Annotated in this window: 92 protein-coding genes and 1 pseudogene (2 of these 93 cut by a window edge); 37 read left to right on the top strand and 56 right to left on the bottom strand. The window is 69.9% G+C overall.

Annotated elements, in window-relative coordinates:
- The 3 genes from D7Y04_RS02460 to D7Y04_RS02450 all read left to right on the top strand — a co-directional run.
- Nucleotides 1-152, top strand: the end of a protein-coding gene (locus tag D7Y04_RS02460) for a hypothetical protein (RefSeq protein WP_121758186.1). Its footprint begins 409 nt before the window's first position; the window shows 152 of its 561 coding nt (coding positions 410-561); the start codon falls outside the window, past its left edge; it ends in the stop codon at nucleotides 150-152.
- 149 nt (nucleotides 153-301) lie between these two features.
- Nucleotides 302-1,273, top strand: a complete 972-nt coding sequence (locus D7Y04_RS02455) for an endonuclease/exonuclease/phosphatase family protein (protein ID WP_120593737.1) — start codon at nucleotides 302-304, stop codon at nucleotides 1,271-1,273.
- An 80-nt stretch (nucleotides 1,274-1,353) separates the two neighbouring features.
- The gene (locus D7Y04_RS02450; RefSeq protein WP_121758185.1) at nucleotides 1,354-1,746 is read left to right on the top strand and encodes a DUF488 domain-containing protein; all 393 of its coding nucleotides are present in this window, start codon (nucleotides 1,354-1,356) and stop codon (nucleotides 1,744-1,746) included.
- On the opposite strand, the gene D7Y04_RS02445 is transcribed toward D7Y04_RS02450, so the two are convergent.
- The gene (locus D7Y04_RS02445) at nucleotides 1,743-2,606 is read right to left on the bottom strand and encodes a J domain-containing protein (protein WP_121758184.1); all 864 of its coding nucleotides are present in this window, start codon (nucleotides 2,604-2,606) and stop codon (nucleotides 1,743-1,745) included. The two genes, D7Y04_RS02450 and D7Y04_RS02445, sit on opposite strands and share 4 nt — an antisense overlap.
- Nucleotides 2,607-2,750: 144 nt before the next feature.
- Between D7Y04_RS02445 and D7Y04_RS02440 the strand changes: the two genes are divergently transcribed.
- Nucleotides 2,751-5,360 (top strand): M1 family aminopeptidase, encoded by a 2,610-nt coding sequence (locus tag D7Y04_RS02440; protein WP_121758183.1) that lies wholly within the window; start codon nucleotides 2,751-2,753, stop codon nucleotides 5,358-5,360.
- A gap of 170 nt (nucleotides 5,361-5,530) precedes the next feature.
- Here the strand turns inward: D7Y04_RS02440 and D7Y04_RS02435 are convergent, their stop codons facing one another.
- Nucleotides 5,531-6,259 carry an alpha/beta hydrolase gene (locus tag D7Y04_RS02435; protein WP_121758182.1) on the bottom strand — a complete coding sequence of 243 codons (729 nt, stop codon included), beginning with the start codon at nucleotides 6,257-6,259 and terminating at the stop codon, nucleotides 5,531-5,533.
- Nucleotides 6,260-6,483: 224 nt separating this feature from the next.
- Here D7Y04_RS02435 and D7Y04_RS02430 point away from each other — a divergent pair, with 224 nt between their 5' ends.
- Nucleotides 6,484-8,430 (top strand): PAS domain S-box protein, encoded by a 1,947-nt coding sequence (locus D7Y04_RS02430; protein WP_121758181.1) that lies wholly within the window; start codon nucleotides 6,484-6,486, stop codon nucleotides 8,428-8,430.
- Nucleotides 8,431-8,573: 143 nt separating this feature from the next.
- Complete coding sequence (locus tag D7Y04_RS02425) at nucleotides 8,574-8,756, top strand: hypothetical protein (RefSeq protein ID WP_120593743.1); 183 nt, start codon at nucleotides 8,574-8,576, stop codon at nucleotides 8,754-8,756.
- Between the two features lie 24 nt (nucleotides 8,757-8,780).
- Here D7Y04_RS02425 and D7Y04_RS02420 read toward each other — a convergent pair whose 3' ends face one another.
- A complete protein-coding gene (locus D7Y04_RS02420) occupies nucleotides 8,781-9,482 on the bottom strand; it encodes a TspO/MBR family protein (protein ID WP_233601244.1) in 702 nt (233 codons plus the stop codon).
- A 70-nt stretch (nucleotides 9,483-9,552) separates the two neighbouring features.
- Here D7Y04_RS02420 and D7Y04_RS02415 point away from each other — a divergent pair, with 70 nt between their 5' ends.
- The 3 genes from D7Y04_RS02415 to D7Y04_RS02405 are packed head-to-tail and all read left to right on the top strand — an operon-like array spanning nucleotide 9,553 to nucleotide 13,472.
- Nucleotides 9,553-11,895, top strand: a complete 2,343-nt coding sequence (locus D7Y04_RS02415) for a CHASE2 domain-containing protein (RefSeq protein WP_120593775.1) — start codon at nucleotides 9,553-9,555, stop codon at nucleotides 11,893-11,895.
- A 27-nt stretch (nucleotides 11,896-11,922) separates the two neighbouring features.
- Nucleotides 11,923-12,486, top strand: a complete 564-nt coding sequence (locus D7Y04_RS02410) for an SH3 domain-containing protein (RefSeq protein ID WP_121759250.1) — start codon at nucleotides 11,923-11,925, stop codon at nucleotides 12,484-12,486.
- Nucleotides 12,486-13,472 (top strand): M48 family metalloprotease, encoded by a 987-nt coding sequence (locus tag D7Y04_RS02405; protein WP_233601243.1) that lies wholly within the window; start codon nucleotides 12,486-12,488, stop codon nucleotides 13,470-13,472. Before D7Y04_RS02410 ends, D7Y04_RS02405 begins: the two co-directional genes overlap by 1 nt.
- 10 nt (nucleotides 13,473-13,482) lie before the next feature.
- Here the strand turns inward: D7Y04_RS02405 and D7Y04_RS45410 are convergent, their stop codons facing one another.
- Genes D7Y04_RS45410 through D7Y04_RS02385 form a run of 3 tightly spaced genes read right to left on the bottom strand, consistent with a single transcriptional unit; the run spans nucleotide 13,483 to nucleotide 18,313 of the window.
- Nucleotides 13,483-15,261: a hypothetical protein gene (locus D7Y04_RS45410; protein ID WP_233601242.1), complete on the bottom strand. Its 1,779-nt coding sequence runs from the start codon at nucleotides 15,259-15,261 to the stop codon at nucleotides 13,483-13,485.
- A 9-nt stretch (nucleotides 15,262-15,270) separates the two neighbouring features.
- The gene (locus D7Y04_RS02390) at nucleotides 15,271-16,233 is read right to left on the bottom strand and encodes a ParA family protein (RefSeq protein ID WP_120593744.1); all 963 of its coding nucleotides are present in this window, start codon (nucleotides 16,231-16,233) and stop codon (nucleotides 15,271-15,273) included.
- A 49-nt stretch (nucleotides 16,234-16,282) separates the two neighbouring features.
- Nucleotides 16,283-18,313: a HEAT repeat domain-containing protein gene (locus D7Y04_RS02385; protein WP_121758180.1), complete on the bottom strand. Its 2,031-nt coding sequence runs from the start codon at nucleotides 18,311-18,313 to the stop codon at nucleotides 16,283-16,285.
- A gap of 274 nt (nucleotides 18,314-18,587) precedes the next feature.
- On the opposite strand from D7Y04_RS02385, the gene D7Y04_RS02380 reads away from it, so the two are divergent.
- Together D7Y04_RS02380 and D7Y04_RS02375 are read left to right on the top strand one after the other, a co-directional pair.
- A complete protein-coding gene (locus D7Y04_RS02380) occupies nucleotides 18,588-19,433 on the top strand; it encodes a nitronate monooxygenase family protein (protein ID WP_233601241.1) in 846 nt (281 codons plus the stop codon).
- 423 nt (nucleotides 19,434-19,856) lie between these two features.
- On the top strand, nucleotides 19,857-20,231 hold the full coding sequence (locus tag D7Y04_RS02375) for a helix-turn-helix transcriptional regulator (protein ID WP_120574700.1): 375 nt from the start codon (nucleotides 19,857-19,859) through the stop codon (nucleotides 20,229-20,231).
- Between the two features lie 14 nt (nucleotides 20,232-20,245).
- On the opposite strand, the gene D7Y04_RS02370 is transcribed toward D7Y04_RS02375, so the two are convergent.
- Nucleotides 20,246-21,643: a sensor histidine kinase gene (locus D7Y04_RS02370; protein ID WP_233601240.1), complete on the bottom strand. Its 1,398-nt coding sequence runs from the start codon at nucleotides 21,641-21,643 to the stop codon at nucleotides 20,246-20,248.
- A gap of 55 nt (nucleotides 21,644-21,698) precedes the next feature.
- A complete protein-coding gene (locus D7Y04_RS02365; RefSeq protein ID WP_121759248.1) occupies nucleotides 21,699-22,325 on the bottom strand; it encodes a phospholipase D-like domain-containing protein in 627 nt (208 codons plus the stop codon).
- A 125-nt stretch (nucleotides 22,326-22,450) separates the two neighbouring features.
- Between D7Y04_RS02365 and D7Y04_RS02360 the strand changes: the two genes are divergently transcribed.
- The 7 genes from D7Y04_RS02360 (at nucleotide 22,451) to D7Y04_RS02335 (ending at nucleotide 34,163) form a co-directional block, all read left to right on the top strand.
- Complete coding sequence (locus D7Y04_RS02360; RefSeq protein WP_120593748.1) at nucleotides 22,451-23,122, top strand: TetR/AcrR family transcriptional regulator; 672 nt, start codon at nucleotides 22,451-22,453, stop codon at nucleotides 23,120-23,122.
- A 40-nt stretch (nucleotides 23,123-23,162) separates the two neighbouring features.
- Complete coding sequence (locus D7Y04_RS02355; protein ID WP_120593749.1) at nucleotides 23,163-24,614, top strand: aldehyde dehydrogenase family protein; 1,452 nt, start codon at nucleotides 23,163-23,165, stop codon at nucleotides 24,612-24,614.
- Nucleotides 24,615-24,641: 27 nt separating this feature from the next.
- Complete coding sequence (locus D7Y04_RS02350; protein WP_121758178.1) at nucleotides 24,642-26,081, top strand: aldehyde dehydrogenase family protein; 1,440 nt, start codon at nucleotides 24,642-24,644, stop codon at nucleotides 26,079-26,081.
- Nucleotides 26,082-26,555: 474 nt separating this feature from the next.
- The gene (locus D7Y04_RS02345; RefSeq protein ID WP_233601239.1) at nucleotides 26,556-32,444 is read left to right on the top strand and encodes an RHS repeat-associated core domain-containing protein; all 5,889 of its coding nucleotides are present in this window, start codon (nucleotides 26,556-26,558) and stop codon (nucleotides 32,442-32,444) included.
- Nucleotides 32,441-33,025 (top strand): hypothetical protein, encoded by a 585-nt coding sequence (locus tag D7Y04_RS02340; protein WP_120593752.1) that lies wholly within the window; start codon nucleotides 32,441-32,443, stop codon nucleotides 33,023-33,025. The genes D7Y04_RS02345 and D7Y04_RS02340 overlap by 4 nt, the downstream gene beginning before the upstream one ends.
- Before the next feature lie 160 nt (nucleotides 33,026-33,185).
- Nucleotides 33,186-33,575, top strand: coding sequence for a hypothetical protein (locus D7Y04_RS43930; RefSeq protein ID WP_147454424.1), 390 nt, complete (start codon nucleotides 33,186-33,188; stop codon nucleotides 33,573-33,575).
- A 213-nt stretch (nucleotides 33,576-33,788) separates the two neighbouring features.
- Entirely contained in the window at nucleotides 33,789-34,163 is a 375-nt protein-coding gene (locus tag D7Y04_RS02335) for a hypothetical protein (protein ID WP_147477021.1), read from the top strand.
- A 316-nt stretch (nucleotides 34,164-34,479) separates the two neighbouring features.
- Here D7Y04_RS02335 and D7Y04_RS02325 read toward each other — a convergent pair whose 3' ends face one another.
- From D7Y04_RS02325 to D7Y04_RS02315, 3 genes are all read right to left on the bottom strand, one after another.
- Complete coding sequence (locus D7Y04_RS02325) at nucleotides 34,480-34,926, bottom strand: DUF4265 domain-containing protein (RefSeq protein ID WP_121758174.1); 447 nt, start codon at nucleotides 34,924-34,926, stop codon at nucleotides 34,480-34,482.
- A gap of 1 nt (nucleotide 34,927) precedes the next feature.
- Nucleotides 34,928-36,550, bottom strand: a complete 1,623-nt coding sequence (locus D7Y04_RS02320; RefSeq protein WP_120593754.1) for an ABC-F family ATP-binding cassette domain-containing protein — start codon at nucleotides 36,548-36,550, stop codon at nucleotides 34,928-34,930.
- Nucleotides 36,551-36,730: 180 nt separating this feature from the next.
- Nucleotides 36,731-37,093, bottom strand: a complete 363-nt coding sequence (locus D7Y04_RS02315) for a cupin domain-containing protein (protein ID WP_121758173.1) — start codon at nucleotides 37,091-37,093, stop codon at nucleotides 36,731-36,733.
- Between the two features lie 74 nt (nucleotides 37,094-37,167).
- On the opposite strand from D7Y04_RS02315, the gene D7Y04_RS02310 reads away from it, so the two are divergent.
- Nucleotides 37,168-37,794 carry a phenylalanine--tRNA ligase beta subunit-related protein gene (locus D7Y04_RS02310; RefSeq protein ID WP_120593756.1) on the top strand — a complete coding sequence of 209 codons (627 nt, stop codon included), beginning with the start codon at nucleotides 37,168-37,170 and terminating at the stop codon, nucleotides 37,792-37,794.
- A gap of 7 nt (nucleotides 37,795-37,801) precedes the next feature.
- Here the strand turns inward: D7Y04_RS02310 and D7Y04_RS02305 are convergent, their stop codons facing one another.
- Nucleotides 37,802-38,299: a gluconokinase gene (locus D7Y04_RS02305; protein WP_121758172.1), complete on the bottom strand. Its 498-nt coding sequence runs from the start codon at nucleotides 38,297-38,299 to the stop codon at nucleotides 37,802-37,804.
- A 192-nt stretch (nucleotides 38,300-38,491) separates the two neighbouring features.
- Here D7Y04_RS02305 and D7Y04_RS02300 point away from each other — a divergent pair, with 192 nt between their 5' ends.
- A complete protein-coding gene (locus D7Y04_RS02300) occupies nucleotides 38,492-39,301 on the top strand; it encodes a hypothetical protein (protein WP_233601238.1) in 810 nt (269 codons plus the stop codon).
- A gap of 4 nt (nucleotides 39,302-39,305) precedes the next feature.
- Here D7Y04_RS02300 and D7Y04_RS02295 read toward each other — a convergent pair whose 3' ends face one another.
- The gene (locus tag D7Y04_RS02295; RefSeq protein WP_120593758.1) at nucleotides 39,306-40,211 is read right to left on the bottom strand and encodes a LysR family transcriptional regulator; all 906 of its coding nucleotides are present in this window, start codon (nucleotides 40,209-40,211) and stop codon (nucleotides 39,306-39,308) included.
- A 182-nt stretch (nucleotides 40,212-40,393) separates the two neighbouring features.
- Between D7Y04_RS02295 and D7Y04_RS02290 the strand changes: the two genes are divergently transcribed.
- A complete protein-coding gene (locus D7Y04_RS02290) occupies nucleotides 40,394-41,266 on the top strand; it encodes an SDR family NAD(P)-dependent oxidoreductase (RefSeq protein ID WP_121758170.1) in 873 nt (290 codons plus the stop codon).
- Nucleotides 41,267-41,433: 167 nt separating this feature from the next.
- A complete protein-coding gene (locus D7Y04_RS02285) occupies nucleotides 41,434-42,420 on the top strand; it encodes an aldo/keto reductase (protein ID WP_121758169.1) in 987 nt (328 codons plus the stop codon).
- Nucleotides 42,421-42,436: 16 nt separating this feature from the next.
- Here D7Y04_RS02285 and D7Y04_RS02280 read toward each other — a convergent pair whose 3' ends face one another.
- The 8 genes from D7Y04_RS02280 to D7Y04_RS02245 form a co-directional block, all read right to left on the bottom strand.
- Nucleotides 42,437-44,539: a neutral/alkaline ceramidase gene (locus tag D7Y04_RS02280; protein WP_121758168.1), complete on the bottom strand. Its 2,103-nt coding sequence runs from the start codon at nucleotides 44,537-44,539 to the stop codon at nucleotides 42,437-42,439.
- Between the two features lie 204 nt (nucleotides 44,540-44,743).
- Nucleotides 44,744-46,786 carry an ATP-binding protein gene (locus D7Y04_RS02275; protein WP_233601237.1) on the bottom strand — a complete coding sequence of 681 codons (2,043 nt, stop codon included), beginning with the start codon at nucleotides 46,784-46,786 and terminating at the stop codon, nucleotides 44,744-44,746.
- 206 nt (nucleotides 46,787-46,992) lie between these two features.
- Complete coding sequence (locus D7Y04_RS02270) at nucleotides 46,993-47,661, bottom strand: DapH/DapD/GlmU-related protein (RefSeq protein ID WP_120593762.1); 669 nt, start codon at nucleotides 47,659-47,661, stop codon at nucleotides 46,993-46,995.
- Between the two features lie 27 nt (nucleotides 47,662-47,688).
- Nucleotides 47,689-49,449 carry a histone deacetylase gene (locus D7Y04_RS02265; protein WP_120593763.1) on the bottom strand — a complete coding sequence of 587 codons (1,761 nt, stop codon included), beginning with the start codon at nucleotides 49,447-49,449 and terminating at the stop codon, nucleotides 47,689-47,691.
- 115 nt (nucleotides 49,450-49,564) lie between these two features.
- Nucleotides 49,565-50,293 carry a phosphatase PAP2 family protein gene (locus D7Y04_RS02260; RefSeq protein WP_121758166.1) on the bottom strand — a complete coding sequence of 243 codons (729 nt, stop codon included), beginning with the start codon at nucleotides 50,291-50,293 and terminating at the stop codon, nucleotides 49,565-49,567.
- Between the two features lie 74 nt (nucleotides 50,294-50,367).
- Nucleotides 50,368-50,805, bottom strand: a complete 438-nt coding sequence (locus tag D7Y04_RS02255; protein ID WP_120593764.1) for a biopolymer transporter ExbD — start codon at nucleotides 50,803-50,805, stop codon at nucleotides 50,368-50,370.
- Between the two features lie 11 nt (nucleotides 50,806-50,816).
- Nucleotides 50,817-51,200: a biopolymer transporter ExbD gene (locus D7Y04_RS02250; protein ID WP_233601236.1), complete on the bottom strand. Its 384-nt coding sequence runs from the start codon at nucleotides 51,198-51,200 to the stop codon at nucleotides 50,817-50,819.
- Nucleotides 51,201-51,351: 151 nt separating this feature from the next.
- Entirely contained in the window at nucleotides 51,352-51,861 is a 510-nt protein-coding gene (locus D7Y04_RS02245) for a hypothetical protein (RefSeq protein ID WP_120593766.1), read from the bottom strand.
- Nucleotides 51,862-52,120: 259 nt separating this feature from the next.
- Between D7Y04_RS02245 and D7Y04_RS02240 the strand changes: the two genes are divergently transcribed.
- Entirely contained in the window at nucleotides 52,121-53,527 is a 1,407-nt protein-coding gene (locus D7Y04_RS02240) for an NAD-dependent succinate-semialdehyde dehydrogenase (protein WP_120593768.1), read from the top strand.
- A 14-nt stretch (nucleotides 53,528-53,541) separates the two neighbouring features.
- Here D7Y04_RS02240 and D7Y04_RS02235 read toward each other — a convergent pair whose 3' ends face one another.
- Nucleotides 53,542-54,666, bottom strand: a complete 1,125-nt coding sequence (locus D7Y04_RS02235) for a hypothetical protein (protein ID WP_121758165.1) — start codon at nucleotides 54,664-54,666, stop codon at nucleotides 53,542-53,544.
- 147 nt (nucleotides 54,667-54,813) lie between these two features.
- Here D7Y04_RS02235 and D7Y04_RS02230 point away from each other — a divergent pair, with 147 nt between their 5' ends.
- Nucleotides 54,814-55,788 (top strand): COX15/CtaA family protein, encoded by a 975-nt coding sequence (locus D7Y04_RS02230; protein ID WP_121758164.1) that lies wholly within the window; start codon nucleotides 54,814-54,816, stop codon nucleotides 55,786-55,788.
- A gap of 3 nt (nucleotides 55,789-55,791) precedes the next feature.
- On the opposite strand, the gene D7Y04_RS02225 is transcribed toward D7Y04_RS02230, so the two are convergent.
- The 11 genes from D7Y04_RS02225 to D7Y04_RS02175 form a co-directional block, all read right to left on the bottom strand.
- Entirely contained in the window at nucleotides 55,792-57,282 is a 1,491-nt protein-coding gene (locus D7Y04_RS02225; RefSeq protein ID WP_370457079.1) for a glycine betaine ABC transporter substrate-binding protein, read from the bottom strand.
- On the bottom strand, nucleotides 57,279-58,028 hold the full coding sequence (locus D7Y04_RS02220) for an ATP-binding cassette domain-containing protein (RefSeq protein WP_121759246.1): 750 nt from the start codon (nucleotides 58,026-58,028) through the stop codon (nucleotides 57,279-57,281). Before D7Y04_RS02220 ends, D7Y04_RS02225 begins: the two co-directional genes overlap by 4 nt.
- A 15-nt stretch (nucleotides 58,029-58,043) precedes the next feature.
- Nucleotides 58,044-59,015 carry a hypothetical protein gene (locus D7Y04_RS02215; RefSeq protein WP_199749601.1) on the bottom strand — a complete coding sequence of 324 codons (972 nt, stop codon included), beginning with the start codon at nucleotides 59,013-59,015 and terminating at the stop codon, nucleotides 58,044-58,046.
- A 78-nt stretch (nucleotides 59,016-59,093) separates the two neighbouring features.
- A complete protein-coding gene (locus D7Y04_RS02210) occupies nucleotides 59,094-59,777 on the bottom strand; it encodes a DUF4142 domain-containing protein (protein WP_120593771.1) in 684 nt (227 codons plus the stop codon).
- A gap of 130 nt (nucleotides 59,778-59,907) precedes the next feature.
- The gene (locus D7Y04_RS02205; protein ID WP_121758163.1) at nucleotides 59,908-60,930 is read right to left on the bottom strand and encodes a hypothetical protein; all 1,023 of its coding nucleotides are present in this window, start codon (nucleotides 60,928-60,930) and stop codon (nucleotides 59,908-59,910) included.
- 140 nt (nucleotides 60,931-61,070) lie between these two features.
- Entirely contained in the window at nucleotides 61,071-63,329 is a 2,259-nt protein-coding gene (locus D7Y04_RS02200; RefSeq protein ID WP_121758162.1) for a hypothetical protein, read from the bottom strand.
- 3 nt (nucleotides 63,330-63,332) lie between these two features.
- Nucleotides 63,333-68,048 carry an MG2 domain-containing protein gene (locus D7Y04_RS02195; protein WP_121758161.1) on the bottom strand — a complete coding sequence of 1,572 codons (4,716 nt, stop codon included), beginning with the start codon at nucleotides 68,046-68,048 and terminating at the stop codon, nucleotides 63,333-63,335.
- Nucleotides 68,045-69,640 (bottom strand): hypothetical protein, encoded by a 1,596-nt coding sequence (locus D7Y04_RS02190; protein ID WP_171809728.1) that lies wholly within the window; start codon nucleotides 69,638-69,640, stop codon nucleotides 68,045-68,047. The genes D7Y04_RS02195 and D7Y04_RS02190 overlap by 4 nt, the downstream gene beginning before the upstream one ends.
- Complete coding sequence (locus tag D7Y04_RS02185) at nucleotides 69,637-70,269, bottom strand: DUF1175 family protein (RefSeq protein ID WP_121758159.1); 633 nt, start codon at nucleotides 70,267-70,269, stop codon at nucleotides 69,637-69,639. The genes D7Y04_RS02190 and D7Y04_RS02185 overlap by 4 nt, the downstream gene beginning before the upstream one ends.
- Nucleotides 70,270-70,299: 30 nt before the next feature.
- Nucleotides 70,300-71,205, bottom strand: a complete 906-nt coding sequence (locus tag D7Y04_RS02180; protein ID WP_121758158.1) for a DUF2135 domain-containing protein — start codon at nucleotides 71,203-71,205, stop codon at nucleotides 70,300-70,302.
- Between the two features lie 252 nt (nucleotides 71,206-71,457).
- Nucleotides 71,458-71,865 (bottom strand): low molecular weight phosphatase family protein, encoded by a 408-nt coding sequence (locus tag D7Y04_RS02175; RefSeq protein ID WP_120600396.1) that lies wholly within the window; start codon nucleotides 71,863-71,865, stop codon nucleotides 71,458-71,460.
- A 208-nt stretch (nucleotides 71,866-72,073) separates the two neighbouring features.
- On the opposite strand from D7Y04_RS02175, the gene D7Y04_RS02170 reads away from it, so the two are divergent.
- Nucleotides 72,074-72,997: a TerC/Alx family metal homeostasis membrane protein gene (locus tag D7Y04_RS02170; RefSeq protein WP_121758157.1), complete on the top strand. Its 924-nt coding sequence runs from the start codon at nucleotides 72,074-72,076 to the stop codon at nucleotides 72,995-72,997.
- Between the two features lie 3 nt (nucleotides 72,998-73,000).
- Here the strand turns inward: D7Y04_RS02170 and D7Y04_RS02165 are convergent, their stop codons facing one another.
- Nucleotides 73,001-73,816, bottom strand: coding sequence for a hypothetical protein (locus tag D7Y04_RS02165; RefSeq protein WP_121758156.1), 816 nt, complete (start codon nucleotides 73,814-73,816; stop codon nucleotides 73,001-73,003).
- A gap of 108 nt (nucleotides 73,817-73,924) precedes the next feature.
- A complete protein-coding gene (locus D7Y04_RS02160; RefSeq protein WP_120599859.1) occupies nucleotides 73,925-76,192 on the bottom strand; it encodes a PAS domain-containing sensor histidine kinase in 2,268 nt (755 codons plus the stop codon).
- A 396-nt stretch (nucleotides 76,193-76,588) separates the two neighbouring features.
- Between D7Y04_RS02160 and D7Y04_RS45045 the strand changes: the two genes are divergently transcribed.
- On the top strand, nucleotides 76,589-77,296 hold the full coding sequence (locus tag D7Y04_RS45045) for a hypothetical protein (RefSeq protein ID WP_199749653.1): 708 nt from the start codon (nucleotides 76,589-76,591) through the stop codon (nucleotides 77,294-77,296).
- Between the two features lie 63 nt (nucleotides 77,297-77,359).
- Here the strand turns inward: D7Y04_RS45045 and D7Y04_RS02155 are convergent.
- The 3 genes and pseudogenes from D7Y04_RS02155 to D7Y04_RS02145 all read right to left on the bottom strand — a co-directional run.
- Nucleotides 77,360-77,773, bottom strand: a pseudogene (locus D7Y04_RS02155) (thermonuclease family protein); the annotation flags it as partial.
- A 20-nt stretch (nucleotides 77,774-77,793) separates the two neighbouring features.
- On the bottom strand, nucleotides 77,794-79,560 hold the full coding sequence (locus D7Y04_RS02150) for a lamin tail domain-containing protein (protein ID WP_368666410.1): 1,767 nt from the start codon (nucleotides 79,558-79,560) through the stop codon (nucleotides 77,794-77,796).
- A 12-nt stretch (nucleotides 79,561-79,572) separates the two neighbouring features.
- Entirely contained in the window at nucleotides 79,573-81,597 is a 2,025-nt protein-coding gene (locus D7Y04_RS02145; protein WP_199749600.1) for a hypothetical protein, read from the bottom strand.
- A gap of 192 nt (nucleotides 81,598-81,789) precedes the next feature.
- Between D7Y04_RS02145 and D7Y04_RS02140 the strand changes: the two genes are divergently transcribed.
- Nucleotides 81,790-82,563, top strand: coding sequence for an alpha/beta hydrolase (locus D7Y04_RS02140; protein WP_120596998.1), 774 nt, complete (start codon nucleotides 81,790-81,792; stop codon nucleotides 82,561-82,563).
- Between the two features lie 10 nt (nucleotides 82,564-82,573).
- A complete protein-coding gene (locus D7Y04_RS02135) occupies nucleotides 82,574-83,152 on the top strand; it encodes a DUF2378 family protein (RefSeq protein WP_233601235.1) in 579 nt (192 codons plus the stop codon).
- Nucleotides 83,153-83,155: 3 nt separating this feature from the next.
- Here the strand turns inward: D7Y04_RS02135 and D7Y04_RS02130 are convergent, their stop codons facing one another.
- A complete protein-coding gene (locus tag D7Y04_RS02130; RefSeq protein ID WP_121758153.1) occupies nucleotides 83,156-84,316 on the bottom strand; it encodes an acetyl-CoA carboxylase biotin carboxylase subunit family protein in 1,161 nt (386 codons plus the stop codon).
- A 129-nt stretch (nucleotides 84,317-84,445) separates the two neighbouring features.
- Between D7Y04_RS02130 and D7Y04_RS44345 the strand changes: the two genes are divergently transcribed.
- Nucleotides 84,446-84,592, top strand: coding sequence for a hypothetical protein (locus tag D7Y04_RS44345; RefSeq protein ID WP_158624381.1), 147 nt, complete (start codon nucleotides 84,446-84,448; stop codon nucleotides 84,590-84,592).
- Between the two features lie 104 nt (nucleotides 84,593-84,696).
- On the opposite strand, the gene D7Y04_RS02125 is transcribed toward D7Y04_RS44345, so the two are convergent.
- The 7 genes from D7Y04_RS02125 to ettA all read right to left on the bottom strand — a co-directional run bounded on the left by D7Y04_RS02125 (nucleotide 84,697) and on the right by ettA (nucleotide 90,805).
- Nucleotides 84,697-85,482, bottom strand: coding sequence for a M43 family zinc metalloprotease (locus tag D7Y04_RS02125; protein ID WP_233601234.1), 786 nt, complete (start codon nucleotides 85,480-85,482; stop codon nucleotides 84,697-84,699).
- 188 nt (nucleotides 85,483-85,670) lie between these two features.
- Nucleotides 85,671-85,967 carry a hypothetical protein gene (locus D7Y04_RS02120; protein WP_120596991.1) on the bottom strand — a complete coding sequence of 99 codons (297 nt, stop codon included), beginning with the start codon at nucleotides 85,965-85,967 and terminating at the stop codon, nucleotides 85,671-85,673.
- Entirely contained in the window at nucleotides 85,958-86,278 is a 321-nt protein-coding gene (locus tag D7Y04_RS02115) for a hypothetical protein (protein ID WP_147454631.1), read from the bottom strand. Before D7Y04_RS02115 ends, D7Y04_RS02120 begins: the two co-directional genes overlap by 10 nt.
- 587 nt (nucleotides 86,279-86,865) lie before the next feature.
- A complete protein-coding gene (locus tag D7Y04_RS02105) occupies nucleotides 86,866-87,156 on the bottom strand; it encodes a DUF3349 domain-containing protein (protein ID WP_121758149.1) in 291 nt (96 codons plus the stop codon).
- Nucleotides 87,157-87,201: 45 nt separating this feature from the next.
- The gene (locus D7Y04_RS02100; protein WP_233601233.1) at nucleotides 87,202-87,957 is read right to left on the bottom strand and encodes a hypothetical protein; all 756 of its coding nucleotides are present in this window, start codon (nucleotides 87,955-87,957) and stop codon (nucleotides 87,202-87,204) included.
- On the bottom strand, nucleotides 87,950-89,053 hold the full coding sequence (locus tag D7Y04_RS02095; RefSeq protein WP_121758148.1) for an AAA family ATPase: 1,104 nt from the start codon (nucleotides 89,051-89,053) through the stop codon (nucleotides 87,950-87,952). The genes D7Y04_RS02100 and D7Y04_RS02095 overlap by 8 nt, the downstream gene beginning before the upstream one ends.
- A gap of 72 nt (nucleotides 89,054-89,125) precedes the next feature.
- On the bottom strand, nucleotides 89,126-90,805 hold the full coding sequence (ettA, locus tag D7Y04_RS02090) for an energy-dependent translational throttle protein EttA (protein WP_121758147.1): 1,680 nt from the start codon (nucleotides 90,803-90,805) through the stop codon (nucleotides 89,126-89,128).
- Between the two features lie 188 nt (nucleotides 90,806-90,993).
- Between ettA and D7Y04_RS02085 the strand changes: the two genes are divergently transcribed.
- The 3 genes from D7Y04_RS02085 to D7Y04_RS02075 all read left to right on the top strand — a co-directional run bounded on the left by D7Y04_RS02085 (nucleotide 90,994) and on the right by D7Y04_RS02075 (nucleotide 94,467).
- Nucleotides 90,994-91,935 (top strand): ABC transporter ATP-binding protein, encoded by a 942-nt coding sequence (locus D7Y04_RS02085; RefSeq protein ID WP_120596985.1) that lies wholly within the window; start codon nucleotides 90,994-90,996, stop codon nucleotides 91,933-91,935.
- Nucleotides 91,936-91,961: 26 nt separating this feature from the next.
- Nucleotides 91,962-92,723: an ABC transporter permease gene (locus D7Y04_RS02080; protein WP_121758146.1), complete on the top strand. Its 762-nt coding sequence runs from the start codon at nucleotides 91,962-91,964 to the stop codon at nucleotides 92,721-92,723.
- Between the two features lie 130 nt (nucleotides 92,724-92,853).
- Nucleotides 92,854-94,467: a serine/threonine-protein kinase gene (locus D7Y04_RS02075; RefSeq protein ID WP_121758145.1), complete on the top strand. Its 1,614-nt coding sequence runs from the start codon at nucleotides 92,854-92,856 to the stop codon at nucleotides 94,465-94,467.
- 54 nt (nucleotides 94,468-94,521) lie between these two features.
- Here D7Y04_RS02075 and D7Y04_RS02070 read toward each other — a convergent pair whose 3' ends face one another.
- The 4 genes from D7Y04_RS02070 to treZ form a co-directional block, all read right to left on the bottom strand.
- Entirely contained in the window at nucleotides 94,522-94,941 is a 420-nt protein-coding gene (locus tag D7Y04_RS02070) for a VOC family protein (protein WP_199749599.1), read from the bottom strand.
- 68 nt (nucleotides 94,942-95,009) lie between these two features.
- On the bottom strand, nucleotides 95,010-96,440 hold the full coding sequence (locus D7Y04_RS02065) for a M20 family metallopeptidase (protein WP_121758144.1): 1,431 nt from the start codon (nucleotides 96,438-96,440) through the stop codon (nucleotides 95,010-95,012).
- Nucleotides 96,441-96,593: 153 nt separating this feature from the next.
- On the bottom strand, nucleotides 96,594-97,856 hold the full coding sequence (locus D7Y04_RS02060) for a discoidin domain-containing protein (protein WP_120600098.1): 1,263 nt from the start codon (nucleotides 97,854-97,856) through the stop codon (nucleotides 96,594-96,596).
- Nucleotides 97,857-98,004: 148 nt separating this feature from the next.
- Nucleotides 98,005-99,849 carry a malto-oligosyltrehalose trehalohydrolase gene (treZ, locus tag D7Y04_RS02055; protein ID WP_121758143.1) on the bottom strand — a complete coding sequence of 615 codons (1,845 nt, stop codon included), beginning with the start codon at nucleotides 99,847-99,849 and terminating at the stop codon, nucleotides 98,005-98,007.
- Nucleotides 99,850-100,177: 328 nt separating this feature from the next.
- Here treZ and D7Y04_RS02050 point away from each other — a divergent pair, with 328 nt between their 5' ends.
- The 5 genes from D7Y04_RS02050 (at nucleotide 100,178) to D7Y04_RS02030 (ending at nucleotide 103,489) form a co-directional block, all read left to right on the top strand.
- Nucleotides 100,178-100,843: a hypothetical protein gene (locus tag D7Y04_RS02050; protein WP_121758142.1), complete on the top strand. Its 666-nt coding sequence runs from the start codon at nucleotides 100,178-100,180 to the stop codon at nucleotides 100,841-100,843.
- The gene (locus D7Y04_RS02045; RefSeq protein WP_121758141.1) at nucleotides 100,840-101,292 is read left to right on the top strand and encodes a hypothetical protein; all 453 of its coding nucleotides are present in this window, start codon (nucleotides 100,840-100,842) and stop codon (nucleotides 101,290-101,292) included. The genes D7Y04_RS02050 and D7Y04_RS02045 overlap by 4 nt, the downstream gene beginning before the upstream one ends.
- A gap of 37 nt (nucleotides 101,293-101,329) precedes the next feature.
- Nucleotides 101,330-101,752 carry a hypothetical protein gene (locus D7Y04_RS02040; RefSeq protein WP_121758140.1) on the top strand — a complete coding sequence of 141 codons (423 nt, stop codon included), beginning with the start codon at nucleotides 101,330-101,332 and terminating at the stop codon, nucleotides 101,750-101,752.
- A gap of 80 nt (nucleotides 101,753-101,832) precedes the next feature.
- Nucleotides 101,833-102,981 (top strand): AAA family ATPase, encoded by a 1,149-nt coding sequence (locus D7Y04_RS02035; RefSeq protein WP_120599502.1) that lies wholly within the window; start codon nucleotides 101,833-101,835, stop codon nucleotides 102,979-102,981.
- A 130-nt stretch (nucleotides 102,982-103,111) separates the two neighbouring features.
- Nucleotides 103,112-103,489, top strand: a complete 378-nt coding sequence (locus D7Y04_RS02030; protein ID WP_120599501.1) for a DUF5335 family protein — start codon at nucleotides 103,112-103,114, stop codon at nucleotides 103,487-103,489.
- A gap of 83 nt (nucleotides 103,490-103,572) precedes the next feature.
- Here D7Y04_RS02030 and D7Y04_RS02025 read toward each other — a convergent pair whose 3' ends face one another.
- The 6 genes from D7Y04_RS02025 to D7Y04_RS02000 form a co-directional block, all read right to left on the bottom strand.
- Nucleotides 103,573-104,388, bottom strand: coding sequence for a M57 family metalloprotease (locus tag D7Y04_RS02025; RefSeq protein WP_121758139.1), 816 nt, complete (start codon nucleotides 104,386-104,388; stop codon nucleotides 103,573-103,575).
- A gap of 315 nt (nucleotides 104,389-104,703) precedes the next feature.
- Nucleotides 104,704-106,098, bottom strand: a complete 1,395-nt coding sequence (locus D7Y04_RS02020; protein WP_121758138.1) for an MBL fold metallo-hydrolase — start codon at nucleotides 106,096-106,098, stop codon at nucleotides 104,704-104,706.
- Nucleotides 106,099-106,390: 292 nt separating this feature from the next.
- Entirely contained in the window at nucleotides 106,391-111,205 is a 4,815-nt protein-coding gene (locus D7Y04_RS02015; RefSeq protein ID WP_199749598.1) for a DNA topoisomerase 3, read from the bottom strand.
- A gap of 246 nt (nucleotides 111,206-111,451) precedes the next feature.
- Complete coding sequence (locus tag D7Y04_RS02010) at nucleotides 111,452-112,786, bottom strand: NAD(P)/FAD-dependent oxidoreductase (RefSeq protein WP_121758136.1); 1,335 nt, start codon at nucleotides 112,784-112,786, stop codon at nucleotides 111,452-111,454.
- 143 nt (nucleotides 112,787-112,929) lie between these two features.
- Nucleotides 112,930-114,087: an NAD-dependent epimerase/dehydratase family protein gene (locus D7Y04_RS02005; protein ID WP_120595614.1), complete on the bottom strand. Its 1,158-nt coding sequence runs from the start codon at nucleotides 114,085-114,087 to the stop codon at nucleotides 112,930-112,932.
- A protein-coding gene (locus tag D7Y04_RS02000) for an NTP/NDP exchange transporter (protein ID WP_120595613.1) crosses the window boundary here: on the bottom strand, nucleotides 114,084-115,343 show its 3' portion. 27 nt of this gene lie beyond the right edge of the window; the window shows 1,260 of its 1,287 coding nt (coding positions 28-1,287); the start codon falls outside the window, past its right edge; the stop codon is at nucleotides 114,084-114,086. Before D7Y04_RS02000 ends, D7Y04_RS02005 begins: the two co-directional genes overlap by 4 nt.

Below are 115,343 nucleotides of genomic sequence, written 5' to 3'. Positions count from 1 at the left end.
ATGGAGTGAAGTTCGGCATCGAGCATTCGTTCTTCTCCCACTCTCTCCGGCTGGAGTGGCGGTCGAACATCCCCAAGGAATGGAAGCCCCTGGCACGCTGGACGCAGCAGGTGCAGGACTTCTTCGACGAGAGCATCGCCCCGGCTCCCTGAGCAGGCAGGCGGACAGGCCCTGCGTCCGCTTGTTGGCACATCGCGGATGGCGCCGACGCATCCCATGGTGAAGAGAGCGGGGAGCCCTGGACGTTTGTCCCGGGGCTTCCCATTTTTCGCCGCGAGGCATGGGGAGGTGGCGTCCGTACATGGAGCCGTCAGCGCTACGCATCGTCACGTACAACGTCCGCTACTTCGGCCACATGCTGAGGGGGCTCGCGAGCACCCTGGGCCCCAAGCGCCGGGTGGCGGCCGCCCTGGCCACCCTGGACCCGTTGCCGGACATCGTCTGCCTCCAGGAGGTGGAGACCTCCTCGCTGCGCAGCAACATCGTTCACCGGCCCACCCGTCCGGGTGAGACGCAGCTGGAAGCCTTCATGGAGCGCGTGGAGGAGACGTTCGCCCTCCAGGGGAGGGAGATGCCCTACGAGGCGTTCTACTTCCGCGCCCACCACTACAAGGTAGGTGAGCTGTCGCTGTACACGACGGGGCTGGCGATGCTCGTCAACACGCGCACGCTCCAGGTGGACCGGCACAACGTGGAGGCGCCGGAGCACATCACGCACCACCACGTGCAGGGCCTCAAGGAGCGCAAGCAGAGCCGCATCTGCGCGCACATGCGCGTCTTGCGCCGCGCGGATCAGCGCGCGTTCCACATCTTCAACACGCACCTGAGCCTTCCCACGCCGTTCGCCCGCGAGTTCTGGGCCACGCGCGACAAGATGGGCTGCGGCGTCAACCAACTCCACGAGGCGAAGAAGCTCACGGGCTTCATCGGGCTGCACGCGAAGGAGGAGCCGTTCGTGGTGTGCGGGGACTTCAACTCGCCGCCGTCGTCGCCGGTGTTCCGCTATCTCACGGGGGATGCGCACCTGACGTGCGCGCAGGCGTCGGTGGGGCAGATCAACCCGACCCTGTCCCGCGCCTTCCCCACCGCAGGCTTCATGCACATGCGCATGCACCTGGACCACCTGTTCTCGGGTGGCGGCGTGAGCTGGCTGGACACGTCGGAGACGCGGCCCTTTGGAGACCTGACCAGCCGCTTCCACGGCCTGTCCGACCACGTGCCGCTCATCGCGCGATTCCGGCTGGAGGCTCCAGCGCCCGCGCTGGTGACCTGAGAAGCGGGCCGCCGCGTCCCCGCCGGACGCTCCCCGCGCGCGCGTCGCGTGGGCAGCATGCCTTTCGGGGGATGGCGACGATGATTCGACTCCAGCGCGTTTACGAAGAGCAGGGCCCGGACCCTCGGGCGGGGACCCGGTTCCTGGTGGACCGGCTGTGGCCGCGGGGGCTCAGGAAAGCGGACCTCCGACTGGACGGCTGGCTGCGTGAGGTGGCACCCAGCACGGAGCTGCGGCAGTGGTACGGCCACCACGTGGAGCGCTTTGACGAGTTCCGGTCCCGGTACATCCGCGAACTGGATGCGCACCCCGACGCATGGGAGCCGCTGCTCGATGCCGCGCGCCACGGCCGCATCACGCTGCTTCACGGTGCCCGCGACACCGAGCACAACAACGCCACGGTGTTGAAGGACTACCTGGAGGCCCGGCTGCAACGCCCCGCGCGAACGAAGCCGCACCGCACGATGCACTAACCCGCGTCTCGCTCCAGCGCCTCCCACGCGTCCAGGATTTCGCGCGTCTTGCGCTCGGCGAGCGCGTGGAACTCCGGCGCCAGGTGGGCCACCTTGTCCGGGTGGTATTGCGCGATGAGCGTGCGGAACGCCTTGCGCGCCTCGTCCCTGGGGGTGCCCCGCTCGATGCCCAGCACCGTCCAGGGGTCCTTCGTCTCGGGCTCGGGCGCGACGGCACGGCTGCCGCGCGGGGGCGTGGCTTCGTCGGCCTGCGACGAGCGAGCCCTGCCCGAACCCGGGCGGGCCCCCGCATTGCCTCGCGAGGACGCGTCACCTCGGGCGCTGGAGCGGCGCCAGGGATCGGCGGGTTCCTCCGGCGCTCCGCTGTCACTCGCGGGGCCGTAGCGCGGCGGGGCCCTGGGCGCGGGCTCCGGGCGGCGGTGGCCGGGGCGCTTCTCCGGGTCGGGCGCGGGGATGCCGTGAGACAGGCGGCTCAGGGCCTCCTGGAGGAACCACAGGTCTTCCGCGGGACTGGCGTGCTTGCGCACCACCGCGCGCGGCTTGCCGTCCTCCAGCAGCACGTAGCCCGTGGATGCCGCGTAGGCGCGCTTCTTGTCCTCCGGGTAGAGCCGGTCGCCCAGGTCCCCCAGCGGATCCCTCCACATGCCTTCCGTGGTGCCTTCGTCCGCCACGATGACCTGCGACAGCACATGCCCGAACAGGTCCTCCAGCGCCGCGAAGGGCTCGCGCGCCTGCGGCGGACGCGTCATCACCGCGCCGTGGCGCACCCCCGCCACCAGCAGCAGCCCCTGCGCCGCGTCCACGAACGAGAAGAGCTTCTCGCGGACCTGCTTGTCGGAGAAGTAGAGAACGGCCTGCACGGTCCTCCCATCTTAGGGCCTTCGCGCCCCGGCCCCCACCCGTTCCCCTTCCAACCTGACGGGTCCGGGCCCAGGAATTCCGACAAGACCCGGTTCGAAGCGGCTCGACCCGGGGGCGGGCTTGCGAAAGAGTCACCCTCCCCTATGCGCTGCTGCCACCGCCACGCCCCCGTCGCCGCCGCCGGGTCCTCCGACCCGCATCCGTTCAGCCTGCCCGGCGCCACCGAGCACTATGCCGCGCCCCGGCCCGTGCGCGCCGAGCACGTGCGCATCGAGCTGGACCTGGACTTCGCCCAGCGCGCCCTGGCCGGCACCTGCACCACCCGCGTGTCCGCCGTCCGCACCGTGTCCACCGTCACCTTCGACGCCGTGGACCTGGACGTCACCGAGGCTCGCGTCGACGGCCGCTCCGTCACCTTCTCCAACTCCGGCGCGCACGTGCGCGTGGAGCTGCCTCGCGCGCTCGACGCGGGCCAGGCGTGCGACATCGCGCTCACCTACCGCGCCCGCCCCCGCCGCGGCCTCTACTTCTGGGGCCCCGACGCGGGCTACCCCGACCGTCCGCTCCAGGCGTGGACGCAGGGCCAGGACATCGACGCGCGCTGCTGGTTCCCCTGCCTGGACACGCCCGCGCAGAAGGCCACGTCGGAGGTCATCGCCACCTTCCCGGCGCACATGACGTCGCTGTCCAACGGCGTGCTCGTCAGCGACGTCACCACCGGCGAGCGGCGCACCCAGCACCACCGCATGGCGCAGCCACACGCGCCCTACCTCGTCACGCTGGTGGTGGGCGAGTTCGACGAGGCCACCGACACCGCCGGCACCACGCCGCTGCGCTACCTGTTCCCCAAGGGGCGCCGCGAGGACGCGCTCCGGTGCGTGGCGCGCACGCCGAAGATGATTTCCGCGTACGAGGCCATCACCGGTGAGCCCTTCCCGTGGAGCGGCTACGCGCAGGTGTTCGTCACGGAGTTCATCCTGGGCGGCATGGAGCACACCACCGCCACCACGCTGGTGGACACCGTGCTGCACGACGCGCGGGCACACCTGGACTACAACGCCGAGCCGCTCATCTCCCACGAGCTGGCGCACCAGTGGTTCGGCAACCTGCTCACCTGCCGCGACTGGCCCCACGGCTGGCTCAACGAGGGCTTCGCCACCTATTTCGAGGTGCTCTGGAAGGAGCGCGGCGACAACCGGGACGAGGCCGACCATCACCGGGCGCTCGACCTGGAGGCCTACCTCTCCGAGACGCGCGAGCGCTACGCGCGCCCCATCGTCGCCCGGAAGTTCCAGGCGCCCATGGACCTGTTCGACCGCCACCTCTACGAGAAGGGCGGGCTGGTGCTCCACGAGCTGCGCCGCCGCGTGGGGGATGACCTCTTCATGCGCGCCCTGCGCCACTACGTCGCGTCCCACCGCCACGGCGTGGTGGAGACGGTGGACCTGGCGCGCGCCTTCGAGGCGGCCACCGGCCACAACCTGGACCCTGTCTTCGACCAGTACGTCTTCTCCCCCGGCCACCCGGAGCTGAAGGTGGAGGTCCGCTACGAGGCGGACGACGCGCGCCTGCGCATCAGCGTGCGCCAGACGCAGCGCACGGATTCGGGCACGCCCGTCTTCCGCCTCCCGCTGGAGGTGGCCGTCACGGTGAATGGCGAGGACACGCGCCACCGATTGGAGCTCACGGACGCGGAGCACCGCTTCCACCTGCCCTGCCCCGCCGCTCCCACGCAGGTGCGCGTGGATCCGCGCCGCGACGTGCTGGGCACGCTGGACGTGGACAAGGCCGTGGGGCTGTGGCGCGAGGAGCTGGCCAATGCCCCGGAGGCCCGCGCGCGCACGGAGGCCGCGCACGCGCTGGGGAAGGACGGAGGCCTGCGTTCAGTGGAGGCGCTGGGCCGCGCGCTGAAGGACGCGAAGCGGTTCTGGGCCACTCGCGCCGCATGCGCGAAGGCGCTGGGCCGCATCCGCACACCGGAGGCCCGCGCACTGCTGCTGGACGCGGTCGCCACCGAGCACCCGCGCGTGCGCCGCGCCGTCGTCGCCGCGCTGGGCGAGTTCCGCCACGACGTGGAGGCGGCCGGGAGCCTGCGCTCGGTGCTGGAGGCCGGTGACGCCAGCTACTTCGTGGAGGCGGAGGCCGCTCGGGCACTGGGACGCGTGCGCGCGCCGGATGCGCTGCCCCTGCTGGAGGCCGCCACCGCGAGGCCGTCATTCCAGGACGTCATTGGCGCGAGCGCGATGGACGGGCTCGCGGAGACGCAGGACCCGACCGCGTTCCCGGTGGCCGTGGCACGCACCGCGTACGGCCAGCCCGCGTTCCTGCGCCGCGCGGCCGTGAGCACCGTGGCGAAGCTGGCGGAGGTGGCGAACCGCAAGCGCGAAGCGGTGGACCTGTTCGCGCAGCTCTTGCGCGACCCGCAGTTCCGCGTGCAACTGGCGGTCTGCGACGCGGCCTCCACGCTGGGCGACCGTCGCCTGCTGCCCGCGCTGGAGGGCACGACCTTCAGCGACCCGCGCACCCGCCGCTACGCCCGCGAGGCCGTGCGCACCCTGCGCGAAGGCGCGCCCCAGGCCCGTGAAGTCGCATCGCTGCGCGAGGAACTGGACGCGCTCAAGCAGGAGACGCGCACCCTGCGCGAGAAGCTGGAGACGTTCACGCTGAACTCACAGCCGGCCGCCCCCGTGCGGAAGCCCGTGCGCAAGCAAGCGGCGAAGCGCGGCCGCACGCCACCCAAGCGTCGGCGCTGAGCCGCCGCCCCCGGCCACTACCGGCGAGGAAGCCGTGCGCACGCGCGCGGCCAGGCGATGCCGCACGCCGCCCAAGCGCCGATGCCAGGCCGCTGCATCCGGAGAGCTGGCGCGCGACGAAGCGCGGTCGCACACTGCCGCTCAAGCGTCGGCGCTGAGCCGCCCCGGCTTCAGTCCGTCTGCCCCTGCAACGACTGGCGCAGGAACGCGCGCCAGTCCTCGAGCAACGCGGGCGACACGTCGTGGCCCAGGTCCGGGTAGGTCCGCAGGTCGATGGGGGCGCCCCGGCCCTTCAGCTCCGCGACCCGCTCGCGCGTGTGCTGCACGGGGATGATGGCGTCCTGCTCTCCCTGGAGCACCCGCACCTTCCGCGACACAGGCTGCCGCTGGACCGGGTCACCCAGCAGCCGCGTCCCCATGGGCACCGCCGCGTCCACCAGCTCCGGATGGCGGATGGCCAGCATCCACGCCAGGTCGCCCCCGTAGGAGAACCCCGTTACCACGACGCGACGGAGCTCTGGGTGCGCCGCCCGGACCTCGCGGATCAACTCCGCGAGCCGCTCCGCCATGCGCTCCACATCCTCCGTCTTCCCCTCCCAACTCTTCTCCTCGTGGTCCGCCTGGAACCACGTGAAGCCGTCGCGGCGAGGCCTCGGGCCCTGGGGCAGCAGCGTGCGCACGGGGATGCCCAGTGACTGGATGGGCTCATCCCAGAACGCGGGCGTGGAACCGGAGAAGTGCAGGGCCACGAGCAACGCCTCGGGCTTCGGAGCGCCCACCGCCTCGCTCTTGTAGACGAACGGGCTTTGCGCCGCCGGCGGCGTACCCCGGGTGCCGGCACAGGCCATCCCCAGCAACGACACGGCGAGCAGCACGGCGGCGGTTCGGGATTCGCGCATGCTCCCTCCTGTACCCGCCCGCTCGCCCGGCCTCCAGGGGCGCTGTCAGCGTCCTGCCCTCCGGCTTCACCCGCGCCACTCCGGTCCACAGTGTGTACCTGTAGGCAAAGGGAACGCGCACGGGCGCCAAGACGCGCGCCCGCCAACGCCGGGGAGACCCCACCTCCCGGCAGGGCCGGCCACGCGGCGAAAGAGACGCGTGCCGGGTCCCACCAGGAGCGAGCATGGCAGGAGGAGCCGCACGGGAACTGGAAGCCATCTTGGACGCCGCGGTGGACCCCATCATCGCGTGCGGCCCGGAGGAGCGCATCCTGCACGTCAACGCGGGGACGGAGCGGCTGCTGGGCTGGGACCGCGAGCAGCTCGTGGGCAGGCCCATCACCGACCTCTTCCCGCCTCGCCTGCACCACTTCCATGGCCTCAGCCTGCCGCGCTACCTGCTGTCGCGCCGCAAGGCGCTCGGCGGGCGGCCCACGCGCGTCTTCGCCCGGCGGCGCGACGGTGTGGAGCTGCAGGTGGAGGTCACCGTGGGCGCCACCGGCCTGGACGGAGATGAGCGCATCGTCTTCACGATGCGCCGGATGCATGAGGTCATCGACTCGCTGGAGGAGCCGGTGGAGCACATCCCCGGCGGCCCCGACTCGGCCTCACACCAGGAGACGGTGGACCGGCTCTACCGGCTGCTCGTGGAGAACGCGCCCCTGGGCATCTTCCACTTCGACCGCACGCCCGTCATCACCGCGTGCAACGAGCGCTTCTCCGGCCTCATCGGCACGTCGAAGCGCAACCTGGTAGGCCTGCAGCTGCTCACGCTGCGCGACGAGCGCATCATGGCCTGCGTCCGCGAGTCGCTGGCCGGCCGTCCCTGCGACTACGAAGGCGACTACCGCTCGATCACCACCGGCAAGGTGACGCCCGTGCGCGTGCGCTTCGCCCCCTGCTACTCCGAGGACGGCACCGTGGTGGAGGGCGGCGTCGGCATCGTGGAGGACATCACCGAGCGCCGCCGCGTGGAGGCCGAGCGCGAGGAGAACCTGGCCCAGCTGGACCTGCTCGTGCGCAGCGCGCCGGTGGGCATCGGCTTCCTGGACACCAACCTGCGCTACGTGCGCGTCAACGAGACGCTCGCGCGCATCAACGGCATCCCCGCGGAGGACCACCCGGGCCGCACGCTGCCGGAGCTGCTCGGAGAGCCGGGCACCATCGCGGAGCAGGGGCCCCGGTACGTGCTGCGCACCGGCGAGCCCATGGTGGGCCAGGAGTCCGTCTCCGACGAGGACCTGGGCGTCTCCGGCCCCCGGCGCTGCTTCCGGGGCAGCTTCTATCCCGTGCGCACTCCCGACGGCCGCGTGCTGGGCGTGGGCGTCCTCATCGAGGACATCACCGAGCGCAGACGCGCGGAGGAGGAGCGCGCGCACCTGTACCGCGAGGCCCAGGAGGCCATCCGCGTGCGCGACGACTTCCTCTCCATCGCGAGCCACGAATTGAAGACGCCGCTGACGCCCCTGAGCCTGCGCCTGGCCACGCTGGAGCGCCGCCTGGAGCGCGGCGAGAACCTGGACCCCGGCGTGCTGCGCCACGCGCGTCACCAGCTCACGCGCCTCACCGGCCTCATCAACGACCTGCTGGACGCCTCGCGCATCGAGGCCGGCCGGCTGTCCCTGCATCCGGAGTCCACCCGCTTCGACCTGCTGGTGGAGCAGACGCTCGCCGGCATGGAAGGCCAGAAGGGCAACCACACCTTCGACTTCGAGCCCCCCCGGGAGCCCGTCTCCGTCCACGGCGACACGTTCCGGCTGGAGCAGGTCATCTCCAACCTGCTGGAGAACGCGCTCAAGTACAGCCCGGACGGCGGCACCATCCGCGTGCGGCTGTCATTGACGGACGACGTCGCGGTGCTGTCCGTGACGGACCCGGGCATCGGCATCCCGGAGGACCAGCAGCAGCAGTTGTTCGACCGCTACTTCCGCGCGCGCAACGCCTCCACCCGCTCCTATGGAGGGCTGGGCCTGGGCCTCTACATCAGCCGCGACATCGTGGAGCGCCACGGCGGCCGCATCTGGGTGGAGAGCGAACCGGGCCGGGGGTCGACCTTCTACGTCGCGCTGCCGACACTCGCCTCCGTGCGGCCTGCCCTCCCGCAAGTGTGGCCTGATCGCCACCTTCACTGAAGCCGCGGTCGCCCCCTGCCTGAAAGAACTTCAGCTCCGCCTCTCCGCCCCGGACGAAGGCTGCATGCAAAGGGCTGGAATCCCACGCTCCCCAGCCCTGGCACGCCCCCTGCTCATGTGAGCGCACGGGAGGGAGAAGACCCATGGAAAACATGACGATGAAGAGCGAGTCCCCTGTCAGCCAGGACAACGACGGGTGGCTTGTCCGGGTGAAGGTCGGCGGGCGCGTCCAGGAGGTGCGCTGCACCTCGGAGAACCAGGCGCGCTACTTCGCGGCCGTGCTGTCCTTCAACAACGCGGTCCCCCCCTCGCGCATGCGCCACTAGCGCGCGAGGAGGAGGCGCCCGGCGTCAGGCATTGCGCCGGGCGATGTCGGTCGACAGCACGTTGGCGAAGGACACCCAGCCCAGGTACGGGGCCATGAACCATGGTGCCTTGCGGTCCACGCGGCTGGCGGCGGCGGTATACGCCGCGATGCTGCCCAGCAAGGCCCAGTTCTCCACCGCCGCGGCCTTGAGCTGGCGCTTGCGGAAGAACAGATGGGACCACGCGGCGTTGAGCCCCAGCTGCACGAACCACAGGCCCAGCGCGCGCGAGCGCTCGGCGCCCGCCGGTGAGCCCCAGATGCGCCAACCGGACACAGCGATGAGTCCGTAGAGCGCCGTCCACACCGGCCCGAAGGCCTGTCGCGGCGGCTGGTACGGCGGCTTCTTCAAGTGCTTGTACCAGCGGCCCTCCACGGCCTCGCGAGTGCTGCGCGCGTTGAGGAAGACCGCGCCCGCGGTGAGCGCGCTGAAGGCACCCAGCGCCACCAGCGATTCACGGTTGAGCGTGGCGTTGTGTTCCAGGCCCTCGGAGCCTCCCAGCTCGCTGAGCTGCATGTCGTTCCTCCCGGACGTGACGAAGCCGTTGTGCGAGCCCACAAGCTGTGTCCTCGGGCCACCGGCCGCCACGCGCGCCTGCCTGCCCGGCCCGCGAGTGGCCGCGATGGCACGCAGGGAGTCCTGCTTCGCGGACCTCTCCGATTCCTCCGGGATGAGAGCGTCTCCCATGAAGGTGCGGGCGTGCTGGTGGGGCGAGTCCCGGAGTAGCGTCGCGCCGTCGACCTCGTGGGGAGGGTCCGTGGCGGGTGAGACGTGGAAGCTGTTCCAGGAGCGCTGGCGCCATCACGGACGCGCGATGCTGGGCATCGCGCTGGCAGCCACACTCGTCGCGTGGGCGTGCGAGTGGGCTGGGCTCCTCGAGAGCACGGAGCACATCGCGTACGACGAGGCCCTGGTCCGATTCACGGGTGGCCGGGAAAAGTCCGGGCAGGTTGTCGTAGTGGCCATCGACCAGGACTCCATCGATGAAATCAGCAAGGACTCGCAGCTCCAGATCAACTTCGGCAACTGGCCGTACACGCGCACGCTGTGGGCGCGCATCGCGCAGGAGCTGAAGTCCGCGGGAGCCCGGGCCGTGCTGTTCGACGCGGTGATGGACGAGCGGACGGCCGACGAGTCCGCCGACCTGGGCTTCGCGCAGGTGCTGCGTGAGACAGGCCTCCCCTTCTACGTGGGCATGTCGAGCAGCGCCTCGGCGAAGCAGTTGGCCCACGCGGACTTCCAGGCCCCCGTGCCGCTGACGGCTCCCGAGAGCGCTCCCACCGCAAGCCCTCCACAGGACGACTCCTTTCCCGAGGAGTTCGAGGACGCGCCGGCCCCGGCCACGCCCGTGCTGACGGACGAAGCCCTGGCGCGGGCGCTCGCATTCCCCGCGCGTTGGACGGATGGGAGAGCGTTGCCCAAGCTCGGGGACACGCCCTCGAAGCCGTCATCGAGTCACCGCAACCCGGTGCCTCCGACGCCCGCGCTGGTGGGCGCGGTGAACGGGGTCGGACTGGTGGACATGGAGGCGGACGGGGACGGCTCCATCCGCCGCACGTCCTTCGCGTACACGGACGGTACCAACACCTATGTGACGCTGCCGGTGCGCATGATGGCGGACCTGCTGGACGCGAAGGAGGTCACGTTCTCTGGCCGCACCCTCCGCCTGGGCGAGCGCACGTGGCGCGTGGACCCGGACGGCAGCGCGGCGCTGGACTACGGCGGTCCATTGGAAGAGCGCTTCAAGATGGTGCACATGGTGGACGTGCTGAACGACTGGATCCGTCGCAGTCAGCGCAAGCCCTTGAAGCTGGGCGCGGGCACCTTCCAGGACAAGGTCGTCGTCATCGGCGGCACGGCGGTGGGCCTCAACGACATCAAGGCCACGCCCTTCTCCGCCGCGGAGCCCGGGCTGGTGAAGCAGGCCACGGTGGTGGACACGCTGCTGTCGGGCACGTTCATCACCCGCGCGCCGCTGGCCGTGGACCTGGGCCTGACGTTCTTCGTGGCGCTGGTGTCCGTGGTGCTGCTGATGACGGCGCGCTGGACACCGCTGGAGGTGGCCTGGCCGGTGGCGCTGATTCTGGGGCTGCACATGCTCACGGGCCTGCTGCTCAAGACGGCGCACACGCACGTGCTGATGGCGATGCCCGCGATGGCGGGCGTGGGCGCGAGCGTGGCGGCGCTGGCGTTCAACCACCTGGTGGCCAACCGCGAGACGCAGTTCATCCGGCAGGCGTTCCACCGCTTCATGGAGCCGAAGCTGGTGGAGCAGATGATCCGCTCGCGACAACTGCCGCGCCTGGATGGGGAGAACAAGGAGATCACCGCGTTCTTCAGCGACATCCGAGGCTTCTCCACCTTCAGCGAGCGCTTCAAGGAGGACCCGCGCCAGTTGGTGCGCATCCTCAACACGTACCTCACGACGGTGAGCGGGGCGCTGCTGCGCGAAGGCGGGTGCCTGGACAAGTACATCGGCGACGCGGTGGTGTGCCTCTTCGGCGCGCCCATGGCCCAGGAGGACCACGCCGTGCGCGCGTGCCGGGGCGCCCTGGCGGCGAAGGCGGCCGTGGAGGCGCTGCGCGTGGACTTCCGCGAGAAGGGGTTCCCGGACGTGTACACACGCATCGGCGTGAACAGCGCGGTGAACTTCGTGGGCAACTTCGGCAGCGACCAGCTCTTCAGCTACACGGCCATTGGCGACGGCATGAACCTGGCCGCGCGCCTGGAGGGCGCGAACAAGGCCTACGGGTCGGTCATCATGATTGGCCCGCGCACGTACGAACTGGCGCACGAGCACATCGAGGTGCGCGAGCTGGACCGGGTGCGGGTAGCGGGCAAGACGGAGGCCGTCACGGTGTACGAGCTGCTCGCGCTCAAGGGCCAGCTGGACGCGTCCACGCGGAATACGGTGGCGCGCTACCACGAGGCCCTGGGGCTGTACCGTGAGGCCCGCTTCGCGGAGGCCGTGAAGGTGCTGGAGGCGGAGGCCGCGCGGTCGCCGGAGGACGGGCCCACGGCGAAGCTGCTGGAGCGCTGCCGCGAGTACCTGGAGACGCCCCCGGAGAAATTCGATGGCGTCGCGAATCTGGAGAAGTGACGGCGTATCAGGTTGGGGAGGATGACGATGAGACGATGGACCTGGGGCGTCGTGCTGCTGGCGCTGGGACTGCCGGCGACGGCCGCGTGGGCGGTGAAGAAGGACGAGAAGCTCTACGTGAAGGCGCGCAACACCCGCGTGCTCAAGAGCGCGGTGCCCACGGCGGACGTGGTGGCGGTGCTCCAGCCCGGGCAGCAGGTGGCGTGGAAGGGCGCGGACCCGAAGAACGCGCAGTGGCACCAGGTGACGGAGCCCGGAGGCAAGGCCGGCTACGTGTTCCAGACGAACCTGTCCACCAAGCCGCCCGACATGGAGCTGGTGTCCAAGGACGGCAAGACGCGCGGCATCGACACGGCCTCCTTCGTGTCCAGCGGCGCGGCGGTGAAGGCGCTGAGCCCCGGCGCGGAGAAGTACGGCAAGGAGAAGGGCGGCGACTACGCGGTCGCGGTGTCGCAAATCAAGGCGCTGGAGGCCCTGGCCCTCAAGGTCACGCCCGTGGAGATCGACGCGCATGTGAAGCAGGCCGGGCTGTTCCCGGTCGTGGCGCCCAACACGAAGCTGGGCCCCCAGGCGAAGAAGGCGGTGAAGTGATGCGCTCGCGCATGGGGATGCTGGCGGTGGCGGGCCTGGGGCTGAGCCTCACGTCCTGTGCCCAGATGGCGAAGGGCCTGAGGGCCGCGAACCTGGGCGAGGACGCGAACCGGCTGGCTGCCGCGGCGGAGAAGGTGGAGTCCTGCGACAAGCTGAAGGTGGAGCCGGCCATCCAGGAGGAGTACGCGCTGGGCAGCGCGCTGGCCATCCACTGGGCGCAGCAGAGCGGCGGGCTGATGCTGTCAGGCGCGGCGGAGGAGAAGCTGAATGCCTACGTCAACACGGTGGGCCGCAACCTGGCGATGCAGTCCCCCCGGCCGGAGCTGAGCTGGACGTTCGGCGTGCTCAAGGACGCGGAGAACTTCAACGCCCTGTCCGCGCCCGGTGGCTACGTGTTCGTCACGCGCCGGTTGCTCCAGGGCGTGGACAACGAGGCGCAGCTCGCGGGCGTGCTGGCGCATGAGGTTGCCCACATCGTGCTCAAGCACGCGCTGCACCAGTACGTCTCCGTGAAGGTGAGCACGTGCAAGGGCGCCGCGGTGACGGGCGCCGTGGTGTCCACGGTGGCCTCGAAGGTGGTGGGCGCGAGCCGGGCGGACGGACGGCTGGACCTGGACTCGGACACGGGCCTGATGGGGAAGATGGTCGAAGGCACCGTGGACGCCTTCGGCAAGGGCAACCGCCGGGACGAGGAGCTGGCGGCGGACGCGCTCGCGGTGGAGCTGCTGCTGTCCGCGGGCTACGACCCGGGGGAGTATTCGCTGTTGCTCGGCAAGACGACCGGGGGCGGCGGACTCCTGGCGAACCACCCCAGCGCGAAGGACCGCAGGGAGCAGATTTCCAGGCTCGTCGAAGCGCGGCGGAACAACGCGGATCCGCTCGCGCGGGTGGACGTCGCGTCGCTCCAGCGGCCGGCCCTGCCCGCGGCCTTCGCCGTCGTGGGGCCCGTGAAGAAGTCCACGGGCGTGGCGAAGGACGCGAAGTAGGCGAAGGCCTTCAGCGCACCGTGGCCTGGCTCAAGGCGCGGTGCACGGACTCCAGGGCCTTGCGCGCCTCCAGCAGCTCGGCGCGCTCGGCGGTGAGGGACGCGACCTGCTGGGCCAGCACGTCGCGCTCGCCCTGCAGCGTCTCCACGGCGCGGCGCAGGGAGGAGGACTCGTCCTTGGCGCCTTCCAGCTCCACGGCGAGGCGCTCCTCTTCCGCCAGGCTGTCGGCCAGGGCCAGCTTGCCCTTGGTGACGACCTGCTCCAGGGACTCGTGCTCCTTCGCGGCGGCCTGGAGGGCCTGACGGGACTCCTGGAGGGACAGGAGCGCTTCGTCGCGCTCGCCTTCCAGGGAGGCCAGTTCGCGCTCCAGGTCGGCGAGCAGCTTCACGCGGCCCTCCATCTCCGCGGACAGGCGGCGGGCCTCGTCCATGCGGAGGCGGGCCTCCTCGGTGGCCTTCTCCGCCTGACGGCGGGCGACCTCGAGGTCCTGGGTGAGCGTGAGGTTGGCCGCCTTGACCTTGGTGAGCTCCGCCTGGAGGTGGGTGATGCGCTCCACGGCGCGCTGCCCGGCTTCCGCGACGGTGGCGGGCAGCGGCTCCGGGCGCGGGTTCTCGCGCACGGCCTTGAGGCGGGCCTTGAGCTTCTCGCGGCGGGATTCGGAGTCGTCCTCGTGGGGAGGCGCGGGCGTCTGCACCTCGACGGGGGCGGGCGCGGCTTCCTGTCGGGCCACCGTCTCGGTGGTGGTGACGGTGGAGGCCTGGACGGCAACGTACGTCGTCATGGGCTCGGCCTCGGAAGGCATGCGGAGGGCCTGAACGCCCATCCGTCCATCAAACTGTACTCCGGGAGGCGGGCCCGCGAACGTGGCCGGCATGCCCCGGGGGGCTTCCGCCTGCGCCATCGCCGGGGGCGGCGAGGCGAAGGTGACTGGCGCGCCCCGAGTGTCGGCGCGAGGGGCTTCAGCCTGGGGAGGCATCGGCGCGGGGACGGCTTCCGCACGCGGAACGGCCGGAGCCGGATGCTCCACGCGGGCCACGTCGGCGCGCAGCGCTTCCGTGTGCGTCACGGAGTGGGCCAGGGGCGCCACGCGCATCGGGTCCACGTGCGTGGCGGCTTCCGGACGCGCCGTCAGCGCATCCCAGCGCGCTGCGGCGGGCGGGGGCGGCTCCACGTGCGTGGGCGTCGGCTCGGCGCCCAGGGGCTCCTGACCGAAGGCCTCGACCACGGACTCCCGCTGCTGCGCGACGGACACGTTCCACGCGGACGCGGCGACGGCTTCCGCCACTTCGCGGTGCGACACCGGAGGCACGGCTTCCGCGTCCCAGACGGACTCCTCGGGCGCGGTCTCCTGCGCCACGTTCCAGCCGGGCGCGGTCTCCTGCGAGTCCGAATCCAGCCACGGCGCGGGCGCAGCCTCTTCCTCCTCGCGGTGAGCCTCCGGGGACACCAGCGCGGACAGCGCGTGGGACACCGGCGAGAACGAGGGCGCCGTCACCGCCGGCAGCCCCTGCGCGGCGGGGGGCGGCGCGGTGTGCCTGGGCGGGGCGTTCAGCGCGGCCTCCATCGCCTCGGCGGCGGTGGGACGCGGGCCGGCGCGGCGTTCGATGCGCGAGCGCACCTCGGAGGACAGGTCCGGCGACTCCGCGACGGGCGCGGGCGCTTCCGGCGTGGTGGGCTCCGCGGCGGCGGCGGTCCCCGTGGGGTCGGCCGGATCGAGGGCACCCGTCAGCGCCCCCAGGCGGAGGCGCGGCTTCGCGCGGGACACGTTCTGTTCGAAGGCTTTCTTCATGGGGAAATCTCAGCCGGCTTTCGTCGCGGTGCCGGCCTTCACCGCCGCGGCGTGCGCGGCCACCAGGCGAGGCAGCACGTTGTCCAGCATGGCCTGGATGTCGTTGGCGCCCTTGGACGTGGGGTCCGCCACGAACACCGGGCGGCCCTCGCTGGAGGCCTGCGCGAACTTGGTGCACTGCCGGATGATGGTGGGCAGCAGGTACTCGGGGTAGTGCGTCTGGAGCGCCTCCAGCGCCTCCTTCGCCAGCTTGAAGGTGGCGTTGAAGGAGTTCACCACGATGAACACGTGGTCCAGCACGTGGTTGAGGTCCTCCTCCAGGCTCTGCACCGTTTCGAACAGCAGCTTGAGGCCGTGGAAGGACAGGAAGTCCGCGAGCACCGGCACGAACAGGTCGTTCGCGGCCATCAGCGCGTTCAGGTTGAGCAGGCCGAAGGACGGAGGCGCGTCGAAGACGATGAAGTCGTACTGCGACTCCACGTCCTTGAGCGCGTTGCGCAGCTTGAACTCACGGCCGGCCATGGGCATCAGCGCCAGGTCCACCGTGGACATGCTCAGGTTGGACGGGATGAAGTCCAGGTTGGGCAGGGTGGACTTCTGCACCACCTGCGCGAGCGGCGTCTTGCGGACGAGCACGTCCAGCAGCGTCTTCTCGAAGTCCTCGCCCTCGTAGCCCAGGCACTTGGTGGCGTGGCCCTGGCTGTCCAGGTCGATGAGGAGGACGGCGTAGCCCAGCTCCGCCAGGCGCCACGCGTAGGACGTGGACAGGGACGTCTTGCCGGTGCCGCCCTTGAAGTTGAGGAAGAGCTGCCTGCGCAGGCCCGCGGTGGGCGGGAACTTGTTGAGCGTCGTGCGCAGCTCCCACACGTCTTCCGGGCCGTAGGCGTCCTTGCGCAGCTCCGCGGGGATGGACTTCGGAGTCACGCCGAGCATCTCGGCTACCTGCTTCGAGCTGTACGTCGGCGCTTCCATGAACGACCCTTCGGATGACGTGTGAGGCCTGGGCGGGTTGCACCTTGCCTCAAGCGGCGAAGTATTTGTGCCCCCTTCGCACGATGGCCCCTCGGGCCACCAGCAGGGCAACAGCCTCCTGGGCCAGCTCCGCCGGAGCGGACAGCCCGGACGTCAGCTCGGCGAGCGAGCGGCCACGAACGGCGACCCGCACCTCCTGCAACATCGCCCCACACAGCGCTTCCACGGGAGACGGACCGCGCTTGGGAGGAACCGGCGGCTGGGCGGCAGGCGCCGGAGCCCGGGCCGGAGGAGGCGCGCCCATGGCGACCAGCGCGGCCTGCACGGGCGTCCGCCGCACGGCGGGCTGCGCGGGCGCGGCGGGAGGAATGGGAGCCACCGGGCGAGACGGCGGCGCGGCGGGGCCCGAAGCGAAGGAGACAGGCCCACCGTTCGCGACCCGGGCGGGCGCCGGAGCCGCGGCGTGCATCGCGACCGGGGCGGAGCGAGCCGCGCCCACGGTCGCGAGCGCGGGGGCGGCCATCGGAGTGGCGGTCCACTGCGAGGTATTCGCGGCGACATCCGCGAGCGACACCGGCACGGCGGCGTGCGCGGGAATCGAAGGGAGGGGCTGCGGCACCGCGGCCGGAGCGCTCACCTGCGGCGCGCCCATCACGGCCACCTGCTGCACCTGCGCCACCGTCACAGGCTGCGCGGCACTCACCGCCACGGGCTGCGCCAACTCCGCGACCACGGGGGCCGGGCGCACGGGCTTCACTTCCAGCGTCGCGCGCACAGGCTTCACGGGCAGCGTCGCCAGCCGGCGGATCTCCCGGCGCCGGTGCGCATCATCCAGCGCGACCACCGCGGACACGTCATGTCCCAGGATGCGCGACAGGCTCTGCGCCGCGGCCTTGCGCACGCGCGCCTCGCCGTCGTCCAGCGCGCCCAGCAGCAACGTCCGAGCGTTCTCGCCCCGGCCCGCGCCCAGTGCCAACGCAGCCAGCGCGCGGACCTCGGGATCCGTATCGTGGATCGCGTCTTCGCCCAGCCGCCGCGCCGTCTCCCCCTCCAACCCCAGGGCCAACAGCGACGCGCGCCGGCGCACGGACCGGTCCGAATCCTTCATCGCCTGCGCCAGGTGCGGCGCCGCGTCCTTCGGGGCCAGCACCAGCAGCGCCTTCAACGCCGCGATACGCACCTCCGGCACCGGCGACGACAGGAGCGGCGACACCACCGACGCGCCCTCCTCCCGGCACAGCCCCGCGAACGCCTGCACCAGCGCCACCTGCGCCGTCGCGTCCGTCTCCGCGTGCAGCGCCGCCGCCAACGCGGGCGCCGCCGCCGGATGCGCCAGCGCCTTCAGCCTCTCCGCCGCCCGCACCCGCGCCGCCGCGTCCGCCGCCGACAGCTCCCGCACGGAGAACCCGAACAGCGTCTCGTCCGTGGTGCTGCCCGTATGCCCGGACAACTCCGCCATCTGCTCCGGGCTCACCCGCAGGCGGCCCTCGCTCTGCAGCCGCTGCGCCTCGCGCGCCACCGGCGACAGCCCCGACTCCGCCGCGGCCGACGACACCGTCGAAGCCCGGGAGGGAATGGCCGGCGCGGGGCGCTCCGCCCACGGCACGCTCGGATCGGAGGACTTCAGCGGCACCGCCGGCCCGTTGAAGGGCGCGCGCATCGCCGGCACGTCCCCGCGGAGGATCACCTCGCTGCGCAGCTGGGAGATGAACGACGCCAGGTCGAACCCCAGCTCGTCGTCATCGTCCGAAGCCATGGCGCGCGACTGCCCGGAAGAGTGGATCCGGCTCGCGTCCAGCAGCTTCGCCATCAACTGGTCGCGCTCCAGCCGCAGCGCATGGTTGAGCCGGGACAGCTCCTCGCGCTCGGCCTGCGCGCGGGCGCTCTTCACCTCCATCGAGGCCACCTCCCGGCGCAGGTCCAGCTCACGCTGGTGCCTCTCCGACAGGTCCTCCTTGAGGTGCGAAACCTCGTCGCGCGTGGACGCCAGCTCGCCATGCAACTGCTGCGCACGGGCCTCGAAGTAGACGATCTTTTCGAGTGCGCTCTTGAGCAGCGCGTCCGGACGCTCGTCACTCACGACTGGCTCTCGCCTCCCCGCGAAGGCGCTCGGCGGCGCTCCCCGGTTCGCTTCACCGAAGGGACTCCCCGGTTTCCCGGCTCGCCGCCGGGGCGGGCACCTTATGTCAGCCCTACGTGCTACGTAAACCACGGAAACACCAGGGGTTTTCCCCTGCTGAGGCACGCTGAGATTGACAACGCCGCCCAGGCCGATTTTTCGGCCTCGCGCTCGCGCGCACGCATGCTCCAATGCGCGCATGGCCCCTTCGCGCATCGATACTGCGGTCACCCGGATGTTGGGCATTCGCTATCCCATCATCGCCGCTCCCATGTTCCTGGTGTCCAACGCGGCGCTGCTGGAGGCCGCCGGACGCGCGGGCGCCATCGGTGCGGTGCCGTCACTCAACTACCGCACCGCGCAGGCGTACCGGGACTTCCTGAACACGTTCCCCAAGGACGTGCCCTTCGGCGTGAACCTCATCCTCAAGTGGGCCGAGCGCCTGGAGGAGGACGTGGCCGCGACGGTGGAGCGCAAGGTGCCGCTGGTCATCACCAGCCTGGGCGACCCCACGCCCATCGTGGAGCGCGTGCACGCGTACGGCGGCAAGGTGTGGAGCGACGTGATTTCGCTGCGCCACGCGGAGAAGGCCGTGAAGGCCGGCGTGGACGCGCTCGTCGCGGTGGGCAGCGGCGCGGGCGGTCACGCGGGCAACCTGAGCCCCATGGTGCTGGGCCCGTGGCTCAAGGCGGAGCTGGGCGTGCCGGTGGTGCTCGCGGGCGCGCTGTCCACGGGGCGCCACCTGGCCGCCACGCTCGCGCTGGGAATGGATGGCGCGTACGTGGGCACGCGCTTCCTGGCCACGGAGGAGGCCGGCGCCGCGCCCGACTACAAACAGGCGCTGGTGGACTCAGGCCCCGAGGACCTGGAGTACACGAAGGAAGTCACCGGCGTGCACGGCAACTTCATCAAGAGCGCGCTGGAGCGCTTCCGCTCGGGCCAGGGCAAGGCGTGGAAGGACACCTGGAGCGCGGGCCAGGGCGTGGCCTTCGTGAAGGACGTGCTGCCCGCCGCCACCGTCGTCGAACGCATGGTGCGCGAGTACTCCGAGGCCCGCGCCGCGCTGCCGTCCGAATCCTGAAGCAGCACTGAAGCAACCCGGGTGTCGAGCCCCGCTTCCGGCCCCTTCCGCCGGAAGCGCGCGGTCTCCCCGGACCCGCGAAGTCGTCGCGAATCGCACGAAGCAACCTGGCACGTCGGGCGACCTCTCAAGGCCTTCCCGTGACGTCTTGGGAGGGGCGGAAGCGTGCCCGCCTACCACCCCGGTTCGGCGCGCGTGACGCGCAAGAAAAAACACCCGGGAAGCCTTGCCAAACGCGCGCGTGGGAACGGCGGAAACGGCGGATTGTCGAGGGTTTGCGGGCCCTGCCCGAACGCCCCGAGATGTCAGACCCCACTCTTAATCTGTGTCTCACGAGGTCACGCAAGGCAGCGACTTCTCCCCGGTACCTCTCCGTCTGAAAAGCGGGGGGAGAAGCTCCTCTTTCGACAGGTTTTCCACGCCATGGAACAACGACTGGCAACCCTTATTGGAAACGCGGTGCGAGTGGCCCGGCAGCGGCTGGAGCTGACGCAGGCCGATGTCGCCGAGCGCGTTGGCATCGCCACCGAGGTGTACGGGCGGCTGGAGCGCGGGCACATGCTGCCCAGCGTGCGGACGTTGCGGAAGCTGTGCCTCGTGCTGAGCTGCTCGTCGGACGTGCTGCTCGGGTTGAGCGCGACGGCCGCGGTGACGGAGGACGGCGCGCCGCAGGTGGCGGAGGATCCGCCGGAGTACCGGGAGCGTCCGGAAGTGCGCCGCCTGCTGCGCACGGTGCGCAAGCTGGACTCCCCGCGCCTGCGCCTGTTGGGTCAGGTGGCGCACGCGCTGGAGCGATGAAGCGCTGAAGGGGGCTACTCGGCCGCGGGCTCCGCGTTCGCGTCCACGGGCGCCGGCGCTTCGCGGTGGACAGGGGGGGATGCAGCTCCGGCGATGGGCAGCCGGAGGATGAAGCGCGCACCGCCTTCGGCGCGGTTCTCCGCGTCCAGGGTGCCGCCCGCGCGCGCCACGTAGTCGCGGCAGAGCGCCAGGCCCAGGCCGGTGCCCTTGCCGGGCGGCTTCGTGGTGAAGAAGGGCTCGAAGAGGCGCGGCAGCGCGGCCTCGGGGATGCCCGGCCCGTTGTCCTCCACCTCCACCCGCACGCGGCCGTCTTCCATGCGCGCGCGCAGCATCACGTGCGCGGGCTTGCTGGAGCGGGCGGCCTCCAGTGCGTCCGCGGAGTTGAGCAGCAGGTTCACCAGCACCTGCACCAGGTGGCGGGCCGTGACGCGCGCGGGGGCGAGCCCCTGTGCCACGTCGCGCTCCACCACGCCCAGGCTGCGCAGGCGCACCGAGGCAAGCCGCTGCGCCTCGGCCAGCGCCTGCGCGACGTCGCAGGACTCCAGCTCGTCGGGGGCCTCGCGCGAGAACAGGCGCAGGTCGGTGACGATCTGCTGGATGCGCAGCACGCCCTGCTGCGTCTCGTCCAGCACGCGCAGCACGTCCTCCAGATCATCGGGCGAGCCGTGCGCCCATTCCTCCTGGAGGTAGTGCAGGTTCGACTTCACGTACGCGAGCGGGTTGTTCACCTCATGGGCCACGCCCGCGGCCAGCTGCCCCACCACCACCAGCCGCTCCACCTCCGCGCGCTGGCGCTCCACGCGCACGCGGCGCGACTCGCTCTCCGCCAGCTGGCGCAGGGCCTCGACGCGCTCCAGGTGCGCGTTGCGCTCGGCCGTGCGCAGCTTGCGGAAGGCCTCCGCTCCGTGCGCGGACACCGCGAACACGAAGAGGAGGCTGATGCATTGGCTGACGAACGCCGTCCAGGGCGCGTGCGCCAGCCACATCATCAGCAGCACCGCCACCAACGTGCCGGCCATGGCGGACCACACCGGCAGGCGTTGGCCCGGGACGAAGACGGCGACGAAGAGGGGCACCGTGTAGAACGACGGGAACAGCGGGCTGGACAGGCCTCCGGTGAGCTGGATGCACACGGAGAGCGAGGTCAGGCTGATGACGCCCGCCGTGATGCCGCTGAACGGAGGGCGCAGCCACCCCGCGCCGACCGCGGTCCCCAGTACGAGGAACGACACGGCCCAACCCAGGTTCACCAGGAGGTAATCCGCGCGGAAGCCCCCCAGGACCAACGGGTGCGCCAGCGAGCCCAGCATGATGATCAGCGCGCACCACCAATACGTGCGCCGCCGGACCCGCCTGCGGGCCCGGACATCCGCGTTCGCGTCGTCATGCGCGCTGGAAGTTGGAGGCGTCACCCCGCGCAGGTCCCCCCGAGCGCGTTGCGCGGCATGCGAGGCGCGAAGTACCGCTTCATGTCGACCCCTCCCGTGGACGTCGCAACCGGCGGGACTTCCCCAAACGCACCGCGTCCCGTCCCCGTTTCTTCGCCTGTCCGCCGCCGGAGGGCAAGATGGGGTCAGGACACACCGCGCGAAGTCGACATCCCCGGCACTCGGCGCCGGTCCACACGGCCTCGAAGAGGGCGGTCGTCCGGTCGATGGTGTCGAAGTCCTCCGTCACGAAGCCCATCTCGAAGTTGCGGACGTCGTCGCCCTTGGCGCCCAGGCCCGCGCCGGTGAGGTTGGCGCTTCCCAGGTAGACCCAGGCGCCGTCCACCACCACCGCCTTGAAGTGGACGCGCGGGCACACCTTCAGCTCCAGGCCCCCCTTCACCAGCCGGGAGCGCGCGTCGAACGCGGCCCGGAACGGCCGGCTGGGCAGCTCCGCGTGTAACAGCCGCAGCGCCACGCCCCGGGCGGCCAGCCCGTCCAACACCTCCAGGAGCGGAACGAAGGCCCCCTTCGAGCGCTCCACATACATGGCCTTCACGTTGGCGGTGGCCATCCACACCGACTCGCGCGCGTGGGCCAGCTTGCGCAGCACCACCTCCTGGTACAGCGCGCTCCCCGACAGCAGCTCCGCGTCGATGGGCCTCATCATGTCACCCAGCGTCGCACACTGGATTACACGACACCATCCCCCTCTCCTCGCGAACGTCCAGCGGTGGAAGGAGACCCAGGCGCCGGCTTGACCAGTGACCGGCGGTCATTTAACTCCGGGTCATGGCGGGAGCACTGGCCGCGAAGCGGGTCGTTCCACTGCGGGCGCGGCGGGACGAGGACAAGGAAGCGCGGCGGCGGGAGCTGCTGGACGCGGCGCGAGCGCTGTTCGAGGCCACGTCGTTCGCCGAGGTGAAGATGGCGGACGTCGCGGCGCGCACGGGCCTGGCGAAGGGGACGGTGTTCCTCTACTTCCCGACGAAGGAGGCGCTGTTCCTGGCGCTCCTGGACGACCTGCTCACCGCGTGGTTCGCGAAGCTGAACGGGCGCATGGCGGAAGACGGCACGTGGACGGGCCACCAGTTGGCGCGCACGGTGGCCGAGTCGCTGGAGGGCGAGGAGACCTTCACGCGGCTGCTGGCGCTGGCGCAGACGGTGCTGGAGCAGAACGTGACCGTGGCGCAGGCGCGAGCGTTCAAGGAGCGCGTGCTGGTGGCCATGGCGACGACGTCGGCGCTGCTCCAGGCGCGGCTGCCCTTCCTCACGCCGGAGACGGCGGGCCAGCTCATCCGCTACGTGCACGCGCTGGTGACAGGCCTGCGGCAGATGGCGGACATCGCGCCCGTGGCGCGCGAGGTGCTGACGCTGCCGCACATGGCGCCCCTGCGCGTGGACTTCACCGCTGAATTGACGGCGGCCATCACCACCCTTCTTCGCGGGCTCGAGGCCCGCTGAATCACCCCTACGCGTTTTCGGAAAAGAACGGAGCTTTGTCATGCTGGAAGCCGTCGCGTCCCTCCTCCCCCAGGCCACGGTTGAAGTGGACCGCATCCGCGCGGTGTTCGAGTCGCAGCGCGCGAACCGGTGGAACCTGTCGCGCAGCACTCCCGCGGAGCGCATCGCGAGGCTGCGCAAGCTGCGCGAGGCCATCATCGCTCGGCGCGAGCAGCTGGCGGAGGCCATCCACCAGGACTTCCGCAAGCCTGCGATGGAGGTGGAGCTGACGGAGATCCACCCGACGCTGGAGGAGCTGAACCACACGGTGAAGCACCTGAAGTCGTGGATGAAGCCCAAGCGGGTGGCGACGCCGCTGACGCTCAAGGGCGCATCCAGCCACGTGCGCTTCGAGGCGAAGGGCGTGGTGGTCATCCTGTCGCCGTGGAACTACCCGTTCCAGCTGCTGGCGGCGCCGCTCATCGCGGCCATCGCCGCGGGCAACGCGGTGATGCTCAAGCCCAGTGAGAAGACGCCGCACACGTCGCGCTTCCTGGCGAAGCTGGTGCGAGACATCTACCCGGAGAACGAGGTGGCGGTGTTCGAGGGCGGCGCGGAGGTGGCGGAGTCGCTGCTCCAGCACCCGTTCGACCACTTCTTCTTCACGGGCAACCCGAACATCGGGCGCAAGGTGATGATGGCGGCGACGAAGTTCCTGTCCAGCGTGACGCTGGAGCTGGGCGGCAAGTCGCCGGTCATCATCGACGATTCAGCGAACCTGAAGGCGGCGGCGGAGGCGCTGGCGTGGGGCAAGTTCGTCAACGCGGGCCAGACGTGCGTGGCGCCGGACTACATCTACGTGCCGGCGTCGAAGCAGCAGGCGTTCCTGGAGGCGTTCAACGCGGTGCTGACGCGCTTCTACGGCGCGACGGAGGCCGAGCGTCAGGCGAGCCCGGACTTCGCGCGGGTGGTGGACCCGGCCGCGTGGAGGCGGCTCAAGGAGGTGCTCGACCGCACGGTCGCCGCGGGGGCGAAGGTGGAGGCGGGCGGCACAGCGGACGGGCCGTCGCGGTACGTGGCACCCACGGTGTTGTCCGGGGTGACGACGAAGATGCCCATCATGGAGGCGGAGATCTTCGGGCCGGTGTTGCCGGTGCTGACGTACGAGCGGCGCGAGGAGGTCTACGCGCACATCAACGAAGGCGGGAAGCCGCTGGCGCTCTACGTGTTCTCGCAGGACTCGAAGATGGTGGAGGAGGTGCTCCAGCACACGACGTCCGGCGGGGTGGTGGTGAACAACGTGCTCATCCACGTAGCGAACCCGAACCTGCCGTTTGGCGGGGTGGGAATGAGCGGGTTGGGGAACTACCACGGGCACTACGGCTTCAAGACGTTCAGCCACGAGCGGGCCGTGATGGTTCAGTGGATGAAGTCGCTGGCCGCGGTGTTCTTCCCGCCGTATCGGGGAAAGACCCAGGAATGGGCTTCCAAGGCGACCCGGATGCTGGAGTAGGTCCTGGGGAGGGAGAGAGGAACCGGCATGCGCGTGGTGTCAGTGGAGGAGGCCCTGGTCCCGGGAGACCTGCAGGCGGTGTTCGACCGCCTCCAGGCGCGCCGCTGGGAGCTGGCGAAGACAGGGCCCAAGGAGCGCCTCGCGCGGCTGGAGAAGCTCAAGGCACTGCTCTTGGAGCGGCGTGAGGAGCTGGCGGACGCGCTGCACGAGGACTTCCGCAAGCCGCCCGCGGAGGTGGAGGCGACGGAAATCCTCCCCGTGCTGCTGGAGCTGGCGCACGTGCAGAAGCACCTGAAGGCGTGGATGAAGCCGCGCAAGGTGGGAGCGCCGCTGCTGCTCGCGGGCACGAAGAGCGAGGTGCACCCGGAACCCAAGGGCGTGGTGCTCATCCTGGCGCCATGGAACTACCCGTTCCACCTGCTGGTGTCGCCGCTGGTGGCGGCGGTGGCGGCGGGCAACGCGGTGCTGTGCAAGCCGAGCGAGAAGACGCCGGGCACGGCGCGCTTCCTGGCGCAGCTGCTGCGGGACGTGTTTCCGCAGGATGAAGTGGCGCTGGTGGAGGGCGGCGCGGAGGTGGGCGAGGCGTTGCTCCGGCTGCCGTTCGACCACTTCTTCTTCACGGGCGGGCCGCGCGTGGGACGGAGGGTGATGGAGGCGGCGGCGCGGCATCTGTCGGGCGTGACGCTCGAGCTGGGCGGCAAGTCGCCGGTCATCGTGGATGCGTCAGCGGACGTGGACGCGGCGGCGGAGCGGATTGTGTGGGGCAAGTTCCTGAACGCGGGGCAGACATGCATCGCGCCGGACCACGTCTGGGTGCACGCATCGAAGGAAGAGGCGCTGCTGTCTGGGATGAAGTCAGCGCTGGAGCGCTTCTACGGGAAGACGGAGGAGGCGCGGCGAGCGACGCCGGATTTCTGCCGGATGGTGGATGACGGTGCGCTCAAGCGCGTGTGCCGGTTGCTGGATGAGTCCGTGGCGGGAGGCGCGCGGGTGGTGGCGGGGGGCGGCGTGCACGCGGAGACGCGCTACATCGCGCCGACAGTCCTGGCGGACGTGACGCCGGAGTCCGCGGTGATGGACGAGGAGATCTTCGGGCCGCTGTTGCCGGTGCTGCGCTTCGAGTCACTGGATGAAGTGGTGACGCAGGTGCGCGCAGGGGGCAAGCCACTGGCGATGTATGTCTTCAGCAATGAAGAGGCCACGGTGGAGCGCCTGCTGAAGGAGACGAGCGCGGGCGGCACGGTGGTGAACAACGTGGTGTTGCACAACGTGAACCCGCACCTGCCCTTCGGAGGCGTGGGGCAGAGCGGGCTGGGCGCGTACCACGGCGAGGCGGGCTTCAAGGCCTTCAGCCACGAGCGCGCGGTCGTGCGGCAGGGCCGCACGGCCTTCACGAACCTCTTCTTCCCGCCGTACCGGGGCAAGGCCCAGCGCCTGGCCCGGCTCGCGAGCAAGCTGTTCGAGTAGCTCCGCTAGCTGCGCTGCCCCGGGGCTTCCTGGCCCGTGCGCGGCGTACTCCGTGTAGCCGCCGCCGTACTTGTGGATGCCGTCCGGCGTCAACTCCAGCACGCGGTTGGACAGCGCGCCCAGGAAGTGCCGGCCGTGGGGCACAACAATGTTGTGCACTCGTAGCATGACAGCGCCTGATGCGACTCGCAGGCAGGCCAAGTAGTCCCGTAAGGACAAACAACCCATCCCAGCCCCTCGTTGACCTGCCTGACTGACGACCGACAGGCTATAGGCCGACTCTGTCTTTCGGGGGAACGGATGCAAGAGCAAACCCGGCCCAGGCTGGTCCTATGGCCGTGGCATGGCTTCCTGCTGTTGTTGGCAGGGGGGCTGTGGGGATGCCCCGGACAGGGTGCTCCCTCTCATCCTGACGAGACCTGCCTTTCCGCCACGTGCGGCGGAGCGGATGGCGGCCTCTCAGGGGACGCCGGCATGGATGGAGGCGGGGTGCAGGCTCCCTCGGCCATCGACCGCACCATTCCCACCGACTTCGGCGCCTCCATCGAGTTTCTCTACAAAGGCCCGAACCCGGTGCAGGTGGGCGTGGCCGAAGGTGCCTTGGATACACGCAGGATTGGCGTCATTCGCGGGAAGGTGATGGGCAGGAATGGACAGCCCATCGTGGATGCTCGCATGGGTGTCCTTGCCCACCCCGAACTGGGTCATACGCTCACGAATGCCCAAGGCGAGTACTCGCTCGCCGTGAATGGCGGTGGGGCACTCACGATCGAAGTGGAGAAGCCAGGGTTCCTCCCCGTCCAACGACAGGTGAATGCTCCGTGGCGCGAATTCGTTCCGCTTCCAGATGTGGTGTTGACCGCCTTGGATTCCAACGTCACGGCCATCACGCCAGGAGCAGCGGAGGTCCAGGTCGCGCGTGGCGGCGTGGTGGAGGACAGCGCCGGCAGCCGCCAGGCCACCCTGCTGTTCGCGCCCGGAACCCAGGCGGAGATGTTCCTGCGCGACGGGACCCGAGTTCCCCTGACGGGACCGTTTCACGTGCGCGCGACCGAGTACACCGTCGGGAGCGAGGGCCCCGCGGCCATGCCCGGCAGGCTGCCAGCCACCAGCGGCTACACCTACGCCGTGGAGCTGAGCGTCGACGAAGCGCTGAAGGCAGGCGCCACCGAGGTGCGCTTCAGCCCGCCGGTCCAGGGATACGTGGACAACTTCCTCGCGTTTCCAGCGGGTCTCGTCGTGCCCTCCGGCTACTACGACCGGCAACAGGGCCACTGGCGCACCTCGGACAATGGGCGGGTCATCGCGCTCGTGGGGGAACGCGACGGGCTCGCTCAAGTGGATGCGGATGGAGATGGCGCGCCTGACGACCGCGAGCAATTGACCGCCTTGGGCTTCACCGATGCGGAGCGTGCACGCCTGGCCGCCTTGTATGCCGTGGGCAAGAGCCTGTGGCGGGTGCCCATCACGCACTTCACGCCGTATGACTACAACTGGCCTTTTGGGCCTCCACCGGATGCGCAAGAGCCCCAGCAACCCGAGCCACGGGCTGAGACACCGGAGGCCCAGCCCGACTGTGAAAGCGGCAGCATCATCGAATGCCAGAACCAGACGTTGGGAGAGGTCCTGTCCATCCCCGGGACGCCCTTCCAACTTCACTACCGCAGTGACCGGGCCGCCGCCCGCACCGCGAACCGGGCCCTCCGGATCCCGCTGAGCGGAGGCCACGTCCCCGCGAGCCTGAAGAACATCGTCCTCATCGTGAACGTCGCGGGACAGGACTTCGCCCGAACCTTTCCTCCGCGTCCGCACCAGAGCTTTCGCTTCGTCTGGGATGGCCTGGATGCTTTCGGCCGGCAGGTCTGGGGAGAACAGACCGTCCACATCCGGATCGGCTACGTCTACGGGTTGAGCTACTACGCGAGCCCGGATGATCAGTACCAGGCCTGGGCCCGGTATGGAGATCGAAGTACTCAGTTCGAGGGCCCTGGCGGCCGGGGCACGACGCTGTGGCAGTTCCACACCGCCACGGTGGTGTCCCTGCCGGACTTCAGCCAACTGGGAGGCTGGAGCCTCGACACGCATCATGTCTACGACCCGTGGCGGGGCACCCTCTATCTGGGCCAGGGAGGCGCCCTTCCCGGGCGGGAATCCCTGGGCAAGACGCCCCGGGTGCTGACCACCGCGACGCCCACTTTCAGTGGAGACCATGGCCCGGCGAAGCAGGCGCGGCTCGCCGCGCCCCAGGGCGTTGCCGTCGCGGCGGATGGAACGGTCTACATCGCGGATACGGGCAACCACCGCATCCGGCAGGTGAAGCCCAATGGGGTCATCTCCACGGCGGCGGGCAACGGGGTGAAGGGCGCGGCGGGAGATGGCGGCAGGGCGCTCCTCGCCAGCCTGGATTCTCCCGAGGCGGTGGCCGTGGGGCCAGAAGGGACGCTGTACATCGCGGACACGGGCAACCACCGCATCCGCCAGGTCACTCCAGACGGACGCATCTCCACGGTGGTGGGCACGGGGCTCGCGGCGGACGGTGGAGACGGAGGTCCCGCGCCCCTGGCGAACCTGAAGGCTCCCGCGGGCGTCGCGGTGGGACCGGACGGCAGCCTCTACCTCGCGGATACCGGCAACCACCGCATCCGTCGCGTCACGCCAGACGGCATCATCTCCACGGTGGCGGGCACGGGTACCCGTGGGGCATCGAGCGAAGGCGGGCTCGCGATCACGGCGGACCTGGACACACCGCGTGCACTGGTCGTGAGCCCTGAAGGCGTCATCTCCTTCGTGGACTCGGGCAACCGCCGTCTGCGACAGGTGGATACGGAGGGCAGACTGTTCACGCTGCTCTCCTCACTGGACGAGGAGGAGCTGCGCATCGGCAGCAGGTCCCGCGGGCAGAAGCTGTTCGAGGAGTCCCCGCGAGGCTCACTCTGGGGCCTTGCCCTCGGCCCTGACGGCAGCCTCTACACGTCGTCTTCTCACCGATGCCTTCTGCACCGCCTCCTCCCGGATGGCAGCGCGTGGGCCATCAACAACGGCGGATGCGGAGGAGATCCTTCCAAGGAAGGACCCCTCGCCAGTCTGACAGCGCCCAAGGGGCTCGCCGTGGCCCTCGATGGCAGCCTCCTTGTGGGGGACGCGTCCCAGTTCGTCGTCCGCAGGGTCCCCTTGGACGGCAACCTCTTTGTCTTCGCCGGAGGGGGGCCAGCGGCACCGGTCGTCACCGTGCCCGCGCCGCCCCAGTATCCGGCAGGGACTCTGGAGACACCCTGTGGCCAGGTCGATGACCTCGTGCCCTCCCCCGACGGCAGCGAGCTGTATGGCTTTGGCTGGCAGGGGCGGCACCTCTGCACCCTGGAGGCCTGGACGCTCGCGGTCCGCCATCGCTTCTCCTACGACGAGAACGCACGGCTGGTGTCCATCATGGACGGCCATGGTCGCATCACCCGGATTGAACGGGACGCGGCAGGGACACCCACCGCCATCCTGGCGCCCCACGGCCAGCGCACCGTGTTGAAGGTAGGGCCCGATGGATTGCTCACCTCCCTCGCCCGGCCAGGCAGGGAGAGCGTGACCCTGACCTACCAGGAGGGCGGACTGCTCTCATCCCTGCGAGACGAACGCGGCGGGATGCACCTGTTCAAATACAGCCCGGAAGGCTGGCTGACGAAGGACTCCAACCCCTCGGGAGGATTCAAGGCCCTCACACGGGCGCAGGGGGATACCGGCTACACGGTGACGCTCTCCACCGCGATGGGGCGCACCCGGAAGTACCAGTTGGAAGACCTGGAGTCAGGCGCCCAGCGGCGCATCACCACCGCGGCGGATGGGACGGCGTGGACGACGCTGCGTTTACCGAATGGCACCACGGTCTCCACCGCACCGGATGGCACGGTCACCACGGTGGTGGAGACGCCGGAGCCCCGCCTGGGCATGCAGTCGCCGCTCGTGGCGTCGCGCACCGTGAAGCTGCCGAGCGGGTTGAGCTCCACATCCAGTCACCAGCGGGAGGTGACGCTCCTGCCCCAGGGCACGCTGCTGGACGTGGGGACGCAGACGGACACGGTGACAGTGAATGGCCGGGCCACGACCGTCCGCTATGAAGCCTCCGGCCGGAGGCTCCTCTCCACCAGCCCCATGGGCCGGGTGTCGATCCTCACGCTGGACGCGCAGGGACGCCTCCAGCAGGCGGAGGCGCCGGGCCTGCTTCCGGTGGATTTCACCTACGACGAGGAGGGCCGTCCCGGTTCCATCGTCCAGGGGAGCCGGCGGAGGACCTTCGCGTATGGAGCGGAGGGTACCTTGCGCTCCGTGACGGATGGGCTGGACCGCGCCGCCGTCCTCACGCGGGACGAGGCAGGTCGCATCACCTCCAGCACCCTTCCTGGAAACCGGGTCACGAAGTTCACCTATGAGACGGGGGACTCGCCCGCCTCGGTGACGCCGCCCGGACGGCCCTCACACGCGCTCCAGTACACGGCCACAGAGGCACTGGCGTCATATGCGCCTCCTGGAGGGAGCACCTTCTCTTCTGGCTACACCTACGACCTGGATGACGCACTCACGGAGCTCCGGCAACCAGGTGGCACCGTGTCCTTCGCCTACGACGCGGCGGCGAGACTCGCCACCCTGGACATCCCTGGCACGCGCGTCACGACTGCCTATGACGCCGCAGGACGTCTCCGCTCGCTCGCGAGCACCTCCGGGGTGGGGCTTGAGTTCAGCCACGACGGTCCGCTGGTGACCGGAGTCTCCTGGAAGGGGGCCGTCGAGGGTTCGCTCCAATACGGCCACGACGCGGACTTCCGGGTCTCGACGTCCGCCGTCAACGGCGAGTCGCCCGTGGCGTATGCCTATGACCTGGACGGATTGCTCGTCTCGGCGGGAGCGCTGAGGCTGTCCCGGCGCGATGACAACGGCTTGCTGGCGGGAACACGTCTCGGCGCGGTCTCCACCGCCGAAACACCCAACGCCTACGGAGAGCTGGAGTCCTGGTCCGCCGCTTCCGGGGACGTCCCCCTTTTGTCCTACCAACTGGAGCGCGACGTGCTGGGCCGCATCGTCCGGCGCACCGAAACCGAGGGGACCACCGTCCATACGGACGTCTTCACCCATGACGAGGCCGGACGGCTGGCGTCCGTCACGCGCGACGGAGTCCTGCTGGAGGCGAACACCTACGACGCCAATGGCAACCGCACCTCCGTCCTCCGGGGCGAGCTGCAGACGGCCACCCATGACGCCCAGGACCGGCTCCTGTCCTTCGGGAACAGGGCCTACAGCTACGGCCCTGGTGGGGACCTCCAGACGCGCACGGAGGGAGCGCGCACCACCCAGTACGCGTATGACGCGCTGGGCGCACTGGTGCATGTCGAGATCCCGGACGGCACGCAGCTCGAGTACGTGCTCGACGCCGCGTCGAGGCGGGTCGGCAAGAAGGTGGATGGCACGCTCATCCAGGGCTTTCTCTACGAAGGACGGCGGGTCATCGCGGAGCTCGATGGCGCGGGGAACGTCGTCAGCCGCTTCGTTCATGCCACGCGAGGGCATGCCCCCGACTTCATGAGCAAGGGAGGCATCACCTACCGCATCCTCGCGGATCCGCTGGGAAGCCCGCGCCTCGTCGTCGATACCCGGAACGGGACGGTGGTGCAGCGCATGGAGTACGACGCCTGGGGCAACGTCGTCGCGGATTCGAACCCCGGCTTCCAGCCCTTCGGCTTCGCGGGAGGCCTCTATGACCGGGACACGAAGCTGACGCGCTTCGGGGCGAGGGACTACGACGCCGAAACGGGGCGCTGGACGGCCAAGGACCCCATCCGATTCGCGGGCGGAGACTCCAACCTCTACGCCTACGTGGGCAACGATCCGGTCAACCTGATTGATCCAAGCGGTCGTTTCGCGGGCCCCACGCCCGTCGTAACGGCCGCGGCAGGAGTTTCCCTCAACTGGGTCGCGGGAGCAGGACTCGCCTTCTCAGGAGGATGGCTCGCTGGCACCTGGCTGAATGAGAACTTCCTGGAAGCACCCATCCAGGCGTTCCTCTGGCAGCACTTTGGGAACGATGGAGCGAGTTGCAGCATCGGCTCCGACAGCGCTGGCTTCCGTGCCCGGCTGGAGACAGCGGTCATCGCCGCCATGAGTGAAACGGAAGATGGTGCAACCGCAGAGGCATGGGAGCTGCGCTCGCTCAGCCGGCCCCACCAGTTGGCGAGTCCCGATCCAACGCTCGGTCCCGGCGCTGTCCGTTTTCAGGCGCAGTTCTACGATACGTTCGCCAATGAAGCCGTGGACATCTCGGTCAACTACCATCCCGGACTTGATACCTTCGGGATCATCAAGTTCGCGAGCGGCAAGCCATGAGCGTCCTAGACGAGGCAGATCGAAAGCTGACCGACAACGATTGCGCCGGCGCTCGGGACGACTACCGAGCGGCCATGCAGCAGCAGGAGCCGTCGAGCGCGGCTCTTACGAACCTTGGCGTGGCCGAGGAGTGCGAGGCCCTCCAGTTCCGGCTCGAACTGGGCCGACTGTACCCCGGGTCCTTCTCCGTCAAGCTCAACCTCGCCCACACCCTCGTGAAGGCACGAGGGGCACGTCGAGCACTGGGGCTCTGTGATGAGCTGCTCGCGGATGCATCCCGGAGTCCCACGGAGCGGTTCGGTGTGCGCCGAGTCCGCATGAAGGCGGCTCTCGCCTCCGCCGAGTACATGATCGCCGCAGAGGACTTCGCGTATCTGATCGGCGCCGTGCGTGACCAGTCTATCTACCGGCGGTTTGCCGTCAGCTTCGCGGCGGTGATCGCTGGACTCGAGGACTGGCGAGCGAAGGCGTTCGTGGAGTTGCTGCAGACGAACCTGCCGAAGCCGAACGACTTCGACGCCCTTCTTGCGGCCAAGGCGGCAGAACTCGAGGCGCTCCGGCAGTTTGAGGCTGGCTCATAAGTGACACGAGCCGCAATGAAACCATGCGGATCGTAGCCCAGCTCCACAGCCCCGGGGCGGGACTCCCCCTCCGCCCCGTTCGAGCTCAGCAGCCCACGCGCAGCCAAGACGAGTGGGCCACGAGACCGGAGCATGAGCCCTGGTCAGGAAAGGGAATACCATGATGGGTCTCAGCGCCGTCTATGGTGGCCCTGAGCTTGCCGGCACTCCCATTGACAAGGCCATCCGCATGTTCGGTAAGGCACGAGGCCCGACTGAAAAGGGCAACTCCGGCGCACTGGACATCGTCTTCCATGTCCCAGGCTCTCTTCTCAAGCCTGAATTCACAGGAGTCCGCACGGCGAAATTCTCACGCAAAGACCAGAAGCTCATGCTTCAAATCGCCGTTCCAGATGAGCAAATCCATTCACCTGATGTTCGTTGGTTACTCGATGCAATACGCGAGGCCGTTCGACTTGCTCGTCCCAAGTTCGAGCGTGCTGGAATCGACTACCTGGAGAAGGAGCACCTCTCCATTGTGGACAGGATCCAGCGGGAAGTCCTGAAGTAGCCCGAACAAGAACCACAGGCCCTGAAGGCATCCTTCATGGATGAGGTTTCAATGCCAACCCATAAGACATCCTGGCTTCTCCTGGCTGGAGCCACAGGAGTTTTTTTGACCGTGCATTGGCTGAGCTCGGCGAGTTCAGCCGCACCGGACGCATCGTTACCGGATGCGTCGCAAGCCTCTCCCCTCCCCCTGTTTGCTCGACTCCGCCGTGGCATGACACGCGCCGAAGCGGAAGCGCTCGGACAAGGCGCCACACTGGGCGGATACCCGGGGAAGGTGACCTACGGGTTTTCCTCCAATGAACAGCTTGAGAACTTCGGGATCTCGGTCTTCCGCCGGGAAGCGCGCTGCGCAACGGCGTTCAAGGCCCTCCACGACGAGGCCGTTTCCGTTCTTGGCCCTCCCACCTCCTCCAACCGCATGGTGGAAGGCAAGCAGTGCGAAGACTGGACCCTCAGAGACTCAACGCTTCGCATCTGCTGCAGACAGGCCAGCCCAGTGGACGGAGGAACCGGCTGGATGCTCTTGATGGCGATCAAGTCCTTCTCTCCCCATGAGAAGTTCGACATCCGAAACGGGTTCCATTGAAGACGGTTCCGCTCCGGTGGCCTCATGAAGCTCACTGCAGCCCTCCATCGACAAACGACAAAGTCCATGGGCGAAGTCGTGGTGTTGCTCGAAATCACAAGCGGAGACGGCGCATTCTACCTATTCCGCCTGGGCACCCATCAACAGCCACTCGGTGACACGTGGCACCCAAGCCTTGAGGAGGCCATGCGCCAAGCGAAGTATGAGTTTTCAGCAGGCCCTGTCGACTGGATACGCAGCGATGACTGACCCCAGCACAGGCAAGTACGCACAGCTGAAGAATGGCAGGGGCTGAGCAAAACCCGTAGCCAGCGGCCTACGCCTTGCCCGAGTGCAGGTCGTCGTAGTTCGGATCCGCATGCTCCCACTGGACGTCCTGCTCGATGAGGTAGCGCGTGACTTCTTCGATCCGGACTTCCGGGGGCACGTCGATGCACAGCAGCTTGGGCTGGAAGCCTTCGTAGCCGCAGCCCCGCTGCTTCAATGCGGCCAGGAAGGGCTTCGCATCCGGAGACTCGACGTCATCCAGGATGACCCGCACCGTCCGGTGCCCGGACTTCTCCACGACGCGCTGGAACTCCAGCCGGCCACCTGGATCCAGCTGGGCTTCGACCACGTCGTGCCAGGACACGCGGTACGCGAAGAACGGACTGTTCTCCAGGCGGTACCGGTCCTGTCCCAGCGGGGTCGCCCAGAGCGTCTCCACGCTCTGGGTGTCCTCGTCCCAGAACCCCACCTTCACCATGCCGGTGGAGTTCGCCACGTCAGCTGCGCAGGCCCGGGGCTTCCTGACCGGTGCGCGCGACGTACTCCGTGTAGCCGCCGCCGTACTTGTGGATGCCGTCCGGCGTCAGCTCCAGCACGCGGTTGGACAGTGCTCCCAGGAAGTGCCGGTCGTGGGACACGAACAGCATCGTGCCCTCGTAGCGCGACAGCGCTGTGATCAGCATCTCCTTCGTGCCCATGTCCAGGTGGTTCGTGGGCTCGTCCAGCACCAGGAAGTTCGGCGGGTCGTAGAGCATCTGCGCCATCACCAGACGCGCCTTCTCTCCTCCCGACAACACCCGGCACTTCTTCTCCACCTCGTCGCCGCTGAACCCGAAGCAGCCCGCCAACGCCCTCAGCGAACCCTGCCCCGCCCTGGGGAACGAATCCGACAGCTGCTCGAAGACCGTCTTCTCTCCGTCCAGCAGGTCCATCGCGTGCTGCGCGAAGTAACCCATCTTCACGCTGCCGCCCAACGCCACCGTGCCGTCATCCGGCTGCGTCGAGCCCGTCACCAGCTTCAGCAACGTGGACTTGCCCGCGCCGTTCACTCCCATCACGCACCAGCGCTCCGCGCGGCGCACCAGGAAGTCCAGACCGTCGTAGATGGTCCGCTTGCCGTAGCCCTTGCTCACGTGCTTCAGGTTCACCACGTCGTCACCTGAACGCGGCGGCGGCTGGAACTCGAAGAGCACCGTGGAGCGGCGCTTGGGCGGCTCCACCTTTTCAATCTTCTCCAGCTTCTTCACCCGGCTCTGCACCTGCGCCGCGTGCGACGCGCGGGCCTTGAACCGCTCGATGAACTTGATCTCCTTCGCGAGCATCGCCTGCTGACGCTCGTACTGCGCCTGCTGCTGCGCCTCGTTCTGCGCGCGCTGGCCTTCGTAGAAGTCGTAGTTGCCCGAGTACGTCGTCAGCGAACCGCCGTCGATCTCCACCACCTTCGTCACGATGCGGTTCATGAACTCGCGATCGTGCGACGTCATCAGCAGGCCGCCCTCGTACCCCTTGAGGAAGCCCTCCAGCCAGATGAGCGACTCCAGGTCCAGGTGGTTGGAAGGCTCGTCCAGGAACATCGCGTCCGGCCGCATCAGCAGGATGCGAGAGAGCGCCACGCGCATCTTCCAGCCGCCCGACAGCTTGCCCACGTCGCCGTCCATCATCTCTTCGCTGAAGCCCAGGCCCGCGAGGATTTCCCGCGCGCGGCCCTCCAGCGCGTACCCGCCCAGCTCCTCGAACCGGCCCTGCACGACGCCGTAGCGCTCGACGAGCTTCTCCATGTTGTCCGCCTGGTCCGGATCCCCCATGGCGGCTTCCAGATGCTTCATCTCCGCCGCCACGGTGCTCACCGGGCCCGCGCCGTCCATGACCTCGGACACCGCGCTGCGGCCATTCATCTCACCGACGTCCTGGCTGAAGTAGCCAATGGTGACGCCGCGGTCGATGGAGACCTGTCCCTCGTCCGGGTACTCCTGGCCGGTCATCATCCGGAACAGCGTCGTCTTGCCCGCGCCGTTCGGGCCCACCAGGCCCACCTTTTCGCCCTTGTGGAGCGCGGCCGACGCCTCGATGAAGAGGATCTGCTGACCGTGTTGCTTGCCGATGTTGTCGAGACGGATCATGTGCGTACCGAAAGGGCCCGGGGAATCAGGCGGCGCGCCCTTATGCCACGAGCCGCCCGCCGGAGGGATGGTTCCGAACCCCCAACCGCCCCAGGTCCATCCACGCGGCCGGGCAGGCAGGCCCCCGCCCGGGATTCCGCCCGGCTTGGAACCTGGAACCTGGAACCTGGAACGCGGGCCTCAGTTATCCCGGTGCACCGTGCCCGGGGAGAACGCGGGGGTGCAGATGGCCACGTACTCCGCGCCGTCCTCCTCGGGGGTGCTGTAGCGGACCCACTCGCCGGGCTCGCACACCACCGTCTGACCGGCGTGGACGTCCATCACCCCGCCCTTGTGCTCCACCCGCAGCGTACCCGCGAGCACCAGGGTGATTTCACGGAACTCGGGCGTCTGGCCCGGCTCCTCCCACCCACCGGGGCTGCGCATGTGGGCCACGCTGATGTTGGACGTCTTGGAGTTCACCCGGCCCACGTACTCGTCGATGAGCTTCGGCTTGTTGCCCACGGCCGTCACGCGGATGGGCTTCGGGATGAGCGTGGGCATGACGAGGCTCCAGGGGAGGACGAAGGGAACAGCAGCCATCCCTACCCTACCAGCGCGTGGCGTAGAGTGCCGCCGTGCTGACCGTCGACAACCATCCCCTCCTCGACCTCATCGCCTTCACCTCCTCTTTTCCCGCTCCCCTGGGGGACCTGCCCGCGCCCGACTGGCTGCAGGCCCTGCTGAAGCCCGGCGCCACCGCCCCCGTCCAGAGTGACGACGCCGTCCGGGGCGCCGTGCGCGACCTGCTCCGCCATGGCGGCTACAAGCCCACGGGCCGGGGCAAGCCCGCCTCCGAGTACCTGGTGCGAGCCTCCGGCGACGGCACCCTGGGCACCATCAACGCCGCGGTGGACGCCTGCAACGCCGTGTCCCTGCACAGCGGCCTGCCCATCAGCGTGGTGGACCTGGACCGGGCCCAGGCCCCGTTCCGCGTCTCCACCGCCATCCAGGGCGACCGCTACGTCTTCAATGCGTCCGGGCAGACCATCGACCTGGAGGGCCTCCTGTGCCTCTTCGACGCGCAGGGCCCGTGCGCCAACGCGGTGAAGGACGCCCAGCGCACCAAGACGGACGCCACCACGCGCCGCACCCTCACGCTGCTCTGGGGCACGAAGGAGCTGAAGGGCCACACCGAGCGCGCCTTCACCTGGTACCGCGAGCTGCTGGAGCGCCTGGGCGCCACCGTCGAGCCCGTGCGCTGAAAAAGCCCTACGCCCCGGGCGTCAACGCCAGCCCCGCCACGATGTGCTCGACAATCTCCGCGGGCGGCGGCGTCACGTCCACGGTGAACGCGTCGTCGGGGAGCTCCAGGGTCTCCAGCTGACTGTCGAGCAGCGACGCCGGCATGAAGTGGCCCAGGCGCTTCTGGATCCGCTCGCGGATGAGGGACGCGGACGCGTGCAGGTACACCCAGCGCTCTCGCGCGGAGTCCACGGTGAGCCTCGCGCGGTAGAGGGCCTTGAGGCCGGAGAACGCCAGCACCAGGTCCTCGTCCGCCTCCAGCGCCTTCTCCATCCTCGCGCGCAGGAGCTCCAGCCAGGGCTGCCGGTCCACGTCCGTCAGCGGCGTGCCCGCGGCCATCTTCCGGCGGTTCTCCACCGAGTGCAGGTCGTCCGCGTCCACGAATGTCCACCCCAGCCGGTCCGCGAGCGCCCGACCCACCGTGGACTTCCCGGTGCCTGAAACGCCCATGACGATGACCACCATGCCGTTGCCGCCTCCCTTGGGTCTCGCGCGCTCCCTCATGCTGCGGCCTTCCCGCTCCAGGTGCCACGCGAGAAGCACGGCCGGTGACACACCGGACGTGAGCGTCCGCTGCCCAACGCCGCCGGGCCCGCCCCCGCCATGCTTTCCACGTCGCGACGGGGAACCGCTACCCTCCGCGCCATCATGATTTCTGTGGGAGCAACCCCCGGCCGGACACTCGCCCGGCTCCTCCTGTGCAGCGGCCTGCTCGCGCTGGTGTCCCTGACCGCCTGCCGCGACCCCGCCGCCGCGGCCGGCACCGCGCTCTTCGTCACCGCCCAGTTCGAGCCCGCCCTGAACCTCACCCGGCTGCGCATCTCCGCCACCGCGGATGGCGCCTCCGTGCCCACCTCGCTGCTGCCCGAGGACTCCAGCCGCGCGCTCGTGAACGGTGAAACGTTCCGCGTCCTCCTTGACGGCGCGGCCAATGGCACCCAGGCCACCGTCCGCGTGGACGGCCTGCGCGACGACGCCACGGTCGCCACCGGCGAGGCCACCGCTACCGTGCGCGACGGCTACGAGGTGGAGGTCACCGTGCGGCTGACCGGCTCGGCCAGCGGCACCTTCTGCGTGGACTGTCCGGACGGCTGCTGCCGCGAAGGCGTGTGCACGTCCCGCACCTTCCGCACCTGCGGCGTGGGCGGCGTCGCCTGCGAAATCTGCGACTCGGACCGCGCCGACACCTGCACCAACCGCGGCACCTGCGGCTGCGGCACTGGCCCATCATGTGACCTCAACGCCAGCCGCTGCAACGGAGGCAAGTGCGTCTGCGGCCTCGGCAATGCGTGCGGTCCGGGGCTCGCATGCATCAACGGCTTCTGCAAGTGCGACCCGTCCACCTGCGCCGGCTGCTGCGAAGGCAACAGCTGCATCCCCGCGCCCAACAAGAACCAGTGCGGCAAGGGCGGCGAGGCCTGCAAGAAGTGCGACAAGCGCTGCAACCCGGACGGCTCCTGCGACTGACGGCTCACCTTGCCTTCGCGGCCAGCTCCCGGGCTGTCTCGACGAAGAGGCGCAGCGGCCCGGAGCGCCGCGCACGGCTGGGGTAGTAGAGGAAGAAGCCGGGGACGGTGGGCGCGTAGGCCTCCAGCACCCGCACGAGCGTCCCGCTGCGCAGCTGCTCCCGCACCTCCGGCTCGAAGGCGTAGGTGAGCCCGGCGCCTGACTCGGCCAGGTACTTCATCACCGAGCCGTCGTTGGTGACGACGCCTCCGCGCACCGGAACGCGCCAACTCCTGCGGCCCCGCTCCAGCTCCCAGGCGTAGAGCGTCCCGGTCGTGTGCGAGCGGAAGGTGATGCACTCGTGGCGCAGCAGGTCCTCGGGCTTCCGGGGCATCCCGTGGCGTTCGAGGTAGCGGGGCGCGCCCACCACCACGAAGCGGAAGGCGTCGGTGAGCCGCAACTGCACCATGTCACGCTCGATGGCCTCGCTCAGCCGTACACCCGCGTCGTAGCCCTCCGCCACGAGGTCCACGAAGCGCTGCTCGATGACCATCTCCACCTCCACCCGAGGGTGACGCTCGCGGAAGGTGGACAGCAACGGGCCCACGACGAAGGGCACCGCCATCGGCGGGGCTGACAGGCGCAGGCTGCCCACCGCCTCGCCGGGCTGGGCAGCCACATGGGCGAGGGCCTCCACGGCCTGCCCGAGTCCAGGGCCTGCCTCCTCCACGAGGCGCCGCCCGGCTTCGGTCAGCGCCACGCTGCGCGTCGTCCGATTGAGCAGCACCACGCGGAGCTGCTCCTCGAGCACACGCACCGCCTTGCTGACCGCGGGCGTGGAGACTCCCAGTTCGCGCGCCGCCCCGCTGAAGCTGCGCAGGCGCGCCACGGTGAGCAACACATGCAACTGCGGAAGGAGAGCCGTCTTCATGGCGCGAGTCCTCTGCGAAGCCAGGCGGAAGCCCCGCTCCGCCTTCTTAACCACTGGTTAAGAGCCCCTTGGCTTTCTTGCGTCTAGTCCGGAGCGGGACCGGGGCGTATTTCTTTCGCATCGGTTCGAAGCATTCGCCTTCCGCGCGGCACCCCGCCGCCGAGGGCCACCGGAGGATCCTCATGAGCAAGGTCTGGTTTGTCACCGGCGCCAGCAGTGGCATCGGTGCGGGAGTCGTCAGGGCCGCCCTGGACGCGGGGGACCGCGTCATCGCCACGGCGCGCAACGTGGAGAAGCTGCGGTCCGCCATCGGCGAGCAGGCGGGTGACCGGCTCGCGTTCGTGCCGCTGGACGTCACGAAGGAAGAGCAGGCACGACAGGCCGTCGCCGCCGCGGTCGAGAAGTTCGGGCGCATCGACGTGCTGGTCAACAACGCCGGGTACAGCCTCATCGGCAACCTGGAGTCGTTGACCCCGGCGCAGATCGAGCAGCAGTTCGCGACCAACTTCTACGGCGTGCTGCACGTGCTGCGCGCGGTGCTCCCCGTCATGCGGAGGCAGCGCTCCGGGCGCGTCTTCAACGTGTCCTCGATGGCCGGCGTCATCGGCTATGCGACGGTGGGCGCCTATGCGGCGACGAAGTTCGCTGTCGAGGGGCTCTCGCTGTCGGTCGCCCAGGAGGTGGAGCGCTTCGGCATCACGGTGACGGTGGTCGAGCCCGGCTTCTTCCGCACCGACCTGCTCGCCCCCCAGTCCGTCGTGTTCGGCGAGCTCGCCGTCGAGGGCTATGACGCACCGGCGGCCGTCAAGGAGCAGTGGCAGGGCTACCACCACAACCAGTCCGGTGACCCCGCGAAGCTCGGCAAGGCGCTCGTGCGGCTGGCCGGGATGGAGACGCCGCCAAAGCAGTTCTTCGCGGGGAGCGACGCGGTCAGCGGCATCACCGCCGACCTCGAGGCGCGGCTCGCCGAGGCGCGGGCGCACAAGGACCTGTCGGTTTCGACGGACGGCGACTTCGAGCGCCCGGCCAACGACGAGCAGAGGGAATCCCCATGAAGAAGAACGAGCAGACACTTGAAGCGGGCACGAAGGACCGGCGGGGTCTCAGCCGCCGTGACCTCCTGGCCAGCACGGCCCTCCTCGGAGCAGGGGCGGCGGTTGGGACCTGGGCATGCGCCACGCCGTCCGGGCAGTCCAGGGCTCCAGTCATCGGAGGCGCCACGATGAAGGCGCGGAAGCTGGGAAGCCTGGTGGTCTCGGAGCTGGGGCACGGATGCATGAGCATCAGCGCCAACTACGGTCCCCCGGCGGACCGGAACCAGGGCATCCAGGTCCTCCGGACAGCCCATGAGAAAGGAGTCACCTTCTTCGACACGGCCGAGGTCTACGGTCCCTATACGAACGAGGAGCTCGTCGGAGAAGCGCTCGCGCCCCTTCGCGACCAGGTCGTCATCGCGACCAAGTTCGGCTTCAACCTGGAAGGCCCTCCGGGGCTGAACAGCCGGCCCGAGCACATCCAGAAGGTGGTCGAGGGTTCGCTGAAGCGCCTCAGGACGGACCGCATCGACCTCTACTACCAGCACCGTGTCGACCCCAACGTGCCCATCGAGGACGTGGCGGGCGCGGTGAAGGACCTGATTGCCCAGGGCAAGGTCCTGCACTTCGGTCTCTCCGAGGCGAGTGCGCGGACCATCCGTCGAGCGCATGCCGTTCAACCGGTCACGGCCGTCCAGACCGAGTACTCGTTCATGGAGCGGGACGCGGAGAAGAACGGCGTCCTCGCGGTGTGCGAGGAGCTGGGAATCGGCTTCGTTCCATGGGGACCGGTGGGGATGGGGTTCCTGACCGGGACGTTCGACGCCAGCACGAGGCTCGACCCGAAGACCGATCTCCGCTCCGGCTTCACGCGCTTCACTCCGGAGAACCTGGCCGCGAACACGCCCATCGTCGAGGCGCTGCGGAGCGTTGCCGCGAAGAAGGGCGCGACGCCCGCGCAGCTTGCGCTCGCGTGGCTGCTGTCACGGAAGCCGTGGATCGTTCCAATCCCGGGGACGCGCAACCCGGTGCACCTCGAGGAGAACCTGGGGGCCCGCCACATCCAACTGACGGCCGCGGAGCTTCGCGAGCTCGAGACGGCCTTCTCCAGGCTCACGGTGCACGGCGGCCGGATGAACGCGATGCAGATGGACGCGGTCGATTCGACGAAGTGACCGGTCGTCCGGAGGCTCAGCGCACGGTGAACGGGCGCGAGCTTCCCGCGTACGGGTGGATGCGCCCGTCCCAGCCGGACTTCCAGTTCCCCTCGTGCACCAGCCGGTACGTGCCCGGCTGCGTGTCCTTGGAAATAGGCCACGTGATTCGCACCTTCGAGCACGCGAGCGTGGGCACGCAGAACTCGCGCTGCCAGTGGTACAGCGCGACGCCGTCCCCGTCGTTCGCCACGTCCCGCCACGTGCCGTCCGGCTCCCGCCGCTGCACGCGCAGGAAGGTGCCGCCCAGCTTCAGGTCATTGCGCGGATGGCCGCCCCAGAAGGTGACGCTCGCCGTGTCGCCACGCGCGTAGGAAGCCTTCGCCTCCTCCGAGACGGCGCCGAAGTCCACCCAGAGCAGCTTGTCGTCGAACACCACGCCGGGCTGCAGCCCCACCACCACCTTGCGCAGGTCGCGCGGCGTGGGACCGGGCGGCACGGACGCCCCTTCGCGCAACGCGCTCGCGAGCCCCGTGAAGGACTGTTGCAGCGCCCCCAGCGTCCACGGGCCGAAGTGCGTGGACGCGCCCTCGTAGTCCTGGCGCGCGTACTCCTCGCGCGTGGCCACGTAGCCCGAATAGTCGTTGGCCGGTCCCGCGATGACCACGTCCGTCACGCCCGTGCCCTGCAACTGCGCGCGCACCGTGTCGCGCAGCCGGCGGCCCGCCATGGTGGTCACCTCGAAGGGCACGGCCACCAGCGCCAGAGGGCCCACCGTCACCACCTGCAGGGGCAGCACCTCCGGGGTCCACGGGTAGGGCTTCATGGTGCCCATCTCCAGGACGATGGGCTTCTCTCCCTGGCAGGACGTGGTGACGGCGGCGCAGGAGAACTGGCTCCACACGTCATGCACGTTCTCGCACGTGGCCCCTTCCGAACCGAAGCCAGGCCCGTCCTCCGCGCCCGCCAGCATGGACAGGCCGATGGCCGCGGGACAGGTGCGGTGCGTTCTGCCGTCCGTGAACGCGGGCGCGACGTCCACCGCGTCCATCTTCACGTAGGCGTGCCGGTAGTCCACGCCGCCCATCACCGGCATCCCGGCGGTGGACCACAGGTGCTCGGCGAAGTCGTATTGCTTCTTCGCGGACAGGGCCGCGTCCTCGAAGTCGTTCGCGCCGCCGCCGTTCGTGCCGCCCAGGATATTGGGCGTGACGTCGCCTTCATTCGAGTTCGCGAACGCCGCGACGAAGGTGTCCGGGCCTCCGGGCGTCCGTCCTCCCTTCTCCACCTCGAACGTGTGCGCCGCGAGCCCCTTGTTGTCGCCCGTGATGTACGTGTTCGTGTTGCCGAAGGACGTGGCGTGCACGGCGAACCAGTTGACGAGCCCCAGCTCGCGCCCATCCGCTGCCGTCATCCGGAGCAGCGTCATGCGGTTGTCCACGTTGTCGGGATAGCGGGCGCGCTCGGACTCCGGGTTGCGCAGGTAGGCGTCCGGTGAGCGGTTGATGCTGGCGCCGTGCAGGTCGCCCGAGGACAGCCGCAGCGAGCCCTCGGCCAGGCGCGCGTTGGCGCGGAGGATGGAGTCCGTGATGCCGGAGACGATGGCCTCGAAGTTCTGGGGCACGAAGCCGAAGGTCGTCAGATTGTAGAACGTGTAGTGGCTGAAGCCGCCCGGTCCGGAGTGCGTGTGCGTGGCGCTGAGCAGCACGTTGTCGTCGGAGAACGTGTCGCCCAGCTTCGAGCGCAGCCGCTCCACCACCTGCTGCTTCACCGCCTGGAACACCATGCCCAGGTCCGCGCTGACGAAGGCCACGCGGCGGCCGTTGCATGGCGAGGCGATGACGAACGCCCGCGAGTACAGCCGCAGGTGGATGCCCTCCGTCTTCTGGGCCACCTGCCCGTAGCCCATCATCCCCACCTCCGCCGCGGGGCCGGTGATGTCCGAGCGCGCCGCGCCGATGAGGAAGTTCGCCGAGCCCGCGCACGCGTTGGCCGGAGCTTGCACCGGAGCTGGAGCTTGCGGCGTTGCCTCCTGCGCGCTCGCCGTGGACAGCCGGAACCCAGCGCCCGGCCCCAGCGCCAGCACGCAGCCCAGCAGCAACCCGAGCACGGGAGCGAGGCGGGCGTTCAGCGTGCGCATGACATCCTCCACGGCCTCCGGAAGGGAAGGCCCCCGGCGGCGGCGGGTCCGAAGCGTGGCGCCATCGCCCCCTGGAGGGCAGCGCACGCGAGGGCAGGCCGTCCGACGCTCCACACTCGAACACGGGAGCGCGGCGGATTCAGTCCATTTCGCGGCAGCGGACGGGCGGCCCGCTCCGCCGCATGGACGCGGGATGCAGGCCGGTCAGGCCACGCGCGCGGGCCGCGCGGCGACGTGCAGGGTGACGCGGAAGGTGGCGCCGTGGCCCGGCGTGGACTCCGCGGCGATGGTGCCGCCCAGCGCGCGCACGATGGTGTCGCAGATGGACAGGCCCAGGCCGGTGCCCTGGCCCGGCGCCTTGGTGGTGAAAAAGGGGTCGAAGATGCGGCGCAGCAGCTCCGGCGCGATGCCCCGGCCCGTATCGCGCACCTCCACCACCACCCGGCCATCGTCATCCACGCGGCTGATGAGCCGGATCTCGTGCTCGTCCGTGAAGCCTTCCGGAATCGCGTGCGCGGCGTTGATGACCAGGTTGAGGAACACCTGGAACAGCTTGCCCTCGTTGGCGCGCACCGTCGGCACGACGCCGTACTGCTTCACCAGCCGGGCGCGCGGCCGGATTTCGCTGGCCGCCATCTGCGCGACGGAGTCCAGCACGCGGTGCAGGTCCACCGACTCCTCGTGCGCGTCGTCCACGCGGGAGAAGACCTTGAGCTGGCGGACGATCTGGCGCATCCGCTCGGAGCCCTCGCGCGCGTCGTCCAGCACCTGCTGGTACTCCAGCAGCTCCTCGGCGCCCAGGGGCCGGGGCATGGGGCCCAGCGCGCGGTGCAGGAACTCCAGGTTGGAGAGCACGTAGGACAGCGGGTTGTTCAGCTCGTGCGCGATGCCCGCGGCCAGCATGCCCATGGAGGCCAGCCGGTCCCCCAGCATGAGCTGCGCCTGCATGTGCTTGCGCTCGGTGAAGTCGCGCGCCACCGTCACTCGCGCGGGCACGCCGTCGAAGAGCACGCCCAGCGTCACCAGGTCCGCGCTCACCACCTGCCCGTCGCGGCGCACCAGCGGAACCTCGTGCGAGCGGGCGGCCAGCGCCCCGTCCTGTGCCTCCTCCAGGTGGCGGCGCGCGACCTCCTGGTCCTCGCGCCGCACCAGGCCCAGCAGGTGCCGGCCCAACAGCTGCGCGGGGTCCTGGTAGCCCAGGTAGTTGGCCATGGCCGGGTTCACCGACAGGAGCATGCCGTCCGTCGTGTGCACCACCACGGGGTCCGGGAACCCTTCGATGAGCAGGTGGAAGCCGGCCTCCGTGCGGCGCAGCGCCGTCTCCGTGCGCACGCGCAGCGCGTCCGTGGTGTGCTGCTCCAGCGCCAGCGACAGCGCGCCGGCCGCGCCGGACAGCAGCTTCACCTCCACGTGCGACCAGGGCCGCGCGTCGTCGCAGTTGTCGAAGCCGATGAAGCCGAACGACTCTCCGTGCACCACCAGGGGCAGCACCAGCAGCGAACGGATGCCCTGCGCCAGGAGCACCGGCGCGTTGTCCGCGCCGAAGTCCTCCGGCGAGCCCTGCACGGCCTCGCCCCGGTGGAGCTGCTCCAGTTGGGGCAGCGTGAAGGCCTGGTCGATGGGCCACGCTTGCGTGTCCGGGTTGTCCAGCTCACGCGAGATGCCGGGAGCGCACCACTCCGCGCGCTGGGACTGGAGCATCCGTCCGGAGGCGTCGCGGTGGAACTCGAAGACGTAGGCGCGGCTGGCGCCCGCGACGCGGCCCAGCGGCTCCAGGACGGAGTTGTAGAAATCCCCGGAGCCCTCTGGCGCGAGCAGCTGCCGCTGCACCTCCACCATCGCGCCCAGGTAGCGCTCGCGCGTGGCGGCGGCCTCCTCCGCCAGACGGCGCGGGGTGACGTCCACCAGCGTGCCCAGCACGCCGCCCAGGTGCTCCGGGTCGCCCGTCACGGACAACTCCACCCAGCGCGGCTGCGTGCCGCCAGACAGCCGCAGCTCCAGCCGCGAGGGCACGTCCGTGCGCGACAGCGCCGTGCGCAGCAGCAACCGCGCCTGGTCCCGGTCCTCCGGGTGGAACAGCTCCACGAGTACGCGGCCCAGCCACGCGTGCACGGGAGCTCCGACCAGGCGCTCCCAGGCGGGGGTCGCCAGGACGAGGCGGCCCGCCGCGTCCAATTCGAAGAGCGCCTCGCGCAGGAGCGACCCGGCGCGCTGGAAACGACGCGTGTCCACGAGGTCGCTCGCCACGGATGACTGCCCCAGAGCAGCGGCGCTCCCCGTTTCGCGTTGCTCCTGCGCCACCGCGGCCTCCTTCAGCACGGATGAAACGGAATGAAACCTGGATTGGAGGGAAACCCACCCGGTGTGTCCGGGCCCGACCCCTCTCTCCGTCTCACCGCGGCCCGAAGCATAGGGCGCTCGAATGTTTCAAAGTCAATGGACCCACCCTGGACTCAGGGGTTTCCCTCGGAGTCAGGAGGCTCCCAGCCCCCGGGAATTCCGGAACGGGGGCGTTGACGGCGATCCCCAAGCAGGCGTGCAGGCACGCCACCAACGATGGCCCACGGAGGCACGTCGCGGGTGACGACGGCGCCCATTCCAATCACCGCGTGGTCGCCCACGGTGACACCGTCGGTGATACCCGCGTTGGCGCCCACCCAGACGTCCTGGCCAATCACGATGCCCTTCGAGGTGACGGGCTGCTCGCGCACGGGGCGATCCGGTGCGAGGCCATGGTCGAAGGCATAGAGCGTGGCGCCGGTGGCGATGCGACTGCCCTCGCCGATGCGGACGCCGCAAGTGCCGCCGTCCAGGCTGACGCGCGCGTTGAGGCTGACGCGCGCTTCCAGCACCACGGGCCCGTGCATGAAGACGTCCGCGCCAATGCTGCACCCCGGCCCGATGCGCACGGTGCGGCCGGGCTCCGCGAAGATGCGTGCCTCCGGGGCAATGAAACATCCTTCGGCGATATCAACTGTCTCCAGCTCGCGCAGGCGGTCCTGCACCTCGCGCTGCCAGGCCTCCGCCCACTCGCGGTGGCGCGGCTTGAGACTGAAGTAGAGCCACGGCATCCACGACAGCCGCAGCTTGTGTTGTTCACGGCGTTGCGCGTTCAGGTCCACGTGTCCAGACCTACCACGGGCCCCACTTCAACCGGACGCGGGCACCACGGTGAAGTGGCTGCGCTCGCGCTCCTTGGCCACGGCCTCCGCGTCCAGGGAGACGGGGGTCAGGTGGCAGAGCATGTCGTCCGGCTCCCACGGATACGGCTGGCCGTCCAGGCGCACGCGCCCTTCGGCCACGGCACGCGTGGCCTCCACGAGCGACAGCGAGGACAGGTCGCGCATCAGCGCTTCGAAGCGGCCCTGGCGCTCCGGGGTGGAGAAGTGGAAGCGGCCGCGCGCGACGACGGCCAGGTGGTACCACATGGGCCGGAAGGCCACGCCGGCCAGGCTCAGGCGCTGGGCCATGGCGAGCAGTACTTCCGTCGTCTCGCGCGACAGGCCCAGGCCGGGCACCTCCTGGCCGGGCAACTGCGGGCGCTTGTCGCTGAAGCGCGCGCGGGGGTGACGCAGGGACAGCCAGTTGGCGAAGAGGAAGGTCTCGCCCTGGAGTTCCTTCTTCTCCACCACCGAGTCCGACAGCAGGTGCTCGCGGCCGCCCGCGTGGCCCAGCACCATGATGCGGTCGCCGGTGCCGCCAGTGGAGGTCACCTGCACGCGCAGACGGCTGTAGCCCAGGCGCTCCACGTACGACAGCAGGCCGTAGCGGAAGAGCGCGTACTCGATGCCCTGCGCGGTGTAGTGGCCCAGGACGCGCGGCTGCACTTCCGGCCCCAGCCGCAGCGGGCCCTCCAGGTCCTCCAGCGAGAAGGGCTCCCAGTGCGGCGCCTTCCCGGCGGTGTTGGCCTTCTCCGGATCCAACATGTGCGCGATGCGCTGGAAGCGCGCGCTCAGCGGGTCATAGCGCGCGGTGATGCGCTGGTGGCCCAGGCCCGCGAGCACCAGCACCGTGCCCGCGAACAGCTTCCAGGACTCCGCGTGGTAGCCGCCCCCGGGCAGCCACACGCTGGCCTGTCCTCGCAGCGCGGCGGCGATGGCCACGTCGCGTTTGCGCGCGCCCTGGAGCGTGATGCCCACGCGCCCGAAGCGGTCCCCGGACAGCACGTCCCCACCTGCGATGACGAAGGTGATGTCCGAACGGGGCATGCGCGCGAGCAGGTCCTTCACCTTCTGCACATAGGTGACGTCGTCGCAGCCATCCGGCACGCGTGTTTCATCCACGCCGGGGGGCAGCACGCCCCAGTCGCTGCCGGACACGGAGCCGATCCACACCTTCGGTTGTCCGGCGAGACACGCGGCGGTGCCGTCCGGCGGGTGCGCATCCAGGTCCAGCACGGCCACGGAGCCGTCGAAGCCGGAGGCGCGCAGGTCCGCCACGGACACGGCGATGTCGTTGACGGTGCAGAAGCCGCCACCCTTGTCCGGGCGCGCGTGGTGGAAGCCACCGGCCATGTTGACCACGGGCCCCTGCCGCGCGAGCGCCAACCGGGCCGCGCCCAACGTCCCGCCGCACACGAGCCGCACACTGTCCAGGAGCGCGTCCACGGGCACTTCCGACGGGTCGGTGGCGTAGATGCGCGCGAGGGTCGCGGGGTCGGAGAGGGACTCCAGGTAGCGGGCGTCGTGCACTCGAGCGAGCTGCGCGTAGGACACGGGCACGGGGTGGCGCACGTCCGCGGCGCGCACCACGCCGGCCTCCAGCAGGTACCAGGTGGTGAAGTCGGTGCCGCGCGGCTCGATGCCCACGGAGGACTCGATGCCGGTGAGGGGGAGGCGGTAGGCCTCGTCGTAGAAGACGTGCACCCGGCCGCGTCCCAGGCCCAGCTTCCACAGCCACGCTTGAATCATCCGCGCCTCGCGGGCGGCAGGGGATGGTGGGTGTTCACGGGGATGAGGGACACAGGGAGCAGGTCGGAAAAGGTGGTGGCCCCTTCATCACGCGCGGGGGCCGTGGGCGCAAGGCTCATTCCACGGGGCGCTGGGCCTCTTCCCGCAGGGCGGGGCTGCGGCGGCGCACGGTGCGGGCGGCGACGGTGACGAACAGGGCCCACGCGAGCCCGGCCACCCAGCCACCGAGCACGTCCGTGGGGTAGTGCACGCCCAGGTACACGCGGGTGCAGCCCACCAGGACGGAGAGCACCAGGGCCACGGAGAGGAGGTAGACCTTCACGCGGCGGTGCTCGGCGAACTGGGCCAGCAGCGCTCCCAGCGTGAGGTAGGTGATGGCGGACAGCATGGCGTGGCCGCTGGGGAAGCTGGTGGATATCGTCTCGGTGAGGTGGGGCACCACCGAGGGGCGTGGGCGGTGGAACAGGTTCTTGAGCAGCGCGTTGAGGATCCACCCGCCGACGATGGCGGACAGGACGAAGAGGCTCGTGCGGTAGCGGCGGGCAACCACGAGGAAGCCGCACACGGCCGCGGTGAGGAGCGCCAGGACGGGGAAGCCGCCCAGGGACGTCACGTCGCGAGCTGTCTCCGCGAGCCACCACGGGCCTCGGGGGAGCGCGGGGTCTTCGTCACGGCGCAGGGAGCGCACGATGCGCTCGTCGATGTCCTGCGTGTCGCCTTCATGCACCTCGTCCGACAGGACGACGAAGCCCAGGACGCACGCGACCACGAGCAGCAGCAGCCCCAGGGGCCGCGTGACCATCACGTCCCAACCCGACACCCACCGCCATGGCCCTCGTGACATGGACGTGACTTAAGACAGCGGGTGCGGGCTGGCCACGGGCTTTTCGCGGCGAGTGTCGGGCAGGCTCCAGGTGCTCAGGGGTTCTGGACGGACAGGCCCAGCGCTTCAGCACCGGCGGCCTTCGCGCCGTCGAGGGCAACGATGAGCCGTGTGTAGGGGGCTCGCGCGTCTGGCTGGAAGAACAGGCCGCGCTGGCCCTTGGGGCGGGCCTCCAGGAAGGCACGCAGGCGTGACACGAATTCGGCTTCGCTCACGGGCTCGCCTTCCAGGAGCAGCGAGCCGTCCGCGGTGAGGCGCACGAGGCCGGGGGCCAGCTCCTTCGACGTCGGGGGCTCTTCGGTCGGGGTGGCCTGCGCGGCCGGGAGCTGGAGTTGAAACTCCCCGCGCATGAGCGGGGTCACGACCATGAAGATGATCAACAGCACGAGGACCACGTCCACGAGCGGCGTGACGTTGATGTCCGACTGGATACCGGACTGGGGCTTCACCACGACGGGGCGTCTTGGGTTCATGGTGGTTCTCCTCAGTTCTTCCGCATGGAGACACCCAGGGACACTTTCAGCGCACCGGCGTCCCGCGACTGTTGCAGCACACCGAGCACGTCGCCGCAGGTCAGCGTCTCATCGGCCTTGAGGAGCAGCTTGCGGTCAGGCCGGGCGCGCAGTTCCTCCTGGACGCGTTCCTGGAAGCGCGCGGCGTCCGTGAAGACAGCATGGTCGGCGTACAGAACCTTGTCGGCGGTGAGGAAGAAGACGAACGGTTCAGGCTTCTCACGCTGCTCACCCTGCGAGGCTGTGGGCAGGGCGACGTTCTTGTCCTCCTGGGCCAGCGGCGTCATGACCATGAAGATGATCAGCAGCACGAGCACCACGTCGACCAACGGGGTGACGTTGATGTCCGCCTTCACTCCGCCCCTGCCTCCCACGGCCATTCCCATGCAAAGCCTCCTGTAAGTCGGAAGCCATGGAACCACGGGGCAGCAAGGCGTTGGCCGTGGGCTCCCGGTGGTTCGGTCATGGTTCGGTCATCGGCGCCGGACAGGCTGGATGCGTCGCACCTCAGTCCTGATAGGCATAGCTCACGTCGGGGAGCTCGGGGCGTGCCTGGCCCGCGAGCCATACGTCGGTACCGACCATGCGTACCTCATCGACGGTGTTGAGCACGAAGCCAGGGATTGAGGGGACGCCGTCGTCAAACCAGCGCAGCAGCAGCTCGTGAGCATTGAAGTCGAGGACCAGCGGGGCCACCACCGGATCAGCGAGCGCTTGTGCCGGTCCAGGCCAACCCAGAGCCCGCAGCGCCTGTTCCAATGGGTCATTCGGCTCGGGAAAGCGCTGATAGTCCTCGATCCAATCAGCCCAGTCCTGTTCGAGCAGCGCCACGGCGTAGGCGCCAGGCAGGACGACCTCGTAACGAACTTCGACAACGCCCGGGGTGCGCCAATGCTGGCCGAAGTTCATGGTGCGCACGCGCAAGGCCTCCACCAACACCGGGCGGCCCTCCACGAGGTATCTGGCCGTATGTGGCGGAACGGGGAATCGTGGCCGCCACTCGTTCTGATAGGTCATGGTTCCTCTTCGGCAGGATACTTGGAGCAGAAGAGAGAGCGCTTGAGCGGGGCCGGGCACGGCCAGCGTCCACTTCCTGGCGGAGGACCTGGGCGCCTTCATCTCGGCGCTCCGGTCGGACGCGCTGTCGCCCACCGTGCTGGAGGCCTGAGTCGCGGGCTCGCGGCGTATGCCCCTGGACGCTCCGCTTCCGGAGGCATTGTCATGGGGGTGGGGCCTGTTATCACCCGGTGACGTTCTCACCGGGAGGCACCCGCACATGGCCATCGCCACCATCAGCCCCACCACCGGCAAGACGCTGCGCACGTTCGACGTGCTCTCGTCCGAGGAACTGGAGCGCAAGCTGCAACGGGCCGCGGATACGTTCCGCTCCTACCGCGAGACGTCCTTCGCTGACCGCGCCCGCTGGATGCGCCGCGCCGCTGAAATCCTCGAGGTCGAGTCCGGCCGCTTTGGCCGCATGATGACGGAGGAGATGGGCAAACCCCTGGAGGCCGCCAAGGCGGAGTCCATCAAGAGCGCCACCGCGTGCCGCTATTACGTCACCCGCGCGGAGAAGCTCCTGCGCGACTCGCCCATCGACGTGGATGGCGACACCGCCTTCGTGCGCTACCAGCCCCTGGGCCCCGTCCTCGCCATCATGCCGTGGAACTTCCCTTTCTGGCAGGTCGTGCGCTTCGCCGCCCCCGCCCTCATGGCCGGCAACGTGGGCCTCCTCAAACACGCCAGCAACGTGCCCCAGTGCGCCATCGCGCTCGAGGAGATCTTCCGCACCGCCGGCTTCCCTGAAGGCGCCTTCCAATCGCTGTTCATCGAGACGTCGGAGGTGAATCGCGTCATCGAAGACCCTCGCGTGAAGGCCGTCACCCTCACCGGCAGCGAGGGCGCTGGCCGCGCTGTCGGCGCCGCCGCAGGCCGTGCCATCAAGAAGGTCGTCCTGGAGCTGGGCGGCAGCGACCCGTTCATCGTCATGCCCAGCGCGGACCTGGACAAGGCCGTGCACACCGCCGTGTCCGCGCGCCTCATCAACAACGGCCAGTCCTGCATCGCCGCCAAGCGCTTCATCGTCGCCGAACCCATCGCCCAGGAGTTCGAACGCCGCTTCGTCGAACGCATGAAGACCATGGTGGTCGGCGACCCCATGGATCCGAAGACCGACGTCGGTCCGCTCGCCACGCCCGGCATCCTCGAAGGCCTGCACGCCCAGGTGCAGGAGAGCGTGAAGGCTGGCACCCGGCTGCTGCTCGGCGGCAAACCCCAGGGCGGTCCCGGCAACTTCTACCCGCCCACCGTCCTGGCGGATCCGCCGCCCAAGGCCCCCGCCTTCCATGACGAGCTCTTCGGCCCCGTGGCCACGCTGCTGCGCGCCCGCGACCTGGAGCACGCCATCGAGCTGGCCAACGCGACGCCCTTCGGCCTGGGCGCCAGCGTGTGGACCCAGGACGCGAACGAACAGCGCCGGCTCATCGACGGCATCGAGGCCGGTATGGTGTTCGTCAACGCGCTCGTCGCGTCCGACGCGCGCTTGCCCTTCGGCGGCGTGAAACACTCCGGCCACGGCCGCGAGCTGGCCGACCTGGGCATCCGCGAGTTCGTCAACGCGAAGACCGTCCGCATCACCGGCGCGGCCGGCACCCCGCCGCCGTCAAAGCACGCGGGCGAATAGCCTCGCCCCGTCCGTCAGCGCGTGCGCACCCGGCCATCCACGGGCGCGCCGTGCACCTCTTCCAGCGCGGACGTCACGGCGTCCACCTCCGCGCCCAGCTGCTCCACGCTGTGGCGCAGGCCCGCGCCGGCCACGTCCGCGTCCGCCGCGTCCGCCGAGCGCACCCGCAGCACCTGGGCGTAGAGGTTCTCCAGGGTGTACGCGAGCCGCGTGAACTCGGCCTCCAGCCGGTCCGCCGCCTTCGTCAGCTCCGCGCGCTGGCGCACCTGCTCATCCAGCACCTGCAACGCCGCGCGCAGCCGGTCGCGCACCACCACGTCCTCCTCCGCGGCCCAGCGCGTCTCCAACTTCTTGCGCTCGTCCGCCAGCCGCTGCACGTCCTCGGGCGGTGCCACCGTGCGCAGCTCGCGTTCGCGGCGGACGAGCTCGTGGCAGCTCTTGCGCAGGTCCTGCACGGTGCGCTCCGGCGAGCGCACCATCTCCTGCAACACGCCCTTCCCCGCTCGCAGCTCCGCGAGCAGCTTCTCGCAGACGGCGTCCACACGCGTCAGGCGTGGATCCGCCGGTACCTCCGGCGCCTTCACCTGGGGCAGCACCGGCGCGGGCGGTTCCTCCACGCGCGTCAGCAGGGGGTTGTTGCGCGCGCGCAGGTGCTTCGCGGCCCCCTTGAAGAAGCCGAACGCCACGAACAGCAGCCACCAGTACTGATGCGGAAAACGCACCACCGTGGCCACGCACGCCAGCGCGACGACGAGCTGCCCCACGCCCACCACCGGGTTGCGAGAGGCCTCCTCCCGCGCCGCCTTCTCCGCGCGCTTCGCATCACGATGGGCCTGCTGCTGCGCGATGTACGCGTCGCGTTTGGAATGCCGCTCCGCGCGGCGCAGGGCGTCCTTCGACTCGCGCTCCCACTGCTTCTCCCACCGCTGACGCTCCCGCTCCGCGCCGCGCTCCCACTCCCGTTCCCAGCGGTCGCGCTCCTTCTCGGTGGGCAGGCGGCCCATCCGGCGTACCCACGCCTCCAGGGCCGCGTCCTTGCGCGCGCGCCCCTCCTCGATGGCCGCTTCCAGCCGGCGCAGACGCTCGGCCGCGTCGTGAGGGGGCGAGGAGGCAGGGGGCGCTTCGCGGTCTCGGGGCACGAGGTGACGCTAACAACTTCCCCCGGGGTTGGGGACTGTCGGTGGAGGCCCCATAAGCGCAGGTGTTGAGCCATTGGCGCGCGGCGGCCAGGCGGACACGGTCACGCGGTGGTTCGCTGTAAACGGATGCGGTACTGGGAGGACACGATGACCCTTCCCACCGCCGCGACCCGCCGCTTCCAGTGGTTCAGCATGGGCGTGCTCCTCTACAGCCTGGGCGTCATCCTCTGGGGCGCGTTCGTGCGCGCCACCGGTTCCGGCGCGGGCTGCGGCGACCACTGGCCCGTCTGCAACGGAGAGGTGCTGCCCCGCGCCCCCACCCTCCAGACCCTCATCGAGTACACCCACCGTGTCACCAGCGGCCTGGCGACGGTGCTCGCCGTCGTCCTCTACGTCTGGGGCCGCCGCGAGTTCCCCAAGGGCCACCCGGGCCGCCGCGCGGCGTTCTGGGCGCTGGTGTTCATGCTCACGGAGGGCCTGGTGGGCGCGGGCATCGTGTTGCTCAAGTACGTGGCGCAGGACGCGCGCCTGGGCCGCGCGGTGTGGATGGGCGTGCACCTGACCAACACCTTCCTCCTGGTGGGCGCGCAGACACTGGTGGTGTGGGCCTCCAAGGGCCGCGCGCGCATGGTGTTCCAGGGTCAGGGCGTGGTGGGCGCGCTGCTGGGCGGGAGCATCGTCGGCATGCTGGTGCTGGGCGTCAGCGGCGCGGTGGCCGCGCTGGGCGACACGCTCTTCCCCGCCACCAGCCTCGCGCACGGCTTCGAGCAGGACCTGTCGGAGACGGCGCACGTGCTCTTGCGCCTGCGCATGTTCCACCCGGCCATCGCGGTGGCCATGGGCGCGCTGCTGGTGTTCGGCGGCCGTCAGGTGGCGCGGCTGCGGCCCTCGCCGGACGTGCGGCGCGCGTCCACGTGGCTCACCGCCATGTACGTGGCGCAGCTGTGCGCGGGCATCATCAACCTGGTGCTGCTGGCGCCCGTGACGATGCAGCTGGTGCACCTGCTGCTCGCGGACTGCGTGTGGATGTGCGTGGTGCGGCTGTGCGCGGCGGGGCTCGCGGAGGACGCGCCGCGCCTGGAGCCCGCCACCGAGCCGGCCTCCCGCGTGGAGCCGGTGTAGCGCTCAGCCGCGCAGTCCCCGGGGCACCAGCACCCGGGCCACCGCTTCGAAGAGGCCGCTGACCACGAGCGCGAGCACCGCCGCGGGCACCGCGCCCTCCAGGATGAGCCCCACGTCGTCCAGGCGGATGCCGGTGAGGATGGGCTGGCCGTAGCCGCCCGCGCCCACCAGCGCGCCCAGTGTGGCGGTGCCCACGTTGATGACCGCCGCCGTCTGGATGCCCGCGAGGATGGACGCCGCCGCCATGGGCAGCTCGATGCGCCACAGCCTCGCGCCGGAGGGCAGGCCGAGCGCCTCCGCGGATTCGCGCACCTCCCACGGGATGCCCTGCAGCCCCGCCGCCGTGTTCCGCACGATGGGCAGCAGGCTGTAGAGGAACAGCGCCGCGATGGCCGGCTTCGAACCGATGCCCAGCAGCGGAATCATGAACACCAGCAGCGCCAGCGACGGCACCGTCTGGATGACGCTCGACAGGCCGAGCACGCCCTGCCCCAGGCGCGGACGGCGCGCGGCCACCACGCCCAGCGGGATGGCCAGCGCGATGGCCGCCATCAGCGACAGTCCCACGAGGAACAAGTGCTCGCGCGTGCGCTGCCAGATGCGCGCACCCCGCCCGTCCGTGTGCACCTCCGTCGTCAGGCCGAGTGAAGTCTGGAGGAAGTCCGCCGCTACCTGCGCCTCCGGCACGTGCTCCAGCCGCGCGCGGGCGTTGAGCTGCACCATCTCCGCTTCCGTCAGCGAGCCCTCCAGCCGGCGCAGCGCCTGGACCACCCGAGGTGCTCGCGTCTCCAGGTCCGCGCGGTAGAGGAGTACGGCGTCGTACGCGGGGAAGTGGTGCCGGTCGTCCTCCAGCACGCGCAGCCCGTAGGCGGCGATCTCCGCGTCCGTGGAGTACAGGTCCGTGAGCTGGATGGCGCCGCTCTCCATGCCCCGGTACGCCAGGTCGTGGTCCAGGCCGCGCACGTCGCGCTGGGGCAGGCCGTATGCGTCGCGCAGCGCGGGCCAGCCGTCGCCCCGCTGCATGAACTCGTTGCTGAAGCCCACGCGCAGCTCCGGGTGCGCCTTCAAGTCGGAGATGCGGCGGATGCCCAGTCGCTCCGCCTCCGCTTCCTTCATGCCCAACGCGTACGTGTTGTTGAAGCCCAGCGACGCGCTCATCCGCAGGCCTTCTTCCGCGAGCGCCTTCCTCAGTGCGTCGTCGTCCGGCAGCGCACGCCCCACAAGCAACTCCTGCCGCAGCGTGCCGGTGTACTCGGGATAGACGTCCAGTTCGCCCCGGCGCAGCGCCTCCCACAACACCGTGGTGCCGCCCAGCTCGCGCCGGTGCGAGGCCCGCGCGCCCGCGTGCTCCGCCACCTGCGTCACCATGTCCCCGAGGATGACGGACTCGGTGAACTTCTTGGACCCCACGCGCACCTGGGGCCCGCCACCTTCGGTGCTCGTGCACGCGACGGTGAGCAACAGCAGCCACGCCAGCGACAGCGCGCGCATCATCCCTGCCTCCGCAGGGGCAACGGGCGCTGCGCCTGGATGAACCGCGTGACGAACGGATCCGTAGGACGCGCCTCCATCTCGTCCAGCGTGCCCTGCTGCACCACCTGGCCCTCGCGCATCAGCACGATGCCGTCTCCCAGGAAGGCCGCTTCCGCCAGGTCGTGCGTGACGAGCACCACCGTCTTGCCCAGTCGCTCGAAGATGCCGCGCAGGTCCGTCTGGAGGTCGTGGCGCACCAGCGGATCCAACGCGCCCAGGGGTTCGTCCAGCAGCAGCACGTCCGGGTCCAGCATCAGCGCGCGCATCAACGCCACGCGCTGCCGCTGGCCTCCGGACAGCTCTCCCGGGAAGCGCTCCAGCGCATCCTCCGGGAAGCGTGTCAGGTCCATCAACTGCGCCAGTCGCTCGCGGATCCGCGCCTCCGGCCAGCGCAGGTGCCGCGCCATCAGCGTGACGTTCCGCGCGCCGGTGAGGTGCGGGAACAGGCCTCCGCCCTGGAGCGCGTAGCCCACGCGCTGGCGCACGGCGAGCAATGCGTCCGCGTCCTCCGGCAGGGGTTGTCCATCGAAGAGCACGCGGCCGGTCTCGGGCCGGAGCAGGCCGTTGAGCAGCCGCAGCAGCGTGGATTTCCCACAGCCGCTGGGGCCGATGAGCACCGTGGTGGCGCCCTTGGGCAGACTCAAGTCCAGCGGGTGCAGGGCCTGCGCGGCACCGAAGCGCTTGGACACTCCTTCCAGGAGGAACACGAACGCCACGTCCCTTCAGCGCGGAGCGAACACGCCGTTGCAGGTGGTCGGAAAGGGGAAGAGCGCACCCGCCGGAAGGCTGCACGCCGCGAACAGGCCCCAGCCTTTGTAATTCACGCCGCCGGTCCAGACCTGGACGTCACCGCCACCCTCCTGCGCGGGCGCGGTGAAGCGGACGCAGCGCGTGGCCTGGCCCTCCACGTAGCAGTCGAGCACCTCCACCGGGCCGGCCCCCGGGAGCGCATCGCGCAACTCCTCCGCGCTCCGGTCGCGCCAGCGCTCCACCTGGCCCGCGCCCGGCGCCACCGGCCAGAAGATGCTCCAGGAGAAGGTGGACGCGTCACAGCGGATCCGCCCCGCGCGCGTCGTCGAGTCCGCGACCTCGCAGCCCTCCGGGACGAACAGCACCCGCCACGGAAACCGGGGCGGCATGACGAGCGCTGACGGCGACAGCGTGTCGCCCTCTGGATTGCCCCGCGTGGCCAGGTACGCGAACAATTCCAGACACCGGCCCAGCCCCGCGCGGACGTCATCGCGCGCCACGCAGCCCAGCTGCCGCACGTGGCCCGCGGAGGGCGTCACCGCCGTGACGTAGCCGCCCACCGTGCAGGCGTTCTCACCGGAGCACCGTTCGAAGCGCAGGGACGGGTGCGGCTGTCCACCGAGCGGCAGCTCGCCTCGAGCTTCCGTGAGGTTCGAGCCGAGTCGCGCCTGGACGCGGGCACGGCCGGCGTCCACGGCCTGCGCCTCGCTCCGCCCGGGCTGTTCATGCAGCCACACGGAGAGCGAGCCGCAGCGGTACGTGCGCGACGCGGCGCTGTCCGGGATGGGGACACAGCCTTCGAAGAGGGCGCGCGCGTCTTCGACGAAGGGGCCCGCGGGCGTCACGCCCTCGGAGGGGACCGCGGGGGCCACTGGCGCGGACGCAAGGCACGCGCTCAGCAGTCCCCCGAGTGTCACTCCCATCGCCGCGAGTGCCGTGCGCATCCGCAGGGGATAGGCGCCGGACCCGGCCGAGTCAACCGGCCCGTCGGCCCGACGCCCACCGCGCTACACACGCGGGCACTACTTCTTCATCTGCTTCTCGAGTTCCTTCGCCTTCGTCTCGTTGCGGGCGACGACGCTCTCGGTGTCGCTCAGGAGCGCCAGGAAGCTGGCGTCGTTCTTGTACTCCTTGCGGCCCTCCTTGAGGACGTCCTTGCCCTTCTTCTGGTCCTCCGCGATGCGCGACAGGAAGGCCTTGTCGAACTCGGGGCCCTCCTTCGCCTGGAGCTTGGTGATCTCCTCGTTCGACTCGTCGATGGCCTTGCCCAGCTTCTCGCCGGTGCCCTTCATCTTCTCCTGGTAGCCCTGCTGGACGCCGGAGCCGCCCGTGCCCGTCTGGTCCTCGGAGGTGACGTCGCTGTCGCTGAGGGCACTGATCTGCATCTTCTTCTGCTCGGCCCAGGTGCGCAGCTGGCTCTGGCTGTTCTCGTGGTCCTCGCGCAGCTTGGTGGCGAACTCCTTCACCTGCGGATCCGTCGCCTGCTGCTCCGCGAGCCGCGCCAGTTTGATCTGGCGGTTGTTGAAGACGGCCAGCTTGCCCACGTACTGCACGCGCTTCGCGGCCGCCTCACCCACGGCCTTGCCCTGCTTCATCTCGTGCTTGTCCTGCTTGGTCTCCTCGTCGTTGGCGTGGGCCGAGAAGCCCATCAGCCCCGTCACGACCGCCGCCGTCACCGCCCGCGCCTTCCAGTTCGCATTGCTCATGGTCCCTGCCTCCCCCGCCTTCGCGGATGAACGTTAGACGGGGGCAAGGTGGGGACGCGGAAGCCGGGTGCCAGGGCCGCCTGGCTGAACGCCCTCCCCCCGGGTACGAGGCCCGAGGGAGGAAACCGCATCACTCCACGGGCAACAGGCCGCGCACCACCGCGCCGCGCCCCTGCGCCGTGGCCTGGGCCCAGCCGCGCAGGAGCGCCAGCACCTCCGAGGAGAAGGTGGGCGTGTCGAGCAGCGTGACGGTGGTGGCCATCCCGCCCGTCTGGGCCTGCTCGAAGCGCGCGGTGAGCCAGCAGGCCCCGGCGCCCACGACCTCGGGCACCGTGCGCGACACCTCCAGCTCCAGCAGCGAGGACGGGGACAGCCACCCTTCCGCCCAGCGCAGCCGCCGCTCCAGCAGCGCGCTCAGGGATTCGCTCGCGGCCGTGGCCTGCAATGGAAGGGGCTCGCCGTCGCCGGAGGGCAGGTACACCTCGCGCAGGAAGGGTGGCTCGCGGGTCAGCGCGTGCGCCGTGGCGCGCAGCCACAGTCGGCAGTCGCGCAGCACGTCCGCCGTGGCCGCCTCGAACGAGGGCAGCGGGTGGCGTGTCGGTGAGCGGCGGCTGCCCTTTCGGTCCGCCTCCACCTCCACGAAGGGAGACACACGCGCGCATCCCTCCACCGTGCCGTCCACATCCAGCCCCAGCCGCTCCAGCCGCGAGCCCCGGCCCAGACCGCGCCACAGGTCCACGAAGGCCGCCGCCAGCGGCGCCGCGTTCGCGACCGAGTACGGCCGCCACTCCACGCGCTGACACACCACGCGCGCCGACGGCACCCGCGCCCCGGGAGGCCCCAGTCCCAGCGTCAGGTCCTCGCCGCCCACCGCCACGCGAGAGGCCAGCACGTGCCGCACGGGGCCTTCCAGCAGCCACACCTGCAAGGCGCCTCGCGGCACCGCGCCCTCCACGTAGCGCGCGCCCAGCAGCCACAGCTCGCCCTGGATGAGCACGTCCTCGCCCCGGGGCGCATGCAGGTTCGGCCTTGAGTCCTGACAGCCCAGCACCCAGGCCCCGCGGCCCTCCTGGACCCAGCGCACCCGAAGGCCCTCCGGCAACGCCTCCAACGCGCGCCGCGTGGCCTCCGCCTCGCTCATTCCCTCCGCCATTGGGCCCCTCTAACCAAACAGCGCTACGGTATTCTTACGTAATAGCTGTGATTCACCGCCCGTGTCAGCACGTTTTTCGTGGTTTCCCGAGTGGGTGGCAGGAAACCCGGTGGGTCTGGGTGGGGGTACGGCGGGGGAACTCAGCGGGTGGGAGACCGGGTTCCCCAGGCGCCAAAGGCGCGCTCCAGGAGGGCGTCGCTGGAGAGGCCGGGACTGGCCTTGGCGGCTTCGACGTCCAGGCCTTCGCCGTGGCCCCGGCCCTGACCTTCGAAGAGGACCTGGGGTCCGTCGAAGGAGGCGCGCTGGGGGCAGGAGGGGAGCTTCAGGCCGGCGCGCAGCGTGTCGCATGGGAGGGAGCGCGCGTCCTCGTAGGGCGCGGCGGGGGTGCCTTCGGTGCGCAGGTAGCGCACGCGGCCGGACTCGAAGCGCAGGGAGACGAGGTTCGTGCCCAGCAGGGCCTCCACCTCGGTCCGAGGGCGGGCTTCGCGCCACGGGGTGTCGCCGCCCTGAGAGAAGGTGAGCCAGGCGTCCCACTTCAAGGCTGGGAGCTGGAGGGCGCGGGTCTCTTCCGGGCGGATGCGCACGGTGCCCCGGAAGGCCTGGCAGTGGGTGGTGTCGCAGAGGGCGCGGCCGGGGTGGCGGGTGTCGGCGTGGCGCTCGTTGTGCGCGGCGACGCGGGCCAGGGCGACGCGGGCTTCGCCCTTGAGCGTGACGTCCTCGGCGGCGACGACACCGGCGGTGTACTGCACGCGCGTGGTGCGGAAGACGAAGTCGGAGCCACGCCGGGCCTTGAGGGCGCTGGGCGTGGTGGGCACGCCGGGTGGTGGGCGATATGGCGGAGGCGCGGACCAGGTGAAGACGCCCGCGTAGTCGCGGCCACCATCGGGGCCATCCGGGAAGCGCACGCGCCACGGGCTGCCCAGACAGACGGCGGGGCCCTTCGCGGTGAGCGCGTCCAGGCGCGAGAAGTCCGGTGGCGCGGCGCGTGGGGTGCCGTCATCGAGCGAGAAGCCGGCGCCCGAGCAGCGGGCCTCCACGGTCGCGGAGGGCAGCAGTCCGAGCACCTGCACTCGCGCGGCCTCCAGTCCCGCCTGGCGGCGCACGCGGGTGAGGAGCGCGGGGAGTTCATCCACGAAGTGCCGGGGCATCTTGCCGGGCCGCAAGATGACGGCGACGAGGTCCGCGTCCACGGCGGCGATCCATCCGAACTGGGGGCGGCTCGCGGCGTCGCGCACGGTGCCCGTCTTGGTGGCGACGCCCTTGAGGGCCTTCGATATGGAGAGGCCACTGAGCGTGCCTTCGTCCACGTTGCCGGTGAGGAGCGTGAGCACGTCCGGCCGCGCCTCCGCGAGCAACCGGTAAGCCTGCGCCATGCCCCACGGAGACAGGCCATGCGCGGAGCGGAGCCCGATGGCCTCCGTCATGTCCGAGGGCAGACCGGTGAGCCCCACGGCGGACAGCACGGGGCCCCAGACACCAAAGGCCTTCGGCGCGAGGCCCGTGGACTCCCAGTCCAGGAACCAGCCGTTGCATGAGCGCAGGAGCGCGAGCCGCGCATCCACCTTCGGAGGCAGGCCCGCGCCGCAAGCCCACTCCTGCACGCCCTGGCGCGGCGCGAGCAGTGGCGGCGCATCTGAGTTCGAGACCAGAGCCGTCCCCGCCGCGTACAGGAACGGCTTGAGCGTGGAGCCATAGGGCACCGCGCGGCGCACGTCTCCCTCCGAGAACAACACCTCTCCCGAGTGCCGGCTCACCACCACCGTGGCCGCCTCGGGCGCGAGCACCGCCACGTCCGCCAGCTCCTCCACCGTCAGGGGCGCTGCCCACCGCGCTCCGTCATGACACTGGCGCAGCCTGCGCGTCAGCGCGGCGGGAAATCCCGTGTGCTCACCCAGGATGCGCGCGAGTCCCCTTCTCGCTCGCGACGTGTCCACCGCTGGCGCGCTCGCCACCTCCTTCGCCGCGCGCGACAGCGATTGATAGGGACCGTCACGCCACGCGGGCAGCTCGCCGCTCACCGTCAGCGCGAAGGCTTCGTGGAAGAGCCGGTCCTCACTGGACGCGGGACAGGCCCACCACAGCAACTGATGCGCCAGCTCATGCCGCAGCGCCGTGCGCGTCTTCGCGTCCAGCACGCCGGGCGTGTTCTGCCGCAGCTCCACCACGCCGGGCCGGCCCTGCGCGTTGTGCTCGGGAGTCAGCGACGTGCCCTTCTGAATCGTCACGGTGGCGGGGGCCCTCGTGGGAAGGCCACCCGCCTGCGCCGCGTACTGCGTCTCCAGGGACGTCCATGCGGCCTGGGCCTCACGGCGCAGGTCCGCCTCGGGCGTCACATCCCCCCGAGTGACGAAGGTGGGCGAAGCCGACAACAGCACGGCGACGGCGACGGCCCACCCCATGGGCTACAGGTCACTCACGGACGTCTTCGAGGGCACCACCTTCAACACGTCCGACGCCGTGCGGCCCCGGATGCGCGCCGAGTACATGTCCTCGATGGTCGCGGGCGGCGCCGCGAACGTGCCCGCGAACTGCGCGCGCATCACGTAGCCCACCGTGCGTGGGCTGTCGCTCCACCACGCCGGCTCCTCGAAGAAGAACGTCGCGTGCGAGGGATCCAACTGCCGACGCTTGAGCGCCTCCGGAGCCAGCGGCAACGAGTGCGGCGGACCGCGGAAGGACTTGTCCTCCTGGAGCGGAACGAAGCCCGCCGGCACCGCGTCCTCCACCACGTAGTACGCCGAGCGCGCCCGGTTCTCCCCTCGCGCGTCCAGCGTCAGCTCCACGTAGACCTCTTCGCCCTGCGTCACCTGCACGCCCGCCTCCAACTTCACCTTCCCGCCCTCGCGCAGCACGTAGTACGCGCGCACCACGGACATGCCGTTCACGCGCGGCTGCACGTCCTTGAGCGGCGTCATCGCGGCGGCGCGCAGCGTGGCCACACCGTCGAAGCCACCCACGTCCACCGTGCGAGTCCCCGCCGGCAGCGTGGCCACCAGGCCCATGCCGCGCGTCGTGAACTTCACCGGCGCCGAAGCGCCCTTCACCTCCGGCGGCGCCATGCCCTTGAACGCCTTCGCGTCACGCTCCACCAGCCAGAGCGAGTGCAGCAGCGCCGTGCTCCGGTCGAAGGTGGACAGGCCCGGCTCGCTCAGCATCTCCAGGATGCGCTTGCGCGCGCGCGTGACATCCAGCGAACCGAACGACGCCGCGTGCGCGGTGATGGCGGTGAGACCCACGCGCCGCAGCGGGAAGCGGTAGAACGCCTCGGACATCTCCGCGTCGCTCCGGAGCCCCGCGAGCTTCGCGAAGCCCTCGCCGCTCTCCTTCACCAGCCCCTGGATGCGCCCCTGGAGGCCGGGCTCCTTCATCACGCCCGCCTTCTCCGCGGCCAGCACCGCGAGCGCCAGCGGATACAAATCCCCCGGCTTCGCGGACTCCACCAGCGCGCGCACCCGGGCCGCCTGACGCGGACCCTGCAGGCGCGCGAGCACGTAGGCGCGCGTCGCGTCGTACTCCGTCGACAGGCCCTCCTGCGCCTCCAGCCACTTCGCGCTCTCCTGGATGCGCGCGTCGTCGCGGTCCACCAGCCCCGCCTCGGACGCGTACGCCAGGCCGTCCAGCGCGATGAGCGTGAGCGGCAGGCTGGGCTCGCTGTAGCCACCGAACCAGGTGAAGCCACCGCCCTTCACCGCGAGCCCCAGGATGCGGGCCGTGCCCTGCACGGAGCGGCTGCGCGCCTCCGCCAGCAGCGCCTGCGAATCCGTGTCCAGCTTGTCCAGCGCGCCCGCCTTCTGGAGCACCTGGTACACCGCCACGTTGGGCACCGTCGTGGAGACGAGCTGCTCCAGGCACCCGTACGGATACGTGAGCAGCTCGCGCACGTTGGTGAGCGCCGCGTCCACCGTGGACGGCTGGAGCACCAGCTCCACGCGCGTCAACGCGGACGCCTCCGGTGCCTCCAGCGCCAGCGCGCCGCCGCCCCACGCGCTCACCTGCACCGCGTCCTCCACCGCGGCCGGGGCCACGTCGAAGCGCTTCAGGTCGCGCAGCGGGTCCTTGCCGCCCACCACGTCCACGGAGAGCTCCGCGGGGCCCGTCTTCGACGCGTGCAGCGTCACCGGCACCACCTGCTCGCCGCCCTCGCCCAGCTCCACCTTGCGCTGGAGCGCCTCCGCCTGGAGCGCACCGCCCGGCTGCAACCGCACATCCAGCACCTGGCTGCCCTTGGACTTCGTCCCCGCGGCCAGCCGCACGGACGCGAGCGCCTCGTCGCCCTCACGCAGGAACTGCGGCAGCGCCGCGTAGACGTTCAGCCCGCCGCGCGTGGCGAACTCCGCCTTGCCCTCACCGAAGCGGCCGGACGTGTCCGCCGCCACCGCCGTCACCACCCACAGCGTCTGGTTGGAGGGCAGCGTGAAGCGCACCGTCGCGCGCCCGTCCCGGTCCGTCACCACCGCGGGGTCCCAGTGCGCCGTGTCCTTCTCCAGGTCCTTCGCGCTGCGGGTGGGCGGCTTGATGGACGCGAACGCGTGGTCGGGCAGCCCCGCCATCTTGCGCGCCAGCTGCTCGCCGTAGCCGTAGCCCTGGAACTCCGCCGAGTAGAAGTTCGTCACGTTGTCGCGCGCCGGCGGATAGAAGAAGTCCAGCACGCCGGGGCGGAACTCGGACTGGATGGCGTAGACGGCCTTGTCCACCACGCCCACGGACAGCTGCGCGGACACGCCGTTGCCGTCGCTGTCGGTGACGCGCACGTCGATGGCCTGCTCCGTGAGCGGCAGCGCCTCCGCGCGGCGAGGCTGCAACGCCACCGTGAGCGTGCGCTCCTTGGGCACCACGCGGAACGCCACCGTGCGCTCCTCCCAGCGGCCCGTCGCCGTGGGGTACGCCACGGACGCGTACACCGCGCTGCCGAAGCGCTTCTCCACCGGGAAGGAGTGCACCAGCGTGCGGCCCTTCAACTGCACCACCGCGGTGCCGTACAAGTTCGCGCCCGTCAGCGTCACCCACACGGGCCCCACGTCCTTGCTGTCCTGACCCCAGCCGTCCGGCATGAGCGCCACCAGCTTCGCGCTGTCGCCCGGCTCCAGCGTGCCGGACAGCGACGCGAGCGTGAGGTTGGGCACCTGCGCCACGGGCTCGTCCGCGCCGCCGATGACGAGCAGCGACTCCTCGCCCGTCCACTCCTCGCCCTTCTTGTCCTTCACCGTCACGCGCGCGAGCACCCGGCCCACGTCCGTGGTGGGCACCTTCTGGCGCGACGTGCCGTCCTGCTGCGTGGTGAAGGTCTGCGTGCCCAGCGTCTTCTCACTGCCGTCCGCGCGGACCAGCACGAAGTCCACCTCGCCCGTGGTGACGCCGTAGCCCTTGCCGGACAGCGTGGTGGCGCGCACGGACAACTGCGCGTCCGAGCCCTTCTGCACCACCGCGTCCGAGAACCGCGCCACGCCCATCACCTCCACCTTCGACAGGAAGAAGGCGGCGGTGCTGGTGGCGAACGTCTCCTGATCATCCCGCGCGCGCACGGTGAGGCTGTAGCGGTACGGCAGCCGGTCCTCGCCCGCACCGAGCGGGGGCACCGCGACCTCCACCTGGGCCTCGCCCTCCGCGTCGAACTCGCTCGCGGAGGACCACGGGTCGCCCGCGGCCTGGCGCTCCGCGATGGACGAGTACAGCCGCTCCGGCACGCTCAGCTTGCCCTCGCTGCTGGAGGCGGAGCCGTACGTCACCGCGCTGCCCTGGCCGCCGCGGCCGGAGTCGTCCACCCACGCGGGCGCGTCCAGCAGGCTGCGGTAGAGGAACACCTCGTACTTCGCGCCCTTGGGAACGCCGCCCGCGTAGCGGCGCGCGCGCACCGTCACGCTCACCGTCTGGCCGGGCACCACCGTCTCCGACGCGGGCTGCACCTCCAGGTAGAACGTGGGCTTCACGTAGTCCTGCACGCGCGCCTCGCCCTGGTGGGGGTGCTCGTCCAGGTCCGCCTCGATGCGCAGCACGCCCGTGCCCAGGTCGGCCGGCACCTTCAGCGTGCCGTTGAACGCGCCGAACTCATCCACCGCCGCGCGAGTGACAATCTCGCGGCCCTCCTGCGACATCAGCTTCACGCGCACGTCGCGCTTCTTCGGCGTGAAGAGCCGCGCGAGGAACGTGTCCGGCTGACGGACGAGCCCGCGGAACTTCACCTCGTTGCCCGGCTTGTAGACGGGCCGGTCGCTATAGATGAACACGTCCGGCGCCACCGCCAGCGTTGAGTAGAAGTCCGTGTCCACGATGGCCGTGTCCTTCCCGGACGTCACGGTCGCGATGATGCGCGGCTCCGTCACCGCCAGCGTCACCTCGCCCTTGTCGTCCGTGGTGCCCGCGGGGCCCTTGCCCGTGGGCAGGTACACCTGCACCTGCGCCTTCGCGCGCGGCTGCTGGTCTCTCCCCGCCACGCGCACCAGCACCTGGCCGTCGGTCTGCTTGAGCTGCACGGTGACGTCGCTGACGACGAGCACCACCTGCCCCTCCACCTGGCCCTGCACCAGTTGGAGCACGTAGGTGCCCGCGGGCAGCGGCGCGAGCAGCACGCGGCGCTCCTGGAAGCCGCTGCTGCTATCGCCCGTGTCGAAGCCCGGCACGTTGAAGTCGCGGTTCGCACCGCCCAGGTCCAGGTTGAGCCACTGGCTGCGCACCACGGAGAAGCCCGGCGGCGTGCCCACCAGCTTCTCCGGGCCTTCGGCCACCTTCGCCAGCGGCTCGGCGGACGAGGACTCCCCCGGCGGCGGCGGCAGCGACGTCCCCACCTCCTGGCGGAAGTCAGGCGACAGCGCCTCCATCAGCACGATGCCCGGCGAGCGCACCGCGTTGAGTCCGCGGCTCAGGCCCCGGCCCGGGTTGAGCAGCGTGGGCGGCGTCTCATACGCGCGCCGCAGGTCGCCCTGCGCGCGGATGAACGCGTCCAGGTTCGCGGGCTGGAGCACGCGCAGCTCGACGGGGCCCTTGTCCTCGAAGGCGACGTCCACGGCCACCGGCTCACTGCTGCCGTAGGAGCGTGGGACGGTGATGTAGAGCGGCTTGGCCAGCGCCACGCCGGACAGCAGGAGCGCGGCCAGCGCCGCGAAACGCACGGAGGTCTTCATGTCCCGAACCCTTCCGACACCATGACGTAGCCCTGCACGTTGCCGCGGAAGCCCAGGTACGGCAGGGTCTCCAGGTCGCGGCGGGCCGCTTCGATTTCAGGGGGCAGCGCATTGGGCATGGGCGACGAGCGCCCCACGCGCGCCTCGGACGTGTAGCCGTCCATGGCCAGCCCGCTGAGCAGCCGCCCCGTGTTCACGCCCAGCACCACCGTGGAGGGCGCGCGCAGCCCCGCGACCACCGGGCCCGCGGCGTTGAGCATGTTGGGTTCGCGGCCTTCGCACGCATCCCGGAGCCGCTCCAGCTCCTGCGGGCTCGTGGCCAGCACCACGTGCTTGCACAGCGTGGCGCTCACCAGCGTCCGCGCGCCGCCGGAGAACAGCGCGCCAAGCCCCTCCGCGTCCTTCTCATCGCCCCACAGCAGCGCCAGCTCCGGCTCCAGCGACGTGCTGCCGCGCGGCGTCCACGCCAGGGCCACCTGACGCGTGCGCAGCGAGGGCTTGCCCTCGTTCTTCCAGAAGGCCTTGAGCTGCTCGGGCTCCAGCGAATCCGGCAGCGTGATACGGAACGCGAAGAGCACCGGCGTCTCCTCGGGCACCAGCTTGAGCAGGTCGTCGGACAGGGGCTTGCCGTCGGACGCCACCGCGTCCTCGCGCAGCTTGCCGGCGATGCCCTTCGCCACCAGCCGGTCGCCGTCCACGCGCAGCTGCAGCCGCGTGTTCTCGCCCAGGCCCAGCACGTGGGTGAAGAGCTGCGCCTCGCGGCCGTAGGCGTTCGCGTCGAAGCCCAGCTCCACGTCCACGCCGTCCTGCGCCTCCAGCTCCGGCAGCGCCGTGCACAGCGCCTGGAGCACCACCACCGGGTGGCGCGACAGCACCAGCCGGTCCGCCGAGCGCGCGGCCCACACCGTCTGCTCGGCGACGAGCCAGCGCGACATGTGGAAGCCGCCGTCCGGCGCCTTCTCTCCGCCATACGGGCAGCGGTCCGCGGTCATCTCCCCGCGCTTCGCCACGGAGTCCAGCGCGTCCCACGCCGCCAGCGACGTCTTGTTCGCCTTCGGCACGAGCAGGGCCGGCGTGCCCACGCGCGCGTCGCCGGAGAACCACACCGCGCGGAACGGCGTGTCGAGCAGTTGTCCCACGACGACGTCCAGCACCGCGCCCTTGAAGGACGCCTTGAGGTCGGTGCCGGTGGAGCCCAGGAACGCGGCCCAGCCGCTCGCGAAGCCCTGGCCCAGCGGCTTCTCCCACTGCGTCTTCAGCCACGCGTTGCGCGCCAGCGCGTCGCGCACCTTCGCGGGCGAGTGCACGTCCACCCAGACGGCGGGCAGCGCCGCGGCGCCGGGCACCTCCATCTTCGTGGAGGTCATCTCCGGCATGCCCTCCACGGTGGCGCCCGCGGACGGCGGCCCCTTGGGCCCACCGGAGGAGAAGGCGGGGCCGGAGCCGCCACCGCCGCTGCTCTTGCGGCCGATGACGAAGGCCCCCACGCCCACGCCCACGACAATGGCGCCGATGAGCGCGATGCGCACGGCGGACGAGGGACCCTTGCCTCCGCCTCCAGCGGGGGGCGGCGGGCTCACGGGAGACGTCATGACATCCACTCCTTGAAGCGGAAGAAGCCGAGGAAGGAAGCGTTGGCCGGCACGGGGCGCCACTCCAGCGGCGCCTCGGTGGCGAGTGAGTCCAGGATGCCGGTGCGCACGCGCGCTCCAGCCTCACCGGGGTGGTAGACGACGCGCGCGGGTGCATGGGCCCGGTCCTCCGGGCGCACCACGAGCATCAGGTGGAAGACGGGGCCCGCGTCGTGCTCCTGGCGGAAGGCCACCACGTCCCCGGTGCGAAGCTGCTCGCGCGCGTCCACGCCCCGGCCCAGCGGAACGAAGCTGCGGCTGATCAGCGTCTCCGCGTCCGCGAAGTCGGAAGGTCCGCCGCGCGTGTCCTTCCACAGCGGGGAGGCGAGGCGCTCGGAAGCCACGCGCCGGTACGCCGTGCGGTACGCGTAGCGGATGAGGCCCGCGCAGTCGCGCTGCGCCGGCTGCCATGCGGCGTCCGGAGCCTTCACCTGCGCGAGCGCCACCTGCGCGACCTCCCGGCGGAGCAGCCGCGCGCGCGTCTCCTGAGCCACGGGCTCCGACGCGATGACCGCGCCTTCACGCACGGGGGCCGTCCCGGACAGAGCGGGACCAGCGTTCAACAACAACGTGAGCATCAGGACGCGCATGGCGGGGCCGAGCCGGGAGCGCCGGTCGCGTCAGTAGCCTTCGTCTCCCTCGCCGCCACCGCCGTCACCACTCTTCTGGAGCTCCTTGACCGCCTCCTCCAGGTTCGTGGGCCAACCGTTCCCCTTGGGCTTCGGATCCGCGGACGGCACGTACACCTCCGCCTGTCCGTCTCCCAGGATGTTCACCCACGCGAGCACGCGCGTCGTGCCCGGCGTCGCCAGCGGGATGCGCACGCGGCGGCGGACCTCGCCCGGCGTGCCTTCAAAGAGCGCCAGGTTGAGCGTGGCCACCGTGTGCGCCTTGTCGCCGCTGGGCCAGTAGTTCGTCGCCACCAGGTACACGCCCGTCGGCGGCGCGCGGTGGATGTAGAGGTACGGGCCGTACGCCGGCTGGTCGAAGTCGCCGCCCTGCTCGTTGAGGAAGAACGTGCCGCCGGACGGGCTCTCCGTGTTCGCCCAGTACACGTGCGCCATGGACGTCACGTCCAACGTGTCGCCCGCGCTGCTCGCGTCCGTGGGCTCGTAGATGTGCAGGTCCGTGTAGACGCCGTCCGTGTCGCTCGTGAGGATGGCCTTGAGCGGCACCGAGGGCACCTGCGCGTAGCTCGTCGCCTGCGCGCGCGCCGTGCCACCCTTGTTGGTGGCCATCACCGTCACCACGTTCTTGCCGCTGGCCGCGGGGAACTTGCGGCTGAAGCGCCCCCCTTGCGTGCGCATCAGGTAGCGATCGCCGTTGATGGACACGACCACCGGATCCACCGAGGCGTCGCTCACCGTGCCTTCTATCTTCAGCATCCGGTCCACCGTCCACCCGCCGGACGGCGCGCTCAACACCACCTTGGGAACCGTGTCGCCCCGGCCAATGGGCACGCCCTGCTGGCGGGCGGAGACCGGCGCCGTCTGCGTGAGCAGCCCGGCGAGAAGGACGGAGAGCATGGTGGAGCCTGCCAACCTGAAGGTGAGCTGCGCGAACCGCGTGTCCGCGAAGGGACACAGCGTGCGGCAAGCCCCTACCCCTTTTCAAGCCACCCGGCCCCCACTGGCGCCAAGGCCCGGGAAGCCCCCCCGCCGCGACGCTGCACGTCGCGGCCTTCTCCTCCCCTCCTCGCGAGTCCGTCCGTCCGCCCGGCCTACGAGCCCGGACACCCACGGTCACGCGTCAGAAGGGCCCTGCTGCGCCGCACCCGACTACTGCGGGCGCTCCCAGCCGTGGCGGTTCACGAAGTCCGACACCATGGCGGCCGTCGCGTCGCGGATCTTCTCCACGTCCGCCGCGGACTTGCCCACCGTGCCATCCATGGGCCAGTCCTCGCGCTTCTGGTCCGCCACCGACGGCGCGTCCGGCAGGCCGCCGAGCGTCACCAGGATCTGCGCGCTCTTCGCCAGCTCCGGCGTCAGGCGCTGGGGCTTCGCGTCACCCAGGTCCACGCCCATCTCCTTCATGGTCGCGAGCACCTCGGGATGCAGACGCTCGGCCGGCTGCGTTCCCGCTGAAATCGCGCGCGCCTTCGCCGGGTCCGCCAGCAGGTTGAAGAAGGCCGCCGCGATCTGCGAGCGACCCGCGTTGTGCGTACAAGCGAAGATGACCGTGTTCATCGCACCGCCTTTGGAGTGTTGATAATCATGATGTTCCTGGGCTTCCTGGGAAGTATCACATCCTGAGTGGGGAAGAGGACAACGCTCGCCCTCGCCCATCACGTCCCCCTGACAAGGGGTATCACGACGACGGATATGGGTAGGATTTGACTCCGCGAGAACCCTTCCCTCGGTCGGAAGCCGGGGGGATGCCTAGGTTGGTGGGGTCATGCAAAGCACCCCTTCCTGGGCCTGGGTCGTCTTCTGGGCGCTGCTCCTGGCGCTGCTGGTGGTGGACCTGCTGGCGCACCGGGGAGGGCGGGGGCAGTCGCGGCGCGCGGCGGTGCTGTGGAGCATGGCGTGGGTGGGCCTGGGGCTGGGCTTCTGCGGCTTCGTGTGGGTGACGCTGGGCAGTGAGCGCGGCCACGAGTACCTGGCGGCCTGGCTCATCGAGAAGAGCCTGAGCCTGGACAACGTCTTCGTCTTCCTCGTCATCTTCCGCAGCCTGAACGTGCCCCAGCGCTACCAGCACGAGGTGCTCTTCCTGGGCATCTTCGGCGCGCTGGTGTTCCGGGCCCTGTTCATCTTCGTGGGGGCGGCGGCGCTGCAGCGCTGGGGCTGGGTGTCGTACGTCTTCGGCGCCATCCTGCTCATCACCGCGTGGCGCGTCTTCCGCGAGGACCCGTCGAAGCAGGAGGACAACCGTGTCGTGGGATGGCTGTCCAGGAAGCTGCCGGTGACGGACCAGGTGGAGGGGCCGCACTTCCTGGTGAAGCACCAGGGCCGCAGGCTGGCCACGCCGCTGCTGCTGGCGCTCGTGGGCCTGGAGGTGACGGACATCCTGTTCGCGGTGGACTCGGTGCCGGCGGCGTTCTCCGTCACCACCGACACGTTCATCCTCTACAGCTCCAACGCCTTCGCCATCCTGGGGCTGCGCGCGCTCTACCTCGTCATCGCCGGGGCCGTGGGGCAGCTGAAGTACCTGCACTACGGGCTGGCGGGGGTGCTGGCGTTCGCGGGCGTGAAGATGGTGGTGGAGACGTGGGTGCACATCCCGCCGCTCCTGTCGGTGGCCATCATCGTGACGGTGATTGGCGGGGCGGTGGGAGCGAGCCTGGCGCACCGCCGGTCCGTGCGCCAGGTGGAGGCCTGACGCTCAGGGCGTGGGCAGGCCCGCGGTGCCTCCGACCATCAGGGGCTTCGACAGGAGCTGGTCGAACGTGGGGTTCGCCGCCTTCGTGATGCGCGCCGCGTGCTTCTTCAGGAGGGAGGCGTTGGCGTCCTTCACGTCCTTGCCCGAGGCGGCCTCCAGCTGGGTGATGTACTTGCGCAGCCCGGCGCGGCGCTGCTCCAGTTGCAGCCGCTCCGCCTCGCTGAGCTTCGGGTCCTCCAGCTGCGGCGCAATCGCGGCGAGCTGCTCCTCCAGGAGCGCGATGTTCGCGGGGTCGGACGGCTGGGACACCGTCGATACGCCCGCGTCCGGCGCGGCCACGGGCTCCGGATACACGATGGCGGAGAGGCGGCCGAACTCCTGGGGCGACATGCCCCGCGCCTCCAGGTTCAGCAGGAGGGAGGCCTGGGCCTTGCCCAGCATGCGCATGGAGGCGCCCGCGGCCCGGAGCTTCGCGCTGCGGGTTCCGCCGGTGAGATCCTTGCCGTGCTTCTCGACGTACTCCAGGGACTCCTTCTGGAGCACGTCGTAGGCGGGCAGGGTCGCCTCGCGCACCGCGAGGTAGGCCTCCAGCCGCGCCTCGTCCAGCTTCAGCACCTTGCCCGCGTCAGGCGGATGGAAGGGGAAGCGAGCGTTGAGCTCCGCGGTCTTCAGGGAGCGCTCCTGGGACTTCATCAGCGTGGCCACGCCGGCGCCGTCCATCTGGCGGTCCGCCCAGTACCCGGTCGCGACCAGGCCTCCACCCACGAGGAGCAACCCGCCGACACCCAACCCCAGCCCGAGGATCCACTTCTTGTTCATGGTGCCGCTCCGCTCTCCTTCCGGAAGGCGGGGCCTGCCCGCCGCCGGAGCCCCTTTGCTACCCGGGCCGTCCCTGGAGGGCAAGCGCGCCCGGGAAGAGGGGCCCTTTCAGTCCCGGGCAGGCGGCCGGCGAGGCAGGTGCACGAGGAAGGTGGTGCCGTCCTGGGCGGAGGAGCGCACGCGCAGCCGGCCGCCGTGCGCATCCACGATGTGCTTCACGATGAACAGCCCCAGCCCCAGCCCGTGGGCGTTGTTGCGGTGGCCTTCCCGGAGCTCCGCGCGCTTGAGGGGTTCGAACAGGTGGGGCATCAGGTGCTGGGGAATGGGGCGCCCCTGGTTCTTCACCGCGAGCGTCACCGTCCCCGGCTGGCCGCGCAGCCGCACGCGCACCGGGCAGTGGGCGTCTCCATAGGCGAGCGCGTTGTTCACCAGGTTGGTGATGACCTGCGCCAGCCGGTCCGGGTCGCACCACAGCCGGGTCCCTCCCCGCCCGTCCACCTCCAGGCGCCGGTCCGGGTGGGCCTGCTGGACCTCGTCCACCACCTGGCGCACCAGGTCCAGGAGGTCCACCTCGCGCGGGTCCATGGGGATGCCGCCGCCCAGCCGGGCCTGGGTGAAGTCCAGCACGTCGCGCAGCATGCGGTGCGCGCGCTCGGCGCTGGAGAGGATGCGGGCCACGGCCCTCTGGTCGCGCGGGTCGGAGCCCTCGCGCCGGGCCAGCGACGTGGCGGCCATGGTGATGGCGGAGATGGGGTTGCGCAGGTCGTGGCCGACGATGCCGATGAGCAGCTGTTCGAACTCCGCGCGGCGCTTCGCCTCGGCTTCCGCCTCGTGCCTGTCGGTGACGTCCTGCATGGCGCCCACCATGCGCACGGGGCGGCCCTGGAGGTCCTTCACCACGCGGCCCCGGTCCTCGACGAAGGCCCACGTCCCATCGCCCCGGCGAATCCGGTACTCGGCCACCCAGTGGCCCTCGTGGCTGTCGAGCGCCGCCCGCAGCTCCCGCGTCACCCGCTCGCGCTCGTCGGGGTGCAGGCTGGCCGTCCACCACGCCGTGTCCATGACGGGCGGCCCCCGGGACGTGTCCAGCCGGAGGACGCGGGACGCCGATTCGCTCCAGTGGATTTCATCCGTCACCAGGTCCCAGTCCCAGATGATGTCGCGGGTGGCCAGGGTGGCCAGCCGGTAGCGCGTCTCCGACGCACGCAACTCCTGCTCCGCCCGGCGCCGCTCGGTGATGTCCAGCGACACACCCGACACGCTCACCACGCGCCCGCCCGGGTCGAACACCGGCAGGAGGCGGACCTCGAACCAGACGCCCATCAGGTACAGCTCCGTGGACAGCCGCTCCCCGGCCAGCGCACGCAGGATGACCTCCAGCACGTCCCGCCGGTCCCGGAACACGTCGAAGACGGAGCGCCCGTGCATCACCCGGGAGGGCACGGACGTGGACGTCACGCCCTCGCCCTCGAAGAGGGTGAACACGCCCTGCGCGTCGAAGGCCCACAGCACGACGGGCAGCTGCGTGAGCACGCGGTGGAGCTGCTCACGGGCCTCGTCGCGCTCCTGGCGCAGCGTGCGAGTGGTGGTGATGTCCGTGGACACGCCGCACAGGGCCCACGACTCGCCCTGCACGACGCCGGGCAGGGGGAACTTCATCGTGTGGTAGAGGTGCATCCCGTCGGGCTGGAGCACCTCCTCGTCGAAGACGAGCGGCGTCTTCGCCGCCAGCACCCGGCGGTCGTTGTAGCGGAAGCGCTCCGCCGTCTCCCGGGGGAACAGGTCCAGGTCCGAGCGCCCCAGCACCTCCTCGCGCTCGTGGCCGGAGATGGACTCGAAGGGGCGGTTGATGAAGAGGTACCGTCCGTTGGCGTCCTTCGCGTAGATGGCGGCCGGAGCGTGGTCGAGGATCTCCTGCAGCCGCCGCTCGCGGGAGCGCAGCGCCTGTTCGTGCTCGTGGACGTAGTGGGCCACGGCTTCCGTCAGGCTCCGGTCCAGCGCGCGCCACAGCGTGCGCAGCTCGTCCGTGCCGAGCGGCCGGTGGGACACATCCAGCACCTCCAAAATGGCCTCGCGCAAGAGGCCGTACTCCTCCACCAGCGTCTCCACGCGAGCGCCGGCCTGGAAGCGCCGCAGCCCGAGCTCCCGGGCATGGGCCCAGACCGCCCCCGCGGAGTACGTCTCCACGGCGCCCTGGCGGAGGACGAGCACCAGCGCGTCCACCAGCTTGAGCATCCCCTCCAGCCGGTCCTGGAGCTCCGAGGACTGGCCCGGGGGATGAGGCCCCAGCCGTGCGCCCCAGCGCCGGAGGATGTCCTCGCGCCGCGCCTCCACCAGGTCCGCGAGCGAGTCCGTCGTGGAGGCGACGGGGTTCATGCCGGCACCCCGGAGGCACCGGTCGGACAAGGCAGGCCGCCTGCTGTGGGAAGAGTGAATGTCACCGTACCCCTGCTCCCGGGACGTGGCTGGAGTGGAGGGAAGATGGACATCCTGCGTCACGAAATGGATGGGGCCCGCGGGACGGGGTGGGGTGGGTTGCCCACCTCTGGGATTGAACCCGGGGACATGGCGGGCAGCCATGGGAGGCCTCCGTGAACCGCTGGGCCCCGTCAGTGACCTGGGGGAGACTGACTCCCAAGAACACGGGAGGCAGCAGGTCATGGCATTCGCGGAACGCAGGACCGGCGGGCAGGGCGTGCGCACGCTGGCGACGGGGCGGTTGCCCCCGAGGACGTGGACCCGAGTACACGTCCAGAGGGGCGAGGGCCGGTCATGAGCACGACCCAGGCGGTGGATCCACTGGAGTCGCTGGCCCGGGGCCCCGTGCGCAGCGTCTGGGAGGTGCTGGAGGCGATGAGCATCCTCATGCGCCGCCGCAACGAGGGCCTGCCGCTGAACCTGCCGCAGGTGTCGCTGTTCCTGCGCAGCGGGCGCGAAATCACGGGGCTCGTCCGGGAGTACGGCGAGTTCCGCCAGGGCCGCGGCGTGCTGCTCATCACCTCCGGGGGCTACGGCTCGCGCGGGGAGAACCTGGACGTGACGTTCGTCCCGGACGGCGTCATCGAGGCGCTCACGCTGCACGACGCCACGGTGCTGGACACGCCCGCGAAGTCGATGCCCGAGTCCTCGCCCATGCACCTGCGCCGCCACCTGCCCGCGCTGGCCGACAAGTTGTCCACCGCCTGGGGCACGAAGGTGACGGCGGAGTTCGGCACGGCCGCGGAGCTGGAGCAGGAGGCCCACATCCAGCCCCTGGCGTGGCTCGTCGAGCGCACCGGCGAGGTGCTGGCCAAGCTGGCCACGACACCCGACGTGGGCGACGTGCTCCGGGAGCGGGTGCGCAGGGTGCGGCTGTCCGTGGGGGACGACTTCGGGGCGAGGCTCTCGGAGGGCACGCTGGCCCTCACTACGTCGCGCCGCCCTGCTGCCTGGCCGCTGGAGTCGGAGCTGGCCCGGGCGGTGATGGACACCTTGCCATAGGGTGGACGCTGACGGGCGCCGTCCCCGGGGACACGGCGCCGGGCAGCGACCCCACAGGCCCCGGCGTGCGCGCCGGGCCTCCAGCTCCAACGCTTCGAACTCGCCGCGCCGGGAGGCTCCGGCCGGCGGGATGAACAAAGTGCACGCATAGCCCCGTTGCACGAGCAGCGCGTTCACGTCCTGGCCGTCCACGGACACGTAGGCGAGCCGCCGCCCGTAACGGTCCGTGCACGCCTCCGCGTCCCGCAGCCGCACCGTGCGGCCCTCCACGAGCGAGCGGTTGAACGCCGTGGCCTCCTCGCCGAAGCAGTCGTCGTGTCCCTTCGTCGTCTCCGGGGTGTCGGCCAGCAGGTAGCGGATCCGCTCGCCGTCCTGGAGCACCACCGTGTCCCCGTCGATGACCTTCGTCACCACGCCCGTGCTCGGACCGCACTCCCCTTCCCCGCCACCACAGGCGGACAGGACGGTGAGCAGCATCCCTCCCAGGACAAGAGTCCTCATCGCGTGCACGTGCGGTTCTCCCGGCCCGGGGTGCCCCGGTCGCCCGTGCCGTAGGTCACGCCGGCTGGCGTGGGACAGAAGGCCCCGGCCGCGTCGTTGCCGGTGGCGTCCCGAACGCGAGCATCCAGCTGCGACGACACGCCGGCACTCGCGGCGTTCGTGAAGGCCACCGAGTCCAGGACGGTGCCCTGCGCCGACAGCTTGAGGACATGGGCCCCCGCGCTGTTGCCCAGGCCGAAGGCGAACGTGCCGAGCACCGAGGGCAGCCCGCCATTGAGTGAAGTGTCTTCGCCGCGCGCGAGGACCGCGAAGCTTCCGGCCTTCATCGACAGGCACAGTGGGGACTCCAGGACGGAGCTGCCCGACTCGTTGGCGAGCGTCACCCCGTTGAGGTCCACCTCACGCAGCGCGAGCACCTCCACCCATTCCCCCTGCGCATCCGGGACAGCGGCGGGGTCGGCCATGAATTCAGTGAGCACCAGCGAGCCCACGGTGGGAGTTCGAAACGCACGGGTCTGCCCCGTGGTCCGGTCGATACAGCCCGCCTGCGCCGTGCCCGCGTCCGTTGCTGTGCACACGCGATTGGTCCGTCCCGGCGTGCCCAGGTTGCCCTTGTCACCGTAGGCCTCCGTGGCCGCGCACCAGGACGCAGTGACGTCGTTGTTCTTCGCATCGCTGGCGAGCGGCGCGGACACCTGGGTGGCCACGCCGTCCTGGGCCGGGCCATACAGCGCACTGTCAATGAGCACGCTTCCCGCACGCACGGCGACCACGCCGCCCGCGTTGCGCAGGTCCACGGAGAACGTGGCCAGCGGCTCCGGCAGGCCGCCGTTCACCTCAGGCTCCCGCCTTCGCGCGAGCAGCGCGGACTCTCCGGCGGCGAGGGACAGACAGCGCTCCGACTCCAGGCGAGTACCGGACGTGTCCGTTCCCACCGTCAGTCCGTTGAGGTCCACGGGCACGGTGGCGCGGACCTCCAGCCACTCGCCCACGGTGTCGTCGCCTCGCGGGTTGGCCATCACCTCGGTGATGATCAGCTCTCCGGGTCGTGGGGACTGGATGTCCCGGGGAGCGCTCGCGCCCGGCGGCAGACACACCGTGCTCCGGCCTCCGTCTCCGGAGGGCACGCCGCCATCCGCCAGCGCGGGACACGGCGCGTTCGCGCTTCCCGGACTGCCCCGCGTTCCACCCGGCCCGGTCTCCGGCGCGTCGCACCATCGCGCCAGGTCGTCGTTGCCCTCCGCGTCGGGCACGAACCGGCCGTCATAGATACGGGCCACGCCTGACTTCACCGGCGCGGCCAGCACCACCGTGTCGAGCACGCGCGTCCCGCACCGCAGGCCCAACAAGCCCGCGCTGTTCCCCAGCGCACCGAGCGCATCGCCATAGGTCTGGTCCACATGCTCGGGAAGCGCCCCTTCGCGCACGTCGCCCAGCACGACGAAGGAACCCGCGTCCACCGGCAGGCCCGTGGTGAACGTGTAGACCCGCTCCTGTGCCGTCTCGTCGCGCGCGGTGAAGAGCGTGACGCCCAGCAGGTCCACGGTCTCCCCGGTGGGGTTGTGGAGTTCCACGTACTCCTTCCCCGTGTCCGAGCCCACGGGGTCGTTGAGGTACTCCGTGATGACCAGGTCCCCCGGCACCAGCGCTTCACAGGCCGCTGGCTCTTCCTCCCACGTAGGCAGTCCGCACGCCCCCATCCACCCCAGCACCCATCCCAATCCCAACCTCAAGCCCCATCCCCGCACTGCCCAAGCCGTCACACTCCGCTCCCTTCAGAACCGCGTCTCCACTTCCAGCGCGAACAGGTGCCGGGGCGCATCCGGCGGCGTCCGGGCCCCTCTCGCGTCCTTCAAGTCCACGACCCACGCGTACCGGGCCCGTGTCGTCACTGCGTCCGCCGTCCAGCTCGCATCGAGCGTGGCCCGGAACGCCTGCTCCAGCCGGTTGCGCGTCGACAGGTCCTCGTCCTTCCACACGGCGCGACCGCGCAGCCTCACGGCGTCACAAGGCCGCACCTGCGCCTCCACCACCGCATGCGCATCCTCACGCACGCCCCGGTTCACCGGATCATCCACGCGGGCATGCGCGTACTGCGCGGCCACGGACACGGCGTCGTGAAGCTCCGCCTTCACCCGGGCCGTGATGCGCAGCAGCGAACCTGAACAGGGGTCCCCGCCCGAACCGTCGAAGCAGTCCCCCGCCACGCCGACGTCCTTGTCCCGGTACTCGGCCCACAGCGACGGTTGGAACAGCGCGTGCGCCCGCCAGTCCACCCGGGCCGAAGCCCGCAGGTTCACCGTGCCGGCACTGCCCACCGCCGCACCGTCGGCGGGCAGCGTCCACGCATCCACCTCACCGCGCAGCCGCAGCGCGCCCTCCACGCGGTGCAGGTAGCGCACGCGTGCGCCCACCTCATTTCGCGCCCGTGAGCCCTCCAGTTCGTCCGGGCCGGACATCGCGCCGGTGTAGGGATTGGCGAAGCCGCGTCCGTAGGCACGCAGCGACAGCTCCAACTCCTTCGACGTGTCCGCCACCACCGTGCGTTGAAGCGCGCCGTAGCCACCGCCTCCGCCCGGCGCCGAATCGAACGTGCGCGCCGCTTCCACGAAGAGGTCGACAGGTCCCAGGCCCCACGCGCCATCCACGCCCACCGCGCCGAAAGCGCCGCCCGCCGGGTAGCCCGCCGTGGAGCGGAAATCGAGCGCCGCGCCCTCCACGCTCCACACGGGCCGCGCGCCCCAGGCCGTCACTCCGACCTGTGCCCGCCGGGTCCACGCCATCGCCGCGTGGCCACCTCCCGCCCACTCGTGGAACACACCGGGCAGCGTGCGCGACACCACGCGTCCCATGGGCGCGCCCGTCCCCTCAAGCCACACCGCGGGCGCCTTGCAGGCAGTGCCCGCGCAGGACGTCCGCTCCATCAGGGCATGCGAGAGCAGCGAGCGGGACTGATACGAACCGAAGCCCGTCACGGACACGCCCGAAGAGGTCCGCACCGTGCCCACCACGCCCCGGAAGCCTTCGTCCCACTGGAAGTCCGGCGTCACGCCCGCGGCGCGCTCCTCGGGGGTGCAGGCACCTTCTCCCAGGAAGCACCAGCGCTCTACGTCGCCCGGCACTCGCACGGCATCGTCGGGCAGGAAGCCGTCCGGCGTGGGCAGTCCGGTGGTGTCCAACGTGAGCCGCTGACCGAAGCCCAGCCGGTACGAGCCCACCAGCACGGAAGCCCGCTCGCCCGTCCACTGACCGTGGAACTTGGGCACGACCACCGACACACCGGGAGCCTCCGCCACCAGCGCTCGTCGGTTCGCATCCCGGTGCACCGCGCCCAGCCGGCGCCGCGTAAGTGACGTGAGCAATCCCACGCGCCATCCCTCCGGCCCCGCCACTCGCACCTGGAGCGCCAGTGGAGGAAGCACCGGATCCGACGCGGCGAACGCCGTCAGCAGCCGCGCATCGCCCGTCACCCGCTCCGGCGCCGAGGTCGTCAGGAAGGGCGCCAGCCGTCGCATCTCCTCCGGCGTCAGCCTCCCGGAAGCCTCGAACCCATCCACGCGCGCGTACGTCAGTCCCGGCAACGCATAGAGCGCGGCGCGCGACGCATGCGCCGGATCCACTCCCGAGCGCCTCAGCACCAGCAGCGCGGACAGCGTCTCCGCCGTGATGGCGCCGTCCTCCCTCAGCGCGAACAGCGCCTGCTCTCCCGTGTCCTCGGGGTCTACCTCATAGGTCGCGCCGAGCGCCGTGAAGGGAAGACCCAGCAGGAACAGCCACACGCAGACGAGGACGGAACGCACGCGGCGGGCCTTCTGCACGAGCGGGACCACCCTTCCCTACAGCGAAGGCTCTACGCGCGGTCCATCCCTTCCTCGGACCCGCCGTCCAGGCCAGGGACGGCGGTCCACGCTTGCCGCGTCGCGTGGGGCGGTGCGGCTATGCTGCGGTGACATCCTCGCGAGGCCGGTCCCGTCCGGCCCCAGAAACAGCGCATGGGCTACGTCCACATCCTTCGCCACTTCCCCTCTCCCCAGGAGGGCTTCAACCGCACCGTCCGCATCTACACGCCGGACGCCTACGACTCCTGGCAGGACCACCGCTTCCCGGTGCTCTACATGCACGACGGGCAGAACGTCTTCGCGCATCCGGAGTCCGCCGTCTTCGACACGTGGTGCGCCAACCGCGTCGCGGAGGAGAGCGTCCAGGCGGGGCGGATGGAGCCGTGGATCATCGTCGCGGTGGACTCGGGCCCCGGGCGCTTCCAGGAGTACTCGCCGTGGGACGAACCGCGCAACGGCGTGTCCGCGCGAGGCGAGGCCTACGGGCGCTTCCTCGTGGAGGAGCTCAAGCCCTACATCGACCGGACGTACCGCACGCGCCAGGGCAGCCAGTGGACCGGCGCGATGGGTTCGTCGCTGGGAGGGCTCATCTCGCTGTACCTGGGATGGAAGTTCCCGCAGGTGTTCGGGCGCATCGGCGCGCTGTCGCCCACGGTGATGTGGAGCCAGGGCCGCCTGTTCGACGCGTGGCGCGAGCACAGCCAGCGCTGGACGCGCATCTACCTGGACGCGGGCGCCACGGAGTCCATCCACGCGGGCGGCATCCCCCTGGACTACGGCCGGGGCACGCGCGACTTCTTCCACCACCTCAAGGGCCTGGGCTACGGAGACCACGAGGTGTCGCTGGTGCTGGAGCCCGGCGGCGAGCACCACGAGAAGGACTGGCAGCGCCGGCTGCCGGGCGCCATGCAGTGGCTGCTCGGGTGAGTCCTCTTCCGTGACACGGCGGCCCCGCTCGGTGCCGCCCGAACAGCGGCAGGTCTATGTGCAGGTCGTGGAGGGCCTCCTCCAACACGGCCTGAGAGGCCAGGTGTCCCCTCGCCTGCGGGAACGGCTGCGTCAGGCGGGCGTGGACCTGGACCGGCCGCTGTTGCCGCTCTACCCCGTGCCGCTCTGGGGGCGGTGCCTGGAGATCGTCGTGGAGGAGGTGTACCCGGGCCTGCCGCAAGCGGAGGGCTTCGCCCGGCTCGCCCGGGCACACGTGGAGGGCTACGGGGCCACGTTGCTGGGGCGCGCGGTGATGAGCGTGATGCGCGTGCTGGGCCCCCGGCGCATGGTGCAGCGGATGCCGGAGGTGCTGCGCGGCACGGACAACTACACGGAGGTGACGCTCGTGGAGCGCGGCCCCACGCACTTCGAGCTGCACTTCAATTCGAGCCTCAAGGGGCCCGGCTACGTGGAGGCCCTCTTCGAGGCCCTGCTGACCGCGGGCGGCGCGAAGGAGCCTCGCGCGACGAAGCTGTACGACGACGGTGAGCGCACCGAGTACTCGCTCACCTGGACGCAGGAGCCCTGAAGCTCACGTCGCCTGGATGAAGCGCACCGCGTCCTGCATGGACTCCGTGTCCGTGTGGCGCGTGAGGTACATCTCTTCACCTAGCAGCGAGTGGTAGATGGGCGGCAGCTCGCGGTGCACGAGCAGCGACTTGCCCAACCGTTCGACAATCTGCGCGTGGGAGTGCTTGTAGCGGCGGCCGTGACGGCGGGCGCTGTGGCAGACGTGGTGGCGCGGCGTGTACTGGAAGTCCGCCACCGGGTCGCCCGTCACGACACGGGCATAGAGCCGGTACACGTCGATGTCGCACGTGTAGTTCATCATGTCCGTCATGAAGCCGCCGGGCGGGCGCAGGTTGGCCTCCAGCACGACGAAGCGGCCATCCGGCAGACGGAAGAACTCCAGGTGGAACCAGCGCTCGCGAAGGCCGAACGCGGCGACGACCTGGCGGCCCAGCACATCGAGCGCGGCGGGGATGTTCTGGAGGCTCCAGAAGGAGATGTCGCGCCGTTCGGTGACGGTCTCCATGCCGCCGTCGCTGTATTCGTGGCTGAGGTTGAAGACGATGACGCCGTGGCGGTCCACGATGCCGTCGTAGGTGACGATGGTGCCGCGCACGAAGGGCTGCGCGACGTAGGACGTGGGCAGCGGGTGGGCGAGCGCGGCGTCCACCTCCGCGTCGCTGGCGACCTTGAACGTGTGAGCGGCACCCACGCCCACGTCGGGCTTGAGCACGAGGGGGTAGCCCACGCGGGCGGCGAACTCCTTCACCTGGTCCGCGTCGCGCACGCGCAGCAGGTCCGGGTGGGGGACGCCGGAGGCATGGAAGACCTCGGCCATGCCGGACTTGGAGCGCAGCTTGAGGATGTCCGAGGGCTGGAGGCCGGGGACATGGAAGTCCTCGCGCAGGCGGGCTTCGACTTCGAGCCAGGACTCGTTGAGGGACTCGATGCGGTCCATGCGGCCATGGCGCCAGGTGAGGTAGCCGGTGGCGCGCAGGAGGGCGTCGTAGTCGGTGAGGCTGGGGACGAAGAAGTATTCGCGAAGGGACTCGCGAAGTTCCTGGCGCAGGGACTCGTAGGGAGTGTCGCCGATGCCCAGCACCGTCACACCGCGCTCGCGCAGCGCGGTGGCGAAGTGGAAGTACTGGGAGGGGAAGTGGGGGGAGATGAAGACGAAGTTCATGGCTCCTGGCGGGCGAGTCCTCCGCTGGGGTGGACCATAGCGGCCCCGCCCGCGCCCTAGAAGCCCGCTGGGGAACAGTGTCCACCAGCGGCACTCGCACGGAGGGCTTGCGCCAGGAACACTCGCGGCATGGCGGAGGATTCCAAGGCGTTCACACAGGCGAGGGAAGCGATGGGAAGGCACACCATCCCGGAACTCATCGACCTGCTGGAGAGCGAGGACGTCCGCACACGCTTCCTGGCGGAGATGTGCCTGAGGGACGCGACCTCCACCTGACTCCACTTCCAGCCCGCGGGTCCGCGGGCCGAAAGGGAGGCAGCGGTGAAGGAGTGGCGCGACTGGTGGGCCGCGCGGAGGGACACGTTCAAGAAGCGCTGGGGCTACTGCGCCAGGTCCGGACGGTAGGTGGCCAGGGTGCAGCGCATGCGCTGGACCTGCTCCGCGCTGAAGCCCGTCATGCAGGCGTCGTCCGTCAGCTCCATGTAGTTCTGGATGGGGACCGGCACGCCGCCGCAGCTGGTGATTCCCGCGGTGCACCCCTTGTGGGAGGTGGCGTTGGGCGGGGTGTCGCAGATGCGGTCTCCGGTGGTGTAGCAGGCCGGCGAGGTGGCCGTGCCGCACCCCGAGTAGTACGTGTGGAACAGGCCCAGGTAGTGGCCCACCTCGTGCGTGACGGTCCGCCCGTTGTGGTACGGCACGACGGGCCCCACCCGTCCGAAGGCCAGCCAGTTGATGACCACGCGGTCCTGCGGCTGACCGACGGCGCCCGTGGGCTCCGCGGGGAGGAAGGGCACGTACCCTCGCGAGCCGCCAGCGCTGTTGGTGTAGATGTTCACGTAGCGCGTTGGATCCCACGCGGTGCTGAGCCAATAGCTGCCCGTGTCCTGGTACCACGTCGTGTTGCAATAGCGCTGGATGCCCGTGGTCGGGTTGCCCGAGGGGTCCACGGTGGCAAGGAAGAACTCAATCTTGCTATCCACCCCGCTGCCCCCCGGAGTGCCGGGCAGCGCGCGGAAGTCCTCATTGAGGACCGCGATCTGACTGTGGACCAGCGCGTCCGACACGTTGCCATTCGTGCACGCAGTGTCCGCGACAACATGGACCACCACCGGGATGCGCCGCACCACCACGGGCAGCCACTGAGGGCCGGGGACGGTCGAGTCCATGGAACAGTCGGAGGCAGAGGGGGAGGACTTCGCAACCCAGGAAGGCGCGGGCTCCGGTGCTGCACAGCTGTTGGAGTCAACCGGGTGGGACGCTCCAGACAGGAGCGCCAGGGCATGTGCGACCATCATGGAATGAAGTGTCATTTGAACCCAGGATACCTTGGGCTCGCACGCCAGGCGCCACCACTTCAGACCAGATGTCCGCCATTGCCAGCGGCCACTCCCCGTCCCACCCAAGGCATCAAGTGTTCATTGAATTCCTGGTCGCTCATGCCGCCCTTGCCGACCCTCCACCACAACCCCGACTCCAGCAAGACCCTCAGCGGAATGGATGGGAATGCCCGCTTGAAATAGAAAACAATCACAGAATGTGAAATCCCATTTTCAAGCATGCCGCCAAGCAACTCCGCGAGTTCCACTGGGGTCAGCAGCTTCTCTTTCGCACGAAGCACGTTCAAGACATCCTCATCGCGCATCAAGCCCATACAATCTCCAAGACGCGAGCAGAACCGATGACTCGAGCCCCGGCATGCATCGGAATCTCCATCCCCTGAGCCACGTGCAGCCAAGGCTCGGACAGAAGCGGCTCGATGACGGCCTCCTTCTCCTGTCCCGGCACAAGCGGTCCGGCGTCATCCAATGTGACGAAGCCGCCGTCCAATGCCATCTGGCCATCGTCGGCGCGGCTTCCAATGTTCCAATTGGGCCTGAACTCTTTCCCCATGGGGCCTTGGGAGCCGCCCTCTTCAGGCGTCAAGAGTCTGACCACCGCACGGATGAGTAAACGCTCTCGCATGGTCCCTGCCCCCTTGCCCTCAGCGTAGCAGGACGGTTTCGAGGAACGCGCGCAACTCATCGTCCCTCATGTCCCCGCGCAACATCAGCCCGACACACGCACGTGCCAGGCGTCCCATGATGTTCGGGTTGGATCCTACCGGGCAGTGGGCTGCCGCACGGACCGAGAGGACGCCTCCTGCCAGTCGGTCCCTTGACGCAGCATCGATTCCTTCGAGGACGGCGTGAGCGAACTCCTGCGGCAATCCGACGCGTGGCGATGCGAGCGCGTATCCAGGAGCGGGACTCCAAGGCGCGCCATCCGCCTGTGTCCACGGAACTTCAAGCCGAAGCACGGATTGAGCGCTCTCATACGTCCCCGACAGCCCAAGGAGCCCGTACTCCGAGTAAGCGCCCCGAGGAATCATCGCCTCGATGCCGATGGTGGTGACCATCGGCATCTCCAGTCCCGAGGCCACCACCCGGTCGACCCGGCCGGCCGGGGCATAGGTCGCGCCCGAACAATCACCGAGCCACGCGCGTACGCATCCGAAACGCCCCACTTGCAGTGTTCTCACTGAATCCCCCAGAACAGTGGAAGGCCCTGACTCATTCTTCCTGGGTCCACTCCTCAAGACCCGCGGCGACAAGCCGGGCGTGAACCGCAACCACGGCGTCCGGGCTCGCAGGCTTGGATCCGCCGCCTACGCCATAGATGTCATTCAGGATGAGCGGATAGTCCTGACCCACAAAGTGGCCGACCACCATCGCAAGAGCCCTGTCCGACATATGAAGGTACAGCACAGTCAGCAGGGGCAGGTAGTCCGCCTCCGTCACACCGTCAGGGAAGGCTCTCCTGATCAGGGCTGCAGTGCTCTCAAGACTGGGATGAAGGTCCATATTGCGTTCCACTCAAAGGAACAGCGGTGGAGGAGACCTTGAAGTCTACTTCTCGCCGCGCTGGGAACCGTCCATCACGGGAACCAGTCGTTCGCTGATTTCGGACAGGAACTGCGTCAGACCAACGCGCTCACCACGCTGCCTCAACGTCTCCAAGGGAGTGTCGCGCAGGCATTCGCGCTCACGCTCCAAGTTCCCAGACGTGAGCTCATCCAGCGCCTTCTTGGCGTCGTTCTTCGCTCCGTGCTCACTCGCTGTCAGCCGGTGTGCCTCGCGAACAGGATGGAACGAGAGCCGCTGTTCCACCTTCCGCAGTGAGTCCTCTTCTTCTTTCTTGGCGTCGAAGCCGGCAAGGACCCAGCACTCCCGCTTGGGCTCTGCGACTCCGATGACGACTGCGAAAGGCCAGGGTTTGTCTCCGCGAGCCTGCTCCAGCCCAAGGCGTCGGCACTCATCCGCGTCGCTGTCACGAATCAGCAGGACTGCTTGCGGCTTCGTGTCCGAGTCCACGAACAGCAGGAGGGCGCGCCGAGCCACAAGGGCATCCGGCTCAGCAGGCTTGTTGCCGAAGTGTCCAAAGAGGCCTTTGAGCCCAGCCTTCTTGGCTTCTTCTCGTACGGAGGCCCACCGGAGGAAGGAATCTGAAGGTGTCAGCCCTCGCCAGCGGCGCTGGGTGTCCAGCAATTCCTCGTCGAGCCAATCGATGTCATCCACCAGCACACGGTCGGCAAGCGCACAGGCCGTGTCCCGGTCCGCACGAGCCTCGCAGACCACGCCGAAGTCGTACGCGGGCTCACTCATGAGGCGCGGAGGCGGGCACCTTGCCAATCCAGCTCTCGCCCACGGTGCTCCAGAATTCCCCGGGGCTCATCAGGTCCTTCCATTTCTCGAACTCAGGATGCGCCGTGAGCTTCTCGCAGCGAGCGAACCCGTTCTCCGCCAGGAAGGTCATCCGGATCTCTTCTGGCTTCAGGTAGTTCAGGATGAAGGGCGAGTGGCTGGTCGCCACGATCTGCAACTCAGGATCGTTCTTCTGGATGGCACGCAGGACTTCGATGAGCTTCCCCTGCGCCACGGGATGGAGGGCCAACTCGATGTCATCAAGGAGAAGGAGCTTGGGCCGCTGAGGTCCGAGCAGCACCGTCAGCAAGCCCAGCGCCATCAACGTGCCTTCTCCAACGGAATCCGCTGGCACGCCCTTGGCCCCCTGCATGTCCAGCACGAGCCGGTTTCCCCAGAGCGTCCGTTTTTCGGACACATGGGTCGTCTGATCATCGAGGGCAATCGTTCGCACGTTGCTCTGCTCGACCGAGGCACGCTCGACGCGAATCTTCCGCACGGACGGCACGACCTGCTTCAGCGCGGATTCAATCTCTCCGAACAGGTCCTCATGACTCAACTTGAGGAACGCAATCGTGGAAGCCAGCCCTGCGCCATCACTTGCAACCGTGGGCACCTGCTCCTCGCTATACGATGCGTCCGCCAGCTTCCTCGCTTCGAAGCGCAGGAGCGTCGCAGTCCGCAAGAACTGGCGCAGCTTGTCGTTGGCACGACTCAGCTCTCGTTCGGATTCCTCATCCAGTCTGGCCAATGGTGGCCATCTCGTGATGGGCCCTCCAGCTCCCGTAACAACAACTTCACCGAGGGAACGCCCAAAGCGGGCATAGAAGGCCATTTCGATCGGCTGGCTTACTCCAAATGATCGGAAGCGCTCCGGGATAAGCTCCTCTACCGGAAACCCGTCTGGATGCGGTGCAAGCAAGGCCAGCATCCGCAAGCCATCCAGCAGCGTCGTCTTGCCCGAAGCATTCGGCCCCACCAGCACGGTGAAGGGCTCCAGGTCCAGGTCGAGTGAGCGGTACGCCTTGAAGTTGCGGAACTGCACCGACTCGATCACGCGTGCACCCTCCTCCCGACGACACCTCCGCCCCGGAATCACTCACAGGGCGGAGCACAGCACCATCAAATCTCAGCTCTTCGTCAGCGGGCGATACCGGATCCGGTGCGGCTCCAGCGCGTCCGGGCCCAGGCGCTTCTTCTTGTCCGCTTCGTAGTCCTCGAAGTTGCCCTCGAAGAAGAAGGCCTTGCTGTCGCCTTCGAATGCCAGGATGTGCGTGACGATGCGGTCCAGGAACCAGCGGTCGTGGCTGATGACCACCGCGCAGCCCGCGAAGCTCAAGAGCGCGTCCTCCAGGCTTCGCAGCGTCTCCACGTCCAGGTCGTTCGTGGGCTCGTCCAACAGCAGCAGATTGCCGCCGGCTTTGAGCATCTTCGCCAGGTGCAGCCGGTTGCGCTCGCCGCCGGACAGGTCCTTCACCCGCTTCTGCTGATCCGTGCCCTTGAAGGCGAAGCCCGACAGGTACGCGCGGCTGGGCACCGTGCCCGCCTTGCCCAGGTCGATGAGGTCCAACCCCCCGCTCACCTCCTGGAACACCGACTGCTCTCCGTTCAGCGAGTCTCGGCTCTGGTCCACGTAGGCCATCACCACCGACTCGCCAATCCGCAGCTCGCCCGCGTCCGGCTTCTCCGTGCCCGTCATCATCCGGAACAGCGTCGTCTTGCCCGCGCCGTTCGGACCAATCACGCCCACGATGCCGCCCGGCGGCAGCTTGAAGTTCAGCTCGTCGATGAGCAGCCGGTCGCCGTACGCCTTGCGCAGCCCCTTCGCCTCCACCACCAACCCACCCAGCGGCGGACCGGGCGGAATCATCACCTCGCCCGTCACGTCCCGCTTCTGCTGCGACTGGTTGAACAGCTCCTCGTACGCGGCGATGCGCGCCTTGCTCTTCGCCTGACGCGCCTTCGGAGACGCGCGCACCCACTCCAGCTCGCGCTTGAGCGTCTTCTGACGGTGGCTCTCCGACTTCTCCTCCAACTCCAACCGCTTCTGCTTCTGGTCCAGCCAGCTGGAGTAGTTCCCCTTCCAGGGCACTCCCTCGCCGCGGTCCAGCTCCAAAATCCACTCCGCCACGTTGTCCAGGAAGTACCGGTCGTGCGTGATGCACACGATGGTCCCCGTGTATGCCTTCAGCGCCTGCTCCAGCCACGCCACGCTCTCCGCGTCCAGGTGGTTGGTGGGCTCGTCCAACAGCAGCAGGTCCGGCTTCTCCAGCAGGATGCGGCAGAGCGCCACGCGGCGCTTCTCACCGCCGGACAGCTTCGTCACGTCCGCGTCACCCGGAGGCAACCGCAGGGCGTCCATCGCCATCTCCAACGTGCGGTCCAGCTCCCAGCCGTTCGTCGCGTCGATGAGGTCCTGCAGCTTCGCCTGCTCGGCGAGCAGCTTCTCCATCGCCGCGTCATCCATGGGCTCCGCGAACTTCGCGCTCACCTCATTGAAGCGGTCCAACGCCTGGCGGATCTCCTTCAGACCCAGCTCCACGTTCCCCTTCACGTCCAGCTTCGGGTCGAGCTGCGGCTCCTGCGCCAGGTAGCCCACCTTCACCGTGGGGTCCGGCTTCGCGATGCCGAAGAACTCCGTGTCCACCCCCGCCATGATGCGCAGGAGCGTGGACTTGCCGGAGCCGTTGGGGCCAATCACGCCAATCTTCGCGCCCGGGAAGAAGGACAGGTAGATGCCCTTGAGGATGTCCTTGCCGTTCTTGACCTTGCGCAGGTCTTGCATCGTGAAGATGAAATTCTGGGCCATGGCGGAAGGCCTCCTGGGATTCGCCGAAACGGTGAGCGGGGCCAGCGGATAGCAGGGAGCCCCATCCGGCTCAAGGCGCCTGCGTCAGCGCAGTGTCCGGTTGGACGGGGCGCGTCACGCGTCCAGGAGCGAAAACGCCTGCTCGCTGACCAGCGAACCCAATTCGAAGGTGTTAGAGGAAGCGCCCCATGTCAGAGCCGACGCCCCCCGCCCTGGAGCTCAAGGGCCTCTCCAAGGCCTACGGAAAGTTCACTGCCCTTCACGCCGTGGACCTCACCATCCGCCCCGGTGAAATCTTCGCCCTCCTGGGCCCCAACGGCGCCGGAAAGACGACCCTTATCGGCAGCGTGTGCGGCCTGGTGAGGAAGTCCGCGGGCACCATGAAGGTCTTCGGCAAGGACCTGGACGTGGACCCCAACGGGCCCCGCTACCAGGTCGGCCTGGTGCCGCAGGAGATCAACTTCGACCCGTTCTTCTCCGTCGCGGAGTCCCTGCGCATCCAGCAGGGCTACTACGGCCAGCCCCGCGACGACGCCCGCATCGACGAGGTCCTCACCGCCTTGAACCTCCAGGCCAAGAAGGACTCCCTCACGCGCGCGCTGTCCGGCGGCATGAAGCGCCGGCTGCTCATCGCCAAGGCCCTGGTCCACAAGCCCAAGCTCGTGTTCCTGGACGAGCCCACCGCGGGCGTGGACGTGGAGCTGCGCCGCGACCTGTGGACGTACGTGAAGAAGATCGCCAGCGAAGGCACCACCATCGTCCTCACCACGCACTACCTGGAAGAGGCCGAGGAGCTGGCGGACCGCGTGGGCATCATCAACGAGGGCCGCCTCCTCATGACCGAGGACAAGTCCTCGCTCCTGCGCCGCTTCGGAGAGAAGCGCCTGGTCGTCACCTTCGCCGAACCGCAGGCCGCCATGCCCGCCGCGGGCGCGCGCTTCGCCGCGAGCCTGTCCACTGACGGCCGCACGCTCACCTACGTGGAGCGCGACAACTGCGCGCCCTCCGGTGAGCTGCTCCGCTCGCTCTACGCGGACGGGCTGCCCATCTCGGAAGTGGAGACGCGGCGGTCGCGCCTGGAAGACGTGCTCATCGAAATCCTCCGTGGCCGCCCCTCGCAGGCCGCCTGAACCCCCGCTCCTTCGAAAAACACCCCATGAACGTCCTCGGGATGCAGACGCTGTTCGCGAAGGAGGTCCGGCGCTTCATGCGCGTGCCGGGCCAGACCATCCTGTCGCCCCTCATCAGCACCACGCTGTACTTCATCGTCTTCGGCTACTCGATTTCCGGCCGCATCCACGAGGTGGAGGGCCAGCCGTACCTGCACTTCATCGTGCCGGGCCTCGTGTTCCTGGGCATCGCGAACAACGCGTTCCTCAACAGCTCCTCGTCGCTGTTCATCACCAAGATTCAAGGCACGGTGGTGGACCTGCTGGTGGCACCGCTGGGGCCTGGTGAGCTGATGGTGGGCTTCATCGGCGGCGCCATGGTGCGCGGTCTGGTGGTGGGCCTGCTGACGTGGATTGTCGCGGCGGTGTTCTCCGGCTTCAGCCTGGAGCACCCACTGGCGACGCTCTACTTCCTCATGCTGTCCAGCTACGTGTTCAGCGTGCTGGGCATGCTGGCCGCCGTGTGGGCGGAGAAGTTCGAGCAGATCAACTTCTTCCCGACCTTCGTGATGCTGCCGCTCACGTTCCTGGGCGGCGTCTTCTACTCGGTGCGCGAGCTGCCCTCGCCGTGGAACCACATCAGCCTCTTCAACCCCATGGTCTACATGGTGGAGGGGCTGCGCTACGGCATGCTCGGCAGCAGCCTGTTCTCGCCGCTCGTGGGTGGGGCCATCCTCGCCCTCACCGCGGCGGTCGCGACGGTCGTCACGTACGCGGTGCTGCGCTCCGGCTACAAGATGAAGGCCTAGGCGTCAGTAGCCCGCCTGCCTCCTCAACGGGTAGGAAGGCGGGCCCCTCCCTGCCGGACAGAGCCTCGGTCATTTTGGAGAACGGCTGTTTCCCGCCCGGTGAGAAAGCGCGGTATCCTCCCGGACACCCATGGCTGTCGGTTTCGGGAAATACGAGCTGCTTCGAAAAATCGCGTCGGGCGGCATGGGACAGGTGTTCCTCGCCCGGGAGCACGGGACAGGGTTCGAGCGACTGGTCGTCCTCAAGCTCATCCTTCCCCACCTCGCCGAGGACGAAGAGTTCCTGGAGATGTTCCTGGACGAGGCGCGGCTCGTGGCGCGCCTGTCACACCCGAACCTCATCACCATCCTCGACCTCTCGGAGATTGAGGGCCGGCACTGCCTGGCCATGGAGTACGTGCAGGGCGAGGACGTGCGCCGGTTGGATCGCTTCGCGCGCAAGCAGGAGCGCCCGCTGCCGGTGGGCTTGGTGGTGCGCATCATCGCGGACGCGGCGGCGGGGCTGTCCTACGCGCACGGTGCGCTGGACGGGCACGGCCAGCCGCTGATGCTGGTGCACCGCGACGTGTCTCCGCAGAACGTGCTCGTCGGGTTCGACGGCGGCGTGAAGGTCATCGACTTCGGCGTGGCGAAGGCGGCCACCAGCGGTCAGCAGACGGCGACGGGCGTGCTCAAGGGCAAGTACCCGTACATGTCGCCGGAGCAGGCCAACGGGATGGCGGTGGACGGCCGGAGCGACCTGTTCGCGCTCGGTGTCGTGATGTGGGAGCTGCTCACTGGCAAGCGCCTCTTCAAGGGCGACACGGACCTGATGACGTTGCGGCTGGTGCGTGACTGCCAGGTGCCACCGCCGTCGCAGCTCAACCCGAAGCTGCCGCCGGGCCTGGACGAGATCGTCCTCAAGGCCCTGGCGCCCACGCCGGAGGGCCGCTACGCGGACTGCGCCGCGTTCCGCCTGGCGTTGGAGGACTGGACGCTCAACCTGCGGCTGCCGTCCAGCAGCGCGCACCTGGCCGCGTACCTGCGGGAGCTGTACGCGGACCGCATCACCACGGAAGCGGATCCGACGAAGTTGGATCAGCTGGCCGAGGACGTGGACCTGGACGCGCAGTCCAACTCGTCGCGGGACGGGATGCCCACGTCGGGTGCGCGAGGACAGGCCGCGTCGCGCGCATCGAAGCTGGTGGGGCCGCCGTCCCGTCCGCCCACGCGCGTGGAGCCGGAGAAGACGCGGAACACCGCGGCCCTGATGCCGCCGGAGGCTCCGAAGCGGCGCGCCTGGCTGCCCTTCGTGGTGGGCGGTGTGGCGCTGGTGGTGGGTGGCGCGGCGGTGGTGCTGGTGCGCGGCAACTCGGAGACAGTGACGCCGCCCCCGGTCGTGGCCACGCGCCCGCCGGATGAAGCGCCGGGCCGCACGCCGGAGACGCCCACGCGCCCCACGCCGCCAGAGAACACCGCGCCCCAGCCGGTGCGCCTGATGGTGACGAGCGAGCCGCCCGGCGCCACGGTGCAGATCGCGGGCGAGGAGCGCGGCATCACGCCGGTGGCGCTGCCGCTGGTGCCCGGGGAGCCGTCGGTGGCGGTGACGCTCGCGCTCAACGGCTACGAGCCCGTGACGCGGCACATGTCCGCGGCGGACGCGCCCGGGGTGGCGGTGGCGCTCCAGAAGCGGGCGGCACGACCGTCGACCCCGCCGAAGAAGCCGCCGTCCACGTCGTCGCTGGGCATCAAGACGGGGCGCTGAGGCGCCTCTTCGTGCCGCCGGTCCGGCGGCCAAGCACTGCCCGGGTGAGGCGCGTCAGGAGCGCTTCGCTCGCGACTCCGCTGCCACGACGACGACGTAGCCGTCCGGGTCCTTCGCCCAGAACTCCCAGCGGCGCGAGTTCGGGTTCACGTGCGGCTCTTCCACCCACTCCACCTTCAGCGCCCGGGCCGCGTCCACGCACGCGTCGAAGTCCGTGGTCTCGAACCACAGCAGCACGCCGTGGCCCTTCGGCGCCGAGTCCGGCCCCATCAGGTTCGCGTGCTCATCCAGGTCCCACGCGTGGAGTTGGAGCACGAGCTCGCCGTTGTTCAGCAGCATCTCGTACTCGGGCCCGCCGTGCCCGCTCTCACAGCCGAGCACCTCCTGGTACCACCGGCTGCTCGCCTCCACGTCGCGCACCGCGATGAGGGGCTGCGAACGGATGTGGCCGGTGCGGCGGGGCTTGCTCGGCATGGGGCGCTCCGGAAGGCCAGGCTTGAAGAAGGACGGGGCGCATGCGGCCCCGTCCTTCCGGTGAGGCACTACCGCTTGAAGTGGTCGGCGACGACGCTCGCCACCGCGGCGGTCAGCTTCTTGCCCGTGGGGATGTGCAGGAACTCATTGGGCCCGTGCGCGTTGCTGCCCGGCCCCAGCAGGCCCGTGATGAGGAACTGCGCCTCCGGGAAGCGCTCGCCCAGCATGCCCATGAACGGGATGGTGCCACCCTCGCCCATCGCCATCGCGGGCTTGCCGAAGCACGTCTTGGACGCGTTCTCCACCGCGTTCGACAGCCAGCTGGCCAGCGGCGGCGCGTCCCAGCCCACCGACGCCTTGTCCCCGTCGAACGACACCTTCGCGCCGTACGGCGGATCCTTCTCCAGCGTCTCCTTCAGCGCCTTCGCGGCCGCCTTGGGGTCCACTCGCGGCGGGATGCGCATGGACAGCTTCCACGTCGTGAAGGGGCGCAGCACGTTGCCCGCGCTCGCCAGGCCCGGCACGCCCTCCACGCCCGTCAGCGCCAGCGCCGGACGCCAGGTGCGGTTGAGCACCAGCTCCTCGCCGTCCGTCGTCACCGGGTTCGCGCCCTCCACCCAGGGGAACTTCGAGAACAGCTCGTCGCCCATCGTCTGGGCCGCGGCCTTCGCCTGCTGGCGCCGGCCCTCCGGAATCTCCGTGTGCAGGGCCTGCACCTTGATGTGGCCCGTCGCCTCGTCCTCCACGCGCGACAGCAGCATCCGCATGATGCGCATCGAAGACGCCACCACGCCCGTCGCGTCACCGGAGTGCACGCCCTCCGTGAGGATGTCCACGCGCAGGTTGCCGGCGATCATTCCGCGCAGGCTGGTGGTCATCCACAGCTGCTCATAGTTCGCGCAGCCCGAGTCCAGGCACACCACCAGCGACGGCTTGCCGATGCGCGGCGCCAGCGCTTCGATGTACGCGGGCAGGTCGTAGCTGCCGCTCTCCTCGCACGCCTCGATGACGATGGCGCAGCGCGCGTGCGGCACGCCCTGCTCCTTCAGCAGCCGCAGCGCGGACAGCGACGCGAACGCGGAGTAGCCGTCATCCGCGCCGCCGCGCCCGAAGAGCTTGTCGCCCTCGCGCACGGGGGTCCACGGCGTCAGGCCTTCACGCCAGCCGGTCATCTCCGGCTGCTTGTCCAGGTGGCCGTACAGCAGCACGGTGTCGTCACCGCGCGTGCCCGGCACCTCCATGTAGATGACCGGCGTGCGGTCCTTGCCGTCCGCCGTCTTCAACCGCACCACCTCCACCGTCAGGCCCGGCAGGTGCGTGGCCTGCGCGCGGCACCAGTCCGCGATGAGCTGGACGGCCTGCTCCATGTGGCCGGACTTCACCCAGTCCGGGTCGAAGGCAGGCGACTTGTTGGGGATGCGGATGTAGCGCTCCAGCGCCGGGACGATTTCCTGCTCCCAGATGCGCTCGGACGAGGCGAGGGCTTTGTCGACGTTCATGGCGGCGCCATGCTGCCCACCCCAGCGCCCCCTGTCGATGGAAAGCCCCGCCTCCCGAGGGAGGGGACACCCCATCCCGGGCCTCCCCGCCCGCCCGGCGCGCGGCCTGCCGTCCTGCGTCAGGCCGCGTGCGGGTCCAACTTCACGCGGGGTTCAGGGCTGGATTTCGCGGACGCTCAGCCACTTGAAGTCCACGTCCGTCGCGTTGTCCCAGCGGAACACCGCGATGGGGCCACCCCACGTAATGGGCGCGGCGGGCACGGCGCCGCCGCAGTGCTGGGCATCGCCGCCCCACTTGCCGGCGTCAGTGGTGTCTTGGACCTTCTTCCACGTCACCTTGTCCGCGTTCTCGTTGACGTACAGCTCCAGCTTCACCGCCGTCTGGCTGCTGACGGTGACGTTGCGCATGACGGCCTTGAAGCCCACCCAGCGGCCCTTGAGCGCGGAGGTCGCGGTGACGTAGGGCGTCTGGTCGTAGGAGACATGCCAGGTCTCCTTCTCCCAGCGGGCGCGGCCGTCATAGTGCAGGCCCGCCTTGTAGCTGCTGCCCTCGCAGCCGGAGTGGTCGTCGTTGTGCTTCCCGCCGCGCGCGTACCACGCGAAGTTGTCCTTCACGTCTGCCACCGCGTTGACCTTCACGAAGCCGGTCATCTCGATGTTCTTCCAGTCGTTCGGCGCCTGCATGTAGCCGCGGCTCGCGAGCACGTCCCGGTCGTAGGTGGGAATCTTCCGGTCGTCGTAGCCCGTGGACGTGAAGACGCTCATCCGCACCTGCTTGTCCTTCATCTTCCAGGAGCCGTCGCTGTTGCGCGTAATCGTGTCCTGCGGGTCGAAGCGCGCGTCCGCCAGCGCGTTGTCCGCCAGCGTCCACGCCTCGCCCCCGGACTTCGAGGGATAGAGCATGGTGACGCCGAAGCGGTCCTGGCCGGACGTGGGCGTGGCGGCGCTGGTGATGGCGGCCCACTCCGCGATGCTGGCCCAGGTGTTGACGGAGTTGCCGTTGACGGTGACGCGCACGTAGCGGGCGTTGCGCGCGGTGAAGCTGTAGCGCTCGAAGTTCGCGGTGGTGCCGGACGACGTCGTGGACACGGCCGTGGACCAGGTGGTGCCGTCCGTGGACGTGGCGAGGACGAACGTGTTGGTCCGCTCGTTGCCCCGGTGCCAGGCGATGTCCACCGCGGACAGCGACTTCACGCTGCCCAGGTCGCCCCGGAGCCACTGCCCCGCGCCGTCGCTGGACCAGCGCGTGGTGAGGTTGCCGTCGACGGTGGCGGACGGCGGGTTGCCGTCATTCCCACTGGCGGTGACGGCGGTGAAGCCCGACGCGGCGAGCGCCGGTGCGGCGGAGCCGAGCAGCAGGAGCGCGCTCGTGGTGGTGAGGTGCCGCTTCCACGGTGATGGATGAGATTGAGACAAGGTGCTTCCTCCTGGCGGCCGAGTACCGGCCTGGCTCCGAGGGCATTCCTTGTCGTTGCCTGTTTCACGGAGGGAAGAAGCGGCGGCCCGCCCCCCTGCTTCCGGGAGACGGGCCGCGCGTGAAACCGTGTCTGTCTTTGCGTGCGGGCTACTCGCGCAGCCTCACCACCGCCGCGGAGGGGCCTTCCAGGCGCACGACGTTGCCGGTGAGCGGAGACGCCTCCACGGTGCCGCCGTAGCGCGGGTTCTCACTCCACGCGACGATGCCCGCGCTCGCGTGCGTGGGCAGCGTGTGCACCAGCGAGCCCCGCAGGTTCACGAAGATGAGGAACGTGTCCCCTTCCGCGCGGCGCTCCAGCACGAACGCGTCCGACCCCAGCGCGCGGGCGTCGTGCGTGCCCTGACGGCTGGTGAGCACGGGCTCCGTGGCGCGCAGGCGCAAGAGCTCCTTGTAGAGCGTGTGCACGCCCGCGGCCTCCGCGCCGTCCTTCTCACCCCAGTCCAGCGTGGAGCGGGTGAAGGTGTCGCGGTCCTGAGGGTCGGGCACCTGCTCGCCCTTGAAGCGCGAGAAGCCGGCGAACTCCTTGCGGCGCCCTTCCGTCACGAGCTTGCCCAGCTCCGCGTTGTGGTCCGTGAAGTAGAGGAACGGCGTGCGCGCGTTCCACTCCTGGCCCATGAAGAGCAGCGGCGTGAAGGGCGACATCAGGAGCAGCGTGCTCATGGCGCGGTAGGCGGCCGGAGACACGTCCTCCGACAGGCGGTTGCCGAAGGGCCGGTTGCCCACCTGATCATGGTTCTGGATGCAGTGGACGAAGTGCCACGGCCCCAGTCCCTTCGGGTCCGTGCCGCGCGCGTGGCCCAGGTTCTTCGACTTCTGGCCCGTGTAGAACCAACCCTGCCGCAGCGTCGCGGCCAGGTCCTCCGCGCTGCCCGTGTAGTCCTGGTAGTAGCCCTCGTGGTCGCCCGCGAAGGCGCGCCGCAGTTGGTGGTGCAGGTCATCCGCCCAGACGCCATCCAGGCCGTAGCCGCCCTCCGGCGCGGGCGTGACGAGCTTTCGCTCGTTGCGTTCGTCCTCGGCGATGACGACCACGCGGCGGCCGGAGGCGGTGGCGTGGGCGCGCTCGGTGATTTCGGTGAGCAGGTGCGGCTGGCCTTCATCCACCAGGGCGTGCGCCGCGTCCAGGCGCAGGCCGTCCGCGTGGTAGTCGCGGATCCACATCTCCACGTTGGAGAGCACCAGCGAGCGCACGAAGCGGCTGCCCTCGCTGTCGTAGTTCACCGCGTCGCCCCAGGGCGTGTGGTGCTTGCCGGTGAAGTAGTGCGGCGAGTACGCGCGCAGGTAGTTCCCGTCCGGTCCGAAGTGGTTGTAGACGGCGTCGATGAGCACCGCGAGCCCGTGCGCGTGCGCCGCGTCGATGAGCTTGCGCAGCCCCTTCGGCCCGCCGTACGTGGCCTGCGGCGCGAAGAGGTCCACACCGTCGTAGCCCCAGTTGCGCGCACCCGGGAAGCTGGCCACCGGCAACAGCTCCAGCGTGTTGACGCCCAGCTCGCGCAGGTGGGCGAGCTTCGGGATGAATGCCTCGAAGGTGCCCTCCGGCGTGGCGGTGCCCACGTGCACTTCGTAGATGACCAGCGCCTGCGGATCCGGCCCCTTCCAGTGCGAGTCCGTCCAGCCGTGGTCGGAGCCCACCACCTCCGACGGGCCGTGCACGCCCTTCGGCTGCGAGCGGGACCACGGGTCGGGGAAGGGGTCTCCGCCATCCACGCTGAGCTTGTAGCGCGCGCCCTCGGCCAGGTCCGGCAGCGCGCCGCCGAAGCAGCCGTCCGCCTCGGCGGAGAGCGGCACCTTGCGCAGGACGCGGTCCTCCGCGTCGTAGAGGACCACGTCCACGCCCTGGTGGCCGGGCGCCCAGACGCGCCAGCGCACCGAGGTACCCTCCGCCCACGCACCCAGCCGGGGCGCTTGAGACCGTGCTTCAGTCGATTGAGCCATGTGCGCCCTGTTAATGCGCACGCGCGGCTCCGGGGAGCACCCCGCGCACGTGGGGAACGGCGCTGTTCACGGGCCGACCTCTGGGAGCCCACGAGTGCGGACCGGCGGACGGACCACTGGATGCCGCTTCCGCGTGCTCCGCGTCGCACCGAACCCCACACATCCTGTTGCCAGCCTATAACCCTGTAGGTAGTGTCCCGAAGCCCCGTGGGGTCACTTCCCACCCGATTCCGACTATGTCAGACTCGGACAGTTAATCTTCTTTTTCTTGAATTAACCTGATAATGAGTAATCCCCAGAAAAGCGCTCTCGAACCAGGACACCGCGCATGGGGATTCAGCGAAGCCATTGGGCCGTCCCCTGGGCATGGGCCGCGCTGATGGTGGCGTGCTCCACACCGAACCCGGACGTCCGCGTCCGTGAGCTTCCGGATGGACAGCTCCAGGTCACCGGCCCGCTCGCGGGCCCCTTTTCCACTGTGGAGGAGCTCGCCGGGAACGCTTGCGAGATCATGACCCGGCAGCCTGGGGCATCGTCGGGTGATTACGGGATGGAGTACTGCGCCCTGGTCTATTACTCGGGTGCGGAGGACGCGTACTACCTCAGCCATCTGTCCGACGTTCAAGGCACGAGCGTTGGCCGCACGAAGTCCTGTCTGGTCCCCACGAAGCTGGATGATCCGCGGCACCTGGACGCCGTCATCCTGGGGAGGGGCCACAACCATCCCCACAACCGGCGCTTCTCCCAGAAGGACATGGGGCGCGACCGCGAGTGGGTTCCCTCGCGGATCGCCGACTCGCGGACCGGCAAGGTCCTCCGGCGGCATCTCCTGCTGTTCTACCGGGAAAAAGCGGGCGAGTGCCGTGCCTACAAATTCGACTACGCCGACCGCGAGGTGACCGCGCTTCGGGGTGGCGTCTGGGTTCCCATCGGCTCGGTCAGCGACGACCAGGGCAATATCGAGCTCTACGAAGGGAAGGACTGGACGCCATGAACGTGCGCACGCGGACTCAGCGTCTGGCGCCCCTTCTCCTCGGCGTCATGGTCTGTGTCTTGAGCCAGGGCTGTAGCCACTTCGGCTATCACAAATACGAGCGGCCCGAACGCATCCCACCCGAAGAGGGTGCACGCATCCGGGATCCGCAGGCATTCCAGACGACCACCGAGTTGGAGGGTCCGGCCTTCGCCGCGCTCCAGGTCGCGATGAAGGACTTCTTCCCCCCTGATGCGAAGGCCAGCGGCAATCACGAACGGCTGGTCCGCTGCCTCGGGCGAAGGGACCTCTTTGACGTCCGCATCCAGAAGGTGAACGACGACCTGTACGTCATCGCATTCTCCGCCAACCTCGGCCGCTGCGAGGAGATGCCACCCGACGCCGTGGTCCTGGACGCAGGCGCCACCTATTTCATCGACGGCAAGGGCCGCATCCTCGACATCCGGTGACTGCCGGCGAGCTACGTCCCGGACAGGACTGGGTGCCATGACACGCTCTCCTCTCATCATCGTCGCGCTGTGCGGCGTGCTGTCCGGGTGCTCTCTGTTCGGCTACCACCGGTACACCCGGCCGCCCCGCGCCCCCGCCGAGGAGGCGGCCCGCGTGCGGTTCCCCTCGCCAGGAGAGGGGGCCATGACCCTGGACGGGCCGGCGCTGGCGGCGCTCCAGGTCGCGCTGAGTGACTTCCTGCCACCCGGCGCCAAGGCCTCCGGCCCCAATGAAGCCCTGGCGCGCTGCCTGTCCCGCCAGGACACCTATGACGTCACCGTGGTGAAGCAGGACGCCCTCCACTTCGTCTTCTTCACCGCCAGGCTCGACCGCTGCGGCATTCCCCCGGAGCCCGTCGTGCTCGACATCGACGCGGCCTATGCCATCGACGCACAGGGCCGCATCGTCGACGTGAACTGAGCCCCAGGCCCGGGGCGGCTTGTCGCGCCCCGGTGCCTCCCGGATGATGGGACGTCCCCACCCTCCTGGAGCCCCCCGCGATGTCCCCCCGTTCCGGCGTCGAACCCTCCGCCTTCCCCGAAGGCCCGCCCATCCAGGAGCGCGTGGCCGCGCTGGAGGTGCTGTCGCCCCAGGAGATCGACGCGCGCCTGGGCGACCTGGGCTACCGGGGCCAGCCCGAGGCCCGCCGCGCCGCCTCCGTGCTCGCCTACCGCCACCTGCGCCGCATCCGCCGGCTGTACCTGGAGGGCCTGGAGCCCGAGCCCGGCACCCGCGAGAACGCCCTCTTCCTGGGCCCCACCGGCTCCGGCAAGACGTTCCTCGTGGAGCTGATGTTCCGGGAGATTCTCGGCGTGCCCACCGTGCTCGCGGACGCCACCCAGTTCTCCGAAACGGGCTACGTGGGTGACGACGTCAGCACCCTGCTGTCCCGCCTCTATGAAGCCGCGGAGCGCGACGCGGCGTGGGCCGCCTGCGGCGTCATCTGCATGGACGAGTTCGACAAGCTCGCCACCAGCCGCTCCGACAGCCGCTTCTCCGGCCAGCAGACCACCAAGGACGTGAGCGGCTTCGGCGTGCAGCGCAGCCTGCTGCACCTGCTCTCCGCGGCGCAGGCCACCTTCCCGCCGGACTTCGGCTTCACCAGCCGGATCCGCTCCGAATCCCTGGACATGGGCTGCATCACCTTCATCGCCTGCGGCGCCTTCAGCGGCTTCCGGGGCACAGCGGCGACCATGAACCATGTGGAGCGCGTGGGCTTCGGGCGCGAGCCCGGCAAGGGCGGCCAGAAGGACCTGGAGTCCATCGCCACGCGCATCACGGAAGAGCACCTGGAGAACACCACCGCGTTCTCCCGCTACGGCTTCATCCCGGAGCTGATTGGCCGCTTCAACCGGCTGGTGTCCTTCAACCCGCTGGACGCGGCCACGCTGGGGGACATCCTCCAGAACAATGTGCTGCGCACCTGGGAGCGCGAATTCGCCCACGAGGGCCTGGAGCTCACCGTGGACCCCGCCGTGCGCGAGTGGATTGTCGCCCGCGCCCTCAAGCGTGAGACAGGCGCTCGCGGTCTGCGCACCACCCTGGCCCCCGTGCTGGAGCAGGCCGCCTACGAGCACTTCGGCCATGGCAAGGCCGCTACCGTGCGCCTGGTGTTGAAGGACGACGCCGTGCACGCCGTGCGCGGCTGAAGGCGGGAGCAGCCGACGTGCCGGGGCCCGGTCCGCGGGGTCCCCGGAGCGTCGTTCAGCCGGGCCCGTCCTTCACCCGCGAGTCAGACGCCTTACGGTTGAGGCACACGACAGCCGCGGAGGCGGACCCATGGCACACATCAACCAGGAAATTCCCCGGGAGCAGTGGGAGAGCTACCTCGCCGGCATCAGCAAGCAGGACGCCACCCAGTGGGTGCGCGTGGAGTCCATCGACGCGGAGACCGGCGACCAGCCCCTCGCCGACCGCCTGCCCCTGGTGGACATCTCCCTGGAGCGTAAGGGAAGCGACGCGGGCGCGGTGCAGATCATCGTAGGCCGCGAGGACGGGCGCATCACCCACCGCATCCTCGAACCGGACCACCTCTACGCGGAGCTGGACGGACAGACGGGCGCGCTGGAGTGCCTGGAGATTGGCGAGCGCGGAGGCAAGACGCTCGTCTTCTTCGAGCGCGCCACCGAGGCCGATGAGGTCTCCGCCCGCTTCTAGCGCTAGAAACGGCACGAGGCCGACGGGCGCGTCGTGAAGACGCTCCCACCGGCCCCTGCCCCCTCACAAGCGTGATGCTTGAATCACGGGTACAGCGCGCGGGCGCCCTGCTTGTCCAGGGTCGTCAGCACGAGGTCGCCCGTCTGGGTGCCGTTGCACTGCGGGTAGTGCATGACGGAGGAACGGTCGTAGGTGGTGGTCAGCGCGCGCCACTGGCTGTCCTCGTAGCAGCCGCTCGCCGTGGAGCGGGTGTGCTCGTGGCGGAAGCCCAGCGTGTGGCCCAGCTCGTGGCGCAGGATGCCCGTCAGCGTCCAGGGCGACAGGTTGCCGAAGGCGCTGCTGTCCACCAGCACGTTGCGGCCGGAGCGGCCGGAGTTCGGGAAGAACGCGCGCGCCACGTAGGACTGGCCCGACACCGGACGGATGTCGAACAGCACGCCCGCCTGGGACGCGGTGCAGGACGCGTCGTACTGAGACAGGTAGACGAACTTCACGTTCGCCGTGGCCTGCCAGGCCGCCGTCGCGTTCGCCATCGCCGTCACCATCTTCGACTTGTTCGTGCCGAAGCTGTTGCTGATGCAGTAGGTGAGGTTCAGCTTCTGGGTGGCGCTCCACTTGATGTCGCCGCCGATGTAATAGACGGCGAGACCGTCCTGCGACTTGCCCAGCTGCTGCTCGACGACGTTGTGGAAGTAGGCCTGCAGCTCCTCCTCGGACTCCAGCGCCTCGTCACCGTTGACGATGTACTTTCCGCCCTCCCACGGCTCACGGTACGCCTGGGCCTTGAACTCCTCCCACGTGGGCTTGACCTCGGACTCCTGCGCGGACTCGGGACCACCGCACGCACCGAGCATCAGCGAGACGCCGGCCAGCATCGCAACAGAGCGGAACTTGAGCATGGGAACTCTTCCTGTGTGCTTCGAGGGATGCGCGGCCACCACCTGGCCTTCCCGCCAGGCGTGGTCCGCCGCGCGCCGGGCCATTGAGCAACTGTCGGGCCAACGGCGCTTCCCAGGAGAAAAACAGGAAACGCGGGGATAGCTGGAGCGCCCCCGCTCCAGCCCTCCCCACGTCAACCGTCACTTCACGTGACGTTTACAAAGCCAAGCTCCCTGAAAGACTAAGCTTTTTGGGGGAAGCTCTTGCTGTCTGAGAAAGAGACAGCAGGGTGTCCTGATTCCGGTCAGGCCTGCCAGGGGCTTTCCAGGGAATCCCTAGAGGATGGCGCGGCGCATCTTCCAGTAGGTCTCCTTGGCCATGCGGAAGGTGTTGGAGCCCGGGGGCAGCAGCGCGCGCAGGAGCTCCGCGGACTGAATCTGGAGGGGCCGCACGCAGTGGGCATCCAGCTGGTGGCGCAGGTAGCCCACCATGTCGCGGCTCCGGTACTCGTTGAAGTAGTTGCGCAGCTGGGACTCCGTGCGGGCCTTGCCGTTGTCCGCGTACTTGGCCACGAAGGGGCTGAAGTCCGGGTAGAGGCTGCCCTTGCCGAAGCCGCCGTGCACGGTGGTCTTCATGAAGTTGCCGATGAGCAGGTCGTCGAACACCTGGTACTTCACGGCGGTCATCAGCGAGTTGCGAGGTGCCTCGAAGGTGATGCCCTTGTGGAAGCGGCGCTTGTTGAACTCGATGACGTGCTCCTGGCCGCCCACGCGGAAGCGCAGGAAGTCCATCACCGTGCCCAGGTGCTCGACGGCGCGGAAGTACTGCTCCAGTTCTTTCACCTCGTCCGCGTCCAGGCGCTCGCTCCAGTCGTCCCCGAACTCCTTGGAGTCCACCGGCTTGATGGCGCGCTCCTTCGGGTTGATGGAGACGGAGGAGTCGTTGGTGAAGTCGTGGCGCAGGAAGGCCGGGAGCATCTCGCAGGAGTTGGAGGCGAAGCCCCGCGCGTAGTCCGGCAGCGTGGTGGTGTACTCGGAGCACCAGACGCTGTCGGAGCGCTGGTACTTGTGCATGGAGCTGAAGGGGACGAAGTAGCGGGCGCCGTACGTCTCCGCCATGCGCGCGATGGTTTGTCCCACGGGCGTCTTCGCCGCCGCGTACGGGAGGATGCGCCGCCCGTCCTCGGTGAAGAAGTTCATCATGTCCGCGTCGCCGTAGCCGGACAGGGCCAGCAGGTACGTCTCGCTGTACTCCTTGATGACCCGGCGCACGAAGCGGCCCTGGCCGCGGTCACCGGAGTCGTTGAGGTTGACGATGAGCCGGCCGCCCACCTCCACCAGCAGCACCGCGTCCTGGTTCACGTCCGGGATGCACAGCACGCGGATGCGCGGGGACAGGCGGGTCCATTCACGGTCCTGGAGCACCTGGACCTTGAAGCCCGCCTCGCGCAGGTCGTCGCGGATGCGGCCGCCCACGTGGTTGGGGAGGAGCAGCGTGCGCTCGCGCAGCTTCTCCAGCGAGGCCATGCTCAGGTGGTCCGGGTGGCCGTGAGACAGCCACACGTAGGGGCAGTCCAGGATGGACTGGCGCTGCTCATCCGGAATCTCGTGGGACAGCGTCCAGCTGCCGAAGTACGCGTCTCCGTCCGTCCACGGGTCCGTCACCAGCACCGGCCCGTTGTCGTGACAGATGAGTGTGGCGTTGCCAATCGTCTCGAAACCCAGCTCCATTGCGCGCCCCCTTGAACCCCTCACGCCGCTCCCAATGCGCGTGTGGACGAGAAGGTGGCACCCGGACTTTTGCCTACAAGCTTGGGAAACAAGCTTCACGCCTGGCTGGTAGCCCTCCGCGCCTGCGGCCCAGGAAAGGGCTTTCCCTTGTCAGGCGGTTCGCGGCGGACGGCACGCCCCGCGGCGGATCCACACTGGCCTCCGGCCTCCCATCCCGGGGCACGGCGCTGCCCTGGAGGGGCGGATCCACGCGCCCCTGTCCACCGGCGGACACGCGGATCCGCGCCTGCCGTCAGCGTCGGCGGGACACGAGCGAGAGGATCTGCGGACCGTAGCGCTCCGCGAGGGTGGGGCCCACGCCGTGGATGGACATCAGCTCCGCGCCGCTGGAGGGCCGGGCGCTGGCGATGGCGTCCAGCACGCGGTCGGTGAGGATGCGGAAGGCGGGCACCTTGCGCTTGCGGGCCTCGGTGAGGCGCCACTCCTTGAGGGTCGCCACCAGGGCGGGGGACGCCGGGGGCACTTCGAAGTCCGGAGGCGCGTTGCGGGACGCGTTCCAGGAGGCCCGGGGTCCGGGAGACGCCTCCGGCGTGGCGCGCGCCTTCCAGCCGCGGGCTGGAGGGGCATCCGCGGGGAAGGACTCCTGGCTGAAGTCCGCGTCATGGGAGGCGCCACGCGGGGCCCAGGCCTCCGAGGCGCCCCGGCGGCCCTTGCCGCGTGCCCGGGGCGAGGCTGCCGCAGTGGAGGCGGCGCGCTTGCGGGGCGTGCGCTTCGTGGTGCCGGCGGCCGTGCGGCCCTTGCGCTTCTTGGAGGGCACCTCGCGCGCCTGGGGCAGCACCACCTGTCCAGGGGCGATGACGCGGGCGCGGCGGCCGGTGTCCGTGAGGGACAGCCGCTGGAAGAGGATGACCTGGCCGTCCTTGTCGAACGAATCCGAGTCCAGGCGCACCAGCCCCGAGCGCACCAGTCCGCCCACGAGCCGTTCGAAGTCACGGCGGTGGAGCTGTTCCCCGAAGAGCTCCCGATGGAGCCGTCCGGTGGCCTGGCCGTCGCGCGCGTGGAGGGCCTCCAGGATGCGGCCCAGCGCGTGGGCCTCCAGGGCGGAGGGCTCCTCGAAGCGGACCACCTCGCAGGACTCGGGGGCGCAGACGTCGCACAGGCCGCAGGCGGCGCCGGAGTCCTGCACGTCGCCGAAGTGCGCGACCAGGTGGCGCATGCGGCAGTCATGCGCCTCCGCGTACCGGCCCATCTGTTCCAGGTGGAGCTGCTTGCGCTCGCGCTGCGCGATGTACGCCACGGCCCAGCCCGCGCGGCCGCGCCGCACGTCCTCATCAGGGGTCATCTCCACGCCGCCGTGGATCCAGAGTTGTTCCAGGGCCTTGTCGAAGATTTCCGGGTCGCCGCGCACGCGGGCCTGGATGGAGGCCTTGGGCTCGAACTCGTTGGAGGTGGCCTGGTAGATGCGTTCCAGGAGAGAGGGGTCCGGGTAGTCGCGGCGGTGGAAGAACTCGTGGGTGCGCCGGTCCACGAAGGCGTGGAGCAGCACCGCGCGCGAGTCCTTGCCGTCGCGGCCCGCGCGGCCCAGCTCCTGGTAGTAGCCCTCCAGGCTGGCCGGCAGCGCCGCGTGGATGACGGTGCGCACGTCCGCCTTGTCGATGCCCATGCCGAACGCCGTCGTGGCGACGATGACCTCCAGGTGTCCCTTGAGGAACGCGGCCTGGATGCGGTCTCGCTCCGAAGGCTGGAGGCCCGCGTGGTACGGCGCGGAGTGGAAGTCATGCGCGAGCAGGTCCGCGTACTGCTCCGCGTGCTTGCGCGTGGACGCGTAGACGATGGCGGGCCGGTGCTCCGGGTTCTTGAGCAGCGACAGGATGGCGTCGCCGCGGGCGCCCGGGTTGAGCTCGCGCACCTCGATGGCGATGTTGGTGCGGCGGAAGCCGTGGATGAAGGTGTGCGCGGCGCCGCCGCGTGAGCCGCGCAGGCCCAGTTGCTGGACGATGTCCTTCTGCACGTCCGGCGTGGCGGTGGCGGTGAGGGCCACCACGGGAGCGGGACGCAGGAGCGGCAGGCGCGAGCCCAGCAGCCGGTAGTCCGGACGGAAGTCGTGGCCCCATTGCGAGATGCAGTGCGCCTCATCGATGGCGATGAGCGAGGGCGTGCGGCGGGCCAGCAGCTCCACGAAGCCGGGGACGCCCAGGCGCTCCGGGGCGATGAAGAGGAAGTCGAGGCGACCTTCGAGGTACTCGGCGCAGACCTGCCGGGAGGTGGCCCGGTCTCGGCCGGAGTGGATGCGGTCCGCGGCGAAGCCCAGCGACTGGAGCCGCAGCACCTGGTCCTCCATCAGCGCGATGAGCGGGCTGACGACCAAGGTGGTGCCCGCGCGAGCCAGGCCCGGCAGCTGATAGCAGAGCGACTTGCCCGCGCCCGTGGGCATCACCAGCAACAGGTCCTCGCCGGACGTGGCCGCGCGGCAGACCTCTTCCTGGTACGGGCGGAAGTCGTTGAAGCCGAAGGCCTCCTTGAGGAGCCCACGCAGCTTGTCCGGAGGCGTGGGTGCGCGATGCACGCGCTCCGGCCGGGTGCTGCCCATGTTCACGCCCTGGGGCTGGCGTTTGGCCCGGCCGAAGCCCTCGGAGGAGGCCTGCACGAAGGCGGTGCGCACCTCCGCGGAGGGAATCGTGGGAGGGCGCTCCTGCACGCGCGGAAACGCGGCCGGAGGGGTGCTCCCGGTGGCTCCCGCGTGGACGTCGGATCCGCCGTGGAAACCGTGAGCCGGAGCGCCCGCCGCGAACTGCGAGGCACCGTGGGTGGATGCCCCCGCGTGACGTGCGTCACCGAGGTGGGTCGCGCCGCCGTAGCCACCACTGGCGGAGGTGCCCGCTGCATGACGTGCATCCGCAGCACCGACCTCGTTGCGCGCGGAGTTGGCGCGGGCCGCGGTCCGGACGGTGGCGGTCGCGGCCTCACGGGTGCGGAAGAGTTCCTCGGCAGGCACCTGCGCGGGATGCGGCCTTGAGGCTTCGAAGCGCCCGCTCGCGGCCGAGGCTTCGTTCCGAGGCCCCGGGCCGGCCACCGGCGTGGGCGCCTGGCCCACGACCTCCCGCACATACGCCTCGATGCCGCTCATGAACGCATCCAGCGCGCCCTGCCCGCGCTCGATGCGCTGGAGCCACGCCTCCCACTGCCCCGTCATCACGGGGGACTTCACGTCTGGGTGCACCACGCCGATGAGCTGGATGCCCTTCTCCGTGGCCACCAGGCGCTTGCCCTCGCGGGTCAGGTACTCGCGCTCGAGCAGCAGCTCGATGGTCGCGGCGCGCGTGGCGGGCGTCCCCAGCCCCGTGTCGCGCATCGCGTCCACCAGCTCCTTCTCATCCAGCGTGCGCCCCGCGGACTCCATCGCCGTCAGGAGCGTCGCCTCCGTGAAGCGCGGCGGCGGACGCGTGCGCTTCTTCATCGCCTGCACGTCCTCCACCGTCTGCGACTGTCCGCGCGCGAGCCCCGAAGGCAGGTCCTGCGGCTCGTCGTCCGGCTCCTCCTCCTTGTCCTTGTCCGCGCCCTTCTTGCCCTCCGACTTGAGGCGCGGCGCCTTCTGCCCGCCCCCCACGTCCAGGACCTTCCAGCCCACCTTCTCCACCTGCGTGCCCGCGCTGTGGAAGCGGTCCACCGCTGGCCCCGCGGCCCCCTTCGACGTCACCGCGGTGATGACCGTGGTCACCTTCCAGACGTGGTCCTCGTGCCACGCCTGGAGCAGCCGGCGGCACACCAGGTCATAGAGGCGCTGCTCGTCCGGAGACAGCCGCACGCCGGATGCCGGCATGGGCGTGGGGATGATGGCGTGGTGGTCCGTCACCTTCGAGTCATCCACGTAGCGCTTGCCCAGCGGACGCTCGCCCGTGCCCGGCGCCAGGTCCTCCTGGTAGGGCGCGGCGATGGCGCGCACCACCTCCGGCAGCGTGTCCGCCACCGTCTCCGACAGGTGCCGGCTCCCGGTGCGCGGGTAGCTCAGGAGCTTGTGCTTCTCATAGAGCGCCTGCGCGACCTCCAACGTGCGCTGCGCACTGAAGCCGTAGAGCCGGTTCGCGTGGCGCTGGAGCTCCGTGAGGTCGTAGAGCAGCGGCGGAGGCATCCGCTTCGTCTCCGCGTCCAGCGACTCCACCACCGCGTTGCCGCTGCGCACGCGGTCGATGACCCGGCCCGCCTCCACACCGTCCGCGTCCAGCCGGCGCGCCTCGCGCACGGAGTCGTAGCCCGGCGGAATCACCGGCTTGCCGTCCGGCCCCGAGCGGAACCACGTGCCCTGGTAGCGAGCCCCCACGGGCGCGCCCTTGCCGCGAGGCGAGAAGGTGGCCACGACCTCCAGGTAGTCACGCGGGACAAAGTCGCGGATGGCCAGCTCGCGCTCCACCACCATGGCCAGCGTGGGCGTCTGCACGCGTCCCACGGACAGCATGTTGCCGTAGGTGCCGCTCGCCAGCGTGTAGAGGCGCGACAGGTTCATGCCCACGAGCCAGTCCGCGCGGCTGCGCCCCATGGCGGCGGCGGCCAGCGGCGCGTAGGCCTTGCCGTCCTTGAGGTGCTGGAAGCCGTCGAGGATGGCGCGCTCGGTGAGCGACGACACCCACAGCCGCCGCACCGGCTTGCGGCACGCGGCGGCGTCGTAGATGTACCGGAAGATGAGCTCGCCCTCGCGCCCGGCGTCCGTGGCGCACACCACGGCGGACACTTCTGGCGCGTTCATCACCCGGCGGACGACCTCGAACTGGTCCTTCGTGGAGGACGACACCACCAGCGGCCAGTCCCCCGGCAGCATGGGCAGCTGCGAGCGGTGCCACTTCTTCCACTCGGGGCGAATCTCATGGGGCTGGGCCAGGCCCACCAGGTGGCCAATGGCCCACGTCACGACGTAGCCGTTGCCGCGCAGGAAGCCCTCGCCGCGCTCGTTGGCGCCGAGCACCCGGGCGATGTCGCGCGCCACGGAGGGCTTCTCCGCCACCACCGCGAGGACGGAGCCCCGCCCACCGCGAGCCGTCCCACCGTCCACGCTCGCGTCCCGCGCCACCGACCTGTCCCATCCGGGCGACTCGCCCATCTCATCCCACCTCATGACCTGTCCCCTCCCCGCCCCTGAACGCCCACCCGCGGGGTCGGGCCCCCCACCGTGCGCGTCCCTACCCATCCCTATCGCGGCAGGCTGACATGGCCAGGGCCCCCCTGTCCCGCTCCGTCACGCCCGCTTCCCCACCAGGGGGCCAACGAGCGCGCCAGAAGAAACGATGGGTCCGATCAAAACGGAAATCGCCCCGGCGCCAGCAGGCACCGGGGCGACTCTCTCACCACGTCCCAGGTCTCGTCAGTGCACCGGCGCAGGCCGCGACGCCGGGAGTTCCGGGCGAGCAGGAGGCGCAGGAGACACGGCGGGTGCCTGGAGGGACACCGCCAGGGCGGGCATGCGCTTCAGCACGTTGCCCGTGATGAGCCGCATGTCCCGGCCGCCCTTGGTGAAGAAGGTGTAGGCCCAGTTGAGCATCACGGAGGCGCGGTTGCGGAAGCCGATGAGGTAGGCGATGTGCACGCCCGCCCAGACGCACCACGCGGGGAACCCCGACATGCGCCACTTGTCGAAGAGCAACCCCACCGCGTAGCCGCGGCCAATCACCGCGAAGCTGCCCTTGTCGTGGTAGCGGAACGCGCGCAGCGGTTTGTTCGCCAGGCGGCAGCGGATGGTCTTCGCCACGTGCCGTCCCATCTGCATCGCCGCCGGCGCGATGCCCGGCACCGGCTTGCCGTGCTGCTCCACCGCCGCCACATCGCCAATCACATACACATCACTCAAGCCCGGCGCCGTGAGCAGCGGCGTCACCTGCACCCGCCCCGCGCGGTCCAGCGGCACCTCCAGCGAGCGCACCAGCGGCGACGCCGCCACCCCCGCCCCCCACAGCACCGTGCGCGTGGCGATGCGCTCGTCCCCGAACGTGACGCCCTCCGCGTCGATGTCCGTCACCATGGCCCCGGTGCGCACGTCGACGTGCAGCTCCTCCAGGTCGCGCTTCGCCCGCTCCGACAGCTCCTCCGGATAGGTGTTCAACACGCGCGGCAGGCCCTCCAGCAGAATCACCCGCGCCTCGCGCGTGTCGATGCGCCGGAAGTCCTTCGGCATCGCATGCCGCGTCATGTACGAGAGCGCTCCCGCCAGCTCCACGCCCGTGGGCCCCGCGCCGATGATGACGAAGGTCATCCACTGACGCTGGCGCACCGGGTCGGACTCGCGCTCCGCGGCCTCGAAGGCCGCCAGCACGCGCTCGCGGATGCGCACCGCGTCCTCCAACGTCTTCAGGCCGGGCGCCACCTCCGCCCACTCCGGATGCTTGAAGTACGAGTGGGACGCGCCCGTGGCCAGCACCAGCGAGTCGTAGGGAATCTCCCCGCCCTCCACGACGAGCACCTTGCGGCGCGGGTCCACCGACTTCGCGTCCGCGAGCAGCACCTCCGTGTTGCGCGATTGCAGCACGGTGCGGATGGGCGCGGAGATGTCCGACGGGTTCAGCACCGCCGTCGCCACCTGGTACAGCAGCGGCTGGAAGAGGTGGTGGTTGTAGCGGTCCACCACCGTCACCCGCACGTCGCGAGCCTTGCCCAGAGCCTTCGCGGCCTGAAGCCCGCCGAAGCCCGCCCCCACGATGACCACGTGATGCCTGCTGTCCCGAACGCGTTCCATGGCGGACAAGGTGCGGACGCATGACGCGCCCGGCCAGCATCGCCTGCCCGGCGGCTCGTGGCTGGATGCCCGGCCGCTCCACGGCCGGGCACCCGGAATCCAACCGCTGCGGATCAGCCCGCCTTGGCGGTGCCCTTCGCCTGGTGCCAGGCGGCGAGCACTTCCTTCTCGCGCTCGGCGGACAGGCCTGCGCGCAACTTCTCCTGGCGGTCCGCCGGCAGCGCGTGGAACCAGGTCAGCGTGTCGCGCACGGTGTCCGCGAGCGACCGGGTGACGAGCCCCGCCTGCGTGGCCTTGGTGATGCTCACCGCGCCGATGCCGCCCTCCGGACCGGTGCGCGGCACCCACGCGGGCATGTCCCCGAAGGCCGTCACCTTCTGCTGATCCAGGAACGCGCTGTCCACCCAGGTGAAGCGCGCATCGCTGCCGGTCGCCTCGCGCAGGGTCTCCAGCATGCCCTTCATCTTCATGGGCTGGACCGGGCCGGTGACGTTGAAGATGCCCGTGCTGCGGCGCTCCACGTTCCGGATGATGAACGCGGCCAGGTCGCGTGCGTCGATGACCTGCACCGGGTCCTCGCCGTCGCCGGGAGCCAGCACCTCGCCGCCCTTCGCCACGCGCAGCGGCCAATAGGTGAAGCGGTCGGAGCCGTCATCCGGGCCCACGATGAGGCCGGGGCGGATGTTGAGCGTGCGGCCGGGCAGCGCGGTCTCCGCGGCCTTCTCGCAGAGCGCCTTGAGCGGGCCGTAGCTCGTCTCGCCCACCTCCTCCGTCGTCTCGTCGGGGATGGTGCCCACGGCGTCGGACTCGTTGAGGTTGCTCTTCGTCATCTCCTTGTAGACGGAGATGCTGGAGATGAAGACGTACTGCTCCACGTTGGGCGCGAGCAGCTCCGCGGACGCCTTCACGATGCGCGGCACGTAGCCGGACGTGTCGATGACCGCGTCCCACTTGCGGCCCGCCAGCGCCTTCAGGCCCTCGCCCTTGTCGGGGTCTCGGTCGCCCTGGAGCTTCTCCACGTCCGGGAACAGGCCCGGGTTGGACTTGCCACGGTTGAAGAGCGTGAGCGTGTGGCCGCGCGCCTGCGCCACCTGCACCAGCGCGGGGCCCAGGAACCGGGTGCCGCCCAGGATGAGGATGTTCAGGGGCTTGCCCGGAGCGTTGTCCTTGTCATCACCTGGGCCCGCCTTGGGGGACGACGCACAGCCCAACACCTGGACCGCGCCCAGCGCGGCCGCTGCTTGAATCACGCCTCTTCGGGTCAGCTTCATGCCGTGGTTCCTCCAGAAAGGGTCGTCTGCGGAAGGGTTTCAGCGGCGCGCGTGCGTTGCTGACGCGCCAGGTACAGGGCCACCACGAGCCACAGCGCGGCCACGGGCACGGCCGCCAGCGACAGGCCCGTCATGCCCAGGCCCAACGCGGTGAGCCCGCCCTGCAGCCACGCGCTCAGCGTGTCACTGCCGCGGTACACCACCGTGTCGATGAAGCTCTTGGACTTGTAGCGGGCCTCGCGGTCCACCGTGGTGAACAGGATTTCGCGCGACGGGCGCTCCAGCGCGTAATGACTCGCACCCCGCAGCGACTTCACGGCGATGAGCACCGTCAGCACCGGCGCGAACGCGAGCACCCCAAAGCCCACCAGCGTGAGCACCGGCGCCACCGCCATGGCCACGCCCAATCCCAGACGCGAGATGACCCGCCCGGTGACGAGCGTCTGGATGGCCAGCGTCAGCACCTGCACCCAGAAGTCGATGTCCGCGAACGCCGCCGTGCGCGACGCCGCGTCCTTCGCCAGGGACGCAACGAGTTGCACCTCCTGGTAGTACAGGAACGTGGAGGTCGCCGCGTACAGCAGCACCTGCATCCCCAGCGCGAGCAGGAACGGCGACGTCACCAGGAGCCTCAAGCCCGCGAGCATCCCGCCGCCCACCGGGCCCTCGCGCGTGGCGGGCTGGTGCTGCACGTCCCTCGCCCAGTGGCCCAGGCGGCGCACGCACTGCGCGCTCACCTCCAGCATCACCGCGGACACGAGGATGAGGTTCACCGGCCCCACCGGCTCCGCCAGCCGCCCCACCAGGAACGGGCCGACAATCATCCCCGTGGTGCCGCCCGCGGCGATGAAGCCGAAGAGCCGCTTGCCCTGGTCGCTGGCGAACACGTCCGCCATGAAGCTCCAGAAGATGGAGACGACGAACAGGTTGTAGACGCTCAGCCAGACATAGAAGGCGCGCGCCACGGACTCCTTCGCCACGCCCCATTTGAGCAGCGCGAAGAAGACCAGCAGGTTGAGGAGGAAGAAGCGGTAGACGCGCGGCACCACCACCCGCCGGGGGTAGCGCGCCACCAGCGCGGAGAAGGCCGGCACCGCCAGCAGCATCACCCCGAAGGTGACGGTGAAGAGCCAGGGCAGGTGCTTCACGTCCCCGGCGGTGCCCATCTCGTTGCGGATGGGCCGCAGGATGGCGTAGCCGCACATCAGCGTGAAGAAGTAGACGAACGCCCCGAGGACCGCGCCTACCTCCTCGTC

Source organism: Corallococcus sp. AB038B, assembly GCF_003668955.1.
Classification (GTDB): Bacteria; Myxococcota; Myxococcia; order Myxococcales; family Myxococcaceae; genus Corallococcus; species Corallococcus exiguus.
Note: the sequence above shows the minus strand (reverse complement) of the source record. Positions and strands in the feature narration are given on the sequence as shown.

Coding starts and splice junctions, on each gene's coding strand:
- D7Y04_RS02455 (WP_120593737.1), top strand. CDS start 302: ATGGAGCCGTCAGCGCTACGCATCGTCACGTACAACGTCCGCTACTTC.
- D7Y04_RS02450 (WP_121758185.1), top strand. CDS start 1,354: ATGATTCGACTCCAGCGCGTTTACGAAGAGCAGGGCCCGGACCCTCGG.
- D7Y04_RS02440 (WP_121758183.1), top strand. CDS start 2,751: ATGCGCTGCTGCCACCGCCACGCCCCCGTCGCCGCCGCCGGGTCCTCC.
- D7Y04_RS02435 (WP_121758182.1), bottom strand. CDS start 6,259: ATGCGCGAATCCCGAACCGCCGCCGTGCTGCTCGCCGTGTCGTTGCTG.
- D7Y04_RS02430 (WP_121758181.1), top strand. CDS start 6,484: ATGGCAGGAGGAGCCGCACGGGAACTGGAAGCCATCTTGGACGCCGCG.
- D7Y04_RS02425 (WP_120593743.1), top strand. CDS start 8,574: ATGGAAAACATGACGATGAAGAGCGAGTCCCCTGTCAGCCAGGACAAC.
- D7Y04_RS02420 (WP_233601244.1), bottom strand. CDS start 9,482: ATGGGAGACGCTCTCATCCCGGAGGAATCGGAGAGGTCCGCGAAGCAG.
- D7Y04_RS02410 (WP_121759250.1), top strand. CDS start 11,923: ATGAGACGATGGACCTGGGGCGTCGTGCTGCTGGCGCTGGGACTGCCG.
- D7Y04_RS02405 (WP_233601243.1), top strand. CDS start 12,486: ATGCGCTCGCGCATGGGGATGCTGGCGGTGGCGGGCCTGGGGCTGAGC.
- D7Y04_RS45410 (WP_233601242.1), bottom strand. CDS start 15,261: ATGAAGAAAGCCTTCGAACAGAACGTGTCCCGCGCGAAGCCGCGCCTC.
- D7Y04_RS02390 (WP_120593744.1), bottom strand. CDS start 16,233: ATGGAAGCGCCGACGTACAGCTCGAAGCAGGTAGCCGAGATGCTCGGC.
- D7Y04_RS02380 (WP_233601241.1), top strand. CDS start 18,588: ATGTTGGGCATTCGCTATCCCATCATCGCCGCTCCCATGTTCCTGGTG.
- D7Y04_RS02375 (WP_120574700.1), top strand. CDS start 19,857: ATGGAACAACGACTGGCAACCCTTATTGGAAACGCGGTGCGAGTGGCC.
- D7Y04_RS02365 (WP_121759248.1), bottom strand. CDS start 22,325: ATGAGGCCCATCGACGCGGAGCTGCTGTCGGGGAGCGCGCTGTACCAG.
- D7Y04_RS02360 (WP_120593748.1), top strand. CDS start 22,451: ATGGCGGGAGCACTGGCCGCGAAGCGGGTCGTTCCACTGCGGGCGCGG.
- D7Y04_RS02355 (WP_120593749.1), top strand. CDS start 23,163: ATGCTGGAAGCCGTCGCGTCCCTCCTCCCCCAGGCCACGGTTGAAGTG.
- D7Y04_RS02350 (WP_121758178.1), top strand. CDS start 24,642: ATGCGCGTGGTGTCAGTGGAGGAGGCCCTGGTCCCGGGAGACCTGCAG.
- D7Y04_RS02345 (WP_233601239.1), top strand. CDS start 26,556: ATGGATGGAGGCGGGGTGCAGGCTCCCTCGGCCATCGACCGCACCATT.
- D7Y04_RS02340 (WP_120593752.1), top strand. CDS start 32,441: ATGAGCGTCCTAGACGAGGCAGATCGAAAGCTGACCGACAACGATTGC.
- D7Y04_RS43930 (WP_147454424.1), top strand. CDS start 33,186: ATGATGGGTCTCAGCGCCGTCTATGGTGGCCCTGAGCTTGCCGGCACT.
- D7Y04_RS02335 (WP_147477021.1), top strand. CDS start 33,789: ATGACACGCGCCGAAGCGGAAGCGCTCGGACAAGGCGCCACACTGGGC.
- D7Y04_RS02320 (WP_120593754.1), bottom strand. CDS start 36,550: ATGATCCGTCTCGACAACATCGGCAAGCAACACGGTCAGCAGATCCTC.
- D7Y04_RS02315 (WP_121758173.1), bottom strand. CDS start 37,093: ATGCCCACGCTCATCCCGAAGCCCATCCGCGTGACGGCCGTGGGCAAC.
- D7Y04_RS02305 (WP_121758172.1), bottom strand. CDS start 38,299: ATGGTGGTCATCGTCATGGGCGTTTCAGGCACCGGGAAGTCCACGGTG.
- D7Y04_RS02295 (WP_120593758.1), bottom strand. CDS start 40,211: ATGAAGACGGCTCTCCTTCCGCAGTTGCATGTGTTGCTCACCGTGGCG.
- D7Y04_RS02290 (WP_121758170.1), top strand. CDS start 40,394: ATGAGCAAGGTCTGGTTTGTCACCGGCGCCAGCAGTGGCATCGGTGCG.
- D7Y04_RS02285 (WP_121758169.1), top strand. CDS start 41,434: ATGAAGGCGCGGAAGCTGGGAAGCCTGGTGGTCTCGGAGCTGGGGCAC.
- D7Y04_RS02280 (WP_121758168.1), bottom strand. CDS start 44,539: ATGCGCACGCTGAACGCCCGCCTCGCTCCCGTGCTCGGGTTGCTGCTG.
- D7Y04_RS02265 (WP_120593763.1), bottom strand. CDS start 49,449: ATGATTCAAGCGTGGCTGTGGAAGCTGGGCCTGGGACGCGGCCGGGTG.
- D7Y04_RS02260 (WP_121758166.1), bottom strand. CDS start 50,293: ATGTCACGAGGGCCATGGCGGTGGGTGTCGGGTTGGGACGTGATGGTC.
- D7Y04_RS02255 (WP_120593764.1), bottom strand. CDS start 50,805: ATGAACCCAAGACGCCCCGTCGTGGTGAAGCCCCAGTCCGGTATCCAG.
- D7Y04_RS02245 (WP_120593766.1), bottom strand. CDS start 51,861: ATGACCTATCAGAACGAGTGGCGGCCACGATTCCCCGTTCCGCCACAT.
- D7Y04_RS02240 (WP_120593768.1), top strand. CDS start 52,121: ATGGCCATCGCCACCATCAGCCCCACCACCGGCAAGACGCTGCGCACG.
- D7Y04_RS02230 (WP_121758164.1), top strand. CDS start 54,814: ATGACCCTTCCCACCGCCGCGACCCGCCGCTTCCAGTGGTTCAGCATG.
- D7Y04_RS02225 (WP_370457079.1), bottom strand. CDS start 57,282: ATGATGCGCGCGCTGTCGCTGGCGTGGCTGCTGTTGCTCACCGTCGCG.
- D7Y04_RS02215 (WP_199749601.1), bottom strand. CDS start 59,015: ATGCGCACGGCACTCGCGGCGATGGGAGTGACACTCGGGGGACTGCTG.
- D7Y04_RS02210 (WP_120593771.1), bottom strand. CDS start 59,777: ATGAGCAATGCGAACTGGAAGGCGCGGGCGGTGACGGCGGCGGTCGTG.
- D7Y04_RS02205 (WP_121758163.1), bottom strand. CDS start 60,930: ATGGCGGAGGGAATGAGCGAGGCGGAGGCCACGCGGCGCGCGTTGGAG.
- D7Y04_RS02200 (WP_121758162.1), bottom strand. CDS start 63,329: ATGGGGTGGGCCGTCGCCGTCGCCGTGCTGTTGTCGGCTTCGCCCACC.
- D7Y04_RS02195 (WP_121758161.1), bottom strand. CDS start 68,048: ATGAAGACCTCCGTGCGTTTCGCGGCGCTGGCCGCGCTCCTGCTGTCC.
- D7Y04_RS02190 (WP_171809728.1), bottom strand. CDS start 69,640: ATGACGTCTCCCGTGAGCCCGCCGCCCCCCGCTGGAGGCGGAGGCAAG.
- D7Y04_RS02185 (WP_121758159.1), bottom strand. CDS start 70,269: ATGCGCGTCCTGATGCTCACGTTGTTGTTGAACGCTGGTCCCGCTCTG.
- D7Y04_RS02180 (WP_121758158.1), bottom strand. CDS start 71,205: ATGCTCTCCGTCCTTCTCGCCGGGCTGCTCACGCAGACGGCGCCGGTC.
- D7Y04_RS02175 (WP_120600396.1), bottom strand. CDS start 71,865: ATGAACACGGTCATCTTCGCTTGTACGCACAACGCGGGTCGCTCGCAG.
- D7Y04_RS02170 (WP_121758157.1), top strand. CDS start 72,074: ATGCAAAGCACCCCTTCCTGGGCCTGGGTCGTCTTCTGGGCGCTGCTC.
- D7Y04_RS02165 (WP_121758156.1), bottom strand. CDS start 73,816: ATGAACAAGAAGTGGATCCTCGGGCTGGGGTTGGGTGTCGGCGGGTTG.
- D7Y04_RS02160 (WP_120599859.1), bottom strand. CDS start 76,192: ATGAACCCCGTCGCCTCCACGACGGACTCGCTCGCGGACCTGGTGGAG.
- D7Y04_RS45045 (WP_199749653.1), top strand. CDS start 76,589: ATGAGCACGACCCAGGCGGTGGATCCACTGGAGTCGCTGGCCCGGGGC.
- D7Y04_RS02140 (WP_120596998.1), top strand. CDS start 81,790: ATGGGCTACGTCCACATCCTTCGCCACTTCCCCTCTCCCCAGGAGGGC.
- D7Y04_RS02130 (WP_121758153.1), bottom strand. CDS start 84,316: ATGAACTTCGTCTTCATCTCCCCCCACTTCCCCTCCCAGTACTTCCAC.
- D7Y04_RS44345 (WP_158624381.1), top strand. CDS start 84,446: ATGGCGGAGGATTCCAAGGCGTTCACACAGGCGAGGGAAGCGATGGGA.
- D7Y04_RS02125 (WP_233601234.1), bottom strand. CDS start 85,482: ATGGACTCGACCGTCCCCGGCCCTCAGTGGCTGCCCGTGGTGGTGCGG.
- D7Y04_RS02120 (WP_120596991.1), bottom strand. CDS start 85,967: ATGGGCTTGATGCGCGATGAGGATGTCTTGAACGTGCTTCGTGCGAAA.
- D7Y04_RS02115 (WP_147454631.1), bottom strand. CDS start 86,278: ATGCGAGAGCGTTTACTCATCCGTGCGGTGGTCAGACTCTTGACGCCT.
- D7Y04_RS02105 (WP_121758149.1), bottom strand. CDS start 87,156: ATGGACCTTCATCCCAGTCTTGAGAGCACTGCAGCCCTGATCAGGAGA.
- D7Y04_RS02100 (WP_233601233.1), bottom strand. CDS start 87,957: ATGAGTGAGCCCGCGTACGACTTCGGCGTGGTCTGCGAGGCTCGTGCG.
- ettA (WP_121758147.1), bottom strand. CDS start 90,805: ATGGCCCAGAATTTCATCTTCACGATGCAAGACCTGCGCAAGGTCAAG.
- D7Y04_RS02085 (WP_120596985.1), top strand. CDS start 90,994: ATGTCAGAGCCGACGCCCCCCGCCCTGGAGCTCAAGGGCCTCTCCAAG.
- D7Y04_RS02080 (WP_121758146.1), top strand. CDS start 91,962: ATGAACGTCCTCGGGATGCAGACGCTGTTCGCGAAGGAGGTCCGGCGC.
- D7Y04_RS02075 (WP_121758145.1), top strand. CDS start 92,854: ATGGCTGTCGGTTTCGGGAAATACGAGCTGCTTCGAAAAATCGCGTCG.
- D7Y04_RS02070 (WP_199749599.1), bottom strand. CDS start 94,941: ATGCCGAGCAAGCCCCGCCGCACCGGCCACATCCGTTCGCAGCCCCTC.
- D7Y04_RS02065 (WP_121758144.1), bottom strand. CDS start 96,440: ATGAACGTCGACAAAGCCCTCGCCTCGTCCGAGCGCATCTGGGAGCAG.
- treZ (WP_121758143.1), bottom strand. CDS start 99,849: ATGGCTCAATCGACTGAAGCACGGTCTCAAGCGCCCCGGCTGGGTGCG.
- D7Y04_RS02050 (WP_121758142.1), top strand. CDS start 100,178: ATGGGGATTCAGCGAAGCCATTGGGCCGTCCCCTGGGCATGGGCCGCG.
- D7Y04_RS02045 (WP_121758141.1), top strand. CDS start 100,840: ATGAACGTGCGCACGCGGACTCAGCGTCTGGCGCCCCTTCTCCTCGGC.
- D7Y04_RS02040 (WP_121758140.1), top strand. CDS start 101,330: ATGACACGCTCTCCTCTCATCATCGTCGCGCTGTGCGGCGTGCTGTCC.
- D7Y04_RS02035 (WP_120599502.1), top strand. CDS start 101,833: ATGTCCCCCCGTTCCGGCGTCGAACCCTCCGCCTTCCCCGAAGGCCCG.
- D7Y04_RS02030 (WP_120599501.1), top strand. CDS start 103,112: ATGGCACACATCAACCAGGAAATTCCCCGGGAGCAGTGGGAGAGCTAC.
- D7Y04_RS02025 (WP_121758139.1), bottom strand. CDS start 104,388: ATGCTCAAGTTCCGCTCTGTTGCGATGCTGGCCGGCGTCTCGCTGATG.
- D7Y04_RS02020 (WP_121758138.1), bottom strand. CDS start 106,098: ATGGAGCTGGGTTTCGAGACGATTGGCAACGCCACACTCATCTGTCAC.
- D7Y04_RS02015 (WP_199749598.1), bottom strand. CDS start 111,205: ATGAGGTGGGATGAGATGGGCGAGTCGCCCGGATGGGACAGGTCGGTG.
- D7Y04_RS02005 (WP_120595614.1), bottom strand. CDS start 114,087: ATGAAGCTGACCCGAAGAGGCGTGATTCAAGCAGCGGCCGCGCTGGGC.